Below are 114,183 nucleotides of genomic sequence, written 5' to 3'. Positions count from 1 at the left end.
TGATACACAGCACGCTCAACTACGTTTTTTAATTCACGAATGTTACCTGGCCAAGGGTAGTCAGCCATGCTTTGCCAAGCTTGTTCGGTGAACCCAACAAAGAACGGTAGACCCAACTCTCGACACATTTTTATCGCAAAGAACTCGGCTAATAGTGGAATATCTTCGGGACGATGACGCAGAGGCGGTAGATGGATCACGTCAAATGCTAACCTATCAAGAAGGTCAGGACGGAACTTTCCTTGCTCTGCGAGTTTTGGTAAATCTTCGTTGGTGGCACAAACCAGTCGAACGTCTGCTTCCAACGCTTTTGCTCCGCCTACACGTTCATACTGCCCGTATTCAATCACTCTAAGGAGCTTCTCTTGCACAGATAAAGGGGTAGTAGCGAGCTCATCTAAGAACAGTGTGCCATTTTCTGCTCGCTCGAATCGTCCTTGGTGACGACCTTTTGCACCGGTAAAAGCGCCAGATTCATGCCCGAACAGCTCAGAGTCGATTAGCCCTTCACTCAAGGTTGAACAATTAAGAGAAACTAAAGGTTGATCCCAACGTTTAGACAAGTAGTGTAAACGCTGAGCAATCAATTCTTTACCTGTACCACGCTCACCGATAACCAGTACAGGACGGTCAATGGGAGCGAGCCGAGATACTTTATCGAGTACAGCTAGAAAAGCAGGAGATTCGCCAATTAAGTTTTGCGCCATAGTGAGTCCTCTAGGTTGGTAAAAATTACCAATAGTTGGCTAGAGTCATCATAGCATGTCAATCTGATTAAGCGAGAGTAATATCTATCTTATTGAATATTATGGGTTTAACAAATTGGCACGGTAATTGGATTAGCTGTAGCAACGATTCAGAGTTCATTGGCGAGCTCATCCAATTAGGAGAAGTAGTATGGGTATTTTTTCTCGTTTTGCAGATATTGTAAATTCAAACGTGAGCGCTTTACTTGATAAGGCAGAAGATCCAGAGAAAATGATTCGTCTGATCATTCAAGAAATGGAAGATACATTAGTTGAAGTTCGCACTAACTCAGCAAAAGCGATTGCCGACAAAAAAGAGTTAGCCCGCAAAGTGAAAGCGATTGAAGAGCAAATTATAGAGTGGCAGCAAAAAGCGACACTCGCGTTAACAAAACAGCGTGAAGATTTAGCGCGAGCGGCACTGATTGAAAAACAGAAGCTTGAAAATGTAGTGAAAGGGTTGCACGATGAGCAAACTCTTGTGGAAGAAACCATCGACAAGCTCACTAATGAAATAGCTAAATTAGAAGCCAAAATTACCGAGACACGTGCGAAGCAGCAAGCACTGATCATTCGTTCGGAAGCAGCAAGTAATCGTCGTGATGTGCAGAAGCACTTGCATACCAGCCGCACTCATGAAGCGATGGCGAAGTTTGAACAATACTCTCGCAAAATTGATGAACTAGAAGCGGAAGCTGACCTGTATTCGAAAACAGGTAATGCGAAATCTTTAGATCAAGAGTTTGCTGAGCTGCAAGCACAGGACGAAATTGATAAAGAACTCGCTAAGCTTAAAGAGCAAATGAACAACGAAAAATAATGCGGATTAGGAGAAAAGTATGTCGTCATTTTTAATTGCGGGTCCATTAATTGTCTTTTTGATTTTTGTTGCACCGCTGTGGCTTTTTCTCCACTACCGCAGCAAGCGTAAATCAGAGAGTGGTCTGTCGCAGCAAGACTTCCAAAAGCTGCAATCGCTGTCTCAACGTGCAGAAAAAATGCAGCTACGTGTGGATAACCTAGAGCGAATTCTGGATGCGGAATCCCCAAACTGGAGGCAAACCTATGACTCATAGAGAGCTGTATAAAGATCCGGTCAATGGTAAGTTGACAGGGGTGTGCGCAGGTTTAGCCAATTATTTCGGTGTTGAGGTTTGGCTGATACGAATTCTTGTAATTTCGGCGGCGCTGTTAGGGGGGAGCTTTTTAGTCTTGTTGGCGTACGTGGCAATGAGCTTGATGCTAGAAAAGCAACCTGACAACTTTGTTGAAGCCATGAAAACCAAGAAAGAGCATTCATTGAAGAGTAAACCTTGGCAACAAGGGCAAAACGCGAAAGACTTGCTGAATACGTTAGAGCGCGATTTTGACTCGATGGAGCATAAAGTGAGAGATATGGAAGCGTATGTCACGTCAGAGGCATACAAAGTGAATCGAGAGTTCAGCAAGCTTTAATATCTTATAGCGTAATGAATAAAGAGGTGCAGTAGCACCTCTTTTTTATATTTGCTGGAGAATAGATGAGAAACAGTTGTTGTTAATGCGTGTCGCGCAGTTGTTCTGTTAACCAGTTTGACAACGCTTGAAATTTTGCCCGCTGTTCCATTCCTTTTGGACAGACTAAATCATAGCCTTTACCTGATTCCACGCTGGCAAATGGAGCTACTAACTTTCCCTGCTTAATTAACGGTGCAATAAACTCCTTTCTTCCGAGAGCGACTCCCAAGGAGAGCTGGGCCGCATCAATGGCAATCCTGTTATCGCTATAATAGTCACACTTAACCTGGCAGTTGATGTCGAGCTGCATCTCATTGAGCCAGTGCTGCCAAGCGACGCTGTCACTGTTGTGAATAAAACGCACCTCTTTTAGTCGAGCATCATTAAGGTGAAGCTCGTGTTTTTCAGCGTACTCTGGGCTGCAAACCGGTATACGCTGACCAGCAAAGAGTCGCCGGCTGAAGTGGTTAGGATAAAGACCTTCGCTGTAAAAAATAGCAGCATCGTATGGTTCGAACTGAAAATCACTTTGATTTTGTTTGGTGTCCAGTTTGATGCTTAGATTCGGATATAGATGACGAAAATCCGGCAGTCTTGGCATTAACCACGATGATGCGAAATAGGGGGAGGTCGCGATGTACAGCTCACCCGTTAACTCACCTGTTTGAATGTCTGACAGTTCGGAAAATATAGATTCAAATGAGGTATTCAGAATACTGAAAACCCGCTGTCCTTCCGGGGTAAGTTCGAGTTTCCTCGTTTTCCTAATGAACAAGTTAAAGTTAAGCAGCGTTTCAAGCTTTTTAATGCGTTGGCTTACGCCTCCTTGAGTAAGAAATAATTCTTGTGCGGCGTGAGTGAAACTAAGATGTCGAGCCGCCACATTAAACGTATGCAAGAGTGATAACAACTGCTGTCGATTGTGGTTTAGATTCATGGATTACTTCGGCTAATGCGTTGGTTCGATTTATTGGTTTGTTTAACGTTTTTCTTGATTATAAATTACATCACGTAATCTTAAATCGGAAGGGCAAACGTGATGAAGCAGACTAAAAAGCTAAAAGTAGTCGTAATTGGTGGTGGTTCGAGCTATACACCAGAGTTGGTAGAAGGATTGTTGGCTCGATACCAAGAGCTTCCAATATCGGATCTTTGGTTAGTAGATATTGACGAAGGAATGGAAAAAGCAACAGTGATTGCTGATTTGACCAAAAGAATGATCGCTAAAGCCGAGTGCGACATCACTGTGCACCTGACAACAAATCGTCAACAAGCTCTGGTTGATGCGGATTTCGTTTGTTCTCAATTTCGGGCTGGCCGGATTGAAGCCCGACTACGTGATGAGAGAATAGCGCTAAAATATCGAGTTATTGGGCAAGAGACTAATGGCCTTGGGGGGTTCTCCAACGCGTGTCGAACGATCCCTATCGCGTTGGAAATTGCGAAGGAGATGGAAGCGCTATGTCCTAACGCATGGTTGCTTAATTTCACCAACCCTTCGGGTATGGTTACTGAAGCGTTGACAAAGTACTCGACAATAAAAACCGTCGGACTGTGTAACGTCCCTGTGAATATGGAGCGAGGTGCTGCTGAAATGCTGGGTGTTGATCGTAAAGACATCACTATGCAAATCGCTGGACTGAATCACTTGGTGTGGGCTCGAAAAATTCTTCATGATGGCAAAGATAAGCGTGAGCAGGTCATCAATGAACTACTTGCTGGTAACGACCGAATGACGCCTAAGAACATCCCTCCTTTTAAATGGGATGAAGGTATCATTAAAAGTTTAGGTATGGTGCCTTGCGCATACCTTCGCTACTACTATCAATCGCGTGACATCCTTGATAAAGAGTATGCTGCTTCAGCGAGTAAGAGTAATCGAGCTGATCTAGTGGCAAAAGTAGAAGCCGAGCTGTTGGAAATCTACAAAGATCCTACGTTGGATACCAAGCCTAAACTGCTTGAAGAGCGCGGTGGTGCTTACTACTCTGAAGCAGCCTGTGAACTGATGAGCAGCATTCACAACAACAAACGTTCAATCATGCATGTTAATACTCGTAATAATGGTGCGATTCAAGGCTTGCCTGATGACTGTACGGTTGAGGTGAGCTCTATTATTCCAGTAGTGAGATTATTCCATTAAACGTCGCGCCATTTGAAACCGGAACATTACGGCTAATTCAACTGATGAAAGAGTTCGAAACGTTAACAGTGGAAGCAGCAATCACGGGCGATATTAATCTTGCCAAACGTGCGCTCATGCTTAACCCAATTGTTGATAGTGGCCAACACATTGACGAAGCGCTAAGAGAAACGATTCGAGAGAATATAGGCTTTATGCCAGCGTTTACGCACTTCTTATAAGAATAATCTAGGTTAGTAGTTATGAAACTCATTTTGAACGCAGATGACTTTGGGCTGACTGAATCGGTGAACTTAGCGATAGCAGATTGCTTCCATGCTGGAATGGTGAAGTCGACGACGATTATGATGAATCAGCCTGCTGTAGAGCATGCCGCTGAATTGTATCGACGAGGGCTTATATCGGAGGTTGGCTTACACTTTACCGTTACCGCAGGTAGACCGATCTCCGATCCTGATCTTATCCCTAGCTTGGTGAATGATGACGGAGAATTCTTTGATAAGACGATACTGTTTAACAAATCAGATGTTTCGAGTGACGAGGTCGAAGTTGAGCTGAAGGCTCAGTACCGCGCTGCGTTAGATATGGGATTCAATATTAATCACATCGATAGTCATCATTTTGGAGGCGTCTATCGTTCCCTAAAACAAGGTTTTACTCAAGCAGTGAACAAGATTGGACTTCCTGTGCGGAGAATCGATAGCATCATCCAAGGGCAAGAGCTGTTAGCTGTCCCTACACCGGATGTATTTGATATGGGGTTCTATGCTGGGGGAGCGACGATCGAACACTTAAAAGCGATGCTTCTTGCTTACCAAGAGCAAAAGCCGAGCGGTACGATAGAGCTAATGTGCCATCCCGCTCGGGAGGTTAGTGAGGAGCTTGCCGCACTCTCAAGTTACACCGACTCAAGGGTTGAAGAATGGCGAATTCTCACCAACTTAGAGATGTCATTGTGGTTGCAGCAACAAGGAATTGAGTGTGTCGGCTTTGATGCATTGAACGTATAAAATCATTTACGAAAATTCAATAGAGCAAGGTGAGGATATTCACCTTGCTCATTAGCTTGTGAAATTTAAGAAAATTAGCATAAATCTATTATTAATTAATGAGTTGCTGGCAAGGCACGATTCTCTCGACTATGTTTTAAAGTACATTAAGAACAAGGCAGTTGAGAATGAAGAGCAAGCTTTCCTTTTTGGCGATAGTCGCCAGTCTTATAAGTGGCTGTGGACAAGAACCACCGCCAATTCCTGAACCGGACTCTCGTCCAGCCAAACTGTTTAACGTCGCTGTCGGCAATAGTAAATTTGAGCGCACATTCCCTGCTACTTCAGAAGCGGGTGATAAAGCCGTTCTCGCTTTCCGTGTTCCCGGGCAATTAGAGCAAATAGTAGTCCGCGCAGGCCAACCCGTTTTTAAGGGACAATTACTTGCTCAGCTCAACCCCGACGAATATCAATTATTAGAGAAGCAAGCCAAGGCGAATTTCCAATTGGCGGATGTTCAATATCAAAGGGCTCTTAAGTTACGCAAGGATAAAGTCGTGTCCGAACAAGACTTTGACCAAGCAAAGGCAAACATGAATTCCGCTCAAGCCAATTGGTCTCAAGCTAAGGCCAATTTACGCTATACCAAATTGCTTGCCCCGTATGACGGTACTATTTCCATAATCCCTGCAGACAATTACGAGTACATTCAAGCCAAAGAAGGGGTTATGAATATCCAATCGAATCAACTTATTAAGGTTATTTTTCAGCTGCCTGATCTATTGTTGAATCGATTCCAATCGAAAAATCAAGTAGATGCTTCCATGGTCTTTGATGCTTATCCATCACGTGCTTTCGAACTAACTTTTCAAGAAATTGATACTGAGGCTGACCCAAAGACGGGCAGTTACAAAGTGACCATGATCATGGAGAGACCGACAGACGTGGGGATCCTACCTGGAATGGCTGGTCAGGTAAGCGTAGTCACTCGTAGCACTGGCGCTACGGTAATCCCTCAGTCAGCACTGTTTATGGAAGGGGATACTAAGTGTGTTTGGCGGGTTAGTGAACAAGGAATTGTCGAGAAAGTAGCAGTAGAGCTTAACGACAAGCGACAGGTTATTAGTGGGCTAAACGATGGCGATCAAATAGTAGTTTCTGGGGTGCAAGGGATTGAATCAGGTATTAAGGTCCGTGAGTGGGTCAAGGAAAGAGGGCTTTGATATGCATAGTCGCTTAGTAAGTATTCTAGTTCTTGCTGCAATAATATCAGGATGTAGCAAACCCGAAGTGGGAACGAGAGAGGAAGTTCCTAAGGTGAGAGTCACGGAGATTGGCAAAACCGAGCTGAAAAATAGTCTTTATTTTCCTGCTCTTGCTATGGCGGCGGACCGCTCTCACCTCAGCTTTAGAGTCGCAGGAGAAATCAGCTCTATCGATCTTAAAGAAGGTGATTTTGTGAAAAAAGGTGATGTGTTGGCAGTGCTTGAACCCACAGATTACCAATTGGCGGTAGATAATGCGCAAGCACGGTTTGGCGTCATTGACAGTCAATTTCGTCGCTCAAGCCCTTTGGTTAAAAAGGGACTATTAGCGCAATCACAATTCGATGAAATTGCAGCACAAAGAGCCTATGCCAAAGCGGAACTAGAGCTTGCTAAGTTACGACTATCTTTTACAGAGCTTCTTGCTCCGGTGGATGGTGTAATATCGCGAGTGTCAGCAGAACAATTTGAGAACGTTCAAATCGGTCAGCAAGTGGTCAATATCCATAGCGTTGATGAAGTAGAGGTGATTGTTCAACTCCCTGACAGCTTTTCACTAAACCAACCTACGAATCGCGATCTAGCTAGCATTGAAACTCTCGTCCGCGTGCCTTCTGGTAATGAATATACCGCACGGCTGAAAGAGTTTACCACCGAGCCTGACCCCTCCTTGGGTACTTTTACAGCTACATTAGTGCTGCCTATGCCGAAAAACGAATACATTCTAGATGGTATGGCGGTGGACGTGACATCCAAAGCTAAAGATGTTGGTCTGAATTTGACCCGAGGAGTGAGTGTTCCAATAGAGGCTGTCTTTAATCAAGATGGCGATTCGCTCAATGACAATGAGAAGTTCGTTTGGCTGCTAAACGAAGACAGTACGGTAACTAAACAGAAAGTGACGACGGGTAAAGTTTCTCAAACCACGATTCAAATAGTCGATGGCTTGGAGCAAACGCAACAGATAGTGATTGCTGGTATTGCAAGGCTCAGAGACGGCATTAAAGTGGAAGTACTCTCGCAGGAGGCGAAGTGATGAACCAAGAAAAACAACAATCATTGCCTCAATCGGATGACGAGGTTACTGGCGTTGCCGCGTATTTTATTCGCAATAAAGTCATCAGTTGGATGGTGTCATTAATATTCCTGATAGGTGGTGTTTCGGCATTCTTTGGACTGGGTCGATTGGAAGACCCTGCATTTACGATAAAAGATGCGATGGTCGTGACCTCGTACCCTGGTGCGACGCCTCAACAAGTGGAAGAGGAAGTTACGTATCCGATAGAGAAAGCTATTCAGCAGCTAACTTATGTGGATGAGATCAATTCCATATCGAGCCGTGGTTTGTCTCAGATAACTGTGACTATGAAAAACAACTATGGCCCTGATGACTTACCTCAAATATGGGACGAACTGCGTCGTAAAGTAAATGACGTGAAAGGCTCGTTGCCTCCAGGGGTGAATGAGCCATCGGTAATTGATGACTTTGGTGATGTATATGGCGTGTTGTTTGCCTTAACGGGAGAAGGGTACAACTACAAAGAACTTCTAGATTATGTCGACTATCTGCGACGTGAATTAGAACTGGTAGACGGAGTCAGTAAGGTCTCGGTAACAGGTGACCAACAAGAACAAGTATTTATTGAGATTTCGATAAAACGGATCAGCGCTCTTGGTATCGCGCCAAGCACGATTTTCAATTTGCTTCAAACTCAGAACATTGTTTCTAACGCAGGTGCAACCCGAATTGGTGATGAATACATTCGTATTCAACCAACCGGAGAGTTTACGGATGTGTCGGAGCTCGGAGACCTTATCCTTACGGAAGGTGGAGCTCAAGGTCTGATCTTCTTGAAAGATGTCGCAGAGATAAAGCGAGGGTTTATCGAAGTCCCATCGAACATCATTACTTATAATGGCGATACTGCACTCAACGTAGGAATCTCGTTTGCTAGTGGCGTCAATGTAGTCGAAGTTGGTGACAGGTTATACAGACGATTAGCGGAGCTAAAATATCAACAGCCAGTTGGTATCGAAATTAACGAAGTTTATAGTCAACCAAAGGAAGTGGATAAATCAGTTCGTGGGTTCGTAGTTAGCTTGGGGCAAGCCGTTGCCATTGTAATAGTGGTGTTGCTGTTCTTTATGGGACTACGCTCGGGCTTATTGATTGGACTGATTTTACTGCTTACGGTCCTCGGGACTTTTATTTTCATGCAGTACATGGCTATCGATCTTCAAAGGATTTCTCTGGGAGCCCTAGTCATAGCGTTGGGGATGCTGGTGGATAATGCCATCGTGGTCGTTGAAGGGATATTAATAGGAACACAAAAAGGGAGGACTCGGCTTCAAGCCGCAACCGATATTGTGACGCAAACGAAATGGCCGTTGCTGGGAGCGACTGTGATTGCGGTTACTGCTTTTGCGCCCATTGGTTTGTCCGAAGACTCAACAGGCGAATATTGCGGCACATTATTTTCCGTACTATTAATTTCACTCATGCTAAGTTGGTTTACTGCTATATCTCTTACGCCTTTCTTCGCCGATCTGTTTTTCCGAGGTATGAAGGTGAAGGAGGGAGAGGAAGGCAATGATCCTTATAACGGATTTGTTTTTGTTGCTTACCGAAAGTTCCTTGAGTTTTGTATGCATCGAGCTTGGTCGACGGTGGTCGTATTAATTATGGCACTAGTGGCGGCCTTATATGGATTTACTCAAGTTAAACAGTCATTCTTTCCAGCCTCTACAACGCCGATGTTCCAAGTGGATGTTTGGCTACCAGAAGGAACCGACATTAGAGCGACCAATACCAAGCTTAAAGCAATTGAAACTTGGATCTCTGAGCAACCAGAAGCTGACCATATCACGACAACGGCGGGTAAAGGGTTGCAGCGATTTATGCTGACTTATGCACCGGAAAAGAGTTATGCCGCTTATGGAGAAATTACCACTAGGGTCACTAGCTATGAGGCATTGCAGCCACTAATGGCTCGGTTCCGAGATTATCTAGACGCAACTTTCCCTGAGATCAACTACAAGCTTAAGCAAATTGAACTCGGTCCTGGAGGTGGTGCAAAGATTGAGGCGAGAATCATTGGCTCTGACCCGACGGTACTTAGAAGTATAGCGTCGCAAGTTATGGATATTTTGTATGCCGACCCAGGTGCTTACAACATTCGACACGATTGGCGCGAACGCACTAAAGTTCTTGAGCCTGTGTTTAATGAGAGTCAGGCTAGACGTTACGGTATTACAAAATCTGATGTGGATGATGTGCTAATGATGTCCTTCTCCGGAAAGTCTGTTGGTTTGTACCGAGATGGAACAACCTTGATGCCTATTGTGGCAAGGCTACCAGACGAAGAGCGAGTGGATATTCGTAACATTGAAGGGATGATGATTTGGAGTCCCGCACTGAGTGAGTTTATTCCATTCCAACAGGTCACACAGGGATATGATACTCGCTGGGAAGACCCGATCATTGTCCGCAAGAATCGCAAACGGATGCTGACGGTGATGGCAGATCCAGATCTACTGGGCGAAGAAACTGCTGCTACGCTCCAAAAGCGTATCCAGTCTAAAATTGAGGCGATAGACCTACCGCCAGGTTATTCATTAGAGTGGGGGGGAGAATATGAGTCTTCTGGAGACGCGCAAGAGTCTCTGTTCCAAACAATGCCTATGGGCTATCTGTTCATGTTCTTAATTACTATCTTCTTGTTTAATGCGGTGAAGGAAGCACTTATCGTCTGGCTAACTGTGCCTCTGGCCGTCATTGGTGTTACCACCGGACTACTTGCCTTAAATACTCCATTTGGTTTTATGGCATTATTGGGTTTTCTAAGTCTGTCAGGGATGTTATTAAAAAACGGTATCGTTTTACTTGACCAGATTGAGATAGAAATTAAAACCGGAAAAGAGCCGTATTTAGCGGTTGTTGATGCGGCGTTAAGTCGAGTGAGACCAGTGTGTATGGCAGCGATCACTACTATCTTGGGGATGATTCCGTTATTACCGGATATCTTTTTCAAGCCGATGGCGGTAACAATTATGTTTGGTTTAGGATTTGCGACTGTATTGACGTTAATTGTCGTTCCAGTGCTGTATCGTATCTTCCACAGAGTTAAACCAATCTAGATATTTGGGAGCAGCGTAATGCTCCCAAATACCTTTATCCATTAAGGAGAGATGAATTCGATGTGCAAACGATGCCCATGGCTTGATGAAACCAAGCAAGATTATGTGGAATATCACGATAAAGAGTGGGGTGTCCCCGTACTAGACGATCAAACTATGTTTGAGTATCTAGTGTTGGAATCCGCTCAGGCAGGATTGAGTTGGTATACCATCTTAAAACGTCGCGAAGGGTATCGAAACGCATTTGCCAACTTTGATGTAGAGAAAGTAGCCCGTTTTACCGAAGAAGATGAACGTCGTTTACGGGAGGATAGTGGGATTATTCGCAATAAATTGAAAATCAGCTCAACTATCACCAACGCTCAGCATTTCATTGAGATACAAAAAGAGTTTGGTAGCTTTTGTAATTATATCTGGTCGTTTGTCGACAATAAGGTATTAGTAACTTGTCCTAAGACGCTAGAAGATTATCCAGCCACGTCGGAGGTCTCTGATCGGTTAAGTAAAGACCTTAAGAAACGCGGCTTTAAGTTTGTTGGGTCGACTATTATCTACGCCCATCTTCAAGCGGCAGGGCTAATCAATGATCACAGTGTTTCTTGCTATCGACGCCAAGAGGTTATCGATAGCTATCAGAAGCTTGGCCTAGAATACCAGTTAGTTTAAAGACTACTCTATGGTGTTGGAAACCTGTCCGATCCCTTCAATTGAGACCGACACGTTATCACCCGACCTAAGTGCTCTTGTTCGGCCTGGTGTACCAGCAAAAATCATATCACCAGGTCGTAGCGTAATGTATTTACTGATATAACTAACGATTGTTGGGACATTGTGAATCATGTTTGCCAGTGTTTCTTGTTGCATGATTTTGCCATTAAGACGCGTAACGATTTCTTGGTTGCCGATATCGACATTAGTTGTAATGAAGTTAGATACAGGACCAAAACCTGTTGCACCTTTAGCACGCCACCACTGCAGATCTTGACCTTGCCAACTGCGTTCCGTCAAATCGTTGCCCGCTAAGTACCCAAACACGCAACTCAACGCATTTAGATTGCTTGTGTCGTGACATGTCTTGCCGATCACAATGACAAGCTCTCCCTCAAAATGAACATTATTTGCCTCATCGGGAAATGACAATGCACCGCTCAACCTAACAGCGTCGATAGACTTGAAGAAAATCTCCGGCTTTGCAGCTCCAGAGTTGCCTGCATGACTGCGAAAATTGAGGCCGACAGCGTAAACGCTACCGTGAGTAATAGGGGCCAGTAACGTTGCTTCATCGGCTGTGATGACTTTTACGGTAGAAGGACTATCAAATGGTCTTGAAGACAACAGATCATAGTGGTTTGGGTTTTGTTGTGAGACGCGTATCCAGTGTCGTTTGTTTTGATACTCGACGAGTCCATATTGCGCCGCTAGCGATTGAAATGGTAGAAAAATCAGTAACAGTAAGAGTCTCATTGCCGCCGTCCTAGAATAGGTTCCTGAATACATCTATGAAAGTGTGCTCAACAGAGTATAGTGTTGAGTTATTAATTACGTGAAAATAGATGTCTGGTTCAATAGAACTTAGTAGGTAGTGGAAAGATATGGAAAAATTCGATTCGATTTACGCCAGAGCGGCAGATAGAAAAGGTGGTGAGCAAGGACTTGAGTCGATTGTCTCCAAACCTCTGAGCCGAGATGAAGTGGCAGCTATTCCTGAAGATCGTTGGTTGTCTGCGTTTTCAATGAAAGTGTTCCAAAGTGGAATATCGTGGAAAGTGGTAAGAAACAAATGGCCAAACTTCGAAGAACATTTTTTCCAATTCAGAATCGATCCGCTACTGATGCTGTCTGAAGAACAGTGGGAACAAAAAGCCCAAGACCCAAAAATCATTCGTCACATGACTAAAGTCATGTCGATAACAGTTAATGCCTCGATGATCCAATCTGCTCGCTACGAGCACGAATCCTTTTCGCAAATGGTTGCCGATTGGCCGAAAGAATCGATCGTCGAACTCTGGGCACACCTTAAAAAACATGGTGCAAGGCTCGGCGGAAATACTGGACCTTATGCGCTAAGACAATTGGGTGTAGACACCTTTATTTTATCAAATGATGTAGAAGGCTATTTACGTAATACCAATATCATTGACTCGGGTAGAGGCACAAAACGTGCGATGAATGCTGCAAACAAAGCATTTATGGAATGGCACCAAGAGTCGGGTCGGTCACTTTCAGAAATCAGCCAAATCATTGCTTATGGTTTTGGCGATAATCGAGTTTAGCTAGGTAAGGGAGACTTTCTCTTCCAATATCTTTGAGACATAAGTTCCCCCTGCTGCGCAGGGGGAAGATTTAGTAGGGCAAACTCTTAAGTAAATCTATTTATGATTCCAGAATCACTCGCGTATCTTCACTCAACGATTCTAACTCACTTGCCACATCTTTAATTTGCATTGCTGCGGGTATTTTGAGTGCCATTGTTGCTGTAAATAGGCTTGAACCAATACCACCGCCCCCCGCGATAAATACACGCTGGCAGTCCATATCTAGAATACGGATATCTTGCCCATCTAAGAACTGGGTAATCTCGTTAACGATACCGGCTCGGTCGTTAGCATCTAATCGTAACTGGAATACCTTTTCTTGATCATGACGATGCTCTTCGGTATCGGTGATTTGAACTAATAATCCTTGCTGTTCACTGAAAGCGCTTTTGACTGCTTGAACATTGTCCGTAGGAAGTTCGACCTTTATGACGGCGGCCACATGGTCTTCGATAAAATTCACTTTGCTCACCAGCCATTTACCGCCGTTTTCGTGGGTAACTGATGCAAGGTTTTTAATGGTGGCTGGGCTAGCTTGGCCAACAAAGTTGACAATGAAAGTACTGCTGCTCATACGATTCCCTCCACAGGTTTAAAACCAACAACTATTTGAATAGTTAACTCCAGTTTAGATCTAAAAAAGGTCGGTCGCATGATGAACGTCAAGTATTCACTCTAAAAACAAAACAAGATTATTGAACTGTAGTTAGGCGCACAATTTTCATGGTTTTTATTTGGTCAACAAAGAGTTAGCCATAATACCTCTCCCTTTCGCAGATCTAATTTACAGTTCTCTGACATTTAATTGCTAGACCGACCGGTTTGTTTTGATTATTGTGTGATCACTTTCTTAGGAGGACAACCATGCAAAACACGACTTTTGATGATTTGAAACTCATTCACAAGCGATTAAAAAAGCACTATCAAAGTGAACCAATGCCAAGCTATGAGGCTCGTGTTGCCGTGCTTACGTCGTTAAAAGTGTCGTTGCAACAATTCAGTGACGCGCTTTGTGATGCTCTGGATAAAGACTATGGAAAGAGAAGCCGACAGGACACATTAGTTGCCGACGTCTTGCCATGTATTGGCAATATTGACCACACCTTATCCCAGTTAGCGCAATGGATGAGTCCATGTCCGAGAGACGCGGGCCCATTACTTTCAAGCTCAACTGTAGAGGTGGTGTATCAACCTAAAGGAGTTGTCGGCATCGTTACTCCTTGGAACTTCCCGGTCATGCTTTCTATTGGTCCTTTGATATCTGCGATTGCTGCGGGTAACAGGGCGATGATCAAACTGAGTGAGTTCACCCCTGCCACCAATTCGGTCATTCGTGAAATGCTTGCAAGCTGCTTTAGCGATACTGAGGTTGTCGTCATTGAAGGTGAGGCCGATATTGCTGCTCAGTTCACCTCTTTACCATTCGACCATTTGCTCTTTACTGGCTCGACAGAAGTTGGTCGTAAGGTCATGAAAGCTGCGTCAGAAAACCTAACGCCAGTCACCTTAGAACTTGGCGGCAAGTCGCCAGTTCTTGTCGCGGATGACGCTGATATTGAGATGGCTGTGGAACGCATTATTTATGGCAAGAGTTTGAATAATGGTCAGGTATGTGTAGCTCCTGATTATGTATTGATTCCCGAAGGCAAGCAGCACGCTTTTGTTAAGGCATATGTTGAGCATTATCAAAAACTGTTTCCCCAAGGGGTAAACAGCGACTCGATGACTAGTCTGATTAATCAGCGTCAATTCCAACGTCTTCATGATTTGCTCTCCAATGAAGTGGCGGCAGAGTCTCTTGTTACTGCCTGTCATAAAGAAGCGCTCGATGTGGAAAGACAACTGATGGCGACACACTTAATTGTTAATCCATCTCTGCAATCAGCGGTTATGACTCAAGAAATTTTTGGTCCCTTATTGCCGATCATCACCTATTCCAACATTGATGGTGCAATTAACTTTATTACTGAGAGACCAAGGCCCCTAGCACTTTATCTGATGAGCGAAGATGACTCATTGCAACGCAAAGTTGCTAATCAGGTGCACTCTGGTGGCATGTGCATTAATGACTGCGTTTTCCACCTAGCGGTCGATGATGCGCCATTTGGAGGTATTGGAGAGTCTGGAAAAGGGGCTTACCACGGTAAAGAAGGCTTCCTAACTTTCTCTCACGCCAAGACGGTGATGACGACCGATGCACAGCAACACAATGTCAGCTTATTACTTGGTCCTGAAGATAACGAATTCAAACGTGCAGTACTAAAAACACTGTGCGCATAACTGACTAATTGGAGATTCAACTATGAATAACTTTACTTTCAACCTTAGAACCGTCGTTCACTCTGGTGCATCATCCATAGAAGCGATCCCAACCCTGTTTAAAGCGAAAGGGGCGCAGCGAGTGTTGTTGGTCAGCGATAAAGGCCTTGAGTCATTGGGTTTCGTAGAGCGTTTGGCATCGCTGTTTTCGACAGAAGAGAAGGTGAAGCTTGCGGGGATTTACACCGATATTGAAGCGGACGCGAGCTGTTTGGATATTAATCGCGCTCTGGAATTTGCAAAACAGGTGAATGCAGACAGTATTTTGGCGCTTGGCGGGGGGAGCGTTATCGATGCATCAAAAGGTATCAAATATGGTTTAGAACATAAGCTTGATGATATCCGTGATGCGATTCAAGGTGGTGGGCGTCTTGAAGTTGGTCCTGATGTAAAACCGTTTTCAATTCCTCATATAGGCGTACCGACAACGGCGGGGACAGGTGCAGAAGCATCGCCTATCGCGGTTTTTTATAATGACAGAGAGCAGGTTAAAGCGAGTTTAGTCGTCTCTGGACTTGAGTGCGATATTGCTGTTTTAGACCCTGAGCTGACAGTGAATTTGCCAGCAGCGTTAACAGTATCGACAGGTATGGACGCATTGACCCATGCTATTGAAGCACTGGCATCGCCTTTAAGTAATACCTTCACTGATGCTTATGCGACGCAGGCGTGTCGCTTGATACTGAATAACCTACCGCAAGTACTTCAGTCTCCGCAAAATGTAGCGGCTCGTTGTGAGCTCCTGCAAGCAAGTACCATGGCTATTTCTGCTTTCTATTCGTCTTTAGGTGGCATACCGATCCATAACTGCGCGCACGCATTTGGCGCGGTAGCGCATATCCCACATGGTGATGCCAATAGTGTCTTACTACCAGTGGTGATTGAGGCGCTTCCAGAGTTTTACCTCCCAAGCATTAACAAATTAGCAGCGGTGTTTGGCATATCACCTAGCTTAACAGACGCTGAAAAACACCAAGAGGTTGTACATTCATTACGTGCTTTCCAGGCGTTAGTGAATGCGACGCAGAGCTTTGCCAAATGGAACCTAGATGACAACAAAAAAGCGCAGATTGTCTCTGGGATAGAAAAAGACATCAGTTTCCAGTTCTACCCGATTGCTCAAGAAAAGGTCACCGCAATACTCGAGACTACTTGTTAATTTTCCAACTTACTCATTGCGGCATAGGGATGTGCCTCACTTTTTGAATACTAGGAGGCAACTATGTTTTTTACTCAACACGTCAACAAGATGCTATTGGTTACCGGTATTGGAACCGCGGCGGCTTTCGCTTATGCATTTTTCCCACAATGGGCCATTACTCACATCGGGCAATTACCTTATTTGGATCAGGATTTTGTGTTCTATCAACACTGGGGTGTCATGGTAGGCATGATGGGAGTGATGATGGTGGGTGCGGCTTTCAAACCTCAGTGGAGAGACAGCATCATGCTTTATTCTGCGGTTGAGAAAGGCTTTATGGTGATTCTTCTTCTGCTTAACTACAACAGCCCGCATATTACCGGTTTTTTACTTGCAGGAGCCATGGATACGTTCGTTGTGATTTGGACGTTAGCATACTGGAAAGAGCAGAAAACCATACGTTTACAAGCCTCAACCTTGCAACACTAGCGTCAAACTATGAATAAACGCATTCAAAATTGGTCGCTTAGCTTTCTCTGTTTGCTTTTTATTGGGACGACATGCCTGGGGTACGTAACAGACACACCAAATACCTTATCTAGTGATGTTGGTACTACGTTTCAAAACGGTTATGCGGGTGACGCTGCGGCGCAGTACGAGATTGGTATGTTTTATCTGCAAGGTGTCGAATCTGAGGGTGAATATCTTGAATCTACTCAAGAAAAAGCACGCAAATGGATATTACGAGCAGCGACTCAGGGGAATGCAGACGCTCAATTACAGCTTGGTCTTATGTACGCAGCAGGGACTGGTGGCGAGAAAGATCATTCTCTAGCGGTTAGCTGGATAGGCAAAGCCGCTGAACAGAATCATCCTAGAGCACTGGATATGCTCCATTGGATGTCACAAAGTGCTCACTAAACAAGGGTGAACCATGAATAATTCCAAAACTATCCTATGCACGGCCATAGCAGCCTCTTGTGCACCAAATGCATTTGCTACGCAGGAAAAACCTAATATTTTACTCATCGTTGGTGATGATGTCGGATTTGCTGATACGCAACCTTATGGCTCTGAAGTGTCAACACCAAACCTGATGCAACTGGCTGAAGAGGGGGTGAAATTTACCAACTTCCACGCTTCACCCACGTCATCTGTCACTCGCTCTATGATGTTAACGGGTGCCAACAGTCATGAGGTTGGGCTAGGCACGTTCGACTATGCCGTCTATCCGCCAGCTATTGGCAAGCCAGGTTATGAAGGCTACCTCACTAAAGATGGCGTAACCGTAGCGACGTTACTTCGTGATAATGGCTATCATACTTACCTTTCTGGGAAATGGCACTTGGGTCATGATGATGGTTTCCTGCCGGATGATCGTGGCTTTGAACAGAGCTACGGGATTTTGGCTGGCGGTTCGAATCATTTCAATAGAGATATGATGTTCCCGGCGAAAAATGAAGCAACAGCAAAAGCGTTGCAAAAAGGTGAAATGCCCGGCGTAGAGGTCGAGCCGACTTATCAAAATGGTCAACAAGTAAAAGATAAGTATCCGGGAGAGTATTCAGACCAAGGTTATACCGAAGAGTTAATCAGCATGATTGATAGTAATAAGGACTCCGGAAAACCTTTTTTTGCCTATTTACCATTCACAGCGATTCACTTGCCACTACAAGCACCTAAAGCATCGTTTGAAGATAAGATTGCTTATTACGTAGAGCACGGATGGGACTCTGTTCGAGAAGACCGCTTTAAACGAATGCAACAGATGGGCGTAATTCCAAAGAGCGCTACGATGTCCGATAGAAATTCACTGAGTAGACCATGGGATGATCTGTCAGATGAACAAAAGCAATGGTATGGCAAAAAAATGGCCATTGCTATGGGAATGATGGAGCTTCAAGACCAGCAGATAGGTCAGGTAACTGATTATTTGAAGAAGATAGGTGAGTACGACAATACGTATATTATCTATCTCGCAGACAACGGTCCGGAAGCGACGGATATTACGGGGAAAAATGTAAGTGATCTGATTCGTACTTGGACCGATTATCACTTTGACAATAGTACCGAAAATCTGGGTAACGCAGACTCAAGTGTCTCATTGGGCCCAGAATGGGCAAGTGCATCCACTGGTGGATTGTCTTGGTTTAAAGCGTATACAGCAGAAGGGGGAGTACGTGTTCCTCTGATCATCAAACCTGCCAAAGGTGTCCTTGGAGAGAAGGAGTCACTGGAGGCCGGAACTCAAACTAATGAATTGGCTCAAGTAAAAGACCTCGCTGCCACAATATTGGATGTGGCCGATGTTGAACCCGCTGGCGGTAAATATAAAGGCAGAAAAGTGGCCCCAATGAGCGGTCAAAGCATTATGCCTTATCTACAAGGTGAGCAAGAGACTGTCCATAGCGAAGACAATGCTATCGCGTTCGAGTTATTCGGCAGCGGCATTCTTCTTCAAGGGGACTTTAAGATCATTCGAATTTCGAAAGGGATGGGAGGGGACAGTGAGTGGCATATGTACAACACCAAGTTAGACCCTGCTGAAATGATAGACCTGAAACACCAACGTCCTGAGCAGTTCCAACAAATGTTAGCTGCCTACAAAGAGTACGAAAAAACAATGGGTATCGTACCAGTGGATGAACAATGGAATCCATTTGAAAACGTGAAGTAAAAAATTTCGCCTCAATGCAAACTGACCGGTTTGTATTGAGGCGAGTTCACCCATTTAAAAATGTTGAACAGTTTGGATACTTTCTTAAGAGGAACACACCATGTCCCACTATCATCTTAATGTACCTCAGTACCAAGGTCAGCCTCATGCTAAGTTTCAGGCGTTGGCGAAACCAACTGGAGCGGTGTGTAATATTAACTGTGACTATTGCTATTATCTGGATAAACAACAGCTACTAGAGTATCCCAAGAATCGCTCGTACAAGATGAGTGATGAGATGCTAGAGCGTTATATTCGCCAGTACATTCAAGGTCAAAACACGCCAGAGATCGTCTTCTCTTGGCATGGTGGCGAGCCAACGATGCTAGGTCTTAGTTATTTTGAACGAATAGTAGAGCTTCAAACGAAATACGCCAAACCCTATGTGAAGATAGTGAATGATATTCAGACCAATGGGCTGTTAATCAATGACAAATGGTGTCAATTTTTGGCGAAACACGCGTTTAGTGTAGGTTTGAGTATTGATGGCCCAGAACAGCTTCACAATACATATCGCAAGAACCGCTGCGGGCAGGGGACGTTTAGCAAGGTGATTGAAGCCGCCGAACATCTAAAGCGTCATGGTATCCACTTTGCGACGCTGACTTGTGTCAACAACGTCAATGGAAATTACCCTTTAGAGGTGTATCGCTTCTTAAGAGATGAGATTCAACCATCACAAATTCAATTTATCCCAGTTGTTGACCGAGATGAAGAGATAAAATGGGCTCAGTGTTCTGAAGCTGCAATCATCCCTATATCCGCTCAAACAACAAGTTGGAGTGTCGCTCCGACTCAATGGGGAGACTTCTTAACGACCATTTTTGATGAATGGATGAAGCAGGATTTTGGCAAAGTTCATATTCCTTACTTCGAAAACTTTTTCGGAATTTGGATGGGTAAACCGAGTTCGATGTGTACGCTAAGCGATATATGCGGCAAGGGCATTGCTGTCGAACCTAATGGCGATGTTTATGCCTGCGATCACTATGTTCATCCTGAACACAAAATTGGCAATATTGAGCAGACGCCATTGGCGGCAATCGCTTTATCAAAACAGCAAATGACCTTTGGTTTTGCGAAACAAAGAGCGTTGCCCAAACAATGTTTGGAGTGCAAGGTGAGGTTTGCTTGTCATGGTGAGTGTCCAAAGAACCGAATCATAAAAGATAAGTACGGTAACCCTGGACTCAATTACTTATGCCAAGGTTGGCAACAAATATTTCATCATGTTGACCCAGTGATTACGCATATACTTGAGCTAAATGGAATTGCGAAAACAACATGTAAAGCTATTGGGTGAGAATATGGATAGTTATTTACTACTCGGCTTGGTCATGGCGCTGCTCAGTATTTGGAAAACCTATTCTGGTCCCGCATTAGCAGGTTTTGTTGGTTTTAGTTATCCAGAGATGTTGCTGTTTAATGTGGTTCCGGCATTAATCGCAGGCTATTTCGGCTGGTTTATAGGACGATATTCCTTTTACCTTTATGCGAGAAAGAATTTTCAGCCCTACAGGCCTAAGTTGAGGCGATTCGTAATCGCATGGAAAAGGTATGGTAATAAGACTATGGCCACACTTGCTCCTGTTTTGGTTGGCATTCCACTCTACACCTTAATCGCTAGGCGCCTCAGACAAAGTCACATTACTACCTTTATTTTACTTTCATTGTCTATTTTGTGTTGGAGCGGTTTGAGTTATAGCCTAGTCAATGCATTAAATCTTAGTACACATCTCAATTTACAAGGCTTACTTAGTCAGATAGGGCTTTGAGCTAACTTACTCTATTAAATCTGAAAATTTGCTTTATAGATACCAGCAACTAGTCTGTAAGAATAAACAGGAGAAGCAACATGACGCATACACAAAAGTTCTTGTTATTGGCGGTCCTTGGATTAATCCCTATTGCCTTAATGTATGGCTTGGTTCCTAGCATTACCTTACCTTTCCTGTTTGATATTGATGCATCACCGATTAATGTGAGTCATATCTTTCGCGCTGTAATGGGGCTTTATCTTGCATTGGCGGTTTATTGGCTTATGGGGGCTTTCGGGACGCAGCAAATGGCGCGTTCTGCACTACAAAGTCTGATTGTTTTTATGTGGGGGCTGGGTTTAGGTCGTGCTATTAGCATGGTCGTCGATGGGATACCAAATGGGCTGTTAGTCGTTTATCTTCTCCTCGAAATAGGATTTGGAGTAGTAGGGATTGTGCTTCTCAAAAAAGATGATTTTGAAACCAAACGAGTCGCGTGAATATATTAGGAGGCAGGATGCACCGTATATTAATGAAATGGTTAGTGCTGAGTTTATTAGGCTTGAGTTCACTTGCGAATGCGAATGAAAAGCCACCAAACATTTTTGTTATTTTTACTGATGATATTGGTATCTCTAACCTAAGTGCTTACCATCGAGGGTTAATGAGTAGTGAGACGCCCAATATTGATAGTATTGCTGAAAAAGGAATGTTGCTGACGGACTATTATGCTCAGCCTTCTTGCACAGCAGGACGCTCTGCGTTTATTACCGGACAGTTCCCCGTTCGTACCGGCATGCATACTGTTGGTCTTCCAGGTAGCCCAGTAGGACTGAATGCTGAAACACCGACACTACCGGAAATACTGAAAACCTTAGGTTATACAACTGGCCAGTTTGGTAAGAACCATTTAGGTGACCGAGATGAAGTGCTACCAACAATGAATGGTTTCGATGAATATTGGGGTTGGTTATATCATCTTAATGCGATGGAATACACTGAAGATCCTGATTGGCCAAAAGACGAAGCGTTCCAGAAATTCGCACCAAGAAATGTGATTCATTCCAAGTCAGATGGCAAGGGTGGACAAACCATCAAAGATGACGGGCCTTTGACCATCGAACGCATGCGTACTTTAGATGATGAGGTTAATAAACATGCCATCAACTTCATCGAAAATGCGGTGAAACAAGACAAGCCTTTCTTCACCTGGTATTGCCCTTCAAGAGGCCATGTTTGGACTCACTTGTCTCCAGAGTACGAAGCTATGCTCGGACAAAACGGTTGGGGCTTGCAAGAAGTCGTGATGAAAGACCTCGATGATCATGTCGGTGAGATGCTTGCCAAATTAGAAGAGTTGGGTGTAGCGGATAACACGATTGTGATCTTTACGGCGGATAATGGGCCAGAAATCATGACTTGGCCTGATGGCGGAATGACGCCTTTCCATGGTGAAAAAGGCTCAACTTGGGAAGGTGGTGTCCGTGCGCCTCTGTTGGTGAGCTGGCCAGGTAAAATTCCAGCAGGAAAAATACACAACGGGATGTTTGATGGTATGGACTGGTTACCTACGCTGGTTGAAGCCGCAGGTGGACCAAGCGATCTCAAACAACAAATGCTGACAGGGTATGAAGGCTTTAAAGCGCATTTAGATGGTTACAATCAAATATCGATGCTCACTGAACTAGCACCGTCAAATCGTAAAGAAATCATTTACTACGAACGTGACAGACTTCAAGCGGTTCGCGTTGGTGATTGGAAAGCTCATTTTGTGGTGCAAAACCATGGCTGGAGTGGACCGAAGGAAGAGCTTAATGCACCGCTACTCTTCAACCTACGCCGCGATCCTTATGAGCGTGCTGCCGAGGAGTCTGGTATGTACATCAACTGGATGGGCAAGAAAATGTGGGCATTTGGCCCAGCTCAGGCAGCGGTACAACAACACTTAGAAACCTTTAAAGAGTGGCCTCCTGTCACTTTTGAGCCGGATGCGGTGGATGCGTCCGGAATAGGGCGCTAATGGTGGTTCATTAACTCAGTTTACTAAAGGGCTGCTTGCAGCCCTTATTTTATCAGTAACTTGGTTTCCATCATGGCTTGCTCTAAATGCGTTCTGTCTTTTTGCATCGCGCAAAGTAATGTGGCACCTAACCACTTTGCATAAAGCGTTCGCGAGACCATGTATGGATTTTCTATAGCTAGCAGACCTAGCTCGTTACCAGATGCGAAATAATCCGCCATGCGATTAATGACTTTTTCAGCGCCGTTATCCAGTTCGACTTGCATACTTGATGATGTCCCAGATATTTCACCAGACAACTTCACCACTAAACATTTAATCCGAAAATCTACTGTCACCTTTGAATCTGACCAAAACTCGAAGTAATGTAACGCGCGCTGTTCAAAGGCAATGGAGTTGTCTTCTAGATATTGACTGAGCGTGTTTAGATGGTCTTCAAAATAGTCTTCTAATAATTGGCGGCCAAAATCTTCCTTCGATTTGAAATGGTGGTAGAAAGAGCCCTTCGTTGCGTTCGCTTGCTGAATGATCTTCATAATACCAATGCCAGCGAATCCATGTTCGCTAATGAGGTCAAACCCAGCGTCGAGAAGTGTTTGTTTTAAATCAGCCATAAGTCCGCCATTTGTTGAAATCGGTGACTATTGTAACTCTGAACAAACAGACCGTACAGTCTAGCAGCGTTAACATCGTTAATTGGATGATTTGCCACGAAATCGCTATTGCTATTTCAATAACTCATGTCATCCTTATGAAAAAACCTACAAGGAGAGATCATGCCTAAAATTGCAATGTTGAGTACTGGTGAAGAGGTATTGTATGGCGATATTGTTGATACCAATGCCGCGTGGCTCAGCCGTGTATTTTATGAGCATGGGTTTTCCATGTCGAAGCGCTCTACAGTAGGCGATCAGCGAGCTGAGTTGCTACAAGAAATGATCATGCTGAGTTTGAATCTGGATGTGGTGATCGTTAATGGTGGCTTGGGCCCTACGTCTGATGATCTCACTGCTGAAGTAGCTGCGGAAGCCGCGGATCAATCTTTAGTGTTGAACCAAGGTTGGTTGGAAACACTTCAAGCCTTCTATGCTCAACGCGGTAAATCCATGCCTGACAGCAACATCAAACAAGCAATGTTGCCAGAGGGCGCGGTGGTGGTTGATAACCCAATTGGCACCGCATGTGGTTTCAAAATGATGATCAATGATTGCTTGTTTTACTTCACTCCAGGTGTCCCAAGCGAATTCAAAAAAATGACGCTTGAGCAGATTTTGCCTGACTTAAAACATGAATTCCCTAATCAACAAGGTAGGGTATGCCGACGTTTATATACGTTTGGCCTATCGGAATCTGGTATTGCAGATACGCTTTCAAGTCTTAATCTACCGCCGGAATATGAGTTGGGCTATCGTTCTTATCTTCCTTTTATCGAAGTCAAACTGTTTGGTCCTTCAGACGATTTAGAAATAGGGTCAAGAGTGCTCTCGATGATAGAGAAGCTCTTGCATAGTAATGTTGTCAGTGTCGATCAACCTATGCTGGACAGAATTGGTCATTTGGTTGAGTTACATAAACCAACCATTGCTATATCTGAACATGGTACCAAGGGTTACCTAGCCTCTTGGCTTCAAGACAATGAACAGATTGAGCAATATTGCGGGGCAACATGGGTACTTGGCTCTAAAACGGCATCGCCGCTTGATAGAGACAGTGAAAGGTTGGGGGCCACTCTAGCGCTAGCAGGAGCGACAAAAAGCAATTGCAGTTCAGATATTGCCTTGTCCACAGGAAAGCTTGAAGGTGGAGAGTTCTCCGTGGCGCTTTCAACGCCCAAAGGTGAATGGGGGCAGACGCTAAAACTGCAACGAAGCTACAGCTCTCAAAGTGTAAAAACTGTCATTAGTACGGTGGCGGGAGATATGCTTAGACGTTACCTAGATAATAAGCCAATGTTCCCTGATTATGGCTTTCTTACTCGTACCGAAGAGATATTTCTACCAACGGATCAGTTAACTTGATCCTACTAAAATAAATATTCAACATAGTGCCTATATTCTATTTTGTTATGTATATATGAAAATTAGATCTAGCTCACAATAAGCTGATCTCTAACAGGAATTTCAAATTCTCATTTTTGAGAGTAGCCCTTTCTTTTTATTTGATTAAAATCAATGTTCACCCTGAAAATGGTGGTGTGTAGGAGGGGTAAATATGATCCAGCAATCAAGAATAAGAGTGTTTTATCAGATCGCCAATGAGCAGATTATGCTTGGCGAAGCACTCAGCAAAAAATGCGGTGATATAGCGGCTATGTGGTTGAAGGCTCCTATGGAAGAGATCCTGTCTGATGACGGTTTTAGAATCTCGCTCTACGATGATGGTGGACGTCGCATTGCAGACAAACATGTTTCTATGGGTACAGCAGACTCCATATTGTCGACTGTCGACTGAGACCCAATTCAAGTTACTTTAGGCTGATCAATTTGATCAGCCTTTTCTTTTTCTGATGTTTATTTGTACGATTCTGTGATCCATTTTGTGCTTTTGCTCTAATTTGTCCACAGTTGCCGATTCTTGTCTCATACTTTGCGAACCCACACTTTGTGAACCAACAAAAATAAGGCCTAAATAAGGCTATGAGAAGAGAAAGTACTAGAATGAATACGCCTTCTGTTCAACAAATTAAATCGCTAATGGGAGTAGATGGTAAACCTAACTACGGTCATCTTTTATCCATTCCTGAAGCACTAGACATTGCCAGCTTTCGCTACTATTCCACAATGGATAGAGAACGCAGTTCACTCGCTAAATATTTCCATTACAAGCAGTTTCAGTTTGTCAGTATTTTTACTTCCAAATACGTTTTAGGCATAGCGATCGCTGATATTCGCTACCTTGGAACCAGTTTTTGCTATCTCTATGACATTGAAAAAAAACAACTCGTTGAAGAGAGTTGGATGCGTCCCGTGGGATTAGGGTATTCACTCACAGCGTCGCCTTGGAAAGGGAAAGCACAGTTCAATCAAGGGCAGATTTGTTTTGATATTGAAGAGGGAGAGTGGCGGGTTCGAGCTAAGTGTAAAGCGTTCGAATTGGACGTATTGCTTGATGCCGGAGATGCAGAAAGTACACCGCTAATGGTTTCATCGCCTACAGGCTACAACGGATGGACTTATACGCAAAAGCATAATGCATTGAATGTGAGGGGAGAGTTCAAGGTAGGTGGTCAAACGCAACCGATGGAAAGTTGTCTAGGCGGGTATGACTTTTCAGCAGGTTTTATGAGGCGTGAAACAAGTTGGCGCTGGGCGAGCATTAACGGCAAAGCTCAAGGTGTGACAATTGGTCTTAATCTCGCGGCTGGAGTTAACGAGACGGGAGTAACTGAAAATGTACTTTGGGTTAATGGTAAGCGTAGTCTATTAGCGGGTGTAATGTTTGATTTTGACCGACAAGTACCAGACTCTGACTGGCGCATTTATGATGAGCAAGGGCGAATTGATTTGACCTTTCAACCGCTTAATGCTCGTAAAGAGAAACTCAATCTTTGGGTACTTAAAAGTAATTTTCGCCAGTTCATTGGCCATTTTTCTGGTGTTGTAAAGGATGAAGAAGGTCGCGAGTATCAACTTTCGCAAGTAATGGGATTAACCGAAGACCACTTTGCAAAGTGGTAAATACAAACAAAGAATCAATGGAATATGATGGATAAACTTGTTCAAAACCCGGAGTGGTTGTTAATTGTATTAGCTCCTTTATTTGTCATTATGATGGTGCTCGAGTATTGGCTTGGTCAACGGGGAAACCGCCTGCCAAGCTCTGCGCAGTACTCTCTAAAGGAATTGGCATGTAACTTCTCGTTGGCTGGGCTTCATCAACTTACCGATCTCGTTGCGGGGCTGTTTATCGCCAAACTATACCTGCTAGTGTTTGGCTGGAAACTTTTTGATATCAAGATGTCATTAGGCATGTTTTTGGCGTTAATGGTATTACAAGACTTTTTCTACTATTGGTTCCATCGAGCGAGTCATCGCATTCGCTGGATGTGGGCTGCTCACGTTGTCCACCATAGTTCCGAGAATATGAACTTCAGTACCGCATTTAGACAGAGCTTAATGTACCCGCTAGCGGGAATGTGGCTGTTTTGGATGCCACTGGTCATTATAGGTTTCGACCCTAAATGGGTGGTATTTGTAGTGCTGCTGAATCTAGGTCTACAGTTCTTTGTTCATACACAATGGATACGTCGCTTGGGGCCCCTTGAATGGGTGATTAATACCCCATCGCACCATCGGGTTCATCATGGTGTCAACGCGCAATACATAGACAAAAACTACGCGGGAATTCTGATTATCTGGGATCGAATGTTTGGGACTTTTGAGCCTGAAGTAGAAGAAGTTCGTTATGGAATCAGTAAGCCAGTTAATAGCTTCAATCCAATCACGGTTACTTTTGCCGAATGGAAAGATATGCTAAATGACTTATCACGCAAAGATCTGACGTTAAGAGCGAAAATCAAAATGATTTTATCTCCGCCAACGGATACGCATTAACCTAAGATTGATCAAATTACTGCTGTGATAAAGGTTGAGTGTTGTGACGAGAGAGAGTAAGGCGAGAGAGTCACTATAAAAGTCGCAATATTATCAAGGTGCTGAAGGCGGTAAGCACGTTGATGGATAGTGTTTATGATTAGTTATAGTGATGGTCAATGGATACTGGCCTTAGTAGTGAAGGTACTGATTATCAAGCCTGTAGTGAGAACTTTCCGATTAGCTCGTCATGGACGTTGGTAATGGTGCCAGTATGAGTAGATTCACAGTAACTAAACGCCAAATTTAGGTCTTTGGTTTTTGCTCTGGTGAGGAAGTGTCTAAGCAAAATATCGCTGTTTAGTTGGTGCGGTTCAGAGACCCAAGTTACATTATCTTTGATTGATTTAAACGTTACTTTCATATTTCTCCTATTTGGATTTTTGTGTGTTTTTAGTGGATTCACGGTTTTGGTAAAACCAAAAGCGTTTTCTGCCGATAGATCGAGACATAATTTACCTAAATATAATGATGCTAATTGTAGATTTAATACCATCAGAGAGTGATGGATGTTTGAGCGTGTTGCTTGATAGAGAAATGTATAGCGAGAACGTTGAGAGGAGAGGTTATTGCTAGTTTTTTCTAAAATCCAAAGTGAAAAGATAAGATGAAAGCGGTTAATGATGCCGCTTTCATCAATAAAATCTTATAGAGCTACAACGTTTGCAGCTTGAAGACCTTTCTGGCCTTGCTCTACTTCAAAAGACACTTTTTGGCCTTCTGCTAGAGTTTTGAAACCTTCAGATGCGATAGCACGGAAATGAACGAATACGTCAGCACCGCCATTTTCTTGAGCTAGGAAGCCGAAGCCTTTCTCTTCGTTAAACCATTTTACTGTGCCGTTTACTTTGTTAGACATGATGTGTCCCTTATATAAATTTAAAATTGTTGCGATGCGCTGATGGGCTGGAATTATTTAATGTATCGATGAAGCTTAGGGAAACACTGAGGATGACAACAATAACGAAGAGATTCTGAGAGTTTTACTTTTACAACTGGATATTTCATTTAATAACTCTGAACAACAGAGCGGCGCCAGTATGGGGCTTATAAAACACCTTGTAAAGGGTTATTTTTAATGTTGTACGATTTAGTGAAGGGAATTGCACACTCGCTGACTACACCTGCTCAAACCCGCAGCAATAAAAAACGGCTCTGGAGAGCCGTTTTGGGAATGACTTGAGCTATGCTCGCTTCTTAACTTGATGCGCAATATTGTCGAGCTCGATATCAGTTTTCGCTCGACAAATACAAGGCAGGATTTCATTACCTTGTGTATATGCCATTGCAAACCCTACATATTCCACTTCTCCCGAAACCAGTGTACAGCGGCAAGCGCCACAGTGCCCGTCTCGACAGTTGTATTCAGGTTCTAACCCTGCTTGCTCCATAGTCTCTAAGACTGTGTTTGAAGGGTTAGACTCTATAGTGGTGATAGAGTTTATCTTAATGGTTGGCATTAAAGTTCGAAGCCCTCGAAGTCGTCTGCGTTTACTTCATTGTCGATTTGACCGACAAGGTAAGAACTGATCTCTGCTTCTTGTGGTGCAACCTGTACATTATCAGATGACAACCAAGCGTTAATCCAAGGAATTGGGTTCGATGTAGCTTCTGGGTAAGCTGCATCAAGACCAACTGCCTGCATACGAACGTTGGAGATATATTCAACATATTGGCACAGGATATCTTTGTTAAGACCAATCATAGAGCCGTCTTTGAATAGGTATTCTGCCCACTCTTTTTCTTGCTCTGCCGCTTCTTTGAATAGGTCGAAACAGTCCTGCTTACATTCTTCCGCGATTTGCATGAATGAGAAATCGTCTTGCCCGTTACGCAGCAGGTTAATCATGTGCTGAGTACCGGTTAGGTGCAGCGCTTCATCACGAGCAATCAGCTTGATGATTTTCGCGTTACCTTCCATCAGTTCACGCTCTGCGAACGCGAACGAGCAAGCGAAACTTACGTAGAAACGAATCGCTTCCAGTGCGTTCACTGACATCAAGCATAGGTACAGCTTCTTCTTCAGATCGTACAAGTTAACTTTAACTTCTTCGCCTTTGATGTTGTGCGTACCTTCACCGAAGCGGTGGTAGTCGTTTGTCGCTTGAATCAGGTCATCGTAGTAGTGTGCGATGTCCTTCGCACGCTTTAGGATGTGTTCGTTTTCAACGATATCATCAAAAACCACACCTGGATCGTTCACGATGTTACGAATGATGTGCGTGTATGAACGAGAGTGGATAGTCTCAGAGAATGACCATGTCTCGATCCATGTTTCTAGCTCTGGCAAGGAAACTAATGGAAGTAGTGCAACGTTTGGACTACGGCCTTGGATAGAATCAAGCAGAGTTTGATACTTAAGGTTACTGATGAAAATGTGTTTTTCATGCTCTGGCAATTTGTTGTAGTCAATGCGATCGCTTGATACATCGACTTCTTCTGGACGCCAGAAGAAGGAAAGCTGCTTCTCAATCAGCTTTTCAAAAATCTCAAATTTCTGTTGGTCATAACGCGCAACGTTCACTGGTTGACCTAGGAACATTGGTTCTTTTAGTGCGTTATTCTTTATTTGGGTAAAAGTACTGTAAGCCATTGTGCTGCAATCCTTTTTAAGCCCCTCCGCTTAAGGGAAGGGCGAGAAAATCTTAACTTGTTTACTGCGAGATATTAAATCTTACAGCCGCCGCCTGCGCAATCGTCATCTTGCTCAACTACTACTGTAGATTTGTCGCTTTGGTCGTCTTTCGCACCGTCACGAGTGTTATGGTAGTAAAGTGTCTTCACGCCATATTTATACGCGGTGAGTAGGTCTTGAAGCAATTTCTTCATCGGCACTTTGCCGCTTTCGTAAACGCTTGGGTCATAGTTAGTATTTGCTGAGATCGCTTGGTCAACGAATTTCTGCATGATACCTACTAGATGCAAGTAACCGTCGTTGTTGCCGATGTTCCAAAGTAGTTCGTAGTTCTCTTTTAGATTAGCGAAGTCTGGAACAACCTGCTTCAGGATACCGTCTTTCGATGCTTTCACTGAAACGTAGCCACGAGGTGGTTCGATACCGTTAGTCGCGTTAGAAATCTGAGAGGAAGTCTCAGATGGCATTAGCGCCGTCAGTGTTGAGTTACGTAGACCAAACTCCATGATTTCAGAACGTAGTGCGTCCCAATCATAGTGCAGTGGTTCGTCACATACTAAATCAACATCATTCTTGTAAGTGTCGATAGGTAATAGACCTTTCGCATAGTTCGTCTCATGGAATGATGGGCATCGGCCTTGCTCTTTCGCCAGTTCAACAGACGCTTTTAGTAAGTGGTACTGAATCGCTTCGAATGTACGGTGAGTAAGGTTATTTGCAGAACCGTCAGAGTATTTAACACCATTTTTCGCAAGGTAGTAGGCATAGTTAATAACACCGACACCCAGCGTACGACGATTCATCGTAGACTTATAAGCAGCTGGTAATGGATAGTCTTGATAATCAAGTAGAGCATCAAGAGCACGAACCACGAGGTCCGATAGATCTTTTAGGTCATCGAGCTCGTTGATTGCACCAAGGTTAAATGCCGAAAGTGTACATAGAGCGATTTCACCTGAATCGTCTTCTACGTTTGACAATGGCTTAGTTGGCAGTGCGATTTCTAAACATAGGTTAGATTGGCGAACTGGCGCAACTTTCGAATCAAATGGGCTGTGCGTATTACAATGGTCTACGTTCTGAATGTAGATACGACCTGTAGAAGCACGCTCTTGCATCAGCAGAGAGAATAGCTCTACCGCTTTAACGGTCTCTTTCTTAATTGACGGATCGTTTTCGTACTTAACGTATAGACGTTCAAACTCATCTTGATCTTCGAAGAACGCATCATATAGACCCGGTACATCTGAAGGCGAGAATAGAGTGATGTTGCCGCCTTGAACTAGGCGAGCATACATGAGTTTGTTCAGCTGAACACCGTAATCCATGTGACGTACACGGTTTTCTTCTACACCACGGTTGTTCTTAAGAACAAGTAGTGATTGTACTTCGCCATGCCACATTGGGTAGAACACAGTTGCTGCACCACCACGAACACCACCTTGCGAGCAGCATTTTACTGCTGTTTGGAAGTACTTGTAGAATGGGATACAACCGGTGTGGAAGGCTTCGCCTCCACGGATTTCAGAACCCAGCGCGCGAATACGACCAGCATTGATACCGATACCAGCACGTTGTGAAACGTAACGAACAATTGAGCTTGCTGTTGCGTTAATAGAATCTAGGCTATCGCCACATTCAATCAATACGCACGAACTAAATTGGCGCGTAGGAGTACGAACACCTGACATAATTGGTGTCGGTAGAGAAATCTTGAATGTTGACGTTGCATCGTAAAAGCGCTTGATATAGTCAAGACGAGTCGCTTTTGGATACTTAGCGAATAGGCAAGCCGCTACCAGGATGTAGAGGAACTGTGCACTTTCGTAAATCTGACCAGAAACACGGTTTTGAACGAAGTACTTACCTTCAAGCTGTTTAACGGCAGCGTATGAGAAGTCGTGATCTCGAGTGTGGTCGATATAGCTATCCAACTCATCTAGTTCAGACTTAGTGTAATCTTCCAATAGATGTGCATCGTACTTGCCCATCTCTACCATTTTAGAAACATGGTCAAATAGCGCTGGTGGTTCATATTGGCCATAAGCTTTTTTACGAAGGTGGAAGATAGCTAAACGCGCAGCTAGATATTGATAGTCTGGTGCATCTTCTGAAATCAAATCTGCAGCAGACTTGATGATAGTTTCGTGGATATCTGACGTAGTAATACCATCATAAAACTGGATGTGAGCCTTGAGTTCTACCTGAGATACAGAAACGTTGTTAAGCCCTTCTGCAGCCCATGCGATGACGCGATGGATTTTTTCGAGATCGATACTTTCTTTGCGGCCATTACGCTTAGTAACGGTAAGTTGTTGGTTCATTCTGAGGTGTTCCCTAACAAAACAATATGAAGCTTCGCTTTTATGAAATTTTGTTGAGTCTTAGCGATAGCTTCGTGATCAATGTCACCCTATACGTTTCGGCTTCCAACACAAGATATAGGGGTCATCTTAACTACGAGTTACAAGATAGTGCTATAGCGGGAGATTTTCAAGTTTGAGAAATTGAATGTCTTGTGGATAACTAGGGGAAAGAAAAATTTCAGTTAGTAGATACTTACCACTGAAGATAGACCTGACTTAGTAGTGAAATTTGCGTGCTAGCAGATTGGTTTTGTTTTAAACAAAGACGAAAAAAAATTCCTTGATCTTTGCCAATTTTTGGTTGTTATTCTTTAGCTCAATAAAACTGCGATATCGGCACACAAAATCGGCGAAAGTGTCTTGTTTTTGTAAATGATTTGTGTGTGAAAATTAACGAAGCTGAGTGCCAATTAACCGAAGGAAATTGGCACTAGATATAGAGGAACTTAAAGCGACTTTTCGGTGAACACGATGTAGTTCACATCGACACGATTACCCAGTTTATAGGTATCGGTTAGTGGATTATAGAGAAGTCCTGTAATCCCTTTCTCCGTAAGGTCAGTTTTATCGATCATCTTGATAAGTTCTGAAGGCTTGATGAATTTGTCATGTGAGTGTGTGCCATCTGGAACTATTTTAAGCAGCTTCTCTGCACCAACGATAGCAAATAAGTAAGACTGCAAGTTGCGGTTAAGGGTGGAGAAGAATACTTGGCCACCAGGCTTAACCAGTTTTGAACATGATGCGATGACTGATGCAGGATCTGGCACGTGTTCTAGCATTTCCATACATGTTACGACATCATATTTGCCTGCGTTTTCAGCGGCGTGCTGTTCTACTGTACTTTGCACATAGGTCAGTTTGGTGCCTGTTTCTAATGCATGCAGCCTGGCGACTTCAAGCGGCTCTTTACCCATGTCTAACCCTGTAACTTCAGCACCTTGTTTCGCCATACTTTCTGCAAGGATACCGCCGCCACAACCTACATCAAGAACGGTTTTACCAAACAAGCCATTGGCCTTTTCTAAAACATAATTGAGTCTGAGAGGGTTGATTTGATGTAGTGGTTTGAACTCACCTTCAAGATCCCACCAGCGACTTGCCATCTCTTCAAATTTCTTAATTTCGTTGAGGTCTACGTTTTGTTGCTTATCCATATATGCCAAGAGTTTTGTTCCAAGGTTGCGACGCAGTATACCGCAAATTGGATTGGGAAATATCTTCTCGTAGGCAGAATCCTCAGAATTCTTTATCCAGCACACTATTTATCTGATTAATTGACGGTTTTTTCGCCGATTTTCAGAGTCATAGATTGGAAATGTGCAAATTGTGGACGTTTGAATCGCAACCAAGGTCACAACATGATAAAAGCGAAGGGAAAGTGATGCCGAACACGGTATTAATGTGTTATATTTTGTCACCTTATACGTATCGAGTATACGATCAAAATATAGAGGGATATTGGCTCTATGAGCGATCTAGCTAAAGAGATCACGCCCGTAAACATTGAAGATGAGCTGAGAGGCTCTTATCTCGACTACGCGATGTCAGTTATCGTGGGTCGTGCTCTTCCAGATGTGCGTGATGGTCTAAAACCTGTTCACCGCCGCGTTTTGTTCGCGATGAATGTTCTAGGTAATGATTGGAATAAACCATATAAAAAGTCTGCCCGTGTGGTCGGCGATGTAATCGGTAAGTATCACCCACACGGTGATAGTGCGGTATACGACACCATCGTTCGTATGGCGCAGCCTTTCTCACTTCGCTACATGTTGGTCGATGGTCAAGGTAACTTCGGCTCGATTGACGGCGACTCTGCGGCGGCAATGCGTTATACCGAAGTCCGCATGGCGAAAATCGCTCATGAGTTGCTAGCGGATCTAGACAAAGAGACGGTTGACTACGTTCCTAACTATGATGGAACTGAACAAATTCCAGCCGTACTACCGACAAAAATTCCAAACCTTTTGGTTAATGGTGCGTCAGGTATCGCTGTTGGTATGGCGACAAACATTCCACCACATAACTTAAACGAAGTTATCGATGGCTGCTTGGCGTACATCAAGAACGAAGACATCACGATTGATGAGCTCATGGATTACATCCCAGGCCCAGATTTCCCGACAGCGGCACTGATCAGTGGTCGTAAGGGCATCATCGATGCTTACAAGACGGGTCGTGGTAAGGTCTACATGCGTTCTAAAGCAGAGATCGAAGAAGACAAGAATGGTAAAGAAACCATCATTGTTACCGAGATCCCTTATCAGGTGAACAAAGCTCGCTTAATCGAAAAGATTGCAGAGCTAGTTAAAGATAAGAAAGTAGAAGGCATTAGCGCACTACGTGATGAGTCTGATAAAGACGGTATGCGCATTGTTATCGAATGTAAGCGTGACGCAGTAGGTGAAGTGGTTCTAAACAACCTGTACTCACAGACTCAGCTGCAAACGACATTCGGCATCAACATGGTTGCCCTAAACAATGGTCAGCCACAGCTGTTCAATCTTAAGGACATGCTGAAGTGCTTCGTTGATCACCGCCGTGAGGTTGTGACTCGTCGTACTATCTTCGAACTTCGTAAAGCAAGAGACCGTGCTCACATTCTAGAAGCGCTATCTCTAGCACTTGCGAACATTGATGAAGTTATTGAACTTATCAAGAACGCACCAACACCAGCTGAAGCAAAAGTAGGCCTGGTTTCTCGCGGTTGGGAGCTAGGTAGCGTAGCTTCTATGCTAGAGCGTGCTGGTACCGATGCAGCTCGTCCAGATTGGCTAGAAGACCAATACGGTATTCGTGACGGTCTGTACTACCTAACGGAGCAACAAGCTCAAGCGATTCTTGAACTTCGCCTACACCGTTTAACTGGTCTAGAGCACGAGAAGATTCTTGATGAGTACAAAGCACTTCTAGAAGAAATTGCAGAACTGATGCACATTCTTGCAAGCACAGAGCGCTTGATGGAAGTGATCACCGAAGAACTTGAACTAGTTCAAGCAACATACGGTGATGAGCGTCGTAGTGAAATCACAGCGGCGGTTCACGATATTGATATGGAAGAGCTAATCGCTCGTGAAGACGTAGTAGTCACTTTGTCTCACGAAGGTTATGTGAAGTATCAAATCCTAAGCGACTACGAAGCACAGCGTCGTGGTGGTAAAGGTAAGAGTGCGACTAAGATGAAGGAAGAGGATTACATCGAGCGCCTGCTTGTTGCAAATACTCACGACAATATCTTGTGCTTCTCTACGCGCGGTAAGACTTACCGTCTGAAAGTTTATCAATTGCCACTCGCAAGTCGAACTGCTCGTGGTAAGCCGATCGTTAACATTCTTCCACTAGAAGAAGGTGAGCGTATTACGGCAATTCTTCCTGTAAGTGAATTTAGCTCAGAGAAATTTATCTTTATGGCGACTGGTGACGGTACCGTTAAGAAGACTTCTCTAGACCAATTCTCTAACGTTCGTGCAAACGGCCTAATTGCTGTAAACCTACGTGATGATGATTCGCTAATCGGCGTTGATATCACCGATGGTCAAAGTGACATCATGCTGTTCTCGAAGCAGGGTAAAGTAGTTCGATTCAGCGAAGACAAAGTACGTGCTATGGGTCGAACTGCGGCAGGTGTCCGTGGTATGAAACTGGCAGATGAAGACCAAGTGGTGTCATTGATTGTTCCTTCTAACCAAGGTGACATTCTAACCGTGACACAAAATGGTTACGGTAAGCGTACTGAACTTGAAGAGTACCCAACGAAAGGTCGTGCAACACAAGGTGTTGTATCTATCAAAGTTTCTGAGCGAAACGGTCCAGTAGTTGGCGCGATTCAAGTTGAAGAGGGCGACGAAATGATGATGATCACTGACGCAGGAACGCTAGTTCGTACTCGCGTTGCTGAAGTGAGTCAAGTTGGTCGTAATACTCAAGGTGTTACGCTTATCCGCACCGCGTCTGACGAGTCAGTCGTTGGTTTGCAGCGTATTGATGAAGTTGAAGAGTCAGAGTTGCCAGAGGGCGAAGAAGTTGAAGCAAATGCAGAGACTCAAGCGCCAGAATCTGGAGATTTAGCGGCTGACGACTCAGCGGCTGACGATTCAGCTACTGAAGAGTAATCAACATTTGTAGTGAAAAACCTGTCTCAATGAGACAGGTTTTTTTTCGTCTCTAGAACGTTCAGAGTTGCTGTTTGACTAAATCGATTGTTGTGTTGGGATTTTTATAATCAATGGGTAGCTCAACAAGGATGTCATCATGGGCTAAAAATAAAGAAGGAAAGCTGTTACCGCCAATGCTACGAGCAAATCTTATCTCTTCCGAAAGCTGCTGACTGATCTCAGCTGAAAGAAAGTCATGTCTAAATGCTTCAATATCTAGTCCAACCTGTATAGCTAAGTCGAAAAGTACTTCTGACTCACTCGGATTCTTTGCTTCAAGATAATACGCCTGCTGTATAGCACGATACATGTCTTGTTCGGACTGCTGCCTACGTGCAGCCAGCACCGCGCGGCAGGCTGGGTAAGTGGAGCGTTTAGGCGTATTTAAGGTCCAAAAATCATGATTAAACTCAGTGCCTAAATAACTTTCGATTTTGCGCCAATAAGAGGCGATTTTAGTTTGCATTTCTGATGGCATTGGTACGTTGGAGTCGGGGGCTAAGCCTCCGAGCACGTATTGAATGTCTAGTTGGTCATCCAACTGTGTCTTAATCAAATTCCAAGTAGGTGCATAACCCCAGCACCATGAGCACATCGGGTCATAAACATAATACAGTTTCGCAGCTTTACTCATTAGATCATCCTTGTCTCTCGCTAAACGAAGAGTGTAATGGTTCACCTTATCATGAAAAATTGTCTTATAACCCACACTTGTTTGATTTAACACCTAGACTGGTATTTTTGATAGTGTAAATTATTATCATTATCAATGTGGGGTGTTGAAATGAAGAGTATTACTATTTTTGGTGCAAGCAGTGGCCTTGGTTTGGCTGCCGTTCGCTATTTTGCAAGTCAAGGAGTGGAAGTTATTGGTGTTGCAAGAGATCCGAAAAAGACCGACGAACTGGCCAGCTTGTGCGTTCAATCAATTGCTTGTGATGCAACTAAACAGCCGGATGTCAAGGCAGCGGTGGAATGTCTTCCGAAAGACACCGTAGTGTTGTCAACCATGGGCAGCTTTAGAGCCGAAGTACCTGTCGATTATCTCGGACACCGTCACTTGATAGACGCACTGGAGACAAAAGGTATTGAACGTTTCCTGTTGGTTACTTCATTAGGATGTGGAGATTCATGGAAGTTTCTTTCGGAGCGAGCGAAGGTAGGCTTTGGGGCAGCGGTAAGGGAGAAGTCCTTAGCTGAAGCTTGGTTAGCCAGCAGTCAACTGGAATACACAGTATTGAGACCTGGTGGATTGAAAGACGGGGAGATGACAAATTGTGGGGAGTTATCGCAAGGAGTTGAAGTACATGGTGCGATCACTCGAAGTGAAGTTGCTCGCCTTGCACATCAAGTTTTGTTGAACGAGGCGTCAATTGGTCAGATATACCAGTGTGTTGATCCGACGGTGAATTATAACTAAAGGAAATTTTCTACAGAAATACACGAGGCTCATCAACATGTCGATGAGCTTCATTGATTATCTGTAATGCTACTCTACTCGGGTGTGATTGAGTGCGTAATTCCAAACACGATAAAAGTAAAATACATAGCCGATCCCTAGTGTCAGTATTGAAATAACAAACCAGAGCAATACATGACCTAAGTCGCTAAATAGATCGATATCACAGTCCATTCTTCGCTCTCTGCCGGATTCATCAATGACGTAAGTGCGATTAATGATGAACTTGGAAAATGAATAAGGGAAGAAAAACAGCGCGATGCCAAACGTGACAATGCTGAGAATTAACCAGATGAGTAAGTGGCCCAGAATGTCAAAGATAGCGACATCTGCTCGTAATCTCATAAGAGTACCTTATCGTAAATTAAATATGGCTTTCAACACTGAAAGCCATTTGAGGTTTATTGGGTGAGAGTTTGTTCTTGTATAACGGAATTATAGCGCTCAAAGCCCTGCTTGAGATCGTTAATCAGATCATCAATGCATTCCAGCCCAATGTGAAGTCTAATTAGCGTCCCTTCAAAATTAGGGTTGGCTACCGTTCGTAATGAATTGAAGCTACTTGGTTCATTTGCCAACACTAAGCTTTCGAATCCACCCCAAGAATAACCCATACTAAAGTGCTTCATACCATCCAAAAATGCCGTTGTTGCTTTGGTATTACTGGTCTTAAGGATAAAGCTAAATAGCCCATTGCCGCCGGTGAAATCTCGGTGGAAATATTCACTGCCAGGGCATGTATCTAGGGCAGGGTGACGCACATGGTCGACTTCGGCACGCGTTGCTAACCACTTCGCAACTTGCAAACTGTTCTCTGCATGTTGGCGCAGCCGCACATCAAGCGTGCGAATGCCACGAAGTCCTAAGTAGGCATCATCTGGAGAAACACATTGTCCCATCAGATAGCTTTGTTCACGCAATTGATCCCAGTACTTTTCGTGAGTCACTGCCGTACCCAGCATAACGTCGGAGTGACCAACGATGTATTTAGTAGCTGCTTGAATAGAAACATCGACCCCGTGTTCAAAAGGTGAGAAATTCACACCAGCGCCCCAAGTATTATCAAGCATGACAATAATATCGGTTTCGTGTGCGATCTTAGCCATCAAAGGAACGTCTTGAACTTCCATTGTGATAGAGCCAGGTGATTCCAAAAATAGAATTTTGGTATTGGGCTGAATCAGTTCACGAATGCCTTCACCAATCATCGGATCATAGTAGGTCGTTTCTACCCCCATTTTCTTCATGATTGAATCACAAAAATCGCGCGTTGGTTCGTAGCAAGTATCCACCATCAGGATATGATCACCAGTCTCAACAAACGACAAAATGGCGTTAGAAATAGCGGCCGTGCCACATGGGTAAAGCGCGCATCCAACACCACCTTCAATTTCAGTCATAGCATCTTGAAAGGCAAAGTGTGTGTTAGTGCCTCTGCGTCCGTAGAACAGTGTCTTGTTGGCTCGGTTGATGGTGGCGTGCTTTTTTTCCGCCACGGTGTCAAAGACAACGGTAGAAGCTCGTTGTACAGGCGGGTTAACTACGCCGTTAGTCCATTTCTTACTGCGGCCAGCAGTTACAAATTTGGTGGTATTGCTTTCTGACATTTAGATTCCCTGTCTTAGCCTTGAACTTTCGTGTAGGAAGGCGAGTTTTTAAAAGAGGATAGACGCAATAAAACACGAAGGCTAAAGAGTTTCAAGTCTTTAGCCTTCATAAAACGTTGTCGGGTAGGAGTGAAATCTAAGGTCAGAGCAGTGGGTTGAAGAGATAAAATAGTCTTTCAAAAAATCTATGATAAATACTTCTTTGCTTCCACACGCTGTAGTCGACTAACTCCGAGCGCTGAATATAGCTCGATTGTAGCTGGTGCATCTCTTTGGTGAAGCTTGGATCTTCCACAGCAAGGGTCACTTCAAAGTTAAGCCACAAGCTGCGCATGTCCATATTGACGGTTCCCACTAAGCAAAAGAGCTCGTCGATAACAACCGACTTAGTATGTAGTAAACCGCCATCAAACTCGTAGATTTTGACACCAGCGGAAAGTAAGTCAGTGTAAAATGCGCGTGATGCCCATTTCACCATAATCGAGTCGTTATTCTTCGGGATAATGAGCTCAACGTTGACCCCTCGTTGTGCGGTTGTTTTGATCGTTTCCAACAAATCAGCACTAGGTACAAAATAAGGTGTGGTGATTCTTACCGACTCTTCTGCCTGATGCATTGCGAGGGTGAGGACTTGCCCAATTAACTGGTCTGGCATACCTGGCCCAGACGGTACGACCTGAACTGGTTTAGAGTCTTTAGGGATCTCTATAGCGCATTCGGGTTGAGCTGGTAGCTGTCGATCGCCTGTTTCTACTTCCCAGTCCCAACAATGTATTGCAGACAGCACATTGACTGTAGGACCTTCGATACGGACCATAATATCAATCCATTGGCCCACGCCGGAGTTTTGCTTGAAGTAAGCGGGGTCGACCATGTTCATTGAGCCGGTGTAAGCCACTTCATCGTCTATAACGATGATTTTTCTGTGCTGACGGAGATCTAAGCGACGTAGGAAAATACGCCAAGGAGACACTTCTAGCCCTTCGACCAGTTCAATACCCGCATCACGCATCATTTGTGCCCAATGACTCTTTTTGAAGAACGTGGGGCTACCGGCGGAGTCAAGAAGGACTTTAACGTCTACACCGCGTTTGGCGGCTTGTATGAGCGCTGATGCAACCGAATCCGCTAATCCACCTGGATACCAAATGTAGAACACCATACGAATGCTCTCTTTGGCTTGCTCAATATCTTTGATCACTGATAACAGGATCTCTTGTGGTGTAGTTTGTAGCTGAAGTTGATTACCACATAGAGCTGGAATGCCCATTCTGTTGTTACACAGATGGTCGATTTTCGAAATATGAGTGCCTAACCCATCGGTAACATGTGCGTTGCAGTCATTCAGTTGATAAAACCAGTCACCAAATGGATGGAACATTTCCCTAGCTCGATCCGCTCGCTTTCTACCTAGGTTAAGCTCACCAAACATGAAGTAACATAAAACCCCAACGACTGGGATGATGTATATCACCATTAACCAAGCGAGAGAAACGCTGACGGCACGGCGTTTTAGTACAACGCGCAAAGTGACACCTGCCACTAGGACCCAATAAAGTCCGATGCCTGCGAGAGTAAGAAAGTGGTATACCTTGTCCATTATGCCTCGATAGAAAGACGCTTTCGCAAATAATAAGCTCAGAATCAAGTATTTGGAATAGTTAGTTGCCTGTCAAATACAACCTGTTACACAAGCCATAAAAATTAATGAAATAGGTAATTTCTATACAAATCGGCGTTGTTTTGATGACGATGTTATTAGTATCGAAGCACGGCATACCAAGTCGTAAGAGAATAGGAGAGTTGCTTAGTTGAGGGGTTTACAGTTGATGGAATAAACCGCAAACTATAGGCAAAGCGAATGGAAAATGGCCAGTTGGAAGTTTGGCGCTTCCAATTTTAAAGATAAGCTGTTTTACTTGCTATATCGCTCTTGGATATAAATTCCATATGAAGTGTAAACTAAAGATTACACTTCATATGTTTAAAAGCAAAAGATCGTGAGCACAGGGATAGGCTGCCAATCAAAGGCAGCTTTTTTGTGCGCCAAAATCATCTCATGGACAGCCGCAAACTCGTCTAGTTAATAGACACATATGGTACATACTGATGGCAAGTTCCGATAGAGGCCAATTCTCTTCTCGCTTTGGTTTTATTATGGCTGCTGCTGGTTCAGCAGTGGGTTTAGGTAATGTTTGGGGGTTCCCGACACAAACAGCCAGTAATGGCGGGGCCGCATTCCTCCTTATCTATCTTTTGATGATGGCTCTACTTGCTTTCCCAATGCTTGTCGCTGAGCTTACAATTGGTCGATATGGGCAATCTAACCCCATCGGATCACTACGAAATATTTGGACAAACAATCGTTTATTAGCGGTGTTTTTTGGTACCACTGCTATGCTAACTGCATCAATGATCTTGAGCTTTTACGCCATCTTAGCTGGCTGGTTAATTGGCTTTGGAATCTCTCCAATTATGAAGTTAATTGGCTTACAGCAGTTTTCTGAATGGTTAATCACCTTTGGAACAGGACGCAACGTCCTCTTGACCGTCATATTTATGTTGATGACAGTGTTTGTGGTACGCCGTGGTGTCGCAGATGGTATCGAAAAATGGTCATCACGATTGATGCCAGTTTTGTTTGCACTGTTTTTGGTTCTCATTATCTACATTTTCACTCAAGACGGTGCTCTCGATGGGTTAAGAATGTACCTCGTTCCTAACTGGGAGCATGTAAATGGGGGATTGGTCGTTAACGCTATGGGGCAAGCATTTTTCTCCCTGTCGCTCGGCGTTGGTGCGATGATGGTTTATGGTTCTTATCTAAGTAAAGATGTCAATATTCCCAAGACGGCGGGTCAAGTCGCCATAATTGATACTGGTGTAGCATTTTTTGCTGGTTTACTAATTCTTCCAGCAATGTTCGTTGCAAAAGCAAATGGTGTGCAGATCTTTAGTGAAACAGGCGAGCTGATCAGTTCAGGAAATCTTGTATTTACGGTCTTACCAAGTTTGTTTGACTCAATGGGATTAGTGGGAGAGGTGGTTGGTGTCGCCTTCTTCGCTTTAATGGTGATTGCTGCCTTGACGTCATCTATCGCTATGTTGGAAGTACCAGTATCGTGTTTGCAAGAAGAATTAAAAATCAAGCGAGAGAAGTCAGCCATTATTCTGGGTGCTGCTATTCTTTTGTTCAGCGTGCTCATCGCTGCGAATTTCGATACGCTATTTGATTGGGTAGCTACAGCGTCAACCATGTATATGCAGCCATTGTTGGGAGTGGTTTGGGCTGTGGTTATTGGTTGGGTTTGGAGTCGGAATGCTCTGCTTAAAGAAATTCAACAAGGCAACCCAGAGATCGAGAAAACTTGGTTTTGGCGTATTTGGCCTATTTACGTCAAAGTGGTTTGTCCTATCGCCATCATAATGGTGTTTGCTTACCCATTCTTGTAAGCAATCTACACATTATCGCAAACTAGAAGCTGCTCATTGAGCAGCTTTTGTGTATTATCCCAGCCCATTATTCCTTAGCGATAAGGCATCGTATGTTCGATATTCATTATGAAAATGAGGACTTTGTTGTCATCAACAAATATCCAGGAGTGAGCGTTCATAAAGATGATGGCGACACTATGTTGGTGTCGGACGTTGCAATTGCTATTGGCGCATCGTCACTTCATCTGGTCCATCGACTCGATAAAATGACATCGGGATTACTGATATTAGCCAAACGAGCTGAAGTCGCGGCACAGTTTTCACGCTTATTTGAGCAACGCGACATAGACAAGTATTACCTAGCTATAGGCAGTAAAAAGCCAAAGAAAAAGCAAGGGACGATAATTGGCGATATGGAGCGCTCAAGACGCTCGTCTTGGAAGTTGGTTAATTCAAAGAATAATCCAGCGGTGACACAGTTTTTTTCTGCTGCAGCAGAAAACGGTGAACGGGTCTTTTTGTGTAAGCCGCTGTCCGGCAAAACACACCAAATTCGTGTTGCATTGAAGTCGATTGGTTCTCCAATTAAAGGCGATGCGATCTATAACACGAGTGACAGTTCTGATCGTGGCTATTTACATGCCTATGCGCTGCGCTTTGAGCTAAGTGGTGAGTTGTTTCAGTTTAGGTGTGACCCGCGAGAGGGTTCTCTTGGGGAAAAATGGCGCTCAGCAGAAGTTGAGGACGCTATCGATAAATGGTCACAACCGTGGGAGTTAGCATGGCCGAAAAAATAGAACAGACAAACAGCGAAAACGAGGCGATGCAAGCTAGCCAGTTAGGTGTATTCTTTGAGCAAATCTCAATTGGGCTGTCTCAATCCAATGCAGAGGTAAGACGTCTTTTTCACGGTAGAGGAAAGTGCTGGCCAGGTTTGGAGCAATTAACTTGTGATTGGGCATCTAATCAGTTGCTGGTGAATTTGTTCAAGCCCGTTGATGAGACGTTTATGGCTGTGCTCACGCAAGGGCTTGAGGATTTATCAACTAGCGAACTTTGGCAACAAGTGCAAGGCAAGTCGATTGTCTTACAGCACCGGTACAGTGATGGCGCACCAACAGAAGTCTTATGGGGTGAGCTTGACCAAAGACCAGTTGTCTCAGAGCTAGGTTGTAAATATCAACTCGATATTGGTCGCAACCAAAACTTTGGACTTTTCCTTGATATGAGAAATGGTCGGGAGTGGGTCAAAGACCGTGCTGCTGGAAAGCGAGTCCTTAACCTTTTTGCCTACACATGTGGATTCTCCGTTGCAGCAATTGAAGGTGGGGCAGAACATGTGGTTAACGTTGATATGGCGCGCGCGTCGTTAAATAAAGGACGCGATAATCACCGATTAAATGACCATGACACGTCTAAAGTAACCTTTATGGCGCACGATATCTTTAAGTCGTGGGGGAAAATCAAAAAGCACGGACCCTATGACATCATTGTTATCGATCCTCCGTCGTTCCAAAAAGGGAGTTTTGCCTTGACTAAGGATTACAAAAAGATCTTACGACGTTTGCCTGAACTGTTGAATAAGCAAGGTGAGGTGATGGCGTGTGTGAACTCTCCTAGTGTTACACCAAGCTTTCTGATTGACAGCATGAAAGAAGAAGCACCAACACTTGCTTATATTGAGCGATTAGCTAATCCATCAGAGTTTGCTGATAAAGATGACGATGCCAGTTTGAAGGTATTACTCTTTCGCTAAATAAACTTAAAATAAAAAACGGCACGTAGCGTGCCGTTTTCTGTAGGAAGTAATTGGAATTAGTTCATCCAATCTTTCAATTCGAACGTAAGTGTGTGCTCCGCGCCTTTTAGCTCAAGACCGTTTTTAGTGACGGTGATATCGCTCCAATCTGACAACGTCTTAGACATCGTTTGTTCAATATCCATCGCTGTGCCGGCACACATCTTCATAGTCATCCCCATTTTTTCGATGCGGAATTGACCATCTTTAAGCTCACCTTGACCGAAGAAGTTGTTACAACCAGCATTGCCGTTTGCCGTCATCTTTTCACCGATCTCTAGGCGAGGTGTTTGGTTCTGTTCATCAACTTGAATAGCGTTGCCGTCAATTTGAACCAAGTTCCAATTGTGGTGTTGAAGATCTTGTGCGGTTACAGCTTTCATCGCTTCCTCTTTAGTGTCGTTCGCGGCACAAGCCGTCATTAATACTGGAAGTGCAACTGCGGCAAGTAACTTCTTAGAAAAAATCTTCATATAATTTGCTCCAACTGAATGAAATTATTGACAAGCCTAACTAATAAAACACTGTTTTTTGTCAGGAGTAGGTTATGTTTAGTATAGTGGTTTTTTAATTGGATAAGTGTAAACCATTGCGTAACAGTGATATTGGATTCGCAAAAGCCACATAAATCAGACTATTCTTACTATCCAAGTTTGTTTTCGCTCAAAGAGTGTAGTCCAAATATATGAATAAAGGATGTCGATGGAGCAACTAGAGTTTTTCACCGTACCAAGTCCATGCGTACGTGTATGCACAGTTGATGAGAAAGGGTATTGTCAAGGATGCATGCGTAAGCGTGATGAGCGTTTTAATTGGTTGAGCTTTACCACCGCACAGCAACTTCATATCATTAAATTATGTCGTCAACGTTATCGCCGCAAGCTAATGCAAGGCAAAATACCGGTGACAAACGCAATACTGGAAGACGACGACAGCCCTCAACAAGATTTGTTTTAATAACTGTTGATGCTCGTGATTAATTATATTCCCCTGTTGATCAACTCTAAACCGCAGCACCTTCCGCATTGGCTCAGTTAGTTTTTGTATGCTTTAACAGTATGATGTATTTAAAATGAAAATGTGATCTTAGTTCAAATTGATACTGGTATCCCAGATGGAATTCTGTTTATTATAGGTTAGTCAATTATCAATAATATTAATGGATTCATGCGGATACTTATATGTGACGATTCAAAGGTAGCAAGAAGAAGTCTAGCGGGTTTTATCGCAAGCTCTTTTGATGGTGAGATCATATTTGCGGAAAATGGCCGCCAAGCACTTGAAACAATGCAGTGCGATACCATTGATATTTTATTTCTTGATTTAACGATGCCCGAAATGGATGGCTTTGAAGTACTCACAGCTCTTCAAGAATTCAGCCATCAGACCAAAGTGGTCGTAGTGTCTGGCGACATCCAAGAAATTACTCAACAACGCTGTTTCGATCTTGGTGCTTATGCATTCATAGAGAAGCCGTTAAAAGCAGAATCGGCAGTCCCTCTATTTCATGATCTGCAGATCCCAATTCATCATGCGCATTCTTCAAAGCAGTCATTTAGCAAACAGCAGATGTTTGAACGTTTCCAAGAAACGTCGAATATCGCTTTGGGGGCAGGTGCTGCAACGATTTCAGAACAGCTTAAAGAGTTCATTCTACTTCCGGTTCCTAGAGTCGGCGAGCTGACGTTTAGTGAGCTCACCATGATGATTCAAGATACCCTAAACCGTGACAATAGCTGCGCTGCGGCACAGCGGTTTGTAGGTGGAGGTTTACATGGTGAGGCACTAGTTTGTATCGAGGGTGAGTCGGTTGCACAAGTGGGACGACGTTTAGGGTATGACGATGGTGAAATTTCCCACGATGAAATTGTTGTCAATTTAGTGAATGTCCTCGTTTCTTCTTTCTTAGTATCGTTATCGGAGCAACTAGGGTTAGAGTTCTCGTTACGTGAACCGTTAAGAATAGAAGATTTCAGTCCCGAAAACTCGATGCTCAATGCTAATGAAAACGTATTTACGATTGAATATACCTATGATGCAGAAGCATTAGACTTATTCTGCTCCGTGTTGTTTATGTTTGATGTGGAATCCGTGGAGATTATCCACCGTCAAATGGAGCTTTTACAATGACCACTATGACACTCGAGCTTTCCGACTTTCATTGGACGATGCAGTTGCTGGATACGCTAGATGCGGGTCTTATTGTGGTAGATCGTGAATACAATGTCTGTGCATGGAATAGTTTCATGCAAAACTATAGCGGTATTAATGCAGACAGCATTATGGGCAAGTGCTTGTTTGAAAGTTATCCCAATCTTCCTGAAAAGTGGTTAAGAGCGAAACTGGAATCGACTGGAACTCTAAAAACTCGGGGCTTTTCAAACTGGGAAGATCGTCCAATTATCTTTGAATTCAAAAACTTCTCACCTGTTTCACAAGGCTTGCTCAACATGTACCAGAACATGGTGATTACGCCACTTAAGTCTCCCCAAGGAGATGTCACGCATTTTGCTATTATGCTGCAAGATGTGTCGGATATTGCTAAGAGTAAAATGCACCTCAAGCGCTCCAATGAGAAGTTGACGGAGTTAGGTCGCACAGATGGACTTACTGGACTGTTTAACCGGGCTTACTGGGAATCACAGTTTATTGAGGAATTTAATTCGGTACAGACCACGGGACGTACGTCAACGCTGGTAATGTTCGATATTGATCATTTTAAACGTGTCAATGACAACTATGGCCACGCCACTGGCGATAACGTGATCAAAGAGACAGCTCAGCAGCTGTTAAAGGCTGCGAGAGGTAGTGATGTGTGTGGTCGCTACGGCGGAGAGGAATTTGCCGTTTTACTCACCGACACGACAGCAGATCAAGCGTCGTATTTTGCAGAGAGGTTGCGTAAACGAGTAGAGGAGCTCTGTTTAGAGTTCGATGGTCAGTCACTCCAATACACCATTAGCTTAGGTATCACCGAGTGCAGCGCTGAAGATAATAATCATGTAGATTGGCTAAAGCGCGCGGATAAAGCCCTTTACCAATCCAAAGAAGCTGGTCGTAACGCCACGTCCATCCTCTAGCACTGTTTATCTTTTGACTCAAAGCGCTGCTGTTCAATAGGCAGCGTTTTGGTTTTTGGCAGTTTAACTAGTACCCAACTTGCAAGCATGGCAACAACAAGACCGCTTAACGCCAAAAAGCCCATCACGTTGGCAATCTTATCGTGATCTAACAGAACCCCCACGATGTAAGTACCAATAGAGAACCCTAAGGATACGGCGGCTGCCATAAACCCTTGCGCTGTTGCAGGTCGATAAGGGCTAATTTCGTCCGCAAGAGCGGCAATAGAAATGTCGTTCCACGCACCATTGATAATGGAGATTAATATCAGAGAGAGCGGTAAAAGCGCCATAATATTGTGGCCGAACATAAACCAGATACTGATGCCTACAATTAGGTTTACTATCACGGTGATGAACCAAAGGGAGTGGGCTCCATGAGTTGCCATCCAAGTTCCTGCGGGTGTAAGTGCGACGAGAGTGACAAGTGCTGCGATAGCCATTCCGAATGCGGAACTCGATACGTTAACGCCAAACCCTTTATCAATAATGACTGGTCCCATCTCCACCATATTTGAACCCACAAACATAGACATCAATACGCAAACGACGAATCCAAACCAAACAACTTTAGAATGGCTACGATCCGAATTCGTGTTTAATTCATAAGGTTCAGTAATAGAGACCAGGGTCTTCGGTGGATAAAGTACTGTAACGACGATCAACAACAGGTCGAAGGCAAAGAGTGTGCCCAACTGTATATTCACGGGTAGCTGCAAATAGTCAAGACAAGCAATGGTTACGCCAGCCACGGCTACCCCAAGCATTTGAATTTGGAAAAGGTGTTTCAGTGCGTTTGACTGGCTTTTTGGCGAACTATTTAAGCGTAAAGCAAGCGTTGGATTGAGAATAAGCAGGAGGTTACTGCCAAGACCAATCAAACAGGCAATACCCCAGTAATGCCATTGAGTTGTAGAAACGAAAAGTAATAGCAGTAATGCGCTGGCATGACATATGAGTGCTAGTAGGTGCATAGGTTTATGAAGCATGTATTTATCGGCGATAGAACCAAGCAAAGGAGCAGTTAAGCCACTTAAACCTAAAATCAACATCACTTGACCAACGAGTAGCGCGCTGTTGGTCCGGGATAGGATGAGAGGGGCAACAATGATCGCGAGACCTATCCATTGAACAATGCCCATTGACGCTTGGCTTAGCTGCCATAAGTTGCTTTTTTTCATAGCAAAACCATGTGATAAATACGGCTGAAAGTATAAAAAAAAACGAGCATCAATGATGCTCGCCCAGTGTCAACTTAATTGACTACCACATTAGCTGATCGCTAGCCTAGGGTTATTAACCATACTGTACCAACGACGTCTTTGTTCTTTTAACGTTAAATCTAATTGCTCTATTCGCACTCGCAATAAAGCTTGCTCATACTTTTCTTTGACATTGGATTTTGCCGACTTGATAAGTTGAGTCTTTAGTTCGTCGCATTCATTCAGTTTGCTGATCAAATGTTGCAATTCTTGTTCAATCACCGAATGAATTTGCTCTGCGTTGGGAAGTTGGAAGATTTTGCCCTTGGCCGTTTGCATGGTTTGCAACAGACGCGCTTTCTCAATGCGATAAGGTGACACGCGTTTTAGTCCCTTAGCTAGCCCAAGATAAGCGCAAGAGCGTATTAACCATTTAGTCGGATCAAACTGCCACCAACGAATGCCATTTCGATAGTCATGCTCAAAGATATGGTGGAAGTTGTGGTAACCCTCACCAAACGTAACAAACGCTAAAATCCCGTTGTCCCGTGCCGTGTTTTTGCTGGTGTACGGCTGAGAGCCCCAAACATGAGCTAATGAGTTAATAAAAAAGGTCGTGTGATGACTGAGTACCAATCGTAGTGCACCAACAATTAGTATGAAACCGATCAGATCGCCATAAATTGCTCCTAGAGCAATTGGGATACCGAAATTGGTGAGTAGGGCAAGGGCGACATAATGTTTGTGTTGCCACATCACCACCTTGTCTTTTTGAAGATCTCGGCAGTTACGATAATCATCGTATCGTGCGGCTTGATACTCCCTAAGCATCCATCCGATATGTGAGTACCAAAAGCCTCGCTTCGCTGAGTATGGGTCTTTGTCGTTATTGTCGACGTGTTTGTGATGAACACGATGGTCTGAAGACCAGTGCAATGCGCTATTTTGAAGAGCAAAGGCACCACCAATAGCAAATAGGTATTTCAGTGAATTGTGTGCTTCGTATGCCTTGTGTGACCACAGCCTGTGATAGCCCGCTGTAATGGACATACCACAAAATACAAAGGCAATGAGTAACCAAACCCAGTGTGCAAGGGTATAACCGTGTGTCACGCCATACCATGTGGTGCCTACTGTGGCTAGGATAAAAGTACCAAGAAAAATCGTGACGTTTAACCAAATTATCGGGGGCTTGTGAGCCGTGTTCATACAATAACTCCATTTAAGCTTACAACTGTTCGCTAGAATATCAGCGTACATGTGTAAGTCAAAGAATAAGTTGTTACAGTGTTTAACGGAAAATTGCACCAATACTAGCTATCGACGGGTGAAAGTGGTGCGATATGATGCATGTAATTTGACTAAATCTTTTGAAAACAGAAGGTTAATTAATGGTATGCATATTGCTTAATCTTTGTGGTCTTAGTTGTATACAATCAAAAATACATAGGGAATCACATGGAACAGCAACATAGCAGTGACTTAATCTACGGACTGGATGATAAACCTTCGGTCAAAGCCGCGAGTTACGCCGCACTTCAACATGTTTTGGCGAGTTTTGTCGGCATTATTACCCCGACATTAATTATTGGAGGAGTGTTAGGACTTGGTGACCATATCCCATACCTTATTAGTATGGCGTTGATGGTCTCAGGAGTAGGCACTTTTATACAAGCGAAGCGAATTGGCCCAATTGGTGCTGGCATGATTTGCGTTCAAGGAACAAGCTTTGCTTTTTTAGGCTCTGTCTTGGGGGCAGGCTTTCTTGTTAAGGCTAACGGGGGAGAACCGGATGAAATGCTCGCGACCATTTTTGGTGTGTGTTTCTTCGGTGCTTTTGTTGAAATAATCTTGTCGAGATTTATCGATAAACTTAAAGCGGTCATCACTCCTGTTGTCACGGGCATTGTGATTACGACTATTGGTATTTCGCTGATCAAAGTGGGTATTACTGACATCGCTGGTGGTTTCGGCGCCGAGGACTTTGGCTCTGCATCTAACTTAGCACTAGGCGGTGCAGTTTTGGCAACCATAGTGATTTTAAATTTGAGCCGCAATACCATGGTGAGATTATCTTCGATTCTAGTTGGGTTATTGATCGGGTGGTTAGTGGCGATGATGTTGGGAAAAGTCACCATGCCAGACTTTTCATCGCAACCATTTCTGAGTATTCCTATCCCTTTCAAGTACGGATTCGCGTTTGATTGGCAAGCTTTTCTACCGATTGCTTTTATCTATCTGATTACCGCGATTGAATCGACGGGTGACCTAACTGCCAACTGTCTGTTTTCAAAGCAGAAGATTGAAGGTAAGCAGTACATAAAACGAGTAAAAGCGGGCGTGTTGGCAGATGGCATAAATTCAATGATTGCAGCGGTGTTTAATACCTTCCCGAATACCACCTTTAGTCAAAACAATGGGGTGATTCACCTGACTGGAATTGCCAGTCGTTACATTGGATACTTCATTGCTGGCATCTTATTCTTACTTGGTCTGTTTCCAATACTTGGAGCTATCTTGATGACGATACCGAAGCCTGTGTTAGGCGGGGCAACCTTGGTAATGTTTGGTACTGTGGCTGCAGCAGGCATCAAAATCATCGCAAGCGAAACACTAGATAGACGCCGAATTATGACTATCGCTATTTCACTGGGGCTAGGGTTAGGCGTTATGCTGGTACCGGATTTGCTAAAAGAAGCCCCAAAACTGGTACAAACTATATTGGGGTCACCAGTGACAATGTCGGGCATCGCGGCGTTAGTTATTACTGGATTGCTGTCATTGGTGAAAGACAAGCCGCAAGAGACAGTGCTGAAATCTCAGTCATTACCTGAGGCGTAATACCTTTCTGCAACGAACATAATCAGGTATTTAGTCGGGATGGAAAGGCCGTCGTTAACAGACGGCCTTTTGGTTATCGCTAAGTTAAGCACTGTGACGAGCTTCGACCAGTTGCTGAGCCAATTCAGCAAACCCGTATCCACCATTACCACTAGTTATATAACTGGGTTTCGCCCGCAGTTTTGACAGCAAAGGCGTTAGGTTATTTACGCCAAATGTAATGGGTAGCCAATCAAACATCGACTCGTCGTTGAGTGAATCACCAATGTAGGTCAGTGTTTCCAATGCAAATACGTTCTGGTTACCGCATACTTTAAGGTACTGTTCGCTGCTGAACCGTTTACTGTGTTCACCGAGCCAAACATTGATGTGAATGGAACTCTGAGTGGCTTTCACTTTTTGTCCGTTAACGACTAGCGAGCGAATCTCATTGAGTAGTCGTGTGCTAACATCGTCTGCGACAGGTTCACGGTCTTGTCCGAGGTTAATAGCAACATCGCAAAATCTATAACTTTGGTCATTAGCAAACTCGATCCCAGGGTAGTGAACAAGTAACGTTTCTAGACGCTGTAACAGTATTTTCTGGTTGCTTCTCATCTCGTCCATCGGTTGTAGTGAGTGGACGTGAAACCCTTGTTGGTTTTTCATCATCCAAAATGCACCATTTTCCCCAATGACACCATGAACTGGCCACAGCTTGGCAATTTGGTCACACCACCCAGCGCAAGCGCCAGTGACAGCAACGACTTTAATCCCACTCGACCTTAGTTTATTGAGGGCGAGTAATGTCTCGGGAGGCAATGCTCCTTCCCAAGTCAATGTATCGTCCACATCGGTGAACAGCCATTCGATCTTTCTCGCTTGATGTGGCGATAACGCAGATAACGACTTAGGCATTAATGACCTCTTGCTGAAGAGTAGTGTGATCGTTGAAATGAAGGCGCTTTGAGGTTTCACTGCTGAAAAGATGAAGATGCTGTCGATCAACATCAATACCAAGTTGGTCACCAATGGCTATTTTAGAGTGACCTTCGACACGGACAACCAGTTTTTGAGGCTCACTTCCGGATGTGATGCAATAGAGCAATAGATCAGCCCCTAATGCTTCGATGAGCTCAACTTCTACATGCAACCAAGGGTCAATGTCGTTTAGCGTCAAATGTTCAGGCCTCAGCCCTAGTTTGACTGAGCCAAGGTTAAGAGCTTTGGTATCCATTTTGAATAGCGATGAACCTAGTTCTATACCTTCAGCGGATATTTTGGCGTCGAGAATGTTCATGGATGGTGAACCAATAAAGGTTGCCACAAACAGAGATTCTGGATAGTCATAAATATCTAAAGGAGTGCCCACTTGCTCAATATTACCTTTATTGAGTACCACCAACTTATCGGCTAGCGTCATGGCTTCGACTTGGTCGTGCGTAACATATACCGATGTAGTGCCAAGGCGACGCTGTAGGCGTTTTATCTCAAGCCGCATTTGAACTCTTAGCTTGGCATCCAAGTTGGATAAGGGCTCGTCAAATAAAAAGACTTTTGGTTCGCGCACAATGGCGCGGCCCATAGCCACCCTCTGACGCTGACCTCCGGAAAGCTGCTTCGGTTTTCGGTCTAATAAACCATCGAGCTCGAGCATTTCCGCAGCTTGGCCGACAAGGCGCTGTATTTCCGCTTTTGGCGTTTTGCGATTGCGTAGTCCATAGGCCATATTGTCGTATACCGTCATATGCGGGTATAACGCATAGTTTTGGAATACCATTGCAATATCGCGTTCACCGGGTTCTAGCTCGTTCACGATGTTGTCGTCGATACGCAGAGTACCTGAACTGATTTCTTCCAATCCGGCTAGCATACGTAGCAGGGTGGATTTGCCACAGCCACTTGGGCCAACAAGGACAACCATCTCACCGTCATCGATGTCGAGGTTGATATTAGGGATCGCTTGGTAACCATTTGGGTAGCATTTAGCGATATTTGAAAGAGTAAGCGTTGACATTTATTTCTCCGAATCTACCAAGCCTTTGACGAATACTTTTTGCATTGCAATAACCACGATGACTGGCGGTAACATGGCGATGATGGTGGTGGCCATAATCTTGTTCCACTCGATCACGCCATCGACGACGCCAAGCATTTGTTTAATACCCATCACTATGGTGTAGTACTGGGCATCAGTGGTAATGAGTAATGGCCAGAGGTATTGATTCCAACCATAAATGAAAGTGATCACGAATAGCGCTGCAATATTGGTGCGTGAGAGAGGAAGCAGAATATCGAAAAAGAACTTAATCGGACCTGCGCCATCAATGCGTGCCGCTTCGACTAGCTCATTCGGCACGGTCATAAAAAACTGCCTGAATAAGAATGTTGCCGTTGCACTCGCGATGAGAGGAATGGTTAATCCCGAAAACGAGTTAAGCATGTTCAAATTAGTGATGACTTCGAACGTCGGCATGATTCTCACTTCGACCGGTAACATTAACGTGAAAAAGATCATCCAAAACGCAATCATTCGTCCAGGAAAGCGGAAAAAGACCACAGCATAAGCCGATGTTATTGAAATAGTCAGTTTTCCTATGGTGATACACAGCGCCATGATAAGAGAGTTGGTCAGCATGTGTGTGATTGGAAGCGCGTTGTTATTAAATGTACTTTCATTGCTCAGCAGGTCTGAGAACACACTAAATCCCAGATCGCCAAACCATAACGGTGTGCCTGTTGCAAACTCAGTGTTCTCATGTGTCGTCGCTACCAAAGCGATCCACACCGGTAAAGCAATAGAAACAATGCCTAGTACAAGAATAATGTGACAAAACACATTGAAAAGAGGTCTTCTTTCTACCATTAGTACGCTACCTTTTTCTCAACGTATTTGAATTGAATAACGGTCAGCATTGCTACCAAAACCATAAGAATTACCGACTGTGCTGCTGATGAACCAAGATCGAGTCCGATAAAGCCATCGTTATACACTTTGTATACCAGCGTCGATGTACTGTTACTTGGACCGCCTTGTGTCATTGCATGAATAATGGCGAAGGTGTCGAAGAAAGCGTAAACAAAGTTAACCACGAGTAAGAAGAAGCTGGTTGGGGAAATAAGCGGAAAGCTAATCGTTAGAAAGCGTTTCACCGGACCACTACCATCAATTGCAGCAGCTTCGTGCAACGATTTAGGAACCGATTGCAAGGCAGCTAAGAAGAAGAGGAAGTTGTAACTGATCTGTTTCCAGGTTGAAGTTATTACTACCATCCACATGGCATGACTTCCGTTTAATGTTGGATTCCAATTAACCCCAAACCAATTCAAAATATCGGTAACAACCCCAATGGTTGGGTCAAACAAAAATAGCCATAGAGATCCTGCAACAACGGGTGCTACCGCGTATGGCCAGATGAGAAATGTGCGATATACCGTGGCACCTCTAACGATATGCTCAGCAAAAGCAGAGAGAATGAGCGCACTGACTAATGCCAGCAGTGCAACGCTGATACTAAATTGGATCGTAGTGAAAAAGGAATCAAGGTAATAGCTATCGTTGAGAAGCTTAGTAAAGTTCTCTAGACCAACAAACTCACGGCTGATGCCAAACGCATCCTCCAACTGAGAAGACTGAAATACAGCCTGACCTGCGGGCCAAATAAAGAAGACAAGGGTAATAATTAGCTGAGGTGCGATTAACGCATAGGGCAGCCATTTATTTTTAAAAACAACTTGTGATGACATACGGTGTACCAAAGAGCCGTCATTCTCAATTAGAAAATGACGGCGAAAAGACAAAGACAATTATTTTTGTGTGCGTTCAAAGCGGCGCAACTGCTCGTCACCACGACGAACGGCATTGTTAAGTGCAGACTTAGCGGACGCTTTACCTGCCCACACGGCTTCTAACTCTTCATTAATGATGTCGCGGGTTTGTAGGAAGTTACCAAAGCGAATGCCTTTTGAGTTCGCTGTTGGTGTTGTTGATGTCATTTGCAATACCGCAGTATCCGTTCCTGGATTCGCTTGGTAGAAGCCTTGTTGTTTAGTCAGCTCGTAGGCTTGTTTGGTGATAGGTAGGTAGCCAGTGAACTGGTGCCAATCTGCTTGAACTTCAGGGCTCGACAAATACGTGAAGAACTTAGCAACGCCTTTGTATTCTTCTGACGTATGGCCTCTAAGTACCCAAAGTGATGCACCGCCAATGATGGTATTTTGTGGCTTTGCAATTAGGTCATCATCGTACGGAAGCTGCGCAACGCCTACATCGATGCCCTTCATGTTCTCTTTAATCCCCGCTAGACCAGCAGAAGAGCCCATAGTCATCGCACACTCTTGTGTGTAAAAAAGAGGCATGCCATCTGATTGACGGCCGCCATATTTGAAGATGCCTTCTTTTGACCAATCGCCCATTTGTTGGATGTGTTTTACATAAGGCGCGTCATTGAATTTAAACTCAGTATCAAAACCACCGAAGCCATTATTCTCAGTCGCCACAGGAATGTTGTTACGTGCACCGAAGTTCTCTATTTGAGTCCAGGATTGCCATGTGGTTGTGAAGCCACATTTCGCTCCTGACGCTAACAGCTTACGCGAGACCGCTTCCATTTCCTTCCAGGTTTTTGGTGCCTCTTCGATACCTGCTTTTTTAAACATGTCTTTGTTGTAGTACATCACAGGTGTTGAGCTGTTAAACGGCATAGACAGCATCTGTCCATCGTTCGTAGTGTAATAGCCCGTTACCGCGGCAAGGTAGTTATCTGCGTTAAATGGTTCTTTAGTATCAGCCATTAGCTCATAAACAGGGTAGATAGCTTGCTTAGCACCCATCATGGTTGCGGTACCTACTTCGAATACCTGTACGATTGCTGGTTGCTCTTTTGCTCTGAAAGCAGCAATGGCACTGGTCATGGTTTCTGCGTAGCTACCTTTGTACACTGGCTTAATCTCGTATTCGGATTGGCTAGCGTTAAAGTCGGCGGCAATTTCATTGACCTTTTGACCTAAAGCGCCACCCATGGCGTGCCACCATTCAACCTCGGTTTTCGCGTGTGCTTGAACACTGATAACTGCCATTGTTGCCGCAATTGCCGTGAGGTGCTTAATAGACATATCTTTTCCCTTATGATTTTAAGTATCTGTTCAACAAGACAAGAGCAAATGTTCGCTTGTGTTGTTTTATCTGCTCCATTTGTTCAAGTGAAAGTTAAACGACGAAAATGACGCTTAGGTGACAGTTAAATGAACTTATTTGAAAGGTTTCGTTTTCATCAAAGATGGTTTTAACTGCAATACGCTTGTCATAAAGGGCTGGGATGCTGCATGTGAAAATAAATGAACATATGAGGTAAACATGAAAACAACAGCGCATCGCGGTGTATCGAGTCTGGCACCAGAAAACACATTAGTAGCATTTCAACTTGCTGCTCAACAGGGTGTCGAGTGGATTGAAATTGATGTTCAATTGAGTGCTGACAAAGTGCCTGTGGTTATTCATGACCAAACGGTAAACCGCTGTACTGACGGCAGTGGCAAGGTAGCTGATCTGTCACTGAAAAAGCTGCAAGAGTTGGACGCGGGGTTATGGTTCGGAGAACAATATAGAAATGAACGTATTCCTTCCTTGTCAGAGACATTGTGTTTTGTACAGCAACATAACATTAGCTTAAATATCGAGTTAAAGGTCTACTCAGGTGATGATATTGAATTGCTATGTCAACAGATAGCTGCAGTCGTAGCGGAGGTTGGCGTTTCCTATGAGCAATTGTTGTTTTCTAGCTTTAATACCCAAGCACTTATGGAAATGAAAGCTAAAATACCTAGTATTCGCCGTGGACAGTTGTGGCAATCAATCCCAGAGAATGCTTTAAGTGTATTAAATGAACTAGAGGCGTTTAGTGTGCATTGTGATTATCGTTTTTTGACGGAAAAGCTCGCCAAACATGTAAAAACTGCCGGATACCAATTGTATTGTTACACCCCTAATTTCCCTGAATTGGTGGAAGCGCACTGGAAATGGGGGGTTGATATGATGATCACTGACGAACCTCATTCTTATTTGATGCAAGCTGAAACGGTTTTCTCGTAGTGGTAGCTAACACTCAGTTGTTAAAATCGAATAACACATATTGAAAAAGTAGAACCAAAAACAATGCATAATTTAAGCCTGCGGCAGCAAAACGTTATCGAACTTATTCAGCATCAGGAATATTGCACAATTGAAGAGCTTTCGGCTCACTTTAATGTCACGACACAAACCATTCGGCGTGATATCAACGAACTTTGTGCGTTAGGTCTGGCAAGACGTCATCACGGTGGCGTCAGTTTACCCACAACATTAACGAATCGAAGCTTTGCCTCTCGCAGCGCAACGAATTTGAGTGAAAAACAGATTATTGCAAAACAAGTGGTTGAGTTAATACCGGACGGCTGTACTTTGTTTCTTGGCATTGGCACCACCATAGCCGCCATCGCGGAAAAGTTAGGTAATCAGAAAGAGCTAAGAGTTGTGACCAATAACTTCCAGGCTGCTCATATATTGTCTCAGTACGACCATATAGAGACTTGGATACCAGGCGGTCGACTGAGAACCAACGATGGTGATGTTGTGGGTGACAGTATCGGTCATTTCTTTGGCCAATTTTCCGCGGATATCGGGATAGTGAGTTGTGCGTCGGTGAGTCTCGCATCCAGTGTCTCATTGAGCGCCGACATTTCACCACTAGAGTTAAAACAAGAAGAGTACGCCATGGAACATCAGCTTCGTGAAGCCTCTGTCAGCCAAGCGATTATTGCCGGCTCGCAGCAAAAATGGCTAGTGGCTAACAGTACTAAATGGCAACGGAAGGCCGGAGCCCGCGTTGCGCCACTTAGCTATTTTGACCGTATATTCGGTTCGGCTTCAGGAGTAAGTTAAGCCACTTGACCTGATGTCAAAGGCTCTGGCGGAAATCGCTCATAGATAGCTCTAAACTTATCGATGTTATCCATTAACATTTGCACAATGATAGGGTCAAACAAGCTTCCTGCTTCTTGGCGAATATAGTTTTGAGTATCGTCCATTGTCCAAGCGTGCTTATAGCTACGCTTGCTCAATAAGGCGTCAAACACGTCTGCGATAGTGATGATGCGAGCTTCGAGTGGAATGTCATTCCCCATAATTTTGCAAGGATAACCATTGCCATCGAATCGTTCGTGGTGGCAGTAAATAATATTCTTAAGAAATGCGACCTCCGCGCTGGAGGCGGTCATGACATCAATGTTGTTCAACACTTCATCAATAATATCGACACCATAATCGACGTGTTTATCCATGATGGCTTTTTCTTCAGGGGTGTAACGATGAGGGCTAAACAAAATATGGTCAGGAATACGATATTTGCCGATATCATGAAAAGGGGAATAGAGCTCAATCCATTGAATAAAACGGTGATCGACAGGTAACTTTACTGCTAATAATTCGGCCAGCAGCTTGCTGTAAAGGCTCATACGTTGCAGATGGTCCGCAGTTTCGGGGTCGCGTTTATGACTAATGCGAAGTGCCAATTGCAACGCCTGCAAAAACATTTGATGTTTGTACCTATCATGACAAAGTAAGCTTGTGATCACCTCTTTTACAAACAATAAGTCCGCATGCAGCTCGCCGTCGCTAAAATAGTCGGCTTTAGTAGCATTAAAGAAAAGCACCGCCCCATGGCGCTCATCTATTTTTAATCCCATCGTGAAGCTACTTCGGTGTCCTAGTTTCCTTAGCCGCTCATTTCTCGTGTTTGGGCTAAGCTCGTTGAGGTCTGCAACTACTCGAATTTCTTGATTATCTATGATTTTTGTCAGTGGTTGGCAATGCTCTGCATGGATTGAAATGACATCGAAGTAATCGCTGGTGTCTTGATGGTCAATGACATGGAAGTTTTCGAGATGGTCGTGACTGGTAACGGACACACACAATCTCGACAGAAAAGGGTGTTTTTTTCTGAGGCTTTTGAAGAGCTCATCAATGCCGTTTCGACAACTTAACGCTCGGTTGGTGCTGGCAATACAATCAATATAATCCATACGTTTCTTATCATTAGTTTTTATATGGTTATTGTAATATTAGCCACTACTAGGAGACTTCTTCAAGTGACGGATTTCACGATTGAAAGTGTAAAGGAGTGAATATGCGCCTAGTGGCAATGATCTGTGATCACGTTATCAAGTTGAATCTTTGAGCGTGGAAAACGTTTGCTTCGAGTAATTTGACAAATTATTATCCAAACAAAAGTTTGAACAACCGGACAAGTGTTTATGACTGAGCGTGAGCAGCAGATTTTAGAGTTAATCAAACAAGACCCAATGATAGCCCAGCATACTCTTGCGGATATGTTGGATTTAAGTCGAAGTGCCGTTGCAGGCCACATAATGAACCTGACTAAAAAAGGCTTCATTGAGGGCAAAGGTTATGTCATTGCTCCAGAACGATTCAGCGCTGTCATAGGCGGTGCCAATATGGATCTTTGTGGCCGTTCAAGTTCTGATTTGGTGATGGGGGATTCTAACCCTGGTGTACTAACTTCAGGAGCTGGAGGTGTTGCACGTAACATTGCTGATAACTTGTCTCGACTAGGCAGTAAGGTGCAGTTTGTTGGTGCAATCGGTGATGATCTTTGGGGCGAGCAGCTGTTAGATTCTTGCCGAAACGCAGGCGTTGGTGTTGACCATTGTTTAACCGTTCCAGGTAAAGCGACCAGCACTTATTTGTCGATTCACGACCAGAGCGGTGAGCTTCAGCTTGCACTAAACGATATGGCGTTAATTGATGAGCTTAATGTTGAGCAACTTTCTAAACGCGCTGCAGTATTTAATCGCTCATCTGCCATTGTGCTCGACGCAAACTTAAGTGAGTCGGCACTGGATTATTTATTCCACGCACATGCGGATAAAGCAATTTTCGTTGATCCTGTGTCATCAGTTAAAGCAGGAAAAATAAAGCCTTATTTGGAATATGTGCACACCTTAAAACCAAACCTTTCTGAAGCCGAACTTTTGGCGGATTGTAAGATTGAGCATCCGGATCAGTTGCCAGACGTTGCTAACAAACTGCACGCATTGGGTGTTAAGCGTCTGCTAATCAGCCTTGGTAAAGAGGGCGCCTATTCGAGTGTTGAGGGTCAAGGTGAGTTTATTCCGGCTTCGAAAACACTAGTAAACAATGTCACCGGAGCGGGTGATGCGCTGATGGCGGGTCTTGCTCATGGTTATCTACAAAACTGGGGTTGGCAGCAGAGCGTGGAGTTTGCACTTGGTGCAGCCCGATTAGCACTCCAATCCAGTTCAACAATTAATTCAATTATGTCTGAAAAGGCAGTCTCTCGTTTAATAGAGGAATCAACATGTTAGAGAAGTATCTAGATATTCAACCTGAAGTTGCGCAAGCATTGGCTGAAAACAAACCTGTCGTGGCACTGGAATCAACGATCATTTCTCACGGTATGCCTTATCCACGCAATGTAGAGACCGCGCTTTTAGTTGAAGAAACAATCCGTGAATCTGGCGCTATTCCAGCGACTATTGCTATCATAAAAGGCCGCCTAAAAGTTGGTTTAGATAAAGAACAGATCGAATATTTGGGTAAAGCCGGTACTAGCGTGACCAAAGTCAGCCGCCGTGACATTCCTTTTATGGTGGCAGGCGAAAAAGACGGTGCGACAACAGTAGCAGCGACAATGATTTTGGCAGAAATGGCAGGGATACGTGTATTTGCTACAGGTGGCATCGGTGGTGTTCATCGTGGTGCTCAAGAAACATTTGATATCTCTGCTGACCTTCAAGAGCTTGCAAATACAGATGTTGCTGTAGTGTGTGCAGGCGCGAAGTCAATTCTAGACTTAGCACTTACTCGTGAATACTTGGAAACGCAAGGTGTACCTGTTATTGGTTATCAAACCGATAGTCTGCCAGCGTTCTATACCCGTGAAAGTGAGCATGGCATCGACTACCGCCTAGACTCAGCACAAGAGATCGCAATTGCGCTGAAAGCGAAATGGGAGATGCAACTTGCTGGTGGTGCAGTGATTGCCAACCCAATCCCTGTAGAATACGCGATGCCAGTGGAAACTATCAACTCTGCGATCGAGCAAGCGTTGGCAGAAGCAGATGAGCAAGGTATCGCTGGTAAAGAATCGACACCATTCTTGTTAGCTCGAGTTTGTGAACTAACAGGTGGGAACAGCCTTGATTCAAACATTCAGTTGGTCTTAAACAATGCTCGTCTTGGTGCCGCTATTGCTAAGTCGTATTGTGAAGCTTAATAGTTTCTAGCTTCGTCTCTATATTCAAGCCCCGCCCTAGTTAGGCTCATTTGCTAGGGTGGGGCTTTTTGATCTTGGGAAAACGCTGTTTCTCATTTTACAGATGTTAATATTGCAAATTTAGTTATTGGCATATGCTAATTATAGGAGTAATTTAAGCACCATTGTTCAAATGGAGGAACTCTTATGATCGTTGCTATCCCATTCAATAATGATTCTATATCGTCTCATTTCGCCAAAGCACCTCAAATTTTGTTGGTTGATACTTCGAAAAATAGTCAGCATAGGTTGACCTTACCTGACGCTTCTCAAGGTGGCTGCGGGAACAAAAAACACTGGCTCGACATCATCAAACAATATGACGTAGAGACCGTCGTGGTTCGAAATATAGGCAAAAAAATGCTTGGAGCTTTGTTCAATTCGGGCGTCAATGTCAGGTCTGCACCTGTCAGAACACATATTGACGATATCGACTTTGATACCCTAAATAAAGTGGAATCACTTGATTATGGCCGGGTGAATAAGCCAAAACACAATACTTGCTGTTCTGGCCACGAACCGAAACGAAATAAACTCGCGCCTAGTACGGTCCATCATATTAGAATGAATCTCAAATCGATTAAGTGACGGGGTAACATTATGGAAGTACTGTTCGCTATTATTGCGTTTTTGGCGGCAATTGCGTTAATGGCTATTGGTGTGATGTTTAAGCGAAAAGCCATTCAAGGTAGTTGTGGTGGACTTGCGAGTGCTGGCATCGATGGCGAATGTGACTGCAAAGATAAGTGTGCGACAACTCATAAAACCTTGTATCAAATACAAGAGCCTAGAAAGCACTAATCTTTAACGGGTTCTTATTTAATAACGAGTGCTTGACCGTTAATTAGGCAAGTCGCGACTTTCAAACGGGCAGACTTTACTATGTTGGCAAAAGTCTGCCTCGATACTTGCATCTCTTTCGCTGCATCAATCTGGTTCATACCATTGAGATCTGCCAGTCTTAATGCCTCTAATTCATCGGGTAACAATGCCATCTTATCGAGCTCAGAAAGTGGTACACCATTAGGTTTGAAACATTCAAAGGGAGCACGGCCGCAGATACGACGCTGTTTTTTAGGCCTAGCCATTGTTTACATCCTACTTAGTCTTTGCAGTGGCGATTTTAATACCACAGGCATCATATACAACATCATTAATCGCATCACATGATTTATCGCAACAAATGCGGGTTCCAAACCCAATAATAGAGCTACTGCGGTCATCGCTTCAACGCTGCCAGGTACCCAAGCAAGCAATAACACTTCCCAATCTGTGCTGGTCAAGTAACTAAATATCAGGGCGTAGACTAAGGTTACGGTGACGCCCAGCGCAGTTACAATAAATCCAGCTCTAGAATATTCAACGGCGTCTTTTAATGATGTAGGAGCCAAACGGGTGCCAATTAGCACGCCTAGAATTGCTGTTGCAAACATAATAAATAGCTCAGGTACTACCAAATGAAGTGACGAAAATTGAGCGTTAAACATCGCAGCAACAATCAGACTGGTTAACAGGTAAGGGGCTGGGATACCGATCTTTCCAACGATCTTACCAAACACAAAACTCAGCACAGTAAGCAGAATAAGATAAGGGATTTGTGCTAATGAAACCGTTTGGCTGAGCTGAGACGTTCCTTCCCCGGTTGTTGCAACAATTCCCGCCAAGACAACTAGCAGAAGTAAGCGGATTGAATGCGAAAAGATGATTTTGGGAGATGGTTTTTCTTGTTCTTCACTGATTACCAGAATTGCTGCCATTGCTCCGGGAATAGCGCCAAGTAAGGACTCAAAAGGCGTCCATTTTTCTTGCTTATAGAGCCAGAAAAAATTCACGGTGGTTTGTGACAACATGCATAGAATCAAGCCCATAAATAAAGGCAGTGAAAAAGAGTCAATAAGTTCACTTGTATGCACAGTGATACCAATACTCAGGCCAAGAATAATCTGAATCGTAGTGAGGATCGCACTGGGTAATCTTACGTCTGTTTTGGTTAAGCGCAGATACATTACAACAAAGAGAGCCGCGGAAAATAGCTCACCGAGCGGTATCGGTAACACACCGCCAAGAAGTGACCCGATAAGTCCTACCAAGATGGTTCTTAATACTTCCATGTACAACATACCAGATAAATGAATTCACACGATTGTACGCGATTTCAGGAATTCAAGACATCTATTTACAGAATTTGATGCTACTCAGATTTGCAATATATCCAAACTAAACAATACTTTATTGATAATAATAACAGTGGTTGGACTGAGATGAGTAAGGTAGAGCAAAGTACAGAGCCGTTTACGGTGTTGGTCGTCGATGACACACCAGAAAACCTAGATGTACTGAACGGGATTCTAACAGATTCCTATAAAGTAAAGGTTGCGATTAGCGGCAGAATCGCCCTGAAAATTGCGCAAAAAGTCCCCAGGCCAGACATTGTTTTGCTTGATGTAATGATGCCAGAAATGGATGGCTATCAAGTGTGCGAGCAGCTCAAAGCAAATCCTTTAACCAGTGATATTCCTGTGATATTTGTGACGGCAAAAGGTGAAGTTTCTGATGAAACAAAAGGGTTTGAGCTTGGTGCTGTGGATTACATTATCAAACCCGTTAGTCCTCCTATCGTGAGAGCACGTGTTGCAACACATTTATCACTTCATCATCAAAAACGACAGCTTGAGAAGCTAGTTCAGAAACGCACCCAAGTCATCAAAGATACTCAAAGAGAAATTATTAGCTGTTTGGGAAGAGCGGCGGAATTTAAAGATAACGAAACCGGAATGCACGTTGTACGAATGAGTCATTACAGCCGAATGTTAGCGACGCACATTGGCGCTGATCCTAAATGGGTCGAGTTATTGTTTGAAGCGGCGCCTATGCACGATATTGGCAAAATTGGTATTGCTGATGATGTGTTGTTGAAGCCTGAAAAACTAGACGAACATGAATGGAAAGAGATGCAGCGGCATGTGGAATATGGTGTCGCAATTCTGGGTCCATACCGGTCACCATTGTTGGATTTAGCGAAAGAGATAGCTCAATGTCATCATGAAAAATGGGATGGTAGCGGTTATCCGTCAGGACTTTCTGGAGAGGATATTCCTCTTAGCGCCAGAATCGTTGCTATAGCTGACGTGTTTGATGCGTTAACTAGCGAGCGCCCTTACAAACAAGCATGGAAGACTGAGGATGCCTTCGAATACCTGCGCAAAGAATCAGGTTCTCATTTTCAGCCAGACTTAGTTGCGGCTTTTGTTGGTATGGAGCCTGAGATAGAACAAATCAAACGTGCATTTGCTGATTAATTTCGCTAGTCACTATTACAGGATGTAACCAACAAACATGAATTCTGAAAGCGTTAAACATTCCATCGTAACTTCAAACAAAATTGCAGCTGGCTTTCTCGTGGTGTTGGTACTGCTCCTCAGTGTCGGCTTAGCAGCGTGGTTCAGCCTAGACAAGTTGTTTCGTTCTGTCGATCGGTATGAAGGTGCGGGGCAGCTGCTTCTTACATTAGATAGAGCAAGACTGCATGAGCTTTCCTTTACCCGAGACTTATCGGAGAGAGAGTCGGAAGTCGCGCTTTCTCATATGACAGAAGCACTGAAACTGTCCGAAACGTTTCATTTAGAAAGGCATGAAGATAGTTCAGGGACCAAAGAACTAGTCAGTCAAATTACTCAATATCGAGCAGATTTTCAAAGATACGTGGCGTTGTCTTGGGAGTCAGTCGAAAAAAGAGAACAGATGGTTGAGGCGGCTCAACGAGCGAGTTCTATCGCCGATGCTCTTCATAGCTTACAGATAAAATATATTGAGAAAGATAAACGCTTGGTGGATAGCTTGCGCCAATCAATGAGTGATATTTCCCGGAACTCAACGGCCTCTTTCCAGCTCTCCGTTGCTGTTGAGTCAGCACGCAACCATGCGAAGGATTTTCTGGTATCAGGAAATTTAAAGGAATATCACCTTAGCAAAGGAGAATTGAAGAAAATATCGCGCTATTTGGATTTTTTGGAAGATCGAATCAAAGACACTCGTAGTCGGGAGTTATTGGTTGAGTTGGAGCAACTAGAACGCGCTTATTATGAGAATTTGACTGTGTTTCGAAGTGATAAGGTTAAGAAAGGAATTCGACTAGATGACCCCGCTTTGGCAGATTTAAGTCGTGTTGCGTTCGACCTAGCACAATCTGCGTTGGACCTACGGAATAACGAGACCTTGGTGTTTGAGCGAGCTCAGTCAAAAGTAGCGGCCATTCAAAATTTGATGGCTCGACGACTGGACCTATCGAAGAGTGTGACTGAATTAATACAAGAATTAGACAGTGCTAGGCAAACCGATAGAGATTTTTCGCTGGCCTTGTCTTCCGAAGCAAAAACCATTCATGCTCAAAATGTGGTGATGGTTTTAGAAAGGGGACTGCAAACCACCTCCATACTGCGTGGTTCATTAATAGAGTTAGATGAAAAAGTGCTGTTTGAGGAACTTGAACCGGCAATTAAAAATTACCTTGAGCGATTTGGAGAATTGCGAATAGTGTCGAGTCATATAGGTACTATCGCACAGCAGATGGTGGATTCCGCTATTGATATCGACGGTGCCATTCTGGATATAAGAAATCGCCGATTTAATGAGATGTCTGAAGCTAGGGGCCTTGCCAATATGACAACCTATGGCGGCATTTTGTTTGCTTTGGCCATTCTTCTTCTTGCTTATCTGATTCGAAAATCACAGCGTGAGCTTCATATCGTCACCGAAGAGTTGGAAGAAAGTAATATCCAAACTCAAAATGCAAGCCAGGCAAAATCCGACTTCTTGGCCAATATGAGTCATGAGATTCGCACACCGATGAATGCCATTATTGGTATGAGTCACCTTGCTTTAGAGACCAAACTTGATAACAAACAGCGTCATTACATCAGCAAGGTTAATAGCTCCGCTCAAGCCTTGTTAGGTATCATTAATGATATTCTTGATTTCTCGAAGATCGAAGCAGGAAAAGTGGAAATTGAATCAATTAATTTCTCTTTAGACAGTGTGTTGGAGGAGGTGATTAGCCTGATTGATGACAGTGCTAAACAGAAAAAGCTATCACTTATTATTGATGTCGCTTCGGATGTGCCCGACCAACTCATCGGCGACCCATTGCGAATTAAACAAGTGTTAACGAACTTGACTTCCAATGCTGTGAAATTTACTGAGACAGGTGAAGTACGCGTTAAGGTATCAACTGCGATGATGAGGGAGCGAGAGTGCAAAATTAATTTCGCGGTTAAAGATACGGGCATTGGAATGACTCGCGAGCAGATAGACTCACTGTTCCAGTCATTTTCTCAAGCAGACTCATCCACGACTCGCAAATATGGTGGGACGGGGTTGGGTCTTTCCATTACCAAAAATCTAGTTGAGCTGATGGGAGGTAAAGTCAGTGTTGAGAGTCGGTTAGGCGAAGGTGCTCGCTTTAGCTTTTCACTGGTGCTAGGTGTTTCAGAGAGTAACGCAACGGTGTTTTATCCAGCTCAGTTGCAGAGTCAGAAATTAGCACTGATAGATAGCTCGAAAGAATCAGAGCAAGTGGTACTAAGCCAGCTGGAAAGAATCCAATGCAAGGTGGACAGCTATCGCGACTTAGAGCAACTTGAGTCGGCGCTTAATCAGGGAAAAACTATTCCCAATGTTGTTCTTTATGGATGGCGAAATGAAGTGTCCGATAACATAGAAACGATCTTGTCCATGCGAGAACGTGCGCCCCAAGTCTTAACCGCAAAGCTGATCATTCTGTGCTCTGATTCTCGACAAGATATCATTGAAGCGTTAGAAGAGACTGATATTCAAGTCGCCAGTGTTTTGGAAAAGCCGTTTACTGCTTCTACATTGCACGATGCTTTGATTGCAGCTGCATTGAATGAGTCGCCACGTGTAGGCCATTATCGAAGCCATAGCGAAGAACTAAAGCGAGCACTAGCATCATTACAAGGCGCTAAAGTTCTATTGGTAGAAGATAATACGATCAATCAGGAGGTAGCAAGAGAGTTACTGCAATCGAAAGGACTTTCTGTTGATGTGGTGGAAAACGGACAAGAGGCCGTGACCTCCTTGCAATCGGAAATCTATGATGGAGTACTGATGGACTGTCAAATGCCCATCATGGACGGTTATGAAGCCACGAGGAATATTCGAAAAGAACTTGGTCTAGTTGAGCTTCCTGTAATAGCTATGACAGCTAGTGTGATGATCGATGATAAAGAAAAGGCGTTGGCCTGTGGAATGAATGATGTGATTGGTAAGCCGATTATTCTTGAAGAAATGTTCCAAGTGATGGCCAAATGGATTCAGCCAAGCAAACAGTCTTCAGTTGATCATCTCGACATTGAAAGACTGGCTGGATCTGAAATAGGCCTGCGCTTAGCTGGTGGTAATGAGGCACTGCATCAAAAACTCATTCAACGATTTATCGAACAATACTCCGGAATGAGAATAGGTACTTCAGAAGAACAGACCAGCGAAGCTACAATGTTTGAGGTTCATACTTTAAAAGGCGCTGCTGGCAACTTGGGGTTGGCTGATATTGCTGAAATTTGTGACCAAATAGAAAGACAGCTAAAGCAAGGAGGTTCGGTTGAACAAGAAGTTACAATGCTCAACACTCAACTTGAACGTACAGTTGAGAGCTTAATCCAAAACACTTTATCAATAAGTGTCCCTGAACCCCAAGAGTTCGAGATTCCATTTAGCGAACCGCAACTGCAGCGAATTAATGAGTTGATTGCTCTGTCAGAGGACTTTGATATGCAAGTATCAGAGTTATTGAGCGATGTTGATTATTTGTCTCAAGCCGGACTCGCGGAGGACGTAATTAATGATTTAAAAGTGGCGCTAGGACATTATGACTTTGAGAAGATGAGCGCTATCCTTCAAGCATACAAAGCGTCATTAGGTGGAAAATAAAAGGATAAGCTATTAAAGGGCTGCTCGACCTTTCTTAGTCGGGAATCTGCTATACTCGGCGTTTTTTGAAGGTAAGTAAGGTAGTTCATGAACTTTAAAGCAGCAGTTTTCGATATGGATGGATTGCTTCTCGATACAGAAAATGTCTGTAAAGGCATTTTTGAAGAGGCATGCCAAACGCTCGGTGTACCTTTCTTAGAGCAGAGCTATTTATCTATTATTGGATGCAATTCAAAGACCATTCATAGCAAACTCGGTGAGGCGTATCTGGATATTATTGATTACAAGGTAATTAATGATGAGTGGCGAAAAAGCTATGATTCGGTCGTGTTCCATCAAGCTATTCCGAAAAAGCATGGTGTAATTGAACTACTGGATTTCTTGAAATCAAAAAATATTCCTCTCGCTGTGGCGACATCGACTCACCGAAATGTCGCTGAAGCTAAACTGAAATTGGCAGGCTTAGATAAGTACTTCGACTGTTTAGCAACGGGTTGTGAGGTGACTAGAGGCAAGCCTGACCCAGAGATTTATCATTTGGCGGCGCAAAGACTTGGGGTTGAATCAGAGACATGTTTAGCATTTGAAGATTCGAACAACGGCGTCAAAGCTGCTGTTGCGGCCTCTATGCATACTTACCAAATTCCTGATCTCGTCTCGCCTTGCGAAGATGTGAAAGCTCTGAATGCGAAAACTAGAACTTCGTTATTTGAGGTATACCGTGAACTTTCAGATAGTTATACTATTAAGTAGATTTTAAAAGAACTCGAACTGGAGTGATGTTTTGAAGCAAACCCAACGCCACAGACAAATACTTGCCATGCTTTCAGAAAAGGGCTTTTTGAACACTGAAGAGTTCGTGGATGTGTTTGGCGTAAGCCCACAAACCATTCGCCGAGATTTAAATGATTTGGCGAAGCAAGGGCTTGTCACTCGTCATCACGGGGGCGCATCGCTTCACTCTAGTACTGAAAACGAAGCCTACTCTTCACGTAAAGTGCGGTATCAAGACGAAAAAAACCGCATTGCCAACGAACTGGTAAAGCGTATACCAAACTCATCCTCTTTGTTTATTGACATCGGCACGACAACAGAGGCGGTAGCGACGGCACTGCTTGAGCATAAAGATCTTAAGATTGTTACCAACAATATTAACGTTGCCAACATATTACGAGTCAAAGATGACTTCACAGTGATCGTTGCTGGTGGACAGATTCGTAATAAAGACGGCGGTATTATCGGAGAGGCGGCGAAAGAGTTCATCGAGCAGTTCCGACTCGATTACGGCATCATCGGTATCTCTGGTATACACGAAGATGGCAGTCTTCTCGATTTTGATTTTTCTGAAGTTCGTATTGCGCAAGCGATAATTGCTTGTTCAGGGCAAACTATACTTGCGGCAGATAGCACCAAAATTAACCGAGGTGCTATGGTCAATCTTGGTCATATTTCTCAAGTAGATGCATTTTACACTGACGCGATGCCCCCTCAAGAATTAGTAGATATTCTTGAACATAATGAGGTAGATTTGCAGGTGTGTTAAACGCACCTGCCGTACATTTTCGGTACTTCTACTGGTACCTCTCAACGCTCAGTTCTGCTAGTTCTAGACGACCATCTGAAGCCATTAACTCGGTTAGAATATCCGCCGAACCACATGCCATCGTCCAGCCTAAGGTGCCGTGCCCTGTATTGGTGTAAAGGTTTTTGATCGGTGTTTTGCCAATAATCGGTGTGCCATCTGGGGTCATAGGTCTAAATCCACTCCAGTATTCCGCTTGAGTAAGGTCCGCGCCCATAGGAAAGAGGTTGCTGACGACATGATTGAGTGTGGCAAGTCTCTTGTCAGGAAGTGTTGCATCAAACCCTGCGAGCTCCGCTGTTCCAGCGACGCGGATGCGCTCATCAAATCGAGTCACCGCGACTTTGTAGGTTTCGTCCATAATGGTAGAGGTAGGTGCTTGCTCATCATCGATCACCGGAAGTGTTAATGAATAGCCTTTTACCGGATAAATCGGTAGGTCAATACCAAGAGGCGCTAACAAAGATTTGGAGTAGCTTCCTAGTGAGACGACGAATCTATCACCTGTTATAGTGCCTTGTGACGTGTTAACCCCCCTGATGCACTGTTTATCAACCTCTAGTTCATTAATATTGGTATCAAATAGGAACTTGACACCTGCTTGCTCCGCCAAGGTTTGTAGTTGCTGGCAAAACAAATAGCAGTCACCGGTCTCATCATCCGGTAAATAAAGGCCGCCGACTAGTTTACCGTTCATATTTTCAAGTCCAGGCTCTTGTTGTAAGCACTGCTGTCTATCGAGTAGTTGAAACTGAGTACCACTTTCTCTGAGTAACGCCATATCTTTTTCTACAGAATTCAATTGCTCGTGTTTGCGAAAGATCTGCAGTGTGCCTTGCATGCGTCCTTGGTATTGCAGTTGGTATTGTTTATTAAGCTGGGCTAAACAGTCTCTACTGCGATTAGCAATGGTCAACATGCGAGCTTTATTGGTTTTGTAATGACTAAGTTGGCAATTCAACAACATTTGGCTCGCCCAGTGAATCAGTTCAGGGCTTAAGCTAGGCTTTATTTTTAACGGTGCGTGCTGCTCAAAAAGCCATTTGAGTGCTTTTGTGGGAATCCCTGGTGCTGCCCATGGAGAGGAGTAGCCGTAGGAAATTTGTCCCGCATTGGCGAAGCTTGTCTCTTCTGCAGCTCTGGATTGACGGTCGACGACAGTCACCTCAAAGCCAGCTTGAGACAGATACCATGCACTGGTTAATCCAATGACTCCACTTCCTAATACGACGACTTTCACATTCAACTCTCACATTTTTTTATTTTCAGTAACAATGAACGGTTTACATCTGATTAACAATCGATATAAATTGACAATAGATTTTAGTAAAACTAAAGGCTGGGTATGAAATCTGCTGTACTTCATGGTATCAATCTAATTTGTATCGTCGCGCGCCACACCAGTATTACCAGTGCGGCAAAGGAGCTGAATTTGACGGTCGGTGCGGTGAGTCAGCAACTACATCAGATTGAACAACGCTTAGGTTTTACTGTATTTGAACGCCATGCTCGGGGAATTCGGCTCACCGAATGTGGCAACAAACTGGTAGAAGCGGCGGGTCACCATCTATTGTCCATTGAAGAAGCGGTGTTTCAACTAACACGGGTGTCTGAGCGCAAACAGATACGATTAAAACTCACCCCGTCGTTTGCCTTTAAGTGGTTAGTACCTCGCTTGGAGGACTTCTATCGCCGTTATCCTGATGTTCAGATACACACGTTCGCTGAAGGCGCGCTCGTTGATAGTGACAGCCGCGATTTTGATGTTGCGATAGATTATGGACCGATTCCATATAAACGCTCCGATGCAGAATTACTGTTAGAAGAATCACTGATTCCGGTAATGAGTCATGACTACTGGCAGCGTTACCCAGATTTGGCAACTAGCAATAGAGCGTGGGAACAAGTGACACTATTGCATGATCTTATGCCGTGGGAAGGTGCACCTAAAGATTATGAATGGCTGTACTGGGCATCTCAACAGAGTCTGGATTTTGACACCAACCAAGGGCATTTCTTCAATCGTACAGATATGGCGATGTCGGCTGCCGAGGCCGGAGTTGGTATTGCTCTGGCTCGGACAGCCTTGCTAGGAGAAGAAGTCGCGCAAGGGAGGCTAGTTGCACCATTTGATAAGATGGCGGCGAATGCCGGATATTTCGTCATCACCCATACTGACAATCCTTATACGCGACTGTTTAAGAGTTGGCTGCAAGAACAAGTACAGTAAAGTGAGATAAAAGGCTCACCTCACCGTGCGCAGCTGAGGTGAACAAGAGCATTAAGCCTGTTGGCAATGATAAGTATGATTACCCATGGTAATCAGGTTGTTGAGAATGCGCTCACCATCCGCCCGCAGTCCATTGTGTTCGTATTCATTGGTAATCCAAGCTTTAGCATTAGGCATCAGTGCAAGGGTCTCGCGGCTGATATCCATTTCTACGAACATATCGTCGGCATAAACAGCGCAACTTACTGGAACTGAGTTATTGGCGAGTGTTTCGGCATCATACAGTTTGCCCCAGTCTGATTTCTCTGCCAGTAGATCTGCGGCTTCTTTCAGTGGTTTTAAGCACTCGTATTGTTCAAACATCCAAGGGAAGACCATTTCTCCAGTAAAGTAGAATTCGCTTTCTTCGCCAGAGTAATTGAACTCACTATGCTCTTGACGTACTCGATGTGCAGACCAATTCGAGCTAAAGCCTTGGCAATAAATGGATTCGTGAAGCAAGGCGTAGATAGGGTTAGTTTGAAAACCCTGTTGCATCAACATTTCATTAAGGAACTCATAACGCATAATAGTCTCACCGTTGACCTCAACCAGAGCGTTTTCTAAGTTGTAATAAGTCGGTAAGAAGGTATCACTCATACCAAAATTAATGCCAATCTGTTGAAATTGCTCAACGGTGAAACGCTGGCCATTAGGCAAGTAGACGTCATTATTCATTAGGTGATTGGCAATGTTCTTACAGAGCGCTTGTGCATGAGGGAACTGACGAAAGAATGCCTGATTTTTCTCTCTGGTACGCTTAAATGTCGCTTGATAGACGTCGTCTGGATGACGCGAAATTGATGGTACACCACCTGTGATAAATGAACGCGATAAGCTTTCTGGAAATAAAGAGAGGTAGGTTAATGAACAAAAACCACCAAAGCTTTGACCGAGAATTGCCCATTGCTTAACACCAAACTGTTTACGAATAGACTCTGCATCGCGAACAATATTGTCCGCTCTAAAATGGCTGAGGTAATCTGCTTGCTGCTGTGGTGTTTGACTTGCCAAGGTTTGATGGCTGATTACAGTGCTGTTTCCGGTACCTCTTTGGTCCAATAGAAGTACTTTGTAATCCTGTAAAGCGCGTTTTAACCAACCATTATTGCCATTCGGACGGGGTGAAGGGAACCCGGGACCTCCCTGAAAGTAGACTAGCCACGGCTTGTCTGCCGTGTCATCGACAAGAGTTACTTCTCGCGCAAAGACATTGATATTACCTTTATCTGGGTGTTGATAATCTAATGGAACAATAAAGTTGTGAGGGGTAAAACGTAAACCTGAGTCGATGAAAGAGGCGGTGTTGACTGTCATATTCGAACTTCCGTGATGAATAGGGAAACTGCTATTTCTGCAATGTCAGAAAATGAGGTAATCGCTATGCGAAGAAACAGCAGTGAAGTAGCACCGACGTTAACGTTTTTGTAATGAAAACGCTAGTGACAATCGAACAAATACAAAGTATGGACGCACAGGTATTAGTTTTCGGTACTTAAACGCGGTGATCGTTTATTTTTCAATCTCAGGCCATCGCGAATATTTAATCCCATAAGCGTTAAGTTGATAAAACCTGCGACAAACTCTATGCCTTGAATCCAATAAAAGGTGTGGTCAAATTGGCCCTTAGAGGCAAGGTTGTGAAGATAGATCGCACAAGGTAGCAGCACCAACATGCCATTCGCTGCAATAAATGGCATCCGCTTTTTCTTTGCTCCAAGTTCTCCCTTATTTGCTTCTGGCGCGAGCTTTGAACCAGTGATACCAGCGATTGCCATACAAGGGATCAAAACCCATACGGCAAAGAAAATAGCAGTTTTCACTGTAGTCACAGCTTGCTCACTGCCGAACAGCTCGACTAAAACGCTGCTGGTGAAGAATGACAAAATCAAAGCAAAAGCAATGATCGCTGCGGTTCGGTGAAGCATAGAGAGGGAAGTGCGCATAATAAAACCTCATAGAGTTGATTCATCCGTTTTGAACTTGGTTTACGTCGCAATAGTTGCAATTGCAACTATTGCGGCTGTTTTTAATCGTGTGCGGATTTATAGGTTATAGCTTGGGGATCTAATTACCTTGGATAGCAGACAATATTCTGAAACACCGCCCTCTCGGTTACGGCTTTATAACCGTGTGGCTGATCGCTATAAAAGCGTAAACTTTCACCCTGTGCGACAGCATGCCACCTATCTTCAAAAAAAACCTCGAGGTTGCCTTCCAACACAATGATATGCTCAATGACGCCTACGCTGTGAGGTGAAGACAGTTGGCAATGGTGCTGCGCGAGCGTAATTTCAAACATTTCCATGCTGGTGTCGCTGGTATAGGGAAATAGGGTATTGACCAGCATGTTTTCATCTTCTGGGAACGTCATTTCACTGTCACGTAGCACAGGGTCGTTTGCGAAGAACCCAGAAAAGGACGCCTCCAAACCACTAGAAATCTTCCATAGCGTCGAAATTGTAGGGCTTGATTCCCCCCTTTCTATCTGTCCCAGCATAGCTTTGGAGACGCCAGTTAGCTTGGCAGTTGCGTCTAAGCTCAATCCTTTGTGTTTTCTGATTTGCTTTAAGTGCGCCGCGATTTGCGATTTAAAAACGGTGTCGTTCATAGGGTTCTCTTATTGTGCGTTATAACGCACAGTGGTACTCTTAGGTTTGTGCGTTATCACGCACAAGAATAGCACTATTGATGAAATAAGGAACTAACATGAAAGGAATCTTTAGTTTGAGTCATGTCTCTGCGGGCTTTACTGCGGTATTAGTTGGCTATACCAGTTCTGTGGTCATCATCATTCAAGCTGCGACTCAATCTGGTGCAAGCCCAATTCAAATCGAAAGCTGGCTGTTGGTTCTAGGCGTAATGATGGGGCTAACCTCAATAGGTCTGTCATGGTTTTACAAAATGCCTATCCTCACCGCGTGGTCGACACCAGGGGCTGCGATGTTAGTTGTGTCAGCAGGGGAGTACCAGTTAAGTGAGGCGATAGGTGCGTTTGTGGTTTCTGGTTTAATGATTACCGTGACAGGGCTGATTGGTCCCCTTAGTGAAGCCTTAAAGCGAATTCCTTCATCACTTGGCACTGCAATGTTGGCGGCCATTCTGTTACCTTTCTGTCTTAAAGGCTTTGAACCACTTCAGACGTCACCAATCTTGTTTATCATCATGTTCCTGACGTATCTGCTGGCAAAGCACTTTGTTCCCAGGTATGCCATGCTGCTCCTTCTTTCGGTAGCATTAATCTGTGCATGGTTTGTTACGCCGCATGACGCTGTCGAGTTTCAAATAGCGATGGCTAAGCCTGTTTGGATGCCGGTAACTTTTGATGTATCCGCGTTACTCAATCTTGCGCTACCGCTTTATCTTATCACTATGATTTCTCAAAACTTGCCTGGTGTTGCGATGATGAAGAGTTATCAATATCAAACACCAGTGAAGTCGTCGTTAATTACCACTGGTGTTGCAAATATGATTTTCGCTCCTTTCGGTGGTTTTAGTGCTAACTTGGCAGCGATTTCAGCGGCTATCTGCATGAACGACTCAGTGGATGCCGACAAGAATCAGCGGTATAAAGCGGTAATATGGGCCGGTGTGTTTTATCTCGCTGCCGGTTTGTTCGCGACGTCTGTGGTTGCTCTTTTTATCGCACTGCCAGCTGATATTACCAGTATGTTAGCCAGTTTTGCCTTGTTGGGAACGCTATTGATGTGTTTACACTCGGCATTTATGACGGAAGAGTACCGAGAGGCGGCAATATTGACTGTCTTGATTACCCTTTCGGGCGTTAGCTTCTTAGGCATTAGCTCAACCTTACTTGGCTTGGCAGTAGGGTTGATTTATAGCCGCTTTACGCGTCGCACCTAATAAAAACCCGCACTCGTTTATTCGAATACGGGTTTAATAAGTTTATGAAGAACTATACCTTAGTGTGATTTAGTTCGCTTGATCGCGTCTAACCAACCAGCGTACAACGTTTCTCTTTCATTTCGCTCTATTTGCGGACTAAAGGTACGCTCGATTTCTTTCTTGTCAGCAAGCTCTTCTTGGTTTTGCCAAAAACCAACTGCGAGACCAGCTAGCATTGCCGCACCTAAAGCGGTTGATTCTCTGACAACCGGACGAACGACTTTGCTACCCATAATATCGGACTGGAACTGCATCAGGAAATCGTTAGCAACGGCGCCGCCGTCAACGCGAATTTGGCTTAGCTTGATACCTGAGTCCTCTTCCATGGCAAGTAAGACATCCCGACTTTGATAAGCGATGGACTCAAGAGCTGCGCGGATAATGTGGTTGCGGTTCGTGCCGCGTGTTAATCCCGTCAAAGTGCCACGTGCGTGTGGGTCCCAATAAGGCGCACCTAGACCAACAAATGCAGGTACAAGATACACGCCGTTGGAGTCATCGACTTTCTCTGCAAAGTACTGAGTATCTTGAGCATCTTGGATGAGTCCTAGCTCATCACGCAGCCATTGAATCGTTGCGCCACCCATGAACACACTACCTTCGAGCGCATAAGTGATCTCATTGCCAACTTTATATCCGATGGTAGTGAGCAAACCGTGTTTCGAAGCGATGGGCTTGTCGCCAGTGTTCATAAGTAAGAAACAGCCAGTGCCATAGGTGTTTTTGACCATGCCTTTCTTAAAGCACTGCTGACCAAATAGGGCGGCTTGTTGGTCTCCTGCGATACCACTGATAGGAATGTCTTCAGTCCCTCCGCCAATATGGGCGTAACCATAGACTTCGCTGCTCGATTTAACTTCAGGTAACATGGATTTTGGAATGTTGAAGATATCGAGTAGTTTCTCATCCCATTTTAGGGTATGGATATTGAACAGCATACTGCGTGATGCGTTACTTACGTCTGTAACGTGAGACTTACCGTGGGTCAGTTTCCAGATTAACCAAGTATCCACAGTACCGAATAGTAATTCGCCTTTCTCCGCGCGTTCTCGTGCACCTTCAACATTGTCGAGAATCCATGCAATCTTAGAACCAGAAAAATAAGCATCTACCACTAAACCTGTCGTGTCACGAATGTAGTCTTCATGGCCGTCGGCTTTTAACTTTTCACAAAAATCGGCCGTACGGCGGCACTGCCAGACAATAGCATTGTAGACAGGATGACCCGTCTCTTTTTCCCATACAATGGTGGTCTCACGCTGGTTGGTGATACCAATCGCAGCGACTTCTTCGTTAGCAATGTCAGACTGAGCTAATACTTCAGTAAGGGAAGAGCGCTGTGTGGCCCAGACTTCCATCGGGTCATGTTCTACCCAACCGGGCTTAGGATAAATTTGAGTGAATTCGCGCTGAGCAGCACTGATCGTATTCGCGTCATGATCAAAAATAATAGCTCGGGAGCTAGTCGTTCCTTGATCTAGTGCGACGACGACTTTCTTCTTACTTTCCATATCTTTCTCGTTATTTCTTTATGCTTTTTCGCTGTCATCGCGAAATGTTCGTTTCCGCACACTGTAGTGTTCGAAATGTCAAATATACATGAAATTAATGTTAATGAACTTTCCGGCGTATTGCAAAGGTTGAGTTCTCATTCCTTGATTTATCTTGGTTTAATGAAACTTTCGTGAAAGGTGTAAAAAATACTCGATCTTTTCGTTTATGATGATTATATTGTAGCTAAACGAACATAAACGCGCATTTGCGAATAAAGAGCTGGACGAGGAAACTATGAGTGTAACCAATAAAGTGTATGATTTAGTCGTAATAGGAGGCGGCATTAACGGCGTCGCAGTTGCAGCTGATGCAGCAGGGCGTGGCTTGAAAGTCGCACTTTATGAAATGAACGATTTGGCTTCGGCTACGTCTTCGGCAAGTAGTAAACTCATTCATGGTGGCTTACGTTATCTTGAGCATTATGAGTTTCGTTTAGTTTCGGAAGCTCTTGCAGAGCGTGAAGTCTTGCTCAAAAATGCACCGCACCTTGTTTCTCCACTTCGTTTCCAATTACCCCACCGACCTCATTTGCGTCCAGCTTGGATGATAAGAACTGGGTTGTTCCTATACGATAACTTGGGCAAGCGTGTTTCTTTGCCTTGTAGTCATAGTGTGAAGTTTAAGGGCGAGCAAAGTCCGCTATTACCAGAAATGAAAGTAGGCTTCGAATATTCGGATTGTGCCGTTGACGATGCGCGTTTGGTTGTCACTAATGCCAAGTTAGCTGAAGAGAAAGGTGCGGATATTTTCACTCGCTCAAAATGTGTTAAAGCCGAACGCTCTGGTGAAGCATGGCGTGTGGATATCGAGAACACGCTGACAGGTGAAGTGAATTCAATACAAACCAAAGCACTTGTAAATGCCGCAGGTCCTTGGGTTGACCGTTTCTTCGGCAGTCAATTGGCTATGCCATCGCCGAGAGGTATTCGTCTAGTAAAAGGAAGCCATATAGTGGTTCCTAAGATGTACGATGGTAATCATGCATTTATTCTGCAAAACGAAGATAAACGAATTGTGTTTGTGATTCCTTACATGGATAACTACTCAGTGGTAGGTACCACAGATGTAGAGTATCAAGGTGACCCAAGCAAAGTTAAAATTGATGATAACGAAATTGCTTACTTGTGCGATATCGTTAACCAACATTTTACGACTAAAATTTCACCTGAAGATGTGATTTCTGATTGGTCTGGTGTTCGTCCTCTATGTGATGATGAATCTGACGACCCGCAAGCAGTAACACGTGATTATACGATCGAGCTTGATGATCAAATGGACGATGCTCCGCTCTTATCTATTTTTGGTGGCAAGCTGACAACGTATCGCAAACTTGGTCAGGCAGCGGTGGATAAACTTGCTCCATTCTTCCCTCATATGGGGCAGGCTTGGACTCGTGAAGCAATTCTACCTGGTGGTAATTTCTCTAATCGTGATCATTTAGAGCAGCAGCTCGCTTCTCAGTACTCATGGCTAGACAGTGGCATTATAAAGCGATGGGTCAGAGCATACGGTACACGTATTAGTCAGTTCCTTGAAGGTAAATCTAGTGTTGATGAGCTGGGTACGGATTTTGGACACGGCCTGTATCAAGCAGAGGTTGATTACTTAGTGCAGCAAGAATGGGCTGTATCAGTAGACGATGTTCTTTGGAGGCGAAGCAAGCTCGGTTTAGAGTTTGAAGTGGAGCAAGTCGAACAACTTAGCGATTATCTCGGCGCATCACTTGCAAAAAAGAATGGTGTGAATCTTAAACGTGTTAGCTAGTCTTTTATAAGATTCACCATTGATCGCTCTAAACGAACAGCGCCCTTGAGTAAGGGCGCTGTTCCGTTATTGGTTAAGTCATTTGGCCTTTCGAAACGAAACCATCGAACTTAGGCGATAAAAAACTAATGAAGCAAGTAACAATAAACAGCCGAATACTTTGTTAATGGGCATCGGCTCGGAATAGATAAGCACACTTAGAATTAACGTCCACACTGGTTCTAGAAGCATCAATAGTGCTGCATTTGTCGGATTAGCTAGTTTCTGACCCGTTGTTTGCATTAAGTACCGCAAGCTAGTTGCAAGTAAAACGCTCAGTGCAAACCACTTCCAAGTGATCAACGAAATATGTTCAGGCCAAGTTTCGACACTGAGTGAAAGAATAATACCTATACAACCAGTTGAAAACAGCTGCAAGGTTGTCAGCAGCATAGGTGACAACTGTGCTGAATACTTGCTATTGAAGTTAAAGTGGAGCGCCAGTCCAACAGCGGACGCCAAAAACCAAAGCTGGCTAGGGTCGGTTTGCCAACTTCCTTTCCAAGACAACAGAAACAATCCTGCGGCCGCAATCGGAAGCGACAGCCAAAAAGCACGGATTGGTTTTGTTTTAAATAGTACCCAAGCGACTATTGGGACAAACAGCATCGACAGGCTCATGATGAATGCGCCTTCGCCTAAGGTATCACTGATAGAAATTGCATGAATCCAGCAAAAGATAGCGCTTCCTAAGAAACAACCTACACTCATAGCTCGAAGACAGTCTCCTAATGAGGCTGCTTTAAGCGCTCGCATACAGAATGGAAGTAAAATTAACGACGCAAAGATAAACCGCAAACCAATAAAGCCGAATGGCGGAAGACCCAGAATGGCTTCTTTCGAAAACACCCATCCAGCCCCTGCAAGCAATGTGGTAAAGACCAGAATAAATTCAGCGCGATATTTGACGTGCATAAAGTGGACTCTTTTTTTTGCTCATTCTGCGCTATTTTTGCCGGATAGACCATAGTAGAACCGAGCGGAATTATTGATATATCTGATAAATAGAATTACTAATTTGATGGTGATTGCCTTCACCCTTAACGTTTGCAGCAATACTTGGGATTAGTTTGAAAATGCTACTATATTCATATCTAGAGTAAGTAATATCCGAAAAGGAGAAAGTGATGTCGTTCATTGCCTATAGTAATGAAACTCACACCGTTATCGAAGTAGACGCTCCGCACTTTGATGCTAAAACTGTCCCGAGTTTTCGACAATGTATCGATGGTTTAGATGATTCATTAAATCGGTGCATGTTATTGGACTTAACCAGTGTGACGTTTATGGACAGCAGTGCGTTAGGAGCGCTGATGGCGCTGCGAAAAACCCATCAATGTGACACCATATGCCTTATCACTGAGAGTGTACCTGTTCTCCAATTGTTAAAAGTTACCAAAGTAGATCAGTTAGTTACCGTCTATCCTGACCTTGAACAAGCGATAACTGCGAACTAGTTATCACTTTGCTTGCATAACGTACAAAAATAAGTCAAATCGTAGGGCCAACATACTGTTTTTGTTGACGCGAAACCGCTTGTCATACACACTTACTGTCAACATTTCGTGACACTTTCTATAGGAAGATAAAGTGCGTTTAGAGGTTTTTTGCGAAGATAGACTGGGGCTCACGCGCGAGCTATTGGACATTCTTGCGTCCAATAGTATTGATTTGCGTGGCATTGAAATCGATATATCTGGGATTATCTACTTGAACTGTCCAGATATTGATTTCGAGACGTTTAGGGACTTAATGGCCGAAATTCGCCGAATTTCCGGGGTGAAAGACGTTCGAAAGATCCAGTTTATGCCTAGCGAACGACACAATACAGAACTCGTGTCACTGCTCACCAATTTACCTTATCCGGTATTGTCAATTGACCTTAAAGGGGCGATTGATATGGCTAACCATGCAGCTTTGAAATTACTTGCGAAAAGCGAAGAAGAAGCCATTGGTCAGTTAATCTCTCATCTATTACCAAGCTTTAACTTCACCAAGTGGATTGAAGGAGAGATCTCCCGACAGAAACAAGCCATTGTTATTGATGGTTTAGATTACACCATGGAAATCCTACCGGTTTACATTACTGGCGAGTCGAATGAAACTTTATTAGCCAGTGCGGTTATGAGTATCCACCCAACTACAACCTCAAGTGCGCCCGAGGTACTTGCCGACAGCAATTCGCTAGGGTTTGAGCACTTTGTTGGCGTATCGAACCGCCACAAGGCTCTGATGAGTCAAGCGAAAAAGCTAGCTATGTTAGACCAACCACTACTGATTGAAGGCGAAACGGGTACCGGTAAAGAAATGCTAGCGAAAGCTTGCCATAATCGTTCTAATCGTGCTTCTAATCCCTTTTTGGTACTGAGCTGCGCATCGATGCCTGATGATGTTGCAGAAACGGAACTGTTTGGTCACGCTCCTGGTTCATTTAATCATGAACATGGTCACAAAGGTATTTTCGAGCAAGCTAATGGCGGTACTGTGCTATTGGATGAAATCGGTGAAATGAGCCCTCACTTACAAATCAAATTGCTGCGTTTCTTACAAGATGGCACCTTTAGACGCGTAGGGGAAGAGCACGAAGTACACGTTGATGTGCGTATTATTGCATCGACTCGCTATAATCTGGCGGATCTGGCGGAGCAAGGTGCATTCCGAGAAGATCTCTATTACCGATTAAATGTTTTGACGCTTACTATTCCTCCCCTGCGCGAGAGAGCTAGTGATATCGCACCGCTATTGGATTTGTTTGTCGCAAAACATAGCAATAAGCTAGGCATCGCCAAGCCTGATATTGATGAGGAACTCGTGAAGTCTCTCAGCAACTATCCATGGCCAGGCAATATGCGTCAGCTAGACAATATGGTGTTGCGTGCGTTGACACAGGTAACGGGGTCAACATTGGAGCTAGAAGACTTTAATTTGCCTAAGTTGGAAAGTGTGAACTCCGGCTCTGTCAATCTAAACATCGATGGCTCTCTCGATGACATCATGAAGGACTATGAATCACGTGTACTTGAAAAACTCTATCAGTCCTTCCCATCAAGTCGTAAGTTAGCCAAGCGTCTTAATGTGTCACATACCTCCATTGCCAATAAGCTGCGTGATTACAATATCAGGAAGAATTAATGGAAGATCTTAGCTCGGCGGTGCAGCTGCACCGTCGCGAAGGGAATGTTCTAGTGAGAACGGCTAAGCCCTCTGATGCTTACACGATTGCTCAGTATTTTCGGGATAACAAGACCTTTCTCAAACCTTGGGAACCAAAACGAGATGCCGACTTTTATAAAGTCGACTCGTGGGCAGCCAAATTGGTGAAGTTAGAAGAGTTGCACCGTTTGGGGCTGGCGTATTACTGTTTAATTTTCGATGCAGAAACGAACCAGATGCAGGGGACGATCTCGTTTAGCAGCTTGATACGTTTTCCATTTCATTCGTGCAACCTCGGTTACTCTTTAGCAGAAAATGCACAAGGTCATGGCTATATGCGCCGTGCGTTGAAGTTAGCGATACCGTATATGTTTGATGTGCAAAACATGCATCGTATTGCTGCATCATATATGCCTAGAAATGTTCGTAGTGAAGCGGTATTAAACGCGATGGGCTTCACACGGGAAGGTTTTGCTAAAGACTATCTTTTAATCGATGATAAATGGGAAGATCACGTGTTAACGTCGTTGATTAACCCTAATTGGAAGCCATCCTAATGACTAGACTTGAGCAGCAACTCAACTTATTGATGGAACTTGATAAGTTAAAAGCCGTTTTGCGTCGAACTCGAGTTCGATGTGCGGATGGTCGTTTTGAAAATAGTGCCGAGCACAGTTGGCATGTCGCCATGATGGCGTTGTTGTTGCAAGAGCATGCTAACGAACCTGTCGATATTGCAAAAGTGGTCAAAATGCTTTTGTTACACGACATGGTTGAAATCGATGCTGGCGATACTTTTGTTTACGATACCGCCGCATATGAAACACAGCAGCAAACTGAACTTGAAGCCGCCAAGCGTTTGTTTGGTATGTTGCCCGATGACCAAGGAGAGGCATTATTTTCGGTTTGGCGCGAGTTTGAGGCAGCAGAATCGGCTGAGGCCAGATTTGCTAAGGCGTTAGATAGACTTATCCCGATGTTATTGAACTACCATAATGATGGTCAAAGCTGGATCGAAAACAATGTTAGCAAACAACAAGTGATGCAAGTGAACCAACGTATAGAAAAAGGTTCACAAGTGCTTTGGGATAAAGCAAAATTGCTGATAGAAGAAGCCACAGAAAATGGCTGGTTAAGAAATTAGGAGACTGAATGTCTTACACAACTTTGGATGAATACCAAAGAAAATGGATTTTTACTCATCAATCAATGCCTGTTCCTGAGCAAGATTGGCCACAGATTAAACCCATGACTCAAGCGCGTGCGGCGCAGTTTTGGAAAGAAAATATCAGCGCCCAAAGCCCAGATGCAGAACGTCTAAGCTCACAAGATTGGCCAATGAAAGACAGCAATTGGCAAGATGATGTTGATTGGATGGCTGCGTGGGAAGCAGATGAGAACGAGCTTCCTGAAGCCGTGAATCAGTTTATCGATTGGCAAGACGACGTCACAGTGTATTTCTGTTATGAGAAGTACAACGTGATTGAAACTAAATGGTCGGTGTTTAAAAAGTATTGGAAGAACTTCCTGTTTTACGATGATGGCCCTATCTTATTAGGCCGCCGCCGCTCGGAAGCGCTTTGGTTTTCGACTCAGGGAACCGTGCGATTAGGCCATCGCAAGTAAAGTGACTAAAAAGCCAGACAATTTATCGTCTGGCTTTTTCATATCTGTTTTATTAACTTGGCGTTATTTCACGCTTGCTTTCCACTTAGCCAACACTTCAATGTGTTCTGGCCCAATACCGCAACAACCTCCAATAATATTCGCCCCGTGCTGCTGCCACTTTTTAGCAAACAGCAAATACTCTTGTGGAGAGACTTCTCGTAACTCTTGTACTGCATCATTTGCTTTATGCCCAGACTGAATTGGCGTAAAGCTATTGGCGAATGCTCCCAAGCTAATTGAAGAGTGGTGACTTTCTAACACCTTTGCCGTTGCTGCTAAAGCTGCTTCAATAACTTCTGGAATAGAGCAGTTGAATAAGATGCCATCTGGGTTGTGTTTTAGCAGAGACTGCACCGCATCGACTACTGTTTCACCTGAGCGCAGCTTACCCAGTTGGCTAACATCATCTAACAAGGTGTACGCGTAATATTTAGGCTTTGTCGACTCAGCAAGTACCTGAGATACCACCTGTGCTTCTTCAATACTGGAGAGTGTTTCGACCAACCAAATATCGACATACACATCCTGAGCCTGCATTAAGTTTTGCCAAACCTGCGCCCCTCGCTCTGCCATGAACAGGTCTGGACGGTAAGAACCAAATGCCGGGGGCAGGGAGCCTGCGATAGTGACTGCGCGGTTACTGTGTGATACCGCATTTTTAGCCAGCTTCGCTGCCAAACCTGCAAGCTCTGTTCCTCGCTCATGATAGAGAACATCACCCAAATGGAAAGGTACACAGGCATAGCTGTTGGTCGTGATGATATCGGCACCCGAATCAATAAACTGCTGATGAGCCTGTTCTACAAAATGCGGCGCTTCTATTAAGGCTTGTGCGCTCCAGTAGGGTTGAGAAAATGGTGCGCCCATGCGCTTGAGTTCTCTTCCCATACCGCCATCTAGAATGGTGAGTGGATTCATTGTCTGGTTTCCTACAGCTAAACCGTTATGGTGTTATTTATATAAGTGTAATCACTGATGTGAGTAACAATAACAAATTGTTACCCAATTCACACTCCAAGAAACTTCATGATAAATATGCAAAAACTTTGATCCTACGCTAAGTAGCTCCACACATAGCGGCGTGATACTGCTCACAGTATAATATTTCTCAGGACGAGCAGTACCATGCAAAAATATTTAAAGTATATCATTCCGATATCTATCCCATTAATCGTTTTGCTCTTGCCACTATCGGCATTTCCTTTCGACGGATTGACCATTATCCAGCAGCGCGTTATCGCGATTTTCCTTCTCGCCGCCTTGTGTTGGGTGTTCGAACCTATCCCTATCTACGCCACCTCTGTGGTGATTATTGTGCTTGAGCTGTTACTGGTATCGAATAAAGGGCTTTACCTGTTCAGGCTGAATGAAGGACAGCCCCATTTTGGTGAGCTACTTAGTTATAACGAAATCATGGCAACTTTTGCCAGTCCGATCATCATGCTTTTTCTTGGTGGTTTCTTTCTGGCTATGGCTGCAACAAAATATCGCCTTGATGTTAATTTAGCGCGAGTGTTACTCAAGCCATTTGGCAGTGACCCAAAATTCGTCATGTTAGGCTTGATGTTAATAACCGGCATCTTCTCCATGTTTATGTCGAATACCGCCACTACGGCGATGATGCTCTCTATCTTAACGCCTGTTATTGCTGTTTTTGGTCCCAAAGATCCTGGACGAATTGCGTTTGCATTATGTATCCCTGTCGCGGCTAATATTGGAGGGATCGGTACGCCAATTGGTACGCCTCCCAATGCTATTGCTCTTAAATATCTTGTCGGCGATAACTACATCAGTTTTGGTGAATGGATGGCGTTTGGTGTGCCGTTTGTAGTGGTCATGATGGCGTTAGCTTGGATGCTAATTAACTTCCTTTATAGTGCCGATCAAAAGAAAATTGAGCTTTCAATCAAAGGTAAGTTTCTAAAAACGCCGAAAGCCATCATGGTCTACATTACGTTCACACTGACTATCGTACTTTGGTTGATGGGTTCCAGCCATGGGATGAACTCGTATACCGTCGCACTGATTCCTGTCGCAATCTTCTCGCTGACAGGCATTATCAATAAAGAAGATCTCAAGAAGATCTCTTGGGACGTGTTGTGGCTGGTGTCAGGTGGTATCGCGCTTGGACTAGCTTTGGACAAAACGGGCCTTGCAAGACTTGTTGTACATAGCATTCCATTTGATGCTTTTTCACCATATGTGGTGCTGTTTGGGGCTGCTTTCTTGTGTTTGGTGATGGCAAACTTTATGTCGCACACCGCAACCGCTAACTTATTGATGCCAATTATGGCGGCGTTAGGCACGTCTATGGCGTCGCTGACACCACTGGGCGGCGAAATTACGCTGATACTCGTCGTCACGTTCGCTGCGTCATTGGGTATGTCGCTGCCAATCAGTACGCCACCTAACGCACTGGCACACGCAACGGGACATGTGCAAAGTAACCAGATGGCCAAAGTGGGCGTGATTCTTGGTGTGGTTGGTGTATTGCTTAGCTTCGTATTGGTTTGGCTACTACATGCCGTGGGACATATTGGGTAGAGTTTATGGAGCAATTAGTACGACATTATTTCTCGCAAAGTGATCGGCAGGTAACCTTGTCTGCCGATGAGGTCGTGCTGCGTCAAAGTGGTCAAAATGACCGTCTTTATCTTGTATTGCGAGGTGAGCTGGAAGGTTACTTTGAAAGTGATGAAGACGGCAGGCTTACCAAACTTTTCACAGCGTCGGCTGGTGCGTTTATTGGAGTCCATAGTTTCTTTTCAGGGACTTGGACTGCGTCGTCAACAGTCATAGCAAAAACCGAAGTCACATTAGCGTGGATTGATAGGCATACGCCTGCCGTTTCGCCGGAAACGTTAGGGCCACTCAATGCGCAGTTTATGCCAGTAATGGTCAACGAACTGTCGCGACGTCAGCGTCGTGCGACTCAAGAAGCATTAGCAAAAGAGAAAGCCCTGCAGCGTCTACACACAGCGGAGCAAATGACGACGCTTGGACAACTCGCTGCCGGCATTGCGCATGAACTTAACAACGCTATTGGTGTGGTGAGCAGTAAAACAGAACGGTTACAGCAAGATTTAATTCAACTTCTAGAAGAGGTGCATCCAGAAGCAAGTCAGTTCTTCGATGTGGGACTGATGCAAGGACAAAGTGCGTCATCAAGTGAAGTAAGACAGCTTACCAAGCAAATACAGTCACAATATCGATTGGAACGAAGTCTCGCGAAACGTCTAGCTAGAGCCACTGCAAGCCACACGATTCCTGATTCTTGGTTAGCAGACCCTGAGCAAGCACTAAAGTACTGGGGAATGGGGCGCGATCTTCATGATTTACGAGTAGCGGCCAAACATACAGTGGGTATCGTCAAATCTGTGAAGCAACTGGGACGTACTGACGGGGAGCCTGATGAATTACTTGATATCAACGACACCATCAATAAAGCCCTTGCTCTATTACAAAGTGATTTACGACGCGTTTCTGTTCGACTGCGTCCCGCAACGCTGCCTTTAATCAAAGGGGCATCCACTGAGTATGTACAGATATGGAGTAATATCGTTAAAAATGCTTGCGATGCCATGTTGCAAACTGAATCACCTCAAATTGATATTCAAACAAAGTTATCGAATCAAAGAATTTTGGTCACCATTGCCAACAATGGGCCGGAAATCGATGAACCTACCCGCCGAAAAATATTCCAGCCCAATTTCACGACTAAGAAGGGCGGTCTATCTTTTGGCTTAGGGCTAGGGTTATCCATCGTTAAACGAATCGTAAGTGAAAATGGTGGCACGATTGTCGTGAAAAGCGATAAGGAGAGCACCATTTTCCGAGTCAAATTACCTGTAGGAGAAGCATATGGAGAAGCTTAACGTCATTTGTGTCGATGACCAGCGCGAAGTCTTGAGCGCGGTTATTCAAGATTTGGAGCCTTTAGCGAATTGGTTAAACATTGAGGATTGCGAATCAGGAGAAGAGGTTCTCGACTTAATGGAAGATCTTGACGCTGACGGGGAGTGCGTTGCAGTTATCGTGTCTGACCATGTCATGCCGGGGATGACGGGGGTTGAATTGCTGACGGAAGTCTCCAGAGATAGCCGATTTAAAGAAACCAAAAAAGTGTTGCTCACAGGGCAGGCCACGCATTCCGATACTATTACGGCGATAAATACGGCAGGTGTTAGTCACTATTTTGAGAAGCCTTGGAATGCTGAAGAGCTCATTGCGTGTGTACGTTCTCTTGTAACCAGCTATATTTTCGATAAAGGCTTTGACTACCAACCTTATCATGAAGAGTTAGATCAGACGATAGTGTTTGAAAGGCTGCGCTAGCTCCTTGATTAATATAACACCTTATTACTTAGGAGGATTTATGAAGAAAATACTGTCCTTGTCGGTACTTTGTGTCGCATTGACTAGTGCTAGCGTGATGGCATCTGAACGCGCAGAACAAGGTTGGCAAATGATAGAACAAGGTGCAATGGTTGTGGACGTGCGCACTCCTGATGAGTTCGCTGATGGTCATTTGGCAAATGCAGTGAACTATCCGTTATCTGATATTGATAAGTACTTTGCTAATGTCGATAAGTCTACACCGATCGTTGTGTATTGCCGAAGTGGTAACCGTTCAGGTAAAGCAATGGACTATTTGACCTCTGTTGGTTTTAGTAATGTCCACAACGCAGGTGGATTAGAAGAAATGCGCGAGCAGAAAGGCGCAAAGTAGCAATAGACACCCCTCTATCATTCGTATCGTCACCCAAGCAGACCTTTTATCGATGTCTTTGCACCATAAAAGGGGTGACCATACCGAATGTTGTGGCGTCAAACTGGTCTCTTAGGTTAATCAACTATCCAATTCCTAAGTTTAGTAAATGACTAAAGTAAACTTGAATTTGCTTAAGTTATAAACGTGATCTTGAAAGGAATAATTGCAATTTATTACTTGCTTTTAATTCTATCTGATATATCGTTTGAAAAAACATAAGTTATTATTCGGTATTTTCGAGTTTCTGGTGTTGAACCATTTTTACTAAAGGAGGACTAATATCATATTGATAACCCTCTTTACTGTGTTGGTGATTTGTTTTGTGACTCTAAGTTGCTGATAATTAAGATTTATTTTTAAATCTCAATACCATTAATCCTACTTGTCCCTTCTGACACTATTCGTTACAAACTGTCATCTATTCCAGATATTTTTAATAAATATATTAAAAAATCGGCTTTCTTATACATTCAGAAATTAGAATTACGACTAATCAACGACTCTTTACAATTGTATTCTGGTACTAAAATACTCGCCAAGGATAGAATTTATATCGTTTAGGATGTAAAGATTGATTAATAAATCAGCTCAATGATTGTTCTGGTATTAAATTAGCTACTCACTTCTTCATGTTGGCTATCAGAAAACTCTTCATCTAAAACAAGCACTGCTTCGGGTATATGGAACTAATCGAATAAGGTTGCTGCAATGGTAAGTGACCGTTTTGCTATTTCTGCAATTTGGTATTTAGCGTGAATTCACTTGGATATAGTAGATAAAGGTGAGTATTAACTTGAACATCGAAAAGGCTGCATTGACGTCCAATAAACTCGGCAAACAAGGTGAGCGTGTAAACCTGCATAGCTCACAGCTATTCGCGTTGTTTGCTGTGTTTCCTCTGTCGATATTTCTTTCAATCTTATACTTGTATAGCCCTGAAGGCGTGGCGTGGGCTGCATCGTGGGTTCCAAGCTTAGGCTTAGATCTCAGCTTTAGGCTCGACGGTTTATCATTTCTATTTGCCTGTTTGATTAGCGGTATAGGTACTTTAGTGCAAATATACGCGTTGGCTTATTTGCGTGAATATCCGAACCGTCTCAAATTTCACTTTTACTTAACGGCATTTATGTTAGCGATGCTGGGAGTAGTGCTCAGTAATAACGTGTTGTTACTATTTGTTTTTTGGGAACTAACAACCATTACGTCTTATTTGCTGATTGGTTTTAACCACGAGAACCCAACTTCTAGAAAGAATGCACTGCAATCTTTACTTATTACTGGCGCTGGTGGTTTAGCGATGCTAGCGGGTCTGATTCTTTTAGGGAACATGGCCGAAAGCTATCAATTGACGACTATTTTACAGCAGGCGTCGGTCATTCATGACCACGCACTGTTTGTACCATCATTGTTACTCATTATATTGGGTGCATTTACCAAGTCAGCGCAGTTCCCGTTTCATTTCTGGTTACCTAATGCGATGGCGGCACCAACGCCTGTGAGTGCTTATCTGCATTCGGCAACGATGGTGAAAGCCGGGATCTTTTTATTAGCTCTGCTTTCGCCCATTTACGCCCACAGTGAGGTTTGGTTTTATACACTAACAACAATGGGTGGTTTCACGGCGCTTTGGTGTGCTGTTTTAGCTTTAAAACAGACCGACCTAAAACTAATGCTTGCCTACAGTACAACAGTCGTTCTCGGCAAGCTGACGTTTTTGTTAGGTATTGGTACCGATTTGGCGCTTAAGTCTGCATTAATGTTGATCGTTGCTCACTCGATGTATAAAGCGGGCTTGTTCATGGTGATTGGCAACATCGATAAGGCGACAGGGACTCGTGAGGTTGGGGTGCTTCGTGGATTACGTCCGGTATTACAAATTAGCTTTGTGGCTGCATTTATCGCGGCGCTATCTACATCGGGCGTTCCGCCACTACCAGGTTTTTTGAGTAAAGAGTACATGTACAAAGCTGGTTTGGAAGTGAGCTCGTTAGCGGTACTGTTAATGCTGGTGGTCAATGCACTGACCGTTACGTTGGTGCTTGCTCTTCTAATAAAGCCCTTCTCACGGAAATACCAGGGTGAACCAACACCAGCCAAACCTATTGAGGTAAATAAGGGGCTGTGGCTTCCTCCAATTACGCTTGCGCTAGTTAGTGTACTCGCGACGGTACTGGGGCTTGGCTGGCTTAATGAACAAGTTATTTTGCCCGGCGTGACCTCGATTGCTCCGATATCTGAGCCAGAGCCACTCAAGTTATGGCATGGCATTAATCTGCCTCTGGTGTTAAGTGCGGTGACGCTCTTGCTAGGTGTCTCAGTGTATAAGATTTACCCTTGGCTACTCGCTCAGTGGACACGGTTATCTATCACTTTGCCTAATGCGAACAAGGTGTTTGATGGTTTGCTAAAAGGAATGATGGCATTTGCGTCTTGGCAAACTAATCTGATGCAGCGAAAGCGCATGAGTTTTTATGGCTTGATTTCATTTTCAGCGTTAGCAGTACTACTGGTATCTCAAGTTCATATTTCTTCGGACGTTATGCTTAACCAACTTGTTGACGTTAAGTTCTACGAGTTTGCAGTAGCATTACTGCTTATTGTCTCCACGGTTGTCGTCATTGTTTCTAAGACGAAACTTCTTGCGGTTGCGGCGTTAGGAATGATCGGCTTCATGACAACTTTGGTGTTTATGATCTACAGCGCTCCTGATGTGGCTAAGACGCAACTTTTGGTAGAAACGCTAATGGTGGTGTTTTTGGTCTTGCTGATGCGTCATGTGCCTAAGCTGGCCACGGTTCGTCAACATTCAATAAAAAGAAAAACGCTCCACGCAGTGGTTGCTAGTGTGATTGGTTTTGCCATCACTATGCTGCTTATCAACATTACTTCACAGCCGATGGATACCAGTGTGGCAGAGTTCTTTTCTAACAACAGCGTTCCTGGCGGTCACGGGCGCAATATTGTGAACGTAATTCTAGTGGACTTCCGTGCGTTCGATACCTTTGGTGAAGTGGTTGTGGTGGTAATGGCTGGGCTATGTGCGGTCAGTCTACTGAAGCCGGGTAGTGTGACCTACAAGAACATTCAGTCGCTGATCTTTGGTACTGCTTCGCATATCGTTGCTGCTTTGATGTTGGTGTTCTCACTCTATCTCCTGATGCGAGGACACAACTCGCCTGGTGGTGGCTTTATCGGTGCGCTTATCGCAGTGATTGGTTTATCACTACTGATGTTTGCAGAGTCTCCCAAGTATGTGCGTGAGCGATTGCACTTCGCGCCATTCAGTATTGCTATGTTTGGCGTATTGCTGAGCTTTATCGCAGGCGTTATCAGCTTGTTATTCAACTTACCTTTCTTGACCGGGTTGTGGTGGAAAGATGTACTTCCGCTCGGCACACCATTGATCTTTGATATTGGTATTTATCTGGGTGTTATTGGTGGTGTTATGGGAATGGTACTGCACGTCAGTGAGGAGCTTAACTAATGGAAATTTTATGGAGTGTGGTCGTAGGGGTGTTTGTTGCCGCTGGGATCTATTTGATGCTCGAGCGCCATTTGTTACGCGTTCTATTTGGCTTAATTATGCTGAGTAGTGCTGTCAATATGGCGATCTTTACAGCGGGTAGGCTGACAGTAGGTGAGCCACCATTGATTGATGCTAATGCAGTTGTGCCGCCTATAGGTGCTGCAAACCCATTACCTCAAGCATTGATTTTAACGGCGATTGTTATTGGGTTTGGTTTATTGGTGTTCACGCTTGTGCTGTTTTATCGAGCCTATCAAGAGTCCTTAACAGCGGATATTGATCAAATGACGTATTCAGAGGAGGAGCAGTAATGTCGCTTTGGTTAACGTTACCTGTCGTTCTCTCAGTGCTTACTTCGGCTTTAGTTTTCTTTAGTCGCAATCATGTGAGATACGTTGAGTGGATTAGTGGTGTTAGTGCGCTAATCACCTTGCTCGCCAGCGTAATGCTGTTTGCCGATGTCACTACTTTGGGCCCACAAGCGGTCGCGTTTGGTCAGTGGACGGCGCCATTTGGTATCGTATTTGTCGCCGATATGCTGAGTGCAGGCATGGTAGTCATGACTGCTTTCATTGGGGTAATCATCGTATTCTATGCCATGGCAGATTTACGACCTAAACCGTCGTATAGCTTGTTCCATTCATTAATCCATATTCTATTGGCAGGTGTTTACGGGGCGTTCTTAACGGGGGATATATTCAACCTATATGTCTGGTTTGAAGTGATGCTGATTGCCTCGTTCGGATTAATGGTACTGGATGCCACTCGTGAACAGGTAGATGGAGCCGTTAAGTACGTAATGTTGAATTTGATCTCAACGCTAATGTTCTTGCTGGCGATTGGTTTGCTTTATGGGGCAACGGGCACTTTGAATCTTGCTGACTTGCATGGGAAAGTCGCATCCATTCACCCGCAAACTCAGTCAACGGTGGCGGTGCTATTCTTGTTTGCGTTCGCCATTAAGTCGGCATTATTTCCACTGTTTGCCTGGTTACCAGCGTCATACCATACGTTACCAAGTGGTGTTGTTGCTCTGTTTGCTGCACTACTGACTAAAGTTGGCATCTATGCGCTTATGCGGATGTTCACCCTTGTGTTTCCTTTGTCGGACAGTGGTTGGCAACCATTAATGTTATGGATTGCTGGGTTAACTATGTTGGCTGGTGTTTTAGGTGCGGCGAGTCAGTTCAATGTAAAGAAGATCTTGTCGTTCCACAGTATTAGCCAGCTTGGTTATATGGCAATGGGTCTAGCCATCGCGACACCGTTAGCGCTTGCTGGAACGATCTTCTACATCGTCCACCATATTATCGTGAAGTCGAATCTGTTTCTGATTGGTGGGGTATTAGAACGCAAGTATGGCACGAGTGAATTGCGCCACTTAGGCGGGGTATACAAATCGACACCATTGCTGGCGTTTCTGTTCCTGATCCCAGCCTTTTCACTTGCAGGTTTTCCTCCTTTGTCAGGTTTCTGGGGTAAGTTTCTGGTTATTCGAGACAGTCTACACGTTGAGTATTATTGGCTAGCGGGTACAGCTCTATTTGTTGGGCTACTGACACTGTTTTCGATGACCAAAATTTGGAGCGAAGCGTTTTGGAAGCCACAACCAGAAAATAAGCCGGCGAAAAAACTGTGTAAGAAAACCAAGGTGTTGTATTACGCACCTATCATCAGCCTGACATCAATGGCGCTGTTGTTTGGATTCATTGCAGAGCCTTTTTTCCAGCTAGCCATGAGAGCAGCAGAGCAGTTACTAGACCCGAGCGCCTACATTAATGCGGTCTTAGGAGGTGGAGCATGAATTACTTTTTCCTCAATGTTTTCCTAGCAGGTGCTTGGATGCTGATCAACGGCGAATACAGTGGTCTAAATTTCGTGGTTGGGTTTACGGTTGGCTTCTTTGCTTTGAGACTAAGTCAACCATTTGGAATGAAATCTACTTATTTCACACGTTTCAGTGCGGTGATTAAGCTGTTTCTGTGCTTCTGCTATGAGATGGTGATTTCCGCAGCTCAAGTGGTTTGGGATGTGGTGACGCCAACACACTTGAGTGACCCGGATATTGTTTATGTGCCTCTGGATGTGACGACAGACTTAGAAATTACGCTACTGGCTAATATGGTTTCACTAACGCCAGGCAGTCTAAGTTTGGATGTCACTGAAGATAAAAAACACTTGGTCGTTCACGCTATGTTCGCACCTAAGCATGAAGAGGTTATTCAAACTATCAAACAAGGGATGGAAAAGCGTATTTTGGAGGTGACTCGTGGATAGTTGGTTGCAGTTTACTATTACCATTTCTTACGCTGGATTATTATTTAGCTTGGTGATGGTATTTATCAGGTTAATATTAGGTCCGACCTTGGCGGATAGAGTGGTTGCACTCGATTTGATTGCATTCATTACCGTTGGATTTATTGCAGTACATACTTTAGATAGTGGGCAGAAATCATTATTAGACGTTGCGATAACGCTAGGTCTGGTAGCATTTTTGGGCACGATTGCTTTCTCAAGCTTTATAGCGAAGAGAACATTAGAGGAGGAAGAGTAATGGAAATCATAACGGGAATTTTGCTCTGTATCGGTACCTTTTTTGTTATCGTTGCTAGTATTGGTGTGGTAAGAATGCCGGATCTTTATACCCGAATGCATGCATCAACCAAAGCTAATACTATGGGATTAACAGCGTTGTTGGCTGCTGTAGCGGTGGGGATTCCGGATATTACAGTAACCTCACGTGTACTAGGCACCATGTTATTTATTTTGCTGACGGCACCGGTTGCGACGCACTTGTTGGGAAAAAGTATGCACGCTAGTGGTTATAAGATGTGGCGAAGAGAAAAATAACTGGTAACGATCATCGTCCATTGAGTCTACTTTTCATGGAAAGGAAAGTATTTCGACATATTTCGTTTTGTAATTCAGCGTTATATTTGATTGTTAATTGTATTTTTGTGGTATGGCTTTAACTATCGAGATTAATTTATATTTGATGTTATTTTCATATTTACCTTAATTAGAGTGGAAGGTAATATAGTTTATAGAGTCAATGCTCCTCTTTTTGATAGCTCATTAAATTATAAGTTCCATTTTAAGTGTTCTGAAGTTTAGTCGTTCGTTAAAAATCGAAGGAGAATAATATATGCGTAAAAAAGAAATGATATTGCTTATTATTACTAGTACTTTATTTCTAGTGAGTCTAGTAATAGGGAAATAAGCTTAACTGTTCATCTTATAATGTAGAACGACATATTCCACAAGCAGGTCCTGTGACTAGTCGTGCTTCATAAATAGGTGTCAATAAGTTTGAGTATGTGGCGCGAACATAATAGCGTCGTGCCACTTCCAACTTGGTTATTGGTGTGCAATCTTCGCATCTAACTGCTGAAGCACTGATTCCACAAACTCCTGAGCAGGTAAACTCTTCCATTGTTCCGTTAAAGCCACCTCTGATAATGACTGCCTTTTGCTGACCATCACTCCCCGTAATAGATAGCTATGAATGCGGCAAGCGCACTGATAGCAATCTTTGCTGTCCGGATAATGTTTGTTAAACCAAGTAACACACTCGTGCATTGCTTGCAACAAAAGAGATGGTTCAATGCTGGGAAATATGCGATTAAACGATTCACCGAATAACGTTATCGCCCAATTGCCAGCCATTGCAATGTCGAGTAGGAACCAATGCCTGGGATCATTTTTATGGTCAAACGAAACGTAGTCTTTCTTTAAGGTGCGACCCGTATTGAAATTAATAGTGTAGTGCAGCGATTGTGCTGTGCGCAGTTGGGCTTTGTGATATACCACGAACTCCAATTTGGTTGCTGGGCAGGGTAGGTGAGAGTGCGATAGCGCCTCTATGATAGCCTGCTTTTGAGCGTCGCAAAGGGGTTGAGCTACCACCATTTGGACGTCTAAATCACTTTCACCCGCAACATAACTCCCCTGACTTGCTGAGCCAAGTAAGTAGATACCAACGATATTAGTACTTGCGACTAACTGAAGCACGTCGCACAAGCGATTTATGTATTCTCGTTCAGCAGAGGGTAGGGCAAAAAGACGTGAGTGCATTATGATAGTGTGGATCCGTGTCGATGATTGTCGATGCTACCATAAGCGATTAGTTCAAATCAGTGAAACGTCTGGCAACCTCAACAAGTTATCAGTTTGACTTAAATACTTTTGTTCAAAGCACACCCTGCTGAAGACTATTTCTGTAAATAGCTAAATTATTGCCGTTACTTCATCAAGCAAAACTGTGATAATGGCGACCCACGTGACTATTGCCTTATTGGCGATAGAACATCTTGGTTAAGTTATTCGTTATATTCATTAAGTAGGATTTTACATCTATGCGCGCCTTTGTACTTCGAGCTCGTTCGGCCCCTACCGAAAGCCAGCAACTTCTCGCTTCCGTTGGTCAGGAGGCTCACACTGAAATTTTAGCTCACACGTTGATGAACACGATCTTTGTCGCGCAGTCTCATCGTGAAGATGTGGTGGTTTACCTCGTCCTAGAAAGTACTAAAGATTACTCTCGCACTATACGCTTTAGCTCAAACGACATCAGTAACGTTGGTGGCTTTCATGAGAAAGTGTTGCTCGATAAAGTTGCCAGAGCCTTGGACGTATCCCAAGGTATGGGTAAAGAGCAAGAACGTGAAGTTGAAGCGGGTATTAATGTACGAACCATTAGCTTCGAAAAGCTGGTTCAAGAACTGGCTGAAGATTATCAGCTCTACATGATGGATAAGAAAGGCACCTTCATTCGAGAACAACAGTTTGTCGGTAATTCCTGTTTTCTTCTTACCGACCATATTCCAATGCCGAAGAAGAGCTTTAATAGTTTAAAGCGTCTAGGTACTGAGAAAATCAGCCTTGGTCCTAAGATGTTGTTTGCTTCTCAATGCGTAACTCTGATTCATAATGAATTGGATTTAAATGAGTAACATTGAAGGGCGATAGGAAATCACCATTCGATAGTGTATTGAACGCTATGTCTTTTAGGCATAGCGTTTTTTTAACTTTTCCGTTTTTGCAGATTATTTTTAGATCGTGCAATGCATAATTCTCTCAGTTCAGGTTAGTCATCTTACTGATGCCAAACGTTAATGAATACACTTACATTACTGAGAGCAAAATATGAAAATGCATTTCAAAAGCCTTGTCTGCTTAGCTGTTCTATCTACTCCCGTTTTTGCCGCGCAGCATCCTGATCCTTTACCTTCTTGGAACGATGGCGCTACTAAATCTGCTATTGTTGAATTTGTTGAAACCGTCACCACAAAAGGCTCTGACAATTACGTCCCAGCCGAAGAGCGTATCGCAGTATTTGATAACGATGGTACGTTATGGGCCGAGAAGCCGATGTATTTTCAATTATTCTTTACCTTGGACCGTATTAAAGAGCTTGCTCCGAAGCACCCTGAGTGGAAAACCGAAGAGCCGTTTGCGTCTGTTTTGAAAGGCGACATAAAAGCAGCCCTGTCTCATGGTGAGGAAGGATTGCTGAAAATGGTTATGGCAACGCATGCCGGTATGAACTCTGTGGAATTTGAGGAAATGGTGCAAGCTTGGGTGAAGAACGCTAAACACCCAATCACTAAAAGGCCTCTAACGGAGATGATTTATCAACCGATGTTGGAAGTGCTCGACTTTCTTCGTGATAATGATTTCAAGACCTACATAGTTTCGGGTGGAGGAGCAGACTTTATGCGTCCTTGGACAGAGGAGGTGTATGGTATTTCTCCGGAGTACGTTATTGGCAGCGAAATAGAGACAGAGTTCGCTTACACTAGTAATGGTATTGAAATCCAACGCTTGCCAAACGTCGCTCATATTAATGATAAAGCGGGTAAGGTCATTGGTATTCACAAGAGACTAGGTCGCCAACCTATTGCGGCTTTTGGTAACTCTGACGGTGATTTGCAGATGATGCAGTGGACGACCCAACAAGAAGGTGTCACGTTCGGCCTTTATGTGCATCATACTGATGAAGGGCGAGAGTGGAAATATGATCGTAGTTCTTCGGTTGGCCGCCTAGATAAGGGACTAGACGAAGCCAAGAAAGAAGGTTGGACTATCGCAGATATGAAGAATGATTGGAAAGTGATTTACCCAAATTGATAGCGCAGTGATTTGGAACCCGCAATGCGTTTGGGGTCACTAGAAAGCATTGCGGTGGTTGCTAGCCTTTAAGGGTATAAGTGAAGGTAAGAGGGCTGAATGGCAGTCACTAATAGTAAAAAAATACTCACTTTCGAGCAGTTATCTAGTGAGATAACCGCGATAGCAAACTGCAAGGTCCTGTTTGATTTTCCCAATGAACCAAATCATGTTATCGAGCGTCAGTATGGATTTTTACAAATTAATCGTCCAACGATTCGTTATACAGCATTCACAACTCCTCATGCACTGACACTTTACTCCGCTCTGTTTAAGCCTGAGTGTGCTTTGCAAACTCGATTACATTCACCAGAAATTACCCTGATGATCACCACAATGGAAAGTCAGTCCGTGTGTTTTAATGGTAGTTGGATTAACACTGACCAAGTTGCGATAGTCTCAAGTCGTTCTGAAGTTCCCTTTGCATTATTTATTCCCCAGAACACCACGGTTATCTTAAGTGAAATAGCTGAGCCCTCTAGAAAATTGAAAAGTTTCAGTGATTCCCTTGTCCCAGTTACTGTTTCGAAAAGGAACTTAGACAAGTTTAAGGCGTCAGGTAAGTTTGTCTTTGAACAGCCGACTGAGAAACAAGGGCATGGTGGGACGAAAGCTGTCCTTGATTTGATCACCGTTCTTTTGGATGAACTCCCTCCACTGCGCCCCCAATCGCTGCATGGACCAAGTCGCAGGCCTAGAAAGCACCTGATGACAAAAATAGTGAAAATGATGGAACAGAAAACGATGCGAGCGATGTCGCTGAAGCAGATAGCTAATGAATTAGATATTAGCACCAAAAGCATCAACCTCTTTTTCAAAGAGTATTTGTTCATTCCACCCAAGCGATTCTATTTGCTCGTTAACCTATTTAAATTTCGAAATATTTTGATTCAAGGGAAGTGCTCTTCAGTACTAGAAGCTACGGTATTATCAGGGGTTGATGGATGGAGTCGATATTCTGAGCGGTACCAAAAGCTGTTTGGTGAAAAGCCTTATGATACGTTTATGAAGTCAAAATAACGATGTAATTTGGCACGGATCTCAAAGGCAGTGAACTTTGGTATTTTCATGTCTAAAATCTTTCTTGAGCATGACCGAGTGGCATCGAGGTCGTGGAAAAATCGGCCATTGATATCGAATGTTGGCTTTTGTCCCATTCGGTTGTTTTTATGAGCTTTATTGCTAAAGCGTCAACAGTTCAAGAATAGATAAACACGACATGAATAAATTTCAATTTCCAAATAATATCAAGAAGATCAATTTCATCTTTGTTGTATTAATGTTCTCTTTTCTAGCTGGTTGCTCTTCAACCGCTTCAATTGATAGTTCCAAAACTCGAAGTTATGCAAAATCCCATGAACTTGTAGGTCAAGCGTCTTGGTATGGGAATAAATACCACGGACGACGCACTGCGAGTGGTGAGCGCTATAACATGAGGGCTTATACCGCAGCTCATAAAACGTTACCTTTTGGAACGATCGTGAGAGTGACAAATACCGCTAATGGTAAAACAGTGGACGTCAAAATCAACGATAGAGGCCCGTTTGTAAAAGGTCGAATTATTGACTTATCTCGCAAGTCATTTGAACAAATTGGCGACATTAGTAAAGGGATAGCACCGGTAAAAATTGAGATTATCGATGACAGTAATACTTTTAGGTATAAGCACTAATCCACTGCCCGAATGACGCGTTGGTGATACAATTCAGCAGCAAAAAAGATCCGAGTTGAGAGACAACATGACTGAGTTCGAAAAAATGCTTGCTGGTGAAGAGTTCGATGGCGGCGCCGAAAGCATTAACCAAATCCGCGAAAACGCCTCCCTTCTGTTACAGGCAATAAATAAAAATACTGATGACATTCAACGTGGTGAGCTGTTTCAACAGTTAATGGGGAATATTGCAGATTCTAGTATTGTACGTTCTCCATTCTATTGTGAGTTTGGTAAGACGATTTCGATTGGTGAAAAGACCTTTATTAATATGAATGTCACCATGCTAGATGGTGCCAAAATCATGATTGGTAACAACGTGTTGATAGGGCCAAATACGCAGTTCTATTGCGCTAGCCACGACTTAAACTACCTCAAGCGTCGCAACTGGGAAACGATCTGTGGACCGATTACGGTGGAAGACGATGTATGGATTGGAGGTAATGTGGTGATCAATCAAGGTGTTACCATTGGAGCGCGTTCCGTGATTGCCGCTAATTCCGTTGTGAACAGTGACGTACCGCCCGACTCGTTATATGGTGGAACACCCGCTAGGTTGATTAAGAGTCTCAATGAGAGCGATAACACTTACAAAGGCCAATAGCCACACAACTCAGTAAATTCTTCCGAAAGGATGGCGATTAGCATTTAGTATGAGAAATGAGCAAGAGCGCTTAATCTCTTTCGCTGCATTTCAGCTTAATCATCGTGATCCTTTCGGCGACCACTCATATTTCCCCCAGTTTCTGTGACATTAATCGTTATTTCACATTACTCTACAATTTAATTTGCTTCCGTTAAATTCAATGAAATGAAAGTGTTTCATAAATTATATTGTCGATATATGTCGCAAACATGCATCGATATGGTGGCTAAATTGACGCTTCTTCATTTTTCCCTTAATAAAACTGTAATGTGTCCTCTTTAATCTTGCGTTCAACAACGGAGGAGAGGCGATGAATATCAAAGATGTAGCAGAACTTGCAGGAGTGTCACCTGCAACCATCTCTCGTTATCTAAATCAGCCTCAATCTGTAGCGCATACCACGAGCAAGAGAATTGAGAAGGTCATTACTCTCACTGGGTACAGTGTTGAGCAACGACATGACCAAATTGAATTCAATAAAAATCCAACTCTCGGAGTGGTGATTCCAAGTTTAATTAACCCTGTGTTTTCAGAGGTAGTTACCGGCATCCAGCAAAGAGCGAGGCACTTTGGGTACTCGGTTGTGGTTGTTGACACTCAATATGACAGTGGCCAAGAGCAGCAAGCGGTTATCGACCTGATAAGGCAGCGTGTCGAAGGTGTCATTTTGACGATTGCAGATACCTCTGAAAATGAGGCATTGAAGCTTCTGAGAGACTTTAAGTTTCCCTACTGTTTATTGCACAACCGTTCAGATGAGCAAGAACCTTGCGTTTTTGTTGATAACTATCAAGCCGGTATTGATGTAGCTCAGCGAGTCGTGGAATTAGGACACCGAAGAGTTGGCATGTTAACGGGGCGATTTGTCTCATCTGATCGTGCTGAGCAGCGCTATAAAGGGTTTAAAAAATGTCTTAATGACAATGGATTGGAATTAACTGAGTTACTAGAAGTAGACCAAAACAAGCTTGATCCATTTGGTGACCAAGAGATGAGTGTTATCCAGAGAGAACAGGCGCCTACAGTGTGGTTTTGTAGTAACGATTTGCTGGCATTGAAGGCGATAAATGCCGTGAAAGCCAACGGTCTACATGTACCTTCGGACATCTCAATTATCGGTTTTGACGGCATGAGTTTAGCTCAGCTTATCACCCCGACTCTCGCAACGGTTGCGGTACCACATCTAAAAATGGGGCAAGTCGCTGTAGATATTTTATTTAACGCCAAAGCAGGAGCGAGCGTATCGACTCAACTTGCTCTGGATTATCAATTGCAAATGAATGGCTCACTTGACGTGGTGCCGCACTTACAAAACAACGAATAGTCACATATTGGAGAATATAATGACTTTTACACTAGGCTCTAAAACAAAAAAACTAGCGGGAATGCTATTTGGTTTGGCTTGCGCTTCATTTCAAGCGCAGGCATCTAGCGCAATTTGCTATAACTGCCCTCCAGAGTGGGCGAACTGGGGAGGGCAATTACAGCTAATAAATAAAGAACTTGGAATTCGAGTTCCGATGGACAACAAAAATTCCGGTCAGTCTTTGTCTCAGTTAGTTGCGGAGAAAAACAATCCAGTAGCAGACGTTGTTTATTATGGCGTGTCATTTGGCATCAACGCGACTAACCAAGGGGTGGTAGAACCATACAAACCGAAGAATTGGGACCAAATTCCAGAAGGGATGAAAGATCCAAACGGTAATTGGTTTGCAATTCATTCGGGAACCATTGGCTTCTTCGTTAACGTTGATGCTTTAGATGGAGCGCCGGTCCCGCAGAGTTGGGAAGATCTTCTTAAACCAGAATATCGTGGCATGGTCGGTTATCTTGACCCAACCAGTGCGTTTGTGGGCTACGCAAGTGCGGTAGCGGTAAATGAGGCAATGGGTGGCGATATCAATGACTTCACACCTGCTATTGAGTACTTCCGCAAACTTGCGAAAAATCGCCCGATTGTCCCAAAACAAACCTCGTATGCACGTGTAATTTCGGGTGAGATTCCAATCTTATTGGATTATGACTTTAATGCGTATCGTGCCAAATATAACGACTTCTCTAATGTGGAATTTGTCATTCCGAAGGAAGGCTCTATTGCTGTTCCTTATGTAATGAGCATGGTGAAAGACTCGCCACACCCTGACAACGCAAAAAAAATCTTGGATTTTGTGTTATCCGAAAAAGGCCAACAAGTTTGGGCAAAGGCGTATTTACGACCAGTTATTGATGGGGTGATGGATGAAGATGCGAAGAGTAAGTTCCTACCTGACTCTGAATATCAGCGCGTTGGTTCAGTTAACTTTGCAGAGATGTCTGAAAACCAAGCCGCATTCGCTGACCTGTATCTAAGAGAAGTCAACTAAACCTCACCGGACCATGGATGGCGGACAAGATTTCCGCCATTGCTTTTATGAAAAAGAATCATCTATCTATTTTGCTTATTCTGCCTGCTGTAATAGTGAGCTGCGCATTTTTCTTGTTACCAGTGGTGCAACTGTTGCAGGTCTCGTTAGTTGATGGCGGTGCGCAGAGCTACATACAAATTCTAACCCGACCTTTGTACTTAAAGAGTCTTTTTTCAACCGTAACGCTTTCTGTCCTAGTCACAGTTGTTAGTTTAGCGGTGGCTACGATCAGTGGGCTGTTTTTGACGCGTTATGAGTTTAAGGGGAAGCAGTTGCTGGTTGCTATGTTGAGCTTTCCGCTTGCATTTCCCGGGGTGGTGATTGGTTTCTTCGTCATTATGCTTGCAGGACGTCAAGGTCTGTTTGCCCAAGCAGGGTTATTGCTTACTGGGGAACGTTGGATGTTTGCTTACTCAATCGCGGGATTGTTTTTGGGTTACTTGTACTTCTCAATACCTCGAGTGGTACTCACGGTCATGGGTGCCGCAGAAAAACTCGATCAAAACCTACTTGAAGCGGGGCGTTCATTAGGCGCAAATCGTTGGCAAATTTTCAAAGACGTAACGCTACCTGCGTTAAAACCAGGATTAATCTCATCGGGTTCGATCTGTTTCGCTACCTCAATGGGCGCGTTTGGTACGGCCTTCACTCTGGCAACCAACATTAACGTGTTACCAATGACGATTTACACAGAGTTCACGCTCAATGCTAACTTCGCTATGGCGGCTGCTTTGAGCTTAATCCTTGGTCTAGTGACTTGGTTGTGTTTGATGTTAGCGAAGCGTCAGGGTAATTCGTCTATGGCAATGGGAGGCTAATCAATGAAGAAAGATAAGTACTTTTATATCCAGCTTGGGTTCACTTTATTGGTCTGTGCATTTCTAATTGTTCCTGTTTTTATGTCGATTGTTGCTGGACTAACGAACAACTATTTTGTTGGTGTGAAAAGTGGATTGACCCTTCGTTGGGTTGAACAAGTATGGGCACTCTATTCAGACACGATTTGGCTAACACTACAAATTGCTATCGCGACCACCATTATTAATGTGTTGGTGGGCGTACCTTGTGCTTATGTGCTGGCGAAAAGCAAAAGCCGTTGGGCATCGTTGTTTGATGAGATCTTAACCTTGCCGATTGCCATTCCCGGTATGGCAATTTCGCTTGGTTTAATCCTCGCTTACGGTGACTTTAGTGATTTCCGTTCTAACTGGACGTTTATCTTAGTGGGTCACGTTATCTTCACTTTGCCGTTTATGGTTAAGTCAGTGTTGGCGGTACTGCAAAGTATTAATTTCAATGTGTTGGAAGAGGGAGCGGCGAGTTTGGGAGCAAGCTTTTGGCAGCGTTTCTTTGATGTCATTGTCCCTAACTGCAAAGCAGGTATTGTCGCTGGTATGTTGATGACCCTCACTCTCTCTATTGGCGAGTTTAACCTAACTTGGATGCTTCACACGCCATTAACCAAAACCTTGCCTGTTGGTTTGGCTGACTCGTACGCCTCCATGCGTTTAGAGATTAGCTCTGCTTATACCTTAATTTTCCTTTGTCTCATTTTACCGTTGCTGGTTCTGGCTCAGATGCTGAATAGAAAGCCGGTTACAAGCAATTAAGATTGAACTCAATGTTAGAACAAACAATGACTGGCGTAGAAATCACGCTGAAAGATATTACCAAGACTTTCCCAGATGGAACCTTGGCACTAAAACCGACTGACCTAAAAATAGAAGCGGGAGAGATTTTAGTATTACTGGGACCTTCTGGTTGCGGGAAAACAACAACCTTGCGTCTTATAGCTGGATTGGAGTTTGCTGATGAAAATGGCGGACAAATAACTTTTGGTGATCAAGAGGTTACCGCGCTCCCTATTGAGCAAAGAAAAGTCGGAATGGTGTTCCAATCATATGCGCTGTTTCCCAATATGAACGTTAGCGAAAATATCACTTATGGCCTGAAAGTTCGTGGTGTGGATCCTTCGGTACGAGCTCAAAAGCTTAAGCAGATGCTGACTATGTTCGACCTAGAAAAGTATGCAAAAAGAGGCGTCCATCAATTATCTGGTGGCCAACGTCAACGTGTGGCGTTAGCTCGCGCCATCATAACTGAACCCGATGTATTGCTGCTTGATGAGCCGCTTTCCGCTTTGGATGCTTTGCTAAAGCAACGTTTGAGAAGTGACATTCGCTCGTTGTTAAAAGAATTAGGCATCACTGCAGTGTATGTGACTCATGACCAAGAAGAAGCTATGGCGATGGGCGACAGAATTGCTGTTCTCGACCATGGTGAAATTGCCCAGATTGGTTCAGCAAAGGATATCTATCTGCAACCAAGTAACAGCTTTGTTGCAGATTTTATCGGGCAAATGAATCGATTTGAAGGAGTGGTAGAAGGAGGGAAGTTGCTGTTGGACACCGGTAAGTACCTGAAACTGCCAGAGCATATAGACACGGAAATCTCTGCTAAAAATGACTCATTGAGCGTCATGCTAAGACCAGAAGATATTATCTTGAAGGACATCAGCGATGACTGTGATGCGTTAACTGGCGTCGTAGTGAGTACAGTATTTTTAGGGGATAGAACCCGTGTCACTTTGTCTGGAGTACAAAAGGAGTCTCAACTCATGGTTGACTGTTTTGAGCGCACTGAATATCAGGCGGGTCAAGTTGTGACTGTGTCCTTTGAACCTAGTCGTTTAATTCCTTTGAAGAAGTAAAGTTATGTTAATTGCCCAACTTACCGATTTGCATATCAAACAAGATGGCAAACCCGCGTATCGCAAGGTGGATACTTTGCGATGCCTACAGAATGCTGTACAACATATCAACCACCTTAACCCCAGACCAGATTATGTCGTTATTACCGGTGATCTTGGCGACTTTGGTACGGAACAGGAATACCAAATCATCAGGCAAGAACTAGAGAAACTGCAAATACCACTTCGGGTCGTTCCGGGTAACCACGATCACCGTGATAATTTGCGAGTGGGACTGCAACAGTTAGTCGATTTTGACCACCCAGAGTTTTGCAACTTTGTCGTTGAGCAGGATGAACAAGTTTTATTGGGTTTAGACTCGTCTGTCATTGGCAAACCTTATGGCTTTTTATCTTCACAAACACTTGAGTGGTTGCAAAGTCAGCTAGCCCGTTTATCTAATAAGTCTGTGCTTATTTTTCTGCACCATCCGCCAATGCATGTCGGATTAGGGCATATGGATGTGCAAAACCTGACAAATGCAGACAGCTTATATGAAGTGTTAAGTCAGTTTGATAACGTACGCGGACTTTGCGCTGGCCACTTACACCGTCCTATCACCGCGACTTGGCGTTCAATTCCTGTTTGGGTTGGACCGTCACACAGCCATTCGGTGACGCTTGACCTCGAACCTAACGCACCGTCATCTTTTTCATTAGAGCCAAGAGCCATTCAACTGCTCAAATTTGAGAATGATTCGGTGGTGTCCCATATTAGCTACATTGAAGACAGTGATGGTCCTCATCCATTTTTCGATGAACAGGGTAGATTGATCGATTAGCGATTGAAGCAACCCAGAAAAGGTCCATGCTAGGTATGGACCCTTTTAAACTTGTTACGCGAGTATGTTGTGCTTTATTAATTACTCGTATTTTGACGCGTACGTTTCTCGTATGCTTGCGAGTACCACTCTAATAGTTCAACAACTTTAGTGTCATTCAACAGGGTTTATAGGCCGAGAGCTTCAGGGTAGAACTCAGCCGTTATATATCGAGACGTATTTGCGTCGTCGTTAGGTTCAAACCATGTATATGGGTAATCGTTTGTGGTTTAAGTAGTTTCCACTCTTTGCTTTTTTCGAGGGGTTCGGACGCAACGCTGACGTTTTCTTCTTCTGCTTTAATAAAAACAGTCGGTGGCTCTTGGTCACTACTGTATCGTACGACCCAAAACTGTTCGCCGTCGGAGAGGCAAATAGAGGCTTTAAAGGGCAAGGCTACCTCTCTTTCTGATTTGGCGTTTTCGATATCTTTGATGGTTTCAATAATGGCGTTGTTTACATTGCTCGACAGGCCATTTTTCATCATTAATAAGAAGATAAGCTCACTGTCGGTCGTTCCTTTTCGATAGTGATAGAGCGATTCAGGCAGCAGACGTTCTAGTTGGAAGCGCAGTTTTTCAAATTCATCGATTTGTCCGTTATGCATGAACATCCAATTGTCGACTACGAAAGGATGGCAGTTAGAGCGTGATACGCTCGTTCCCGTTGAGGAGCGAACATGTGCCATAAATCGATGGGAGCGAATGTGATGCGTTAGTGAACGAAGATTATCGTCACTCCAGGCAGGCATGACTTCGTGGAATTGACCGGGGATATCACGTTGCGTGTACCAACCTAACCCAAAACCGTCAGCGTTTATTCGAGTGGCACCTTTTCTTGCTTCTAAACTCTGGTTAATCAGTGAGTGTTCAGGTACATAAATTAGTTCATCTAGATAAGTTGCGGTTCCCTGATAAGCTAGCCAACGACACATTCATCGCTCCCTCTGTGTAGTGTTTGAAATGGGTACTGTTCCTAAATTAACCACTTTTGTGGCGTTCAACAAGCACCCATACCAACTGTTACAAAGGAGATGTCTACTCAATTTCAACCGGCGGTCTAAACGTCATCTCATGCATGACGACATCACTAGGCAGTTCAAGTAATAGAGAAATGGTGGATGCAACGCTTGCTGGGTGCATATACTCAGGGCGGTCTGCTTCTCTAAAGCTGGTGTCTGCGCCGCCAGGGAACAAAGAAGTCACTTTTATTCCATGAGGCTGAGCTTCTTTCATCAAGATTGCACTAAAGCCCGCAAAGCCCTGTTTCATCGCCGTGTAGACACTCATGGTTTCATTAGAGCGTTTAGCAACTGTGCTTACCACATTAATTATTTGTCCTGATTTAGCCGGTTTCATGACCTTTAAGGCTTCTCTACACAACAACGCAGGTGCACGAAGGTTGACGGCGTACTGTTGGTCAAACTCTTCTAAGGTGAATTCTTCAATAGCGCATTTGCGCGAGTTCATACCCGCGTTATTAATTAGAACGTCCAGCCTACCTAGCTTATCGAGCGCCTTTTGGAATAGTTCGACAGTCTGATTAGGATCGGTTAAGTCGGCAGCGATGGTATGACAGTTCGCTTCTTGCTCTAGCTGTGCCAGTTTTTCAGGATTACGGCCCGTTGCTACTACTTGGTGGCCTTTATGGCTTAGTTCTTTTGCTAGTTCATAGCCGATACCACTTGTTGCACCAGTTACCAAGATTGTTTTCATCGCCAAAGCTCCAAATTGATAAGAAGTTGAGTAGGTTGGATAGTGGCACAAGCTTACCGTGGACACGAGTAAATTACCGTACCAATTGATGAAAACAGGGCACACGTTTGTGCTTTGTTACAAAACAAATGCAAAGGGAGAGGTAACTGGTCAATAAAAACTGATAGGCAGATAAAAATCCAGTTCAAAAACTTCGTCAGGCGCCAAGAAATGATTGCGATGATAATGTACGTAAGCTGGGGTTGCACTGGCTTTGAAGCCAGACTGCGGTAACCATTTCTCTTGGATTCGACTTATTTGCGGAAGCAACTCACCGTAAACACCTTGAAGACGGAAGACGGCGTGTAAACCACCCGGAATGGTCATTTGGTTTACGGTACCTCGAAGTTTGATCGGAGCATCAATTTCTAGGCATGCGACATAGCGACACTTATCTAGTTCAACCCAAGCGGGGTTCGAATGATGTAACCCAAACTGTACCGAAAAATCTCGTTTTTCAGCGCTTGCCCATGCTTTGAGCATTTGCCATGGCTTACCTATAGAGCGGTTGTAACCAATGTGACGGATATATGCGACGCGTCGCGGCGGCGCGTCGATAATTTTGGGGGCGGGAATAGGACGATCCACAGCTCGGGCATAACCCGCAGCAACGTCGGGGTCCGCTAAATAAGGCTTGTGTGACACTTGAGGATCGTGTTTTCGCCACTGACCGGGTGAGAGTCTGAACACGTCTTTGAACGCACGCGAAAATGATGATATTGAGCTAAAACCACTCTTATTTGCTATCTGCTGAATACTAGACTTGGTATCGAACATTAATTGATTTGCGGCGTATTCCATTCTTGTGCGGCGGATATATTGATGCAGTGATTCACCAACGACTTCCTTAAATACTCGATGGAAATGCTGTTCGGAATAGGCCCCAATAGCAGCGAGCTCTTTTCCGGAAAGCTCTTTACTTATATCACTGTGGATATAGAACAGGACGTCGTTGATTCGAGTTAGATGACGGGCATTCACAATCAAAATCGCATAAATGGACATGTTTATAAGCATAAATGGACAACATGAAGCTTGCAATAGCGTGTAAGCTGATTTTTCGTTATGGCGGGGTAGTTTAAATCTCTCTATATACATCATTAATTGTTCTTAATCTAAAATAATGCCCCGCTATTAGTTGTATTGGTAAGGAAATATATGGAAATCGCTCGCTATCTTCAAAATGTCCCTTCGTCTTATATTCGTGAAATTCTGAGTGCAGCCAGCGATCCAAGCGTCATTTCACTGGCTGGAGGATTGCCAGATCCTGATACATTCCCCATCGAGCTAATGCGCTCCACGTTTGAAGGGTTATGTGATAAGCCAGAGGTATTCCAGTACGGAACCACGGCAGGGTATACGCCGTTACTCGATTTCCTATCGGACTATTACCAACTACCAAGCAATCACAGTGCGGTTGTTTGTACAGGATCTCAGCAAGGTCTGGATTTGGTGGCAAGAGCTTACATTAATCCGGGTGATACGGTCGTAATGGAAGCGCCTAGTTATCTGGGGGCTATGCAAGTGTTCGGCTTAGTCGGGGCGAATATCGTGACGGTGTCACAAGTGGCTTCCGGCCCTAATCTAGAACAACTTGAAACGTGCTTTAAAATCAACTCGCCAAAAATGTTTTATGCAGTGCCAGATTTCCACAATCCGACAGGTGTTTGTTGGACACTGGAAACGCGTCAAAAAGTCGCGGAGCTTTGCATTCAATACAATGTGGCATTTATTGAAGATGCTCCGTACCGCGAACTCCGATTTACCGGAGAGGCGTTGCCAATGGTCTCGACCTTTTGTCCAGATAACTCCATTGTATTTCGTTCGTTCTCTAAAATTGCTTCTCCAGGCCTTCGCATTGGTGTGGTCACTGGCAAGAAGAGCTATATTGAGCCGATTATTAAGATCAAACAAGGTGCCGATCTGCACTCCAGCATTCCAATGCAAGCTGCGCTACTGGGCTTGCTAAAACATGATGACTTTGACGCCCACCTAGATACAGTAAAAGGGATTTATAAGGCGCGTTATCAAACGCTATCTGAAGCATTAGAAGCTAAGTTACCCGAGAGTTGTACGTTGAACTCTGTTGATGGCGGTATGTTTATTTGGGTTGGGATTCCTTCGTGCGATACGTTTGAATTAGCTAAGGCACTGTTGTCAAAAGGTGTTGCCGTGGTTCCTAGCCCTGTATTTTATCCAGAGGCAAACGGGCAGCCTTCGGCACTTCGCTTGAACTTCACTAACTCAACGCCAGAAGAGCTTGTAAAAGCGGTGGATGTGCTCGCAAATGTCCTAAGTGAACACCAGTAACGTTCCGCAGCCCCTTAAATAACACAGCCGATAAAGTTTAGTGACTTTATCGGCTGTTTTTTATCCGCTGCTCATCGTATTAGCTGTTTTCGGCTTTCGTATTACTTTCTGATGTTGCCTCAACGTCGTCTTCTGACAACTCGGTCTGCTCTTCGTAATTAATCCAGAATAAGAACAATTCATACCAAATGGCGAGAATAATAGCGCCGAGGAACAGACCAATAATTCCAGCGAACAACATCCCACCGATGGCACCGATTAAGATAATAGGCATCGGCACATCAACGCCACGCCCCATCAACATAGGCTTGAGAATGTTATCAGATAATCCACCCGCTAATGCCCAAATAGTAAACAGTGTCGTACTAGTTCCGTCTCCTGTGGAATAAACGTAGAAAATTACCGGTGCAACGATAAGTAGAGCAGGTAACTGAGCGATACAAAGGATCAATGTTGCGAGTGTCAGCAAACCAGCAGCCGGAACTTTAAACACAAACATCGCAGCACCGATGATTGCCGCTTGAATAAACGCCACACCAACAACACCTAGTAATACACTGCGAATAGTTGCTGCCATCAAGTTAGCCCACTGTTCAGCTTTTTTCCCAACAGCTCTTACTGCAACGGTTTCTAACGCTCCTGAAATTTTCTCTGCATGTGCCATAAATCCACCGGCAATTGCGAGGGAAATGATGAACATAATCAAGCTTGTTAATGCACCGCCTAATATGGAGGCGACAGTACCGAGAAAGCCTTTAATCTCAGGCAAAAACTGCTGTATAGCTTTTTCCATGTTAGTGGCGAACAGGTTCCAAATGCTATACAACTTGTCACCAATGACAGGGATGTCGGCGACCTTAGAGGTGGGCCCCGGGATTTTTATCTCGCCACTTTGTATTACTTCAGTGGTATGAGCGACGCCCTCGTAAATTGAACCAGAAACCATGACGAAAGGGATCACCAACAAAGAAATACCGATTAAGGAGACCAGAGTAGCGGCTAATCCCCGTTTGCCACCTAATGAGCGCTCTAACTTTTTGGTCAGTGGCAACAAGGCGACGGCTATGATTGAGCCCCAGAGGACAGGAATGATAAAAGGTTTAATGATATCGTAGGTGAAGATCAGCAATATCACCAATAAACCAATTCGAATGGCCGATTCGACCATATTATTGACAAAGAGCTTGCTTTGACGCTGTTCAGTCTGTCTATCCATTGTTGTTTTCCCTGTTTTCAATATTTGCACTTACCAAACTTGATACGACTATTGCCATATAGAACACTCCGACAATGGCTTCCAAATACACGACAACTTGTGCTAGCGGAGTAATTGGACTGATGTCGCCATAACCTAACGTTGTTAAAGTAACGAAGCTGAAATACGCTGCGTTAGAGAAATTCTCTCCCCACGTAATGGCTTCGAGCCCCGTAAAGGCTTGTGGGGAATATTCGATAATAATTAAGTAAACGATAGCCCACATTAAGCCGAGTAGTAAAAATAATGCTACTGAACCAATGACTTTGTTGGTGTTGACCTTGCCGTGGAAGAGCACCTGTTTAGCTGTCGACTTAAAGGTACCAAAGAAGAATGAGAAGGTGAGGGCGAGCATAACGAAGTCCATTTCACGGAGCTCGAAGACAATTTTTGCCAACGTCGCTAAGATCCATAGGCATACAAGCGTTATCAAAAATCGCGTCCATCCTTTATCGAATCGCAGACTGGCTAAGCAAACAATGAAAGTGACGATGATAAACAGTTGAAGAACATGATCTATTACACCTTGCCCAACGATTTCGGCCAATGCTGAGCTGATAAGTAACGCGATTAACGCTACAGTAAGATAGAAGAAATTATTGTCTTCATTGATTTTTCTTAACCG

110 protein-coding genes and 1 pseudogene (2 of these 111 only partly in view) are annotated in these 114,183 nt (G+C 44.0%); 72 read left to right on the top strand and 39 right to left on the bottom strand.

The annotated features are described in order from the left end of the window. Positions 1-707 carry the 5' portion of a phage shock protein operon transcriptional activator gene (pspF, locus tag L2W36_RS07820; RefSeq protein ID WP_236109736.1) on the bottom strand. The gene continues 313 nt to the left of window position 1, outside the view, so only the first 707 of its 1,020 coding nucleotides appear in the window; its start codon is at positions 705-707; the stop codon falls past the left edge of the window. Positions 708-897: 190 nt separating this feature from the next. Between pspF and pspA the strand changes: the two genes are divergently transcribed. Genes pspA through pspC form a run of 3 tightly spaced genes read left to right on the top strand, consistent with a single transcriptional unit; the run spans position 898 to position 2,201 of the window. Next, positions 898-1,566, top strand: coding sequence for a phage shock protein PspA (pspA, locus tag L2W36_RS07815; protein ID WP_006073881.1), 669 nt, complete (start codon positions 898-900; stop codon positions 1,564-1,566). Positions 1,567-1,585: 19 nt separating this feature from the next. Next, positions 1,586-1,822, top strand: a complete 237-nt coding sequence (gene pspB / locus L2W36_RS07810; protein ID WP_063605518.1) for an envelope stress response membrane protein PspB — start codon at positions 1,586-1,588, stop codon at positions 1,820-1,822. Further along, positions 1,782-2,201, top strand: a complete 420-nt coding sequence (gene pspC / locus L2W36_RS07805; protein WP_198557657.1) for an envelope stress response membrane protein PspC — start codon at positions 1,782-1,784, stop codon at positions 2,199-2,201. Before pspB ends, pspC begins: the two co-directional genes overlap by 41 nt. A gap of 82 nt (positions 2,202-2,283) precedes the next feature. Here the strand turns inward: pspC and L2W36_RS07800 are convergent, their stop codons facing one another. Then, entirely contained in the window at positions 2,284-3,180 is an 897-nt protein-coding gene (locus L2W36_RS07800; RefSeq protein ID WP_236109735.1) for a LysR substrate-binding domain-containing protein, read from the bottom strand. Positions 3,181-3,282: 102 nt separating this feature from the next. Between L2W36_RS07800 and L2W36_RS07795 the strand changes: the two are divergent. The 6 genes and pseudogenes from L2W36_RS07795 (at position 3,283) to L2W36_RS07770 (ending at position 11,443) form a co-directional block, all read left to right on the top strand. Next, positions 3,283-4,607: pseudogene (locus L2W36_RS07795) on the top strand (6-phospho-beta-glucosidase). Positions 4,608-4,628: 21 nt separating this feature from the next. Next, the gene (locus tag L2W36_RS07790; RefSeq protein WP_236109734.1) at positions 4,629-5,396 is read left to right on the top strand and encodes a carbohydrate deacetylase; all 768 of its coding nucleotides are present in this window, start codon (positions 4,629-4,631) and stop codon (positions 5,394-5,396) included. Between the two features lie 167 nt (positions 5,397-5,563). After that, positions 5,564-6,598, top strand: a complete 1,035-nt coding sequence (locus L2W36_RS07785; RefSeq protein ID WP_236109733.1) for an efflux RND transporter periplasmic adaptor subunit — start codon at positions 5,564-5,566, stop codon at positions 6,596-6,598. A 1-nt stretch (position 6,599) separates the two neighbouring features. After that, positions 6,600-7,676 (top strand): efflux RND transporter periplasmic adaptor subunit, encoded by a 1,077-nt coding sequence (locus tag L2W36_RS07780; RefSeq protein WP_038222853.1) that lies wholly within the window; start codon positions 6,600-6,602, stop codon positions 7,674-7,676. Further along, complete coding sequence (locus L2W36_RS07775; protein WP_062460970.1) at positions 7,676-10,777, top strand: efflux RND transporter permease subunit; 3,102 nt, start codon at positions 7,676-7,678, stop codon at positions 10,775-10,777. The genes L2W36_RS07780 and L2W36_RS07775 overlap by 1 nt, the downstream gene beginning before the upstream one ends. Before the next feature lie 60 nt (positions 10,778-10,837). Beyond that, positions 10,838-11,443: a DNA-3-methyladenine glycosylase I gene (locus tag L2W36_RS07770; protein WP_006073897.1), complete on the top strand. Its 606-nt coding sequence runs from the start codon at positions 10,838-10,840 to the stop codon at positions 11,441-11,443. Between the two features lie 3 nt (positions 11,444-11,446). Here L2W36_RS07770 and L2W36_RS07765 read toward each other — a convergent pair whose 3' ends face one another. Next, positions 11,447-12,241 (bottom strand): fumarylacetoacetate hydrolase family protein, encoded by a 795-nt coding sequence (locus L2W36_RS07765; protein ID WP_236109732.1) that lies wholly within the window; start codon positions 12,239-12,241, stop codon positions 11,447-11,449. 128 nt (positions 12,242-12,369) lie between these two features. On the opposite strand from L2W36_RS07765, the gene L2W36_RS07760 reads away from it, so the two are divergent. Next, positions 12,370-13,050 (top strand): DNA-3-methyladenine glycosylase I, encoded by a 681-nt coding sequence (locus L2W36_RS07760; protein ID WP_236109731.1) that lies wholly within the window; start codon positions 12,370-12,372, stop codon positions 13,048-13,050. Between the two features lie 100 nt (positions 13,051-13,150). On the opposite strand, the gene L2W36_RS07755 is transcribed toward L2W36_RS07760, so the two are convergent. Continuing rightward, complete coding sequence (locus tag L2W36_RS07755; protein ID WP_006073901.1) at positions 13,151-13,666, bottom strand: glycine cleavage system protein R; 516 nt, start codon at positions 13,664-13,666, stop codon at positions 13,151-13,153. A gap of 290 nt (positions 13,667-13,956) precedes the next feature. Here L2W36_RS07755 and L2W36_RS07750 point away from each other — a divergent pair, with 290 nt between their 5' ends. The 9 genes from L2W36_RS07750 to L2W36_RS07710 all read left to right on the top strand — a co-directional run bounded on the left by L2W36_RS07750 (position 13,957) and on the right by L2W36_RS07710 (position 23,045). After that, on the top strand, positions 13,957-15,372 hold the full coding sequence (locus tag L2W36_RS07750) for a coniferyl aldehyde dehydrogenase (RefSeq protein ID WP_236109730.1): 1,416 nt from the start codon (positions 13,957-13,959) through the stop codon (positions 15,370-15,372). Between the two features lie 22 nt (positions 15,373-15,394). After that, complete coding sequence (locus L2W36_RS07745) at positions 15,395-16,570, top strand: iron-containing alcohol dehydrogenase (protein ID WP_171388734.1); 1,176 nt, start codon at positions 15,395-15,397, stop codon at positions 16,568-16,570. Positions 16,571-16,633: 63 nt separating this feature from the next. Next, positions 16,634-17,041: a hypothetical protein gene (locus tag L2W36_RS07740; protein WP_236109729.1), complete on the top strand. Its 408-nt coding sequence runs from the start codon at positions 16,634-16,636 to the stop codon at positions 17,039-17,041. 9 nt (positions 17,042-17,050) lie between these two features. Continuing rightward, positions 17,051-17,473 (top strand): tetratricopeptide repeat protein, encoded by a 423-nt coding sequence (locus L2W36_RS07735; protein WP_006073907.1) that lies wholly within the window; start codon positions 17,051-17,053, stop codon positions 17,471-17,473. A 13-nt stretch (positions 17,474-17,486) separates the two neighbouring features. Beyond that, positions 17,487-19,229 carry an arylsulfatase gene (locus L2W36_RS07730; protein ID WP_236109728.1) on the top strand — a complete coding sequence of 581 codons (1,743 nt, stop codon included), beginning with the start codon at positions 17,487-17,489 and terminating at the stop codon, positions 19,227-19,229. Positions 19,230-19,329: 100 nt separating this feature from the next. Further along, positions 19,330-20,571, top strand: a complete 1,242-nt coding sequence (locus tag L2W36_RS07725; RefSeq protein ID WP_236109727.1) for an anaerobic sulfatase maturase — start codon at positions 19,330-19,332, stop codon at positions 20,569-20,571. A gap of 4 nt (positions 20,572-20,575) precedes the next feature. Then, entirely contained in the window at positions 20,576-21,043 is a 468-nt protein-coding gene (locus L2W36_RS07720) for a hypothetical protein (RefSeq protein WP_006073913.1), read from the top strand. Between the two features lie 80 nt (positions 21,044-21,123). Next, positions 21,124-21,525 (top strand): DUF4345 domain-containing protein, encoded by a 402-nt coding sequence (locus L2W36_RS07715; RefSeq protein ID WP_124940974.1) that lies wholly within the window; start codon positions 21,124-21,126, stop codon positions 21,523-21,525. Between the two features lie 17 nt (positions 21,526-21,542). Then, positions 21,543-23,045: an arylsulfatase gene (locus L2W36_RS07710; RefSeq protein WP_006073916.1), complete on the top strand. Its 1,503-nt coding sequence runs from the start codon at positions 21,543-21,545 to the stop codon at positions 23,043-23,045. A 44-nt stretch (positions 23,046-23,089) separates the two neighbouring features. Here L2W36_RS07710 and L2W36_RS07705 read toward each other — a convergent pair whose 3' ends face one another. Next, complete coding sequence (locus L2W36_RS07705; protein ID WP_236109726.1) at positions 23,090-23,659, bottom strand: TetR/AcrR family transcriptional regulator; 570 nt, start codon at positions 23,657-23,659, stop codon at positions 23,090-23,092. Positions 23,660-23,821: 162 nt separating this feature from the next. On the opposite strand from L2W36_RS07705, the gene L2W36_RS07700 reads away from it, so the two are divergent. The 4 genes from L2W36_RS07700 (at position 23,822) to L2W36_RS07685 (ending at position 27,598) form a co-directional block, all read left to right on the top strand. Continuing rightward, positions 23,822-25,063 carry a CinA family nicotinamide mononucleotide deamidase-related protein gene (locus L2W36_RS07700; protein WP_006073918.1) on the top strand — a complete coding sequence of 414 codons (1,242 nt, stop codon included), beginning with the start codon at positions 23,822-23,824 and terminating at the stop codon, positions 25,061-25,063. 193 nt (positions 25,064-25,256) lie between these two features. Beyond that, positions 25,257-25,496: a hypothetical protein gene (locus L2W36_RS07695; protein WP_006073920.1), complete on the top strand. Its 240-nt coding sequence runs from the start codon at positions 25,257-25,259 to the stop codon at positions 25,494-25,496. Positions 25,497-25,702: 206 nt separating this feature from the next. Continuing rightward, a complete protein-coding gene (locus L2W36_RS07690; protein WP_236109725.1) occupies positions 25,703-26,722 on the top strand; it encodes a DUF2804 domain-containing protein in 1,020 nt (339 codons plus the stop codon). 24 nt (positions 26,723-26,746) lie between these two features. Further along, positions 26,747-27,598: a sterol desaturase family protein gene (locus L2W36_RS07685; protein ID WP_443088384.1), complete on the top strand. Its 852-nt coding sequence runs from the start codon at positions 26,747-26,749 to the stop codon at positions 27,596-27,598. 193 nt (positions 27,599-27,791) lie between these two features. Here the strand turns inward: L2W36_RS07685 and L2W36_RS07680 are convergent, their stop codons facing one another. The 6 genes from L2W36_RS07680 to ubiG form a co-directional block, all read right to left on the bottom strand. Then, positions 27,792-28,001: a hypothetical protein gene (locus L2W36_RS07680; RefSeq protein ID WP_038222859.1), complete on the bottom strand. Its 210-nt coding sequence runs from the start codon at positions 27,999-28,001 to the stop codon at positions 27,792-27,794. Between the two features lie 282 nt (positions 28,002-28,283). Further along, positions 28,284-28,496, bottom strand: coding sequence for a transcription antiterminator/RNA stability regulator CspE (gene cspE, locus L2W36_RS07675; RefSeq protein ID WP_006073927.1), 213 nt, complete (start codon positions 28,494-28,496; stop codon positions 28,284-28,286). A gap of 325 nt (positions 28,497-28,821) precedes the next feature. Next, positions 28,822-29,097, bottom strand: a complete 276-nt coding sequence (yfaE, locus tag L2W36_RS07670) for a class I ribonucleotide reductase maintenance protein YfaE (protein ID WP_006073928.1) — start codon at positions 29,095-29,097, stop codon at positions 28,822-28,824. Beyond that, a complete protein-coding gene (nrdB, locus tag L2W36_RS07665) occupies positions 29,097-30,230 on the bottom strand; it encodes a class Ia ribonucleoside-diphosphate reductase subunit beta (protein WP_236109724.1) in 1,134 nt (377 codons plus the stop codon). Before nrdB ends, yfaE begins: the two co-directional genes overlap by 1 nt. Positions 30,231-30,304: 74 nt before the next feature. Further along, positions 30,305-32,596, bottom strand: coding sequence for a class 1a ribonucleoside-diphosphate reductase subunit alpha (gene nrdA, locus L2W36_RS07660; RefSeq protein ID WP_062461019.1), 2,292 nt, complete (start codon positions 32,594-32,596; stop codon positions 30,305-30,307). Between the two features lie 488 nt (positions 32,597-33,084). Continuing rightward, the gene (ubiG, locus tag L2W36_RS07655) at positions 33,085-33,795 is read right to left on the bottom strand and encodes a bifunctional 2-polyprenyl-6-hydroxyphenol methylase/3-demethylubiquinol 3-O-methyltransferase UbiG (protein ID WP_038228201.1); all 711 of its coding nucleotides are present in this window, start codon (positions 33,793-33,795) and stop codon (positions 33,085-33,087) included. A gap of 312 nt (positions 33,796-34,107) precedes the next feature. On the opposite strand from ubiG, the gene gyrA reads away from it, so the two are divergent. Then, on the top strand, positions 34,108-36,750 hold the full coding sequence (gene gyrA / locus L2W36_RS07650; protein WP_236109723.1) for a DNA topoisomerase (ATP-hydrolyzing) subunit A: 2,643 nt from the start codon (positions 34,108-34,110) through the stop codon (positions 36,748-36,750). A 61-nt stretch (positions 36,751-36,811) separates the two neighbouring features. Here gyrA and L2W36_RS07645 read toward each other — a convergent pair whose 3' ends face one another. Beyond that, positions 36,812-37,426 carry a DsbA family protein gene (locus L2W36_RS07645; protein ID WP_236109722.1) on the bottom strand — a complete coding sequence of 205 codons (615 nt, stop codon included), beginning with the start codon at positions 37,424-37,426 and terminating at the stop codon, positions 36,812-36,814. A 150-nt stretch (positions 37,427-37,576) separates the two neighbouring features. Between L2W36_RS07645 and L2W36_RS07640 the strand changes: the two genes are divergently transcribed. Beyond that, the gene (locus L2W36_RS07640) at positions 37,577-38,212 is read left to right on the top strand and encodes an SDR family NAD(P)-dependent oxidoreductase (RefSeq protein WP_236109721.1); all 636 of its coding nucleotides are present in this window, start codon (positions 37,577-37,579) and stop codon (positions 38,210-38,212) included. A gap of 69 nt (positions 38,213-38,281) precedes the next feature. On the opposite strand, the gene L2W36_RS07635 is transcribed toward L2W36_RS07640, so the two are convergent. The 3 genes from L2W36_RS07635 to cls all read right to left on the bottom strand — a co-directional run bounded on the left by L2W36_RS07635 (position 38,282) and on the right by cls (position 41,458). Continuing rightward, on the bottom strand, positions 38,282-38,596 hold the full coding sequence (locus tag L2W36_RS07635) for a DUF6693 family protein (RefSeq protein ID WP_006072214.1): 315 nt from the start codon (positions 38,594-38,596) through the stop codon (positions 38,282-38,284). Positions 38,597-38,652: 56 nt separating this feature from the next. After that, positions 38,653-39,858 (bottom strand): cystathionine beta-lyase, encoded by a 1,206-nt coding sequence (locus L2W36_RS07630; protein WP_236109720.1) that lies wholly within the window; start codon positions 39,856-39,858, stop codon positions 38,653-38,655. 142 nt (positions 39,859-40,000) lie between these two features. Continuing rightward, positions 40,001-41,458: a cardiolipin synthase gene (gene cls, locus L2W36_RS07625; RefSeq protein ID WP_038228207.1), complete on the bottom strand. Its 1,458-nt coding sequence runs from the start codon at positions 41,456-41,458 to the stop codon at positions 40,001-40,003. A gap of 509 nt (positions 41,459-41,967) precedes the next feature. Here cls and L2W36_RS07620 point away from each other — a divergent pair. From L2W36_RS07620 to L2W36_RS07610, 3 genes are all read left to right on the top strand, one after another. Further along, a complete protein-coding gene (locus L2W36_RS07620) occupies positions 41,968-43,311 on the top strand; it encodes a sodium-dependent transporter (protein ID WP_236109719.1) in 1,344 nt (447 codons plus the stop codon). 92 nt (positions 43,312-43,403) lie between these two features. Beyond that, positions 43,404-44,090: a TIGR01621 family pseudouridine synthase gene (locus L2W36_RS07615; protein WP_006072220.1), complete on the top strand. Its 687-nt coding sequence runs from the start codon at positions 43,404-43,406 to the stop codon at positions 44,088-44,090. A gap of 26 nt (positions 44,091-44,116) precedes the next feature. Further along, positions 44,117-45,049, top strand: a complete 933-nt coding sequence (locus L2W36_RS07610; RefSeq protein WP_038222543.1) for a class I SAM-dependent methyltransferase — start codon at positions 44,117-44,119, stop codon at positions 45,047-45,049. A 59-nt stretch (positions 45,050-45,108) separates the two neighbouring features. On the opposite strand, the gene L2W36_RS07605 is transcribed toward L2W36_RS07610, so the two are convergent. Then, positions 45,109-45,564 carry an META domain-containing protein gene (locus tag L2W36_RS07605; protein ID WP_006072222.1) on the bottom strand — a complete coding sequence of 152 codons (456 nt, stop codon included), beginning with the start codon at positions 45,562-45,564 and terminating at the stop codon, positions 45,109-45,111. A 229-nt stretch (positions 45,565-45,793) separates the two neighbouring features. Here L2W36_RS07605 and L2W36_RS07600 point away from each other — a divergent pair, with 229 nt between their 5' ends. From L2W36_RS07600 to L2W36_RS07590, 3 genes are all read left to right on the top strand, one after another. Further along, positions 45,794-46,048, top strand: a complete 255-nt coding sequence (locus L2W36_RS07600) for a DUF1289 domain-containing protein (protein WP_006072224.1) — start codon at positions 45,794-45,796, stop codon at positions 46,046-46,048. Positions 46,049-46,258: 210 nt separating this feature from the next. After that, entirely contained in the window at positions 46,259-47,221 is a 963-nt protein-coding gene (locus L2W36_RS07595; RefSeq protein ID WP_236109718.1) for a response regulator, read from the top strand. Beyond that, entirely contained in the window at positions 47,218-48,171 is a 954-nt protein-coding gene (locus L2W36_RS07590; RefSeq protein ID WP_006072227.1) for a sensor domain-containing diguanylate cyclase, read from the top strand. Before L2W36_RS07595 ends, L2W36_RS07590 begins: the two co-directional genes overlap by 4 nt. Here L2W36_RS07590 and L2W36_RS07585 read toward each other — a convergent pair. Both L2W36_RS07585 and L2W36_RS07580 read right to left on the bottom strand, forming a co-directional pair. Then, positions 48,168-49,391, bottom strand: a complete 1,224-nt coding sequence (locus L2W36_RS07585; protein ID WP_236109717.1) for an MFS transporter — start codon at positions 49,389-49,391, stop codon at positions 48,168-48,170. The genes L2W36_RS07590 and L2W36_RS07585 overlap by 4 nt on opposite strands. A 90-nt stretch (positions 49,392-49,481) precedes the next feature. Further along, on the bottom strand, positions 49,482-50,621 hold the full coding sequence (locus L2W36_RS07580; protein ID WP_236109716.1) for an acyl-CoA desaturase: 1,140 nt from the start codon (positions 50,619-50,621) through the stop codon (positions 49,482-49,484). A gap of 249 nt (positions 50,622-50,870) precedes the next feature. On the opposite strand from L2W36_RS07580, the gene L2W36_RS07575 reads away from it, so the two are divergent. Continuing rightward, the gene (locus tag L2W36_RS07575) at positions 50,871-52,253 is read left to right on the top strand and encodes a nucleobase:cation symporter-2 family protein (RefSeq protein WP_236109715.1); all 1,383 of its coding nucleotides are present in this window, start codon (positions 50,871-50,873) and stop codon (positions 52,251-52,253) included. Positions 52,254-52,337: 84 nt separating this feature from the next. On the opposite strand, the gene L2W36_RS07570 is transcribed toward L2W36_RS07575, so the two are convergent. From L2W36_RS07570 to ugpB, 5 genes are read right to left on the bottom strand one after another with little or no spacing between them, the layout of a single operon-like run. Continuing rightward, positions 52,338-53,150 (bottom strand): HAD-IIB family hydrolase, encoded by an 813-nt coding sequence (locus tag L2W36_RS07570; RefSeq protein WP_236109714.1) that lies wholly within the window; start codon positions 53,148-53,150, stop codon positions 52,338-52,340. Beyond that, positions 53,143-54,249 carry a sn-glycerol-3-phosphate import ATP-binding protein UgpC gene (locus L2W36_RS07565; RefSeq protein ID WP_236109713.1) on the bottom strand — a complete coding sequence of 369 codons (1,107 nt, stop codon included), beginning with the start codon at positions 54,247-54,249 and terminating at the stop codon, positions 53,143-53,145. Before L2W36_RS07565 ends, L2W36_RS07570 begins: the two co-directional genes overlap by 8 nt. After that, positions 54,250-55,098, bottom strand: coding sequence for a sn-glycerol-3-phosphate ABC transporter permease UgpE (ugpE, locus tag L2W36_RS07560; protein ID WP_006072237.1), 849 nt, complete (start codon positions 55,096-55,098; stop codon positions 54,250-54,252). Further along, on the bottom strand, positions 55,098-55,979 hold the full coding sequence (gene ugpA, locus L2W36_RS07555; RefSeq protein ID WP_006072238.1) for a sn-glycerol-3-phosphate ABC transporter permease UgpA: 882 nt from the start codon (positions 55,977-55,979) through the stop codon (positions 55,098-55,100). The genes ugpE and ugpA overlap by 1 nt, the downstream gene beginning before the upstream one ends. 60 nt (positions 55,980-56,039) lie before the next feature. Then, positions 56,040-57,347: a sn-glycerol-3-phosphate ABC transporter substrate-binding protein UgpB gene (gene ugpB, locus L2W36_RS07550; RefSeq protein WP_236109712.1), complete on the bottom strand. Its 1,308-nt coding sequence runs from the start codon at positions 57,345-57,347 to the stop codon at positions 56,040-56,042. 241 nt (positions 57,348-57,588) lie between these two features. On the opposite strand from ugpB, the gene L2W36_RS07545 reads away from it, so the two are divergent. Next, positions 57,589-58,323: a glycerophosphoryl diester phosphodiesterase gene (locus tag L2W36_RS07545; RefSeq protein WP_062461069.1), complete on the top strand. Its 735-nt coding sequence runs from the start codon at positions 57,589-57,591 to the stop codon at positions 58,321-58,323. A 63-nt stretch (positions 58,324-58,386) separates the two neighbouring features. Further along, the gene (locus L2W36_RS07540; protein ID WP_031493606.1) at positions 58,387-59,151 is read left to right on the top strand and encodes a DeoR/GlpR family DNA-binding transcription regulator; all 765 of its coding nucleotides are present in this window, start codon (positions 58,387-58,389) and stop codon (positions 59,149-59,151) included. Here the strand turns inward: L2W36_RS07540 and L2W36_RS07535 are convergent. Further along, the gene (locus L2W36_RS07535; protein WP_006072246.1) at positions 59,148-60,290 is read right to left on the bottom strand and encodes an HD-GYP domain-containing protein; all 1,143 of its coding nucleotides are present in this window, start codon (positions 60,288-60,290) and stop codon (positions 59,148-59,150) included. The two genes, L2W36_RS07540 and L2W36_RS07535, sit on opposite strands and share 4 nt — an antisense overlap. Positions 60,291-60,521: 231 nt before the next feature. On the opposite strand from L2W36_RS07535, the gene L2W36_RS07530 reads away from it, so the two are divergent. The 4 genes from L2W36_RS07530 (at position 60,522) to nqrM (ending at position 63,364) form a co-directional block, all read left to right on the top strand. Then, entirely contained in the window at positions 60,522-61,613 is a 1,092-nt protein-coding gene (locus tag L2W36_RS07530) for a PfkB family carbohydrate kinase (RefSeq protein ID WP_236109711.1), read from the top strand. Beyond that, positions 61,607-62,524 carry a pseudouridine-5'-phosphate glycosidase gene (locus L2W36_RS07525; protein ID WP_006072250.1) on the top strand — a complete coding sequence of 306 codons (918 nt, stop codon included), beginning with the start codon at positions 61,607-61,609 and terminating at the stop codon, positions 62,522-62,524. The genes L2W36_RS07530 and L2W36_RS07525 overlap by 7 nt, the downstream gene beginning before the upstream one ends. A 186-nt stretch (positions 62,525-62,710) precedes the next feature. After that, a complete protein-coding gene (locus tag L2W36_RS07520) occupies positions 62,711-63,151 on the top strand; it encodes a NifB/NifX family molybdenum-iron cluster-binding protein (RefSeq protein WP_006072252.1) in 441 nt (146 codons plus the stop codon). A 12-nt stretch (positions 63,152-63,163) separates the two neighbouring features. Then, entirely contained in the window at positions 63,164-63,364 is a 201-nt protein-coding gene (gene nqrM, locus L2W36_RS07515) for a (Na+)-NQR maturation NqrM (protein WP_006072254.1), read from the top strand. Positions 63,365-63,378: 14 nt separating this feature from the next. Here the strand turns inward: nqrM and L2W36_RS07510 are convergent, their stop codons facing one another. Both L2W36_RS07510 and L2W36_RS07505 read right to left on the bottom strand, forming a co-directional pair. Further along, on the bottom strand, positions 63,379-63,651 hold the full coding sequence (locus L2W36_RS07510; RefSeq protein WP_236109710.1) for a DUF134 domain-containing protein: 273 nt from the start codon (positions 63,649-63,651) through the stop codon (positions 63,379-63,381). A gap of 3 nt (positions 63,652-63,654) precedes the next feature. Next, positions 63,655-64,674, bottom strand: coding sequence for an AbrB family transcriptional regulator (locus tag L2W36_RS07505; protein WP_198557680.1), 1,020 nt, complete (start codon positions 64,672-64,674; stop codon positions 63,655-63,657). Positions 64,675-64,824: 150 nt separating this feature from the next. On the opposite strand from L2W36_RS07505, the gene L2W36_RS07500 reads away from it, so the two are divergent. From L2W36_RS07500 to L2W36_RS07485, 4 genes are all read left to right on the top strand, one after another. Continuing rightward, a complete protein-coding gene (locus L2W36_RS07500; protein WP_031494127.1) occupies positions 64,825-65,862 on the top strand; it encodes an HD-GYP domain-containing protein in 1,038 nt (345 codons plus the stop codon). A 37-nt stretch (positions 65,863-65,899) separates the two neighbouring features. Further along, positions 65,900-69,508: an ATP-binding protein gene (locus tag L2W36_RS07495; RefSeq protein WP_236109709.1), complete on the top strand. Its 3,609-nt coding sequence runs from the start codon at positions 65,900-65,902 to the stop codon at positions 69,506-69,508. Between the two features lie 87 nt (positions 69,509-69,595). Then, on the top strand, positions 69,596-70,261 hold the full coding sequence (locus L2W36_RS07490; protein WP_236109708.1) for an HAD family hydrolase: 666 nt from the start codon (positions 69,596-69,598) through the stop codon (positions 70,259-70,261). A 31-nt stretch (positions 70,262-70,292) separates the two neighbouring features. Next, positions 70,293-71,051 (top strand): DeoR/GlpR family transcriptional regulator, encoded by a 759-nt coding sequence (locus L2W36_RS07485; protein WP_038222536.1) that lies wholly within the window; start codon positions 70,293-70,295, stop codon positions 71,049-71,051. Positions 71,052-71,079: 28 nt separating this feature from the next. Here L2W36_RS07485 and L2W36_RS07480 read toward each other — a convergent pair whose 3' ends face one another. Further along, positions 71,080-72,330, bottom strand: coding sequence for a D-amino acid dehydrogenase (locus tag L2W36_RS07480; RefSeq protein ID WP_236109707.1), 1,251 nt, complete (start codon positions 72,328-72,330; stop codon positions 71,080-71,082). A gap of 105 nt (positions 72,331-72,435) precedes the next feature. Between L2W36_RS07480 and L2W36_RS07475 the strand changes: the two genes are divergently transcribed. Next, positions 72,436-73,320, top strand: a complete 885-nt coding sequence (locus tag L2W36_RS07475) for a LysR substrate-binding domain-containing protein (RefSeq protein WP_236109706.1) — start codon at positions 72,436-72,438, stop codon at positions 73,318-73,320. A 51-nt stretch (positions 73,321-73,371) separates the two neighbouring features. Here L2W36_RS07475 and L2W36_RS07470 read toward each other — a convergent pair whose 3' ends face one another. The 3 genes from L2W36_RS07470 to L2W36_RS07460 form a co-directional block, all read right to left on the bottom strand. Then, positions 73,372-74,676 (bottom strand): alpha/beta fold hydrolase, encoded by a 1,305-nt coding sequence (locus tag L2W36_RS07470; protein WP_236109705.1) that lies wholly within the window; start codon positions 74,674-74,676, stop codon positions 73,372-73,374. Positions 74,677-74,840: 164 nt separating this feature from the next. Then, the gene (locus L2W36_RS07465; RefSeq protein ID WP_236109704.1) at positions 74,841-75,305 is read right to left on the bottom strand and encodes a hypothetical protein; all 465 of its coding nucleotides are present in this window, start codon (positions 75,303-75,305) and stop codon (positions 74,841-74,843) included. A gap of 125 nt (positions 75,306-75,430) precedes the next feature. Then, entirely contained in the window at positions 75,431-75,970 is a 540-nt protein-coding gene (locus tag L2W36_RS07460) for a helix-turn-helix domain-containing protein (protein WP_236109703.1), read from the bottom strand. Positions 75,971-76,068: 98 nt separating this feature from the next. Between L2W36_RS07460 and L2W36_RS07455 the strand changes: the two genes are divergently transcribed. Next, the gene (locus L2W36_RS07455) at positions 76,069-77,223 is read left to right on the top strand and encodes a benzoate/H(+) symporter BenE family transporter (protein ID WP_236109702.1); all 1,155 of its coding nucleotides are present in this window, start codon (positions 76,069-76,071) and stop codon (positions 77,221-77,223) included. Between the two features lie 59 nt (positions 77,224-77,282). Here the strand turns inward: L2W36_RS07455 and glpK are convergent, their stop codons facing one another. Next, positions 77,283-78,776 (bottom strand): glycerol kinase GlpK, encoded by a 1,494-nt coding sequence (glpK, locus tag L2W36_RS07450; protein WP_236109701.1) that lies wholly within the window; start codon positions 78,774-78,776, stop codon positions 77,283-77,285. Between the two features lie 277 nt (positions 78,777-79,053). Between glpK and glpD the strand changes: the two genes are divergently transcribed. Continuing rightward, positions 79,054-80,583, top strand: coding sequence for a glycerol-3-phosphate dehydrogenase (gene glpD, locus L2W36_RS07445; RefSeq protein WP_236109700.1), 1,530 nt, complete (start codon positions 79,054-79,056; stop codon positions 80,581-80,583). A gap of 78 nt (positions 80,584-80,661) precedes the next feature. Here the strand turns inward: glpD and L2W36_RS07440 are convergent, their stop codons facing one another. Continuing rightward, positions 80,662-81,537, bottom strand: a complete 876-nt coding sequence (locus L2W36_RS07440; protein ID WP_236109699.1) for a DMT family transporter — start codon at positions 81,535-81,537, stop codon at positions 80,662-80,664. A gap of 212 nt (positions 81,538-81,749) precedes the next feature. Here L2W36_RS07440 and L2W36_RS07435 point away from each other — a divergent pair, with 212 nt between their 5' ends. From L2W36_RS07435 to L2W36_RS07415, 5 genes are all read left to right on the top strand, one after another. Next, positions 81,750-82,079, top strand: a complete 330-nt coding sequence (locus L2W36_RS07435) for an STAS domain-containing protein (RefSeq protein WP_006072285.1) — start codon at positions 81,750-81,752, stop codon at positions 82,077-82,079. A gap of 133 nt (positions 82,080-82,212) precedes the next feature. Continuing rightward, the gene (gene tyrR / locus L2W36_RS07430) at positions 82,213-83,754 is read left to right on the top strand and encodes a transcriptional regulator TyrR (RefSeq protein ID WP_038228270.1); all 1,542 of its coding nucleotides are present in this window, start codon (positions 82,213-82,215) and stop codon (positions 83,752-83,754) included. Next, entirely contained in the window at positions 83,754-84,332 is a 579-nt protein-coding gene (gene rimJ / locus L2W36_RS07425) for a ribosomal protein S5-alanine N-acetyltransferase (RefSeq protein WP_006072288.1), read from the top strand. Before tyrR ends, rimJ begins: the two co-directional genes overlap by 1 nt. Next, complete coding sequence (locus tag L2W36_RS07420; protein ID WP_062460027.1) at positions 84,332-84,919, top strand: HD domain-containing protein; 588 nt, start codon at positions 84,332-84,334, stop codon at positions 84,917-84,919. Before rimJ ends, L2W36_RS07420 begins: the two co-directional genes overlap by 1 nt. Positions 84,920-84,927: 8 nt before the next feature. Further along, positions 84,928-85,401 (top strand): DUF2947 domain-containing protein, encoded by a 474-nt coding sequence (locus tag L2W36_RS07415; protein ID WP_006072292.1) that lies wholly within the window; start codon positions 84,928-84,930, stop codon positions 85,399-85,401. A 63-nt stretch (positions 85,402-85,464) separates the two neighbouring features. On the opposite strand, the gene L2W36_RS07410 is transcribed toward L2W36_RS07415, so the two are convergent. Next, positions 85,465-86,361 (bottom strand): homocysteine S-methyltransferase family protein, encoded by an 897-nt coding sequence (locus L2W36_RS07410; protein WP_236109698.1) that lies wholly within the window; start codon positions 86,359-86,361, stop codon positions 85,465-85,467. Positions 86,362-86,568: 207 nt separating this feature from the next. Between L2W36_RS07410 and L2W36_RS07405 the strand changes: the two genes are divergently transcribed. From L2W36_RS07405 to mnhG, 10 genes are all read left to right on the top strand, one after another. Beyond that, the gene (locus L2W36_RS07405) at positions 86,569-87,987 is read left to right on the top strand and encodes an SLC13 family permease (protein ID WP_006072295.1); all 1,419 of its coding nucleotides are present in this window, start codon (positions 86,569-86,571) and stop codon (positions 87,985-87,987) included. A 5-nt stretch (positions 87,988-87,992) separates the two neighbouring features. After that, complete coding sequence (locus L2W36_RS07400; RefSeq protein ID WP_236109697.1) at positions 87,993-89,318, top strand: ATP-binding protein; 1,326 nt, start codon at positions 87,993-87,995, stop codon at positions 89,316-89,318. Next, the gene (locus L2W36_RS07395) at positions 89,305-89,778 is read left to right on the top strand and encodes a response regulator (protein ID WP_031494351.1); all 474 of its coding nucleotides are present in this window, start codon (positions 89,305-89,307) and stop codon (positions 89,776-89,778) included. Before L2W36_RS07400 ends, L2W36_RS07395 begins: the two co-directional genes overlap by 14 nt. 40 nt (positions 89,779-89,818) lie before the next feature. Then, positions 89,819-90,172: a rhodanese-like domain-containing protein gene (locus L2W36_RS07390; protein WP_006072300.1), complete on the top strand. Its 354-nt coding sequence runs from the start codon at positions 89,819-89,821 to the stop codon at positions 90,170-90,172. 856 nt (positions 90,173-91,028) lie between these two features. Further along, the gene (gene mbhE, locus L2W36_RS07385; RefSeq protein WP_443088386.1) at positions 91,029-93,698 is read left to right on the top strand and encodes a hydrogen gas-evolving membrane-bound hydrogenase subunit E; all 2,670 of its coding nucleotides are present in this window, start codon (positions 91,029-91,031) and stop codon (positions 93,696-93,698) included. Then, on the top strand, positions 93,698-94,051 hold the full coding sequence (locus L2W36_RS07380) for a Na+/H+ antiporter subunit C (protein ID WP_006072303.1): 354 nt from the start codon (positions 93,698-93,700) through the stop codon (positions 94,049-94,051). Before mbhE ends, L2W36_RS07380 begins: the two co-directional genes overlap by 1 nt. Continuing rightward, entirely contained in the window at positions 94,051-95,544 is a 1,494-nt protein-coding gene (locus tag L2W36_RS07375; RefSeq protein WP_236109696.1) for a proton-conducting transporter transmembrane domain-containing protein, read from the top strand. The genes L2W36_RS07380 and L2W36_RS07375 overlap by 1 nt, the downstream gene beginning before the upstream one ends. Further along, positions 95,541-96,017, top strand: a complete 477-nt coding sequence (locus L2W36_RS07370; RefSeq protein WP_006072307.1) for a Na+/H+ antiporter subunit E — start codon at positions 95,541-95,543, stop codon at positions 96,015-96,017. Before L2W36_RS07375 ends, L2W36_RS07370 begins: the two co-directional genes overlap by 4 nt. Then, positions 96,010-96,294: a cation:proton antiporter gene (locus tag L2W36_RS07365; RefSeq protein ID WP_006072309.1), complete on the top strand. Its 285-nt coding sequence runs from the start codon at positions 96,010-96,012 to the stop codon at positions 96,292-96,294. Before L2W36_RS07370 ends, L2W36_RS07365 begins: the two co-directional genes overlap by 8 nt. Then, positions 96,294-96,590: a monovalent cation/H(+) antiporter subunit G gene (mnhG, locus tag L2W36_RS07360; protein ID WP_031494385.1), complete on the top strand. Its 297-nt coding sequence runs from the start codon at positions 96,294-96,296 to the stop codon at positions 96,588-96,590. The genes L2W36_RS07365 and mnhG overlap by 1 nt, the downstream gene beginning before the upstream one ends. A gap of 507 nt (positions 96,591-97,097) precedes the next feature. Here the strand turns inward: mnhG and L2W36_RS07355 are convergent. Beyond that, positions 97,098-97,814, bottom strand: coding sequence for a hypothetical protein (locus L2W36_RS07355; RefSeq protein ID WP_236109695.1), 717 nt, complete (start codon positions 97,812-97,814; stop codon positions 97,098-97,100). Between the two features lie 281 nt (positions 97,815-98,095). Here L2W36_RS07355 and trmY point away from each other — a divergent pair, with 281 nt between their 5' ends. The 11 genes from trmY (at position 98,096) to L2W36_RS07300 (ending at position 108,200) form a co-directional block, all read left to right on the top strand. Further along, the gene (gene trmY, locus L2W36_RS07350) at positions 98,096-98,692 is read left to right on the top strand and encodes a tRNA (pseudouridine(54)-N(1))-methyltransferase TrmY (protein WP_062460041.1); all 597 of its coding nucleotides are present in this window, start codon (positions 98,096-98,098) and stop codon (positions 98,690-98,692) included. Between the two features lie 193 nt (positions 98,693-98,885). Further along, positions 98,886-99,869: an HAD family hydrolase gene (locus tag L2W36_RS07345; RefSeq protein WP_236109694.1), complete on the top strand. Its 984-nt coding sequence runs from the start codon at positions 98,886-98,888 to the stop codon at positions 99,867-99,869. Positions 99,870-99,968: 99 nt separating this feature from the next. Then, positions 99,969-100,928 (top strand): hypothetical protein, encoded by a 960-nt coding sequence (locus tag L2W36_RS07340; RefSeq protein ID WP_236109693.1) that lies wholly within the window; start codon positions 99,969-99,971, stop codon positions 100,926-100,928. Between the two features lie 199 nt (positions 100,929-101,127). Beyond that, a complete protein-coding gene (locus tag L2W36_RS07335; protein ID WP_236109692.1) occupies positions 101,128-101,580 on the top strand; it encodes a septal ring lytic transglycosylase RlpA family protein in 453 nt (150 codons plus the stop codon). A 67-nt stretch (positions 101,581-101,647) separates the two neighbouring features. After that, positions 101,648-102,223 carry a sugar O-acetyltransferase gene (locus L2W36_RS07330; RefSeq protein ID WP_006072321.1) on the top strand — a complete coding sequence of 192 codons (576 nt, stop codon included), beginning with the start codon at positions 101,648-101,650 and terminating at the stop codon, positions 102,221-102,223. A gap of 352 nt (positions 102,224-102,575) precedes the next feature. Beyond that, positions 102,576-103,589, top strand: coding sequence for a substrate-binding domain-containing protein (locus L2W36_RS07325; RefSeq protein WP_236109691.1), 1,014 nt, complete (start codon positions 102,576-102,578; stop codon positions 103,587-103,589). A 19-nt stretch (positions 103,590-103,608) separates the two neighbouring features. Continuing rightward, entirely contained in the window at positions 103,609-104,628 is a 1,020-nt protein-coding gene (locus L2W36_RS07320) for an ABC transporter substrate-binding protein (RefSeq protein WP_443088383.1), read from the top strand. Positions 104,629-104,645: 17 nt separating this feature from the next. Further along, complete coding sequence (locus L2W36_RS07315) at positions 104,646-105,488, top strand: ABC transporter permease (RefSeq protein ID WP_443088382.1); 843 nt, start codon at positions 104,646-104,648, stop codon at positions 105,486-105,488. Between the two features lie 3 nt (positions 105,489-105,491). Next, the gene (locus L2W36_RS07310) at positions 105,492-106,280 is read left to right on the top strand and encodes an ABC transporter permease (RefSeq protein WP_062460049.1); all 789 of its coding nucleotides are present in this window, start codon (positions 105,492-105,494) and stop codon (positions 106,278-106,280) included. An 11-nt stretch (positions 106,281-106,291) separates the two neighbouring features. After that, a complete protein-coding gene (locus L2W36_RS07305; RefSeq protein ID WP_236109690.1) occupies positions 106,292-107,380 on the top strand; it encodes an ABC transporter ATP-binding protein in 1,089 nt (362 codons plus the stop codon). Between the two features lie 4 nt (positions 107,381-107,384). Continuing rightward, positions 107,385-108,200 carry a phosphodiesterase gene (locus L2W36_RS07300; RefSeq protein ID WP_236109689.1) on the top strand — a complete coding sequence of 272 codons (816 nt, stop codon included), beginning with the start codon at positions 107,385-107,387 and terminating at the stop codon, positions 108,198-108,200. A 202-nt stretch (positions 108,201-108,402) separates the two neighbouring features. Here the strand turns inward: L2W36_RS07300 and L2W36_RS07295 are convergent, their stop codons facing one another. From L2W36_RS07295 to L2W36_RS07285, 3 genes are all read right to left on the bottom strand, one after another. Next, the gene (locus L2W36_RS07295) at positions 108,403-109,173 is read right to left on the bottom strand and encodes a class II glutamine amidotransferase (RefSeq protein WP_236109688.1); all 771 of its coding nucleotides are present in this window, start codon (positions 109,171-109,173) and stop codon (positions 108,403-108,405) included. Positions 109,174-109,276: 103 nt separating this feature from the next. After that, on the bottom strand, positions 109,277-109,954 hold the full coding sequence (locus L2W36_RS07290; protein WP_062460055.1) for an SDR family oxidoreductase: 678 nt from the start codon (positions 109,952-109,954) through the stop codon (positions 109,277-109,279). 150 nt (positions 109,955-110,104) lie between these two features. Further along, complete coding sequence (locus tag L2W36_RS07285; RefSeq protein ID WP_006072336.1) at positions 110,105-111,010, bottom strand: AraC family transcriptional regulator; 906 nt, start codon at positions 111,008-111,010, stop codon at positions 110,105-110,107. 141 nt (positions 111,011-111,151) lie between these two features. On the opposite strand from L2W36_RS07285, the gene L2W36_RS07280 reads away from it, so the two are divergent. Next, complete coding sequence (locus tag L2W36_RS07280; RefSeq protein WP_236109687.1) at positions 111,152-112,303, top strand: aminotransferase-like domain-containing protein; 1,152 nt, start codon at positions 111,152-111,154, stop codon at positions 112,301-112,303. 79 nt (positions 112,304-112,382) lie between these two features. Here L2W36_RS07280 and L2W36_RS07275 read toward each other — a convergent pair whose 3' ends face one another. Beyond that, a complete protein-coding gene (locus L2W36_RS07275; RefSeq protein ID WP_198557696.1) occupies positions 112,383-113,519 on the bottom strand; it encodes an AI-2E family transporter in 1,137 nt (378 codons plus the stop codon). Next, positions 113,512-114,183, bottom strand: the 3' portion of a protein-coding gene (locus L2W36_RS07270; protein ID WP_096441819.1) for a potassium channel family protein. The gene runs 15 nt beyond the window's last position; the window shows 672 of its 687 coding nt (coding positions 16-687); the start codon falls outside the window, past its right edge; the stop codon is at positions 113,512-113,514. The genes L2W36_RS07275 and L2W36_RS07270 overlap by 8 nt, the downstream gene beginning before the upstream one ends.

The organism is Vibrio sp. McD22-P3, from assembly GCF_021568915.1.
Classification (GTDB): Bacteria; Pseudomonadota; Gammaproteobacteria; order Enterobacterales; family Vibrionaceae; genus Vibrio; species Vibrio mediterranei.
Note: the sequence above shows the minus strand (reverse complement) of the source record. Positions and strands in the feature narration are given on the sequence as shown.

What these genes read in the sequence shown, in the direction of transcription:
- nqrM (WP_006072254.1), top strand. Translation starts at nt 63,164, where the DNA reads ATGGAAGTACTGTTCGCTATTATTGCGTTTTTGGCGGCAATTGCGTTA.
- L2W36_RS07545 (WP_062461069.1), top strand. Translation starts at nt 57,589, where the DNA reads ATGAAAACAACAGCGCATCGCGGTGTATCGAGTCTGGCACCAGAAAAC.
- cspE (WP_006073927.1), bottom strand. Translation starts at nt 28,496, where the DNA reads ATGTCTAACAAAGTAAACGGCACAGTAAAATGGTTTAACGAAGAGAAA.
- L2W36_RS07300 (WP_236109689.1), top strand. Translation starts at nt 107,385, where the DNA reads ATGTTAATTGCCCAACTTACCGATTTGCATATCAAACAAGATGGCAAA.
- L2W36_RS07725 (WP_236109727.1), top strand. Translation starts at nt 19,330, where the DNA reads ATGTCCCACTATCATCTTAATGTACCTCAGTACCAAGGTCAGCCTCAT.
- L2W36_RS07730 (WP_236109728.1), top strand. Translation starts at nt 17,487, where the DNA reads ATGAATAATTCCAAAACTATCCTATGCACGGCCATAGCAGCCTCTTGT.
- L2W36_RS07295 (WP_236109688.1), bottom strand. Translation starts at nt 109,173, where the DNA reads ATGTGTCGTTGGCTAGCTTATCAGGGAACCGCAACTTATCTAGATGAA.
- L2W36_RS07460 (WP_236109703.1), bottom strand. Translation starts at nt 75,970, where the DNA reads ATGAACGACACCGTTTTTAAATCGCAAATCGCGGCGCACTTAAAGCAA.
- L2W36_RS07755 (WP_006073901.1), bottom strand. Translation starts at nt 13,666, where the DNA reads ATGAGCAGCAGTACTTTCATTGTCAACTTTGTTGGCCAAGCTAGCCCA.
- L2W36_RS07615 (WP_006072220.1), top strand. Translation starts at nt 43,404, where the DNA reads ATGTTCGATATTCATTATGAAAATGAGGACTTTGTTGTCATCAACAAA.
- L2W36_RS07745 (WP_171388734.1), top strand. Translation starts at nt 15,395, where the DNA reads ATGAATAACTTTACTTTCAACCTTAGAACCGTCGTTCACTCTGGTGCA.
- L2W36_RS07500 (WP_031494127.1), top strand. Translation starts at nt 64,825, where the DNA reads ATGAGTAAGGTAGAGCAAAGTACAGAGCCGTTTACGGTGTTGGTCGTC.
- L2W36_RS07275 (WP_198557696.1), bottom strand. Translation starts at nt 113,519, where the DNA reads ATGGATAGACAGACTGAACAGCGTCAAAGCAAGCTCTTTGTCAATAAT.
- L2W36_RS07310 (WP_062460049.1), top strand. Translation starts at nt 105,492, where the DNA reads ATGAAGAAAGATAAGTACTTTTATATCCAGCTTGGGTTCACTTTATTG.
- L2W36_RS07635 (WP_006072214.1), bottom strand. Translation starts at nt 38,596, where the DNA reads ATGAGATTACGAGCAGATGTCGCTATCTTTGACATTCTGGGCCACTTA.
- yfaE (WP_006073928.1), bottom strand. Translation starts at nt 29,097, where the DNA reads ATGCCAACCATTAAGATAAACTCTATCACCACTATAGAGTCTAACCCT.
- L2W36_RS07600 (WP_006072224.1), top strand. Translation starts at nt 45,794, where the DNA reads ATGGAGCAACTAGAGTTTTTCACCGTACCAAGTCCATGCGTACGTGTA.
- L2W36_RS07325 (WP_236109691.1), top strand. Translation starts at nt 102,576, where the DNA reads ATGAATATCAAAGATGTAGCAGAACTTGCAGGAGTGTCACCTGCAACC.
- L2W36_RS07420 (WP_062460027.1), top strand. Translation starts at nt 84,332, where the DNA reads ATGACTAGACTTGAGCAGCAACTCAACTTATTGATGGAACTTGATAAG.
- L2W36_RS07605 (WP_006072222.1), bottom strand. Translation starts at nt 45,564, where the DNA reads ATGAAGATTTTTTCTAAGAAGTTACTTGCCGCAGTTGCACTTCCAGTA.
- L2W36_RS07380 (WP_006072303.1), top strand. Translation starts at nt 93,698, where the DNA reads ATGGAAATTTTATGGAGTGTGGTCGTAGGGGTGTTTGTTGCCGCTGGG.
- L2W36_RS07465 (WP_236109704.1), bottom strand. Translation starts at nt 75,305, where the DNA reads ATGCGCACTTCCCTCTCTATGCTTCACCGAACCGCAGCGATCATTGCT.
- L2W36_RS07455 (WP_236109702.1), top strand. Translation starts at nt 76,069, where the DNA reads ATGAAAGGAATCTTTAGTTTGAGTCATGTCTCTGCGGGCTTTACTGCG.
- glpD (WP_236109700.1), top strand. Translation starts at nt 79,054, where the DNA reads ATGAGTGTAACCAATAAAGTGTATGATTTAGTCGTAATAGGAGGCGGC.
- L2W36_RS07595 (WP_236109718.1), top strand. Translation starts at nt 46,259, where the DNA reads ATGCGGATACTTATATGTGACGATTCAAAGGTAGCAAGAAGAAGTCTA.
- L2W36_RS07680 (WP_038222859.1), bottom strand. Translation starts at nt 28,001, where the DNA reads ATGAAAGTAACGTTTAAATCAATCAAAGATAATGTAACTTGGGTCTCT.
- ugpB (WP_236109712.1), bottom strand. Translation starts at nt 57,347, where the DNA reads ATGTCTATTAAGCACCTCACGGCAATTGCGGCAACAATGGCAGTTATC.
- trmY (WP_062460041.1), top strand. Translation starts at nt 98,096, where the DNA reads ATGCGCGCCTTTGTACTTCGAGCTCGTTCGGCCCCTACCGAAAGCCAG.
- L2W36_RS07470 (WP_236109705.1), bottom strand. Translation starts at nt 74,676, where the DNA reads ATGACAGTCAACACCGCCTCTTTCATCGACTCAGGTTTACGTTTTACC.
- L2W36_RS07340 (WP_236109693.1), top strand. Translation starts at nt 99,969, where the DNA reads ATGGCAGTCACTAATAGTAAAAAAATACTCACTTTCGAGCAGTTATCT.
- L2W36_RS07375 (WP_236109696.1), top strand. Translation starts at nt 94,051, where the DNA reads ATGTCGCTTTGGTTAACGTTACCTGTCGTTCTCTCAGTGCTTACTTCG.
- L2W36_RS07345 (WP_236109694.1), top strand. Translation starts at nt 98,886, where the DNA reads ATGAAAATGCATTTCAAAAGCCTTGTCTGCTTAGCTGTTCTATCTACT.
- L2W36_RS07770 (WP_006073897.1), top strand. Translation starts at nt 10,838, where the DNA reads ATGTGCAAACGATGCCCATGGCTTGATGAAACCAAGCAAGATTATGTG.
- L2W36_RS07685 (WP_443088384.1), top strand. Translation starts at nt 26,747, where the DNA reads ATGATGGATAAACTTGTTCAAAACCCGGAGTGGTTGTTAATTGTATTA.
- L2W36_RS07700 (WP_006073918.1), top strand. Translation starts at nt 23,822, where the DNA reads ATGCCTAAAATTGCAATGTTGAGTACTGGTGAAGAGGTATTGTATGGC.
- L2W36_RS07305 (WP_236109690.1), top strand. Translation starts at nt 106,292, where the DNA reads ATGTTAGAACAAACAATGACTGGCGTAGAAATCACGCTGAAAGATATT.
- pspC (WP_198557657.1), top strand. Translation starts at nt 1,782, where the DNA reads ATGCGGAATCCCCAAACTGGAGGCAAACCTATGACTCATAGAGAGCTG.
- L2W36_RS07540 (WP_031493606.1), top strand. Translation starts at nt 58,387, where the DNA reads ATGCATAATTTAAGCCTGCGGCAGCAAAACGTTATCGAACTTATTCAG.
- cls (WP_038228207.1), bottom strand. Translation starts at nt 41,458, where the DNA reads ATGGACAAGGTATACCACTTTCTTACTCTCGCAGGCATCGGACTTTAT.
- L2W36_RS07335 (WP_236109692.1), top strand. Translation starts at nt 101,128, where the DNA reads ATGAATAAATTTCAATTTCCAAATAATATCAAGAAGATCAATTTCATC.
- L2W36_RS07435 (WP_006072285.1), top strand. Translation starts at nt 81,750, where the DNA reads ATGTCGTTCATTGCCTATAGTAATGAAACTCACACCGTTATCGAAGTA.
- L2W36_RS07590 (WP_006072227.1), top strand. Translation starts at nt 47,218, where the DNA reads ATGACCACTATGACACTCGAGCTTTCCGACTTTCATTGGACGATGCAG.
- L2W36_RS07475 (WP_236109706.1), top strand. Translation starts at nt 72,436, where the DNA reads ATGAAATCTGCTGTACTTCATGGTATCAATCTAATTTGTATCGTCGCG.
- L2W36_RS07710 (WP_006073916.1), top strand. Translation starts at nt 21,543, where the DNA reads ATGCACCGTATATTAATGAAATGGTTAGTGCTGAGTTTATTAGGCTTG.
- pspB (WP_063605518.1), top strand. Translation starts at nt 1,586, where the DNA reads ATGTCGTCATTTTTAATTGCGGGTCCATTAATTGTCTTTTTGATTTTT.
- L2W36_RS07280 (WP_236109687.1), top strand. Translation starts at nt 111,152, where the DNA reads ATGGAAATCGCTCGCTATCTTCAAAATGTCCCTTCGTCTTATATTCGT.
- gyrA (WP_236109723.1), top strand. Translation starts at nt 34,108, where the DNA reads ATGAGCGATCTAGCTAAAGAGATCACGCCCGTAAACATTGAAGATGAG.
- L2W36_RS07760 (WP_236109731.1), top strand. Translation starts at nt 12,370, where the DNA reads ATGGAAAAATTCGATTCGATTTACGCCAGAGCGGCAGATAGAAAAGGT.
- L2W36_RS07720 (WP_006073913.1), top strand. Translation starts at nt 20,576, where the DNA reads ATGGATAGTTATTTACTACTCGGCTTGGTCATGGCGCTGCTCAGTATT.
- L2W36_RS07715 (WP_124940974.1), top strand. Translation starts at nt 21,124, where the DNA reads ATGACGCATACACAAAAGTTCTTGTTATTGGCGGTCCTTGGATTAATC.
- L2W36_RS07315 (WP_443088382.1), top strand. Translation starts at nt 104,646, where the DNA reads ATGGCGGACAAGATTTCCGCCATTGCTTTTATGAAAAAGAATCATCTA.
- L2W36_RS07520 (WP_006072252.1), top strand. Translation starts at nt 62,711, where the DNA reads ATGATCGTTGCTATCCCATTCAATAATGATTCTATATCGTCTCATTTC.
- L2W36_RS07640 (WP_236109721.1), top strand. Translation starts at nt 37,577, where the DNA reads ATGAAGAGTATTACTATTTTTGGTGCAAGCAGTGGCCTTGGTTTGGCT.
- L2W36_RS07530 (WP_236109711.1), top strand. Translation starts at nt 60,522, where the DNA reads ATGACTGAGCGTGAGCAGCAGATTTTAGAGTTAATCAAACAAGACCCA.
- L2W36_RS07620 (WP_236109719.1), top strand. Translation starts at nt 41,968, where the DNA reads ATGGCAAGTTCCGATAGAGGCCAATTCTCTTCTCGCTTTGGTTTTATT.
- L2W36_RS07510 (WP_236109710.1), bottom strand. Translation starts at nt 63,651, where the DNA reads ATGGCTAGGCCTAAAAAACAGCGTCGTATCTGCGGCCGTGCTCCCTTT.
- L2W36_RS07285 (WP_006072336.1), bottom strand. Translation starts at nt 111,010, where the DNA reads ATGCTTATAAACATGTCCATTTATGCGATTTTGATTGTGAATGCCCGT.
- L2W36_RS07630 (WP_236109720.1), bottom strand. Translation starts at nt 39,858, where the DNA reads ATGTCAGAAAGCAATACCACCAAATTTGTAACTGCTGGCCGCAGTAAG.
- L2W36_RS07765 (WP_236109732.1), bottom strand. Translation starts at nt 12,241, where the DNA reads ATGAGACTCTTACTGTTACTGATTTTTCTACCATTTCAATCGCTAGCG.
- nrdA (WP_062461019.1), bottom strand. Translation starts at nt 32,596, where the DNA reads ATGAACCAACAACTTACCGTTACTAAGCGTAATGGCCGCAAAGAAAGT.
- rimJ (WP_006072288.1), top strand. Translation starts at nt 83,754, where the DNA reads ATGGAAGATCTTAGCTCGGCGGTGCAGCTGCACCGTCGCGAAGGGAAT.
- L2W36_RS07780 (WP_038222853.1), top strand. Translation starts at nt 6,600, where the DNA reads ATGCATAGTCGCTTAGTAAGTATTCTAGTTCTTGCTGCAATAATATCA.
- L2W36_RS07790 (WP_236109734.1), top strand. Translation starts at nt 4,629, where the DNA reads ATGAAACTCATTTTGAACGCAGATGACTTTGGGCTGACTGAATCGGTG.
- L2W36_RS07585 (WP_236109717.1), bottom strand. Translation starts at nt 49,391, where the DNA reads ATGAAAAAAAGCAACTTATGGCAGCTAAGCCAAGCGTCAATGGGCATT.
- ugpE (WP_006072237.1), bottom strand. Translation starts at nt 55,098, where the DNA reads ATGGTAGAAAGAAGACCTCTTTTCAATGTGTTTTGTCACATTATTCTT.
- ubiG (WP_038228201.1), bottom strand. Translation starts at nt 33,795, where the DNA reads ATGGATAAGCAACAAAACGTAGACCTCAACGAAATTAAGAAATTTGAA.
- L2W36_RS07705 (WP_236109726.1), bottom strand. Translation starts at nt 23,659, where the DNA reads ATGGCTGATTTAAAACAAACACTTCTCGACGCTGGGTTTGACCTCATT.
- L2W36_RS07775 (WP_062460970.1), top strand. Translation starts at nt 7,676, where the DNA reads ATGAACCAAGAAAAACAACAATCATTGCCTCAATCGGATGACGAGGTT.
- L2W36_RS07800 (WP_236109735.1), bottom strand. Translation starts at nt 3,180, where the DNA reads ATGAATCTAAACCACAATCGACAGCAGTTGTTATCACTCTTGCATACG.
- L2W36_RS07390 (WP_006072300.1), top strand. Translation starts at nt 89,819, where the DNA reads ATGAAGAAAATACTGTCCTTGTCGGTACTTTGTGTCGCATTGACTAGT.
- L2W36_RS07405 (WP_006072295.1), top strand. Translation starts at nt 86,569, where the DNA reads ATGCAAAAATATTTAAAGTATATCATTCCGATATCTATCCCATTAATC.
- nrdB (WP_236109724.1), bottom strand. Translation starts at nt 30,230, where the DNA reads ATGGCTTACAGTACTTTTACCCAAATAAAGAATAACGCACTAAAAGAA.
- L2W36_RS07570 (WP_236109714.1), bottom strand. Translation starts at nt 53,150, where the DNA reads ATGCCTAAGTCGTTATCTGCGTTATCGCCACATCAAGCGAGAAAGATC.
- L2W36_RS07505 (WP_198557680.1), bottom strand. Translation starts at nt 64,674, where the DNA reads ATGGAAGTATTAAGAACCATCTTGGTAGGACTTATCGGGTCACTTCTT.
- L2W36_RS07355 (WP_236109695.1), bottom strand. Translation starts at nt 97,814, where the DNA reads ATGCACTCACGTCTTTTTGCCCTACCCTCTGCTGAACGAGAATACATA.
- L2W36_RS07330 (WP_006072321.1), top strand. Translation starts at nt 101,648, where the DNA reads ATGACTGAGTTCGAAAAAATGCTTGCTGGTGAAGAGTTCGATGGCGGC.
- L2W36_RS07565 (WP_236109713.1), bottom strand. Translation starts at nt 54,249, where the DNA reads ATGTCAACGCTTACTCTTTCAAATATCGCTAAATGCTACCCAAATGGT.
- L2W36_RS07690 (WP_236109725.1), top strand. Translation starts at nt 25,703, where the DNA reads ATGAATACGCCTTCTGTTCAACAAATTAAATCGCTAATGGGAGTAGAT.
- L2W36_RS07740 (WP_236109729.1), top strand. Translation starts at nt 16,634, where the DNA reads ATGTTTTTTACTCAACACGTCAACAAGATGCTATTGGTTACCGGTATT.
- L2W36_RS07395 (WP_031494351.1), top strand. Translation starts at nt 89,305, where the DNA reads ATGGAGAAGCTTAACGTCATTTGTGTCGATGACCAGCGCGAAGTCTTG.
- glpK (WP_236109701.1), bottom strand. Translation starts at nt 78,776, where the DNA reads ATGGAAAGTAAGAAGAAAGTCGTCGTCGCACTAGATCAAGGAACGACT.
- ugpA (WP_006072238.1), bottom strand. Translation starts at nt 55,979, where the DNA reads ATGTCATCACAAGTTGTTTTTAAAAATAAATGGCTGCCCTATGCGTTA.
- L2W36_RS07575 (WP_236109715.1), top strand. Translation starts at nt 50,871, where the DNA reads ATGGAACAGCAACATAGCAGTGACTTAATCTACGGACTGGATGATAAA.
- L2W36_RS07785 (WP_236109733.1), top strand. Translation starts at nt 5,564, where the DNA reads ATGAAGAGCAAGCTTTCCTTTTTGGCGATAGTCGCCAGTCTTATAAGT.
- L2W36_RS07415 (WP_006072292.1), top strand. Translation starts at nt 84,928, where the DNA reads ATGTCTTACACAACTTTGGATGAATACCAAAGAAAATGGATTTTTACT.
- L2W36_RS07735 (WP_006073907.1), top strand. Translation starts at nt 17,051, where the DNA reads ATGAATAAACGCATTCAAAATTGGTCGCTTAGCTTTCTCTGTTTGCTT.
- pspA (WP_006073881.1), top strand. Translation starts at nt 898, where the DNA reads ATGGGTATTTTTTCTCGTTTTGCAGATATTGTAAATTCAAACGTGAGC.
- L2W36_RS07750 (WP_236109730.1), top strand. Translation starts at nt 13,957, where the DNA reads ATGCAAAACACGACTTTTGATGATTTGAAACTCATTCACAAGCGATTA.
- L2W36_RS07410 (WP_236109698.1), bottom strand. Translation starts at nt 86,361, where the DNA reads ATGAATCCACTCACCATTCTAGATGGCGGTATGGGAAGAGAACTCAAG.
- L2W36_RS07535 (WP_006072246.1), bottom strand. Translation starts at nt 60,290, where the DNA reads ATGGATTATATTGATTGTATTGCCAGCACCAACCGAGCGTTAAGTTGT.
- L2W36_RS07580 (WP_236109716.1), bottom strand. Translation starts at nt 50,621, where the DNA reads ATGAACACGGCTCACAAGCCCCCGATAATTTGGTTAAACGTCACGATT.
- L2W36_RS07610 (WP_038222543.1), top strand. Translation starts at nt 44,117, where the DNA reads ATGCAAGCTAGCCAGTTAGGTGTATTCTTTGAGCAAATCTCAATTGGG.
- L2W36_RS07370 (WP_006072307.1), top strand. Translation starts at nt 95,541, where the DNA reads ATGAATTACTTTTTCCTCAATGTTTTCCTAGCAGGTGCTTGGATGCTG.
- L2W36_RS07525 (WP_006072250.1), top strand. Translation starts at nt 61,607, where the DNA reads ATGTTAGAGAAGTATCTAGATATTCAACCTGAAGTTGCGCAAGCATTG.
- L2W36_RS07440 (WP_236109699.1), bottom strand. Translation starts at nt 81,537, where the DNA reads ATGCACGTCAAATATCGCGCTGAATTTATTCTGGTCTTTACCACATTG.
- L2W36_RS07495 (WP_236109709.1), top strand. Translation starts at nt 65,900, where the DNA reads ATGAATTCTGAAAGCGTTAAACATTCCATCGTAACTTCAAACAAAATT.
- L2W36_RS07645 (WP_236109722.1), bottom strand. Translation starts at nt 37,426, where the DNA reads ATGAGTAAAGCTGCGAAACTGTATTATGTTTATGACCCGATGTGCTCA.
- L2W36_RS07490 (WP_236109708.1), top strand. Translation starts at nt 69,596, where the DNA reads ATGAACTTTAAAGCAGCAGTTTTCGATATGGATGGATTGCTTCTCGAT.
- L2W36_RS07400 (WP_236109697.1), top strand. Translation starts at nt 87,993, where the DNA reads ATGGAGCAATTAGTACGACATTATTTCTCGCAAAGTGATCGGCAGGTA.
- L2W36_RS07320 (WP_443088383.1), top strand. Translation starts at nt 103,609, where the DNA reads ATGACTTTTACACTAGGCTCTAAAACAAAAAAACTAGCGGGAATGCTA.
- L2W36_RS07290 (WP_062460055.1), bottom strand. Translation starts at nt 109,954, where the DNA reads ATGAAAACAATCTTGGTAACTGGTGCAACAAGTGGTATCGGCTATGAA.
- mnhG (WP_031494385.1), top strand. Translation starts at nt 96,294, where the DNA reads ATGGAAATCATAACGGGAATTTTGCTCTGTATCGGTACCTTTTTTGTT.
- L2W36_RS07695 (WP_006073920.1), top strand. Translation starts at nt 25,257, where the DNA reads ATGATCCAGCAATCAAGAATAAGAGTGTTTTATCAGATCGCCAATGAG.